Origin of the sequence: Streptomyces platensis (genome assembly GCF_008704855.1) — a bacterium.
Classification (GTDB): Bacteria; Actinomycetota; Actinomycetes; order Streptomycetales; family Streptomycetaceae; genus Streptomyces; species Streptomyces platensis.
Genome location: NZ_CP023691.1, coordinates 229909 through 345251, shown reverse-complemented (window position 1 = coordinate 345251; position 115343 = coordinate 229909). Strand labels below are relative to the sequence as shown.

General features: G+C 68.4%; 98 protein-coding genes and 14 pseudogenes. 54 read left to right on the top strand and 58 right to left on the bottom strand.

The genetic code is table 11. From position 1 onward, the window contains the following. Nucleotides 1-190: 190 nt before the first annotated feature. Nucleotides 191-1123: an alpha/beta fold hydrolase gene (locus CP981_RS01590; protein WP_085923183.1), complete on the bottom strand. Its 933-nt coding sequence runs from the start codon at nt 1121-1123 to the stop codon at nt 191-193. A 96-nt stretch (nt 1124-1219) separates the two neighbouring features. On the opposite strand from CP981_RS01590, the gene CP981_RS01585 reads away from it, so the two are divergent. Next, complete coding sequence (locus CP981_RS01585) at nt 1220-1813, top strand: TetR/AcrR family transcriptional regulator (protein ID WP_085923184.1); 594 nt, start codon at nt 1220-1222, stop codon at nt 1811-1813. Nucleotides 1814-2169: 356 nt separating this feature from the next. Here the strand turns inward: CP981_RS01585 and CP981_RS01580 are convergent, their stop codons facing one another. Then, a complete protein-coding gene (locus CP981_RS01580) occupies nt 2170-2814 on the bottom strand; it encodes a LysE family translocator (RefSeq protein WP_085923185.1) in 645 nt (214 codons plus the stop codon). 212 nt (nt 2815-3026) lie between these two features. On the opposite strand from CP981_RS01580, the pseudogene CP981_RS01575 reads away from it, so the two are divergent. From CP981_RS01575 to CP981_RS01565, 3 genes and pseudogenes are all read left to right on the top strand, one after another. Beyond that, nucleotides 3027-3599: pseudogene (locus tag CP981_RS01575) on the top strand (hypothetical protein); the annotation flags it as partial. Nucleotides 3600-3725: 126 nt separating this feature from the next. Further along, a pseudogene (locus tag CP981_RS01570) lies at nt 3726-3932 on the top strand (SpoIIE family protein phosphatase); the annotation flags it as partial. A gap of 217 nt (nt 3933-4149) precedes the next feature. Beyond that, the gene (locus tag CP981_RS01565) at nt 4150-7524 is read left to right on the top strand and encodes a pyruvate carboxylase (protein WP_085923212.1); all 3375 of its coding nucleotides are present in this window, start codon (nt 4150-4152) and stop codon (nt 7522-7524) included. 390 nt (nt 7525-7914) lie between these two features. Here the strand turns inward: CP981_RS01565 and CP981_RS38395 are convergent, their stop codons facing one another. The 3 genes and pseudogenes from CP981_RS38395 to CP981_RS01550 all read right to left on the bottom strand — a co-directional run. Then, nucleotides 7915-8109, bottom strand: coding sequence for a hypothetical protein (locus CP981_RS38395; RefSeq protein ID WP_244330115.1), 195 nt, complete (start codon nt 8107-8109; stop codon nt 7915-7917). Nucleotides 8110-8220: 111 nt separating this feature from the next. Further along, entirely contained in the window at nt 8221-8409 is a 189-nt protein-coding gene (locus CP981_RS38390) for an enoyl-CoA delta isomerase 1 (RefSeq protein ID WP_244330114.1), read from the bottom strand. A gap of 200 nt (nt 8410-8609) precedes the next feature. Then, a pseudogene (locus CP981_RS01550) lies at nt 8610-8846 on the bottom strand (IS630 family transposase); the annotation flags it as partial. 378 nt (nt 8847-9224) lie between these two features. Between CP981_RS01550 and CP981_RS01545 the strand changes: the two are divergent. Beyond that, nucleotides 9225-10238: a hypothetical protein gene (locus CP981_RS01545; RefSeq protein ID WP_143658828.1), complete on the top strand. Its 1014-nt coding sequence runs from the start codon at nt 9225-9227 to the stop codon at nt 10236-10238. Nucleotides 10239-10250: 12 nt separating this feature from the next. On the opposite strand, the pseudogene CP981_RS38385 reads toward CP981_RS01545, so the two are convergent. Both CP981_RS38385 and CP981_RS01535 read right to left on the bottom strand, forming a co-directional pair. Beyond that, nucleotides 10251-10469, bottom strand: a pseudogene (locus tag CP981_RS38385) (GNAT family N-acetyltransferase); the annotation flags it as partial. Between the two features lie 152 nt (nt 10470-10621). After that, complete coding sequence (locus CP981_RS01535) at nt 10622-11023, bottom strand: RidA family protein (RefSeq protein WP_085923186.1); 402 nt, start codon at nt 11021-11023, stop codon at nt 10622-10624. Nucleotides 11024-11031: 8 nt separating this feature from the next. Between CP981_RS01535 and CP981_RS01530 the strand changes: the two are divergent. Beyond that, nucleotides 11032-11205: pseudogene (locus CP981_RS01530) on the top strand (winged helix-turn-helix transcriptional regulator); the annotation flags it as partial. Continuing rightward, nucleotides 11180-11693, top strand: a pseudogene (locus tag CP981_RS38380) (enoyl-CoA hydratase-related protein); the annotation flags it as partial. The pseudogenes CP981_RS01530 and CP981_RS38380, both read left to right, overlap by 26 nt. Nucleotides 11694-11802: 109 nt before the next feature. On the opposite strand, the gene CP981_RS01520 reads toward CP981_RS38380, so the two are convergent. Then, nucleotides 11803-12636, bottom strand: coding sequence for a PIG-L family deacetylase (locus CP981_RS01520; protein WP_085923187.1), 834 nt, complete (start codon nt 12634-12636; stop codon nt 11803-11805). 919 nt (nt 12637-13555) lie between these two features. Beyond that, nucleotides 13556-13765: a DUF6243 family protein gene (locus CP981_RS01515; RefSeq protein ID WP_030069632.1), complete on the bottom strand. Its 210-nt coding sequence runs from the start codon at nt 13763-13765 to the stop codon at nt 13556-13558. A 254-nt stretch (nt 13766-14019) separates the two neighbouring features. Here CP981_RS01515 and CP981_RS01510 point away from each other — a divergent pair. The 6 genes and pseudogenes from CP981_RS01510 to CP981_RS38370 form a co-directional block, all read left to right on the top strand. Next, nucleotides 14020-14289 (top strand): annotated as a pseudogene (locus tag CP981_RS01510) (ABC transporter permease); the annotation flags it as partial. After that, a complete protein-coding gene (locus CP981_RS01505; protein WP_085923188.1) occupies nt 14282-15601 on the top strand; it encodes a glycine betaine ABC transporter substrate-binding protein in 1320 nt (439 codons plus the stop codon). The pseudogene CP981_RS01510 and the gene CP981_RS01505, both read left to right, overlap by 8 nt. 197 nt (nt 15602-15798) lie before the next feature. After that, nucleotides 15799-15978 carry a hypothetical protein gene (locus CP981_RS01500; protein ID WP_085923189.1) on the top strand — a complete coding sequence of 60 codons (180 nt, stop codon included), beginning with the start codon at nt 15799-15801 and terminating at the stop codon, nt 15976-15978. Nucleotides 15979-16407: 429 nt separating this feature from the next. Further along, the gene (locus tag CP981_RS01495; protein ID WP_244329486.1) at nt 16408-17133 is read left to right on the top strand and encodes a peptidylprolyl isomerase; all 726 of its coding nucleotides are present in this window, start codon (nt 16408-16410) and stop codon (nt 17131-17133) included. A 126-nt stretch (nt 17134-17259) separates the two neighbouring features. Then, the gene (locus CP981_RS38375) at nt 17260-17544 is read left to right on the top strand and encodes a transposase (protein ID WP_341873665.1); all 285 of its coding nucleotides are present in this window, start codon (nt 17260-17262) and stop codon (nt 17542-17544) included. Further along, nucleotides 17504-17857, top strand: a complete 354-nt coding sequence (locus CP981_RS38370) for a transposase (protein WP_244329485.1) — start codon at nt 17504-17506, stop codon at nt 17855-17857. The genes CP981_RS38375 and CP981_RS38370 overlap by 41 nt, the downstream gene beginning before the upstream one ends. 181 nt (nt 17858-18038) lie before the next feature. Here CP981_RS38370 and CP981_RS01485 read toward each other — a convergent pair whose 3' ends face one another. Then, nucleotides 18039-18896: an SAM-dependent methyltransferase gene (locus tag CP981_RS01485; protein ID WP_085923191.1), complete on the bottom strand. Its 858-nt coding sequence runs from the start codon at nt 18894-18896 to the stop codon at nt 18039-18041. A 425-nt stretch (nt 18897-19321) separates the two neighbouring features. Here CP981_RS01485 and CP981_RS01480 point away from each other — a divergent pair, with 425 nt between their 5' ends. Next, nucleotides 19322-20245, top strand: a complete 924-nt coding sequence (locus tag CP981_RS01480; protein ID WP_085923192.1) for a MerR family transcriptional regulator — start codon at nt 19322-19324, stop codon at nt 20243-20245. A gap of 122 nt (nt 20246-20367) precedes the next feature. On the opposite strand, the pseudogene CP981_RS01475 reads toward CP981_RS01480, so the two are convergent. From CP981_RS01475 to CP981_RS01450, 6 genes and pseudogenes are all read right to left on the bottom strand, one after another. Further along, nucleotides 20368-21196: pseudogene (locus tag CP981_RS01475) on the bottom strand (IS5 family transposase). A gap of 220 nt (nt 21197-21416) precedes the next feature. After that, nucleotides 21417-22436: an SDR family oxidoreductase gene (locus CP981_RS01470; protein WP_150522304.1), complete on the bottom strand. Its 1020-nt coding sequence runs from the start codon at nt 22434-22436 to the stop codon at nt 21417-21419. A gap of 20 nt (nt 22437-22456) precedes the next feature. Next, a complete protein-coding gene (locus tag CP981_RS01465; RefSeq protein WP_085926664.1) occupies nt 22457-24271 on the bottom strand; it encodes a glycoside hydrolase family 15 protein in 1815 nt (604 codons plus the stop codon). Nucleotides 24272-24284: 13 nt separating this feature from the next. Continuing rightward, on the bottom strand, nt 24285-25412 hold the full coding sequence (locus CP981_RS01460) for an enolase C-terminal domain-like protein (RefSeq protein WP_085926663.1): 1128 nt from the start codon (nt 25410-25412) through the stop codon (nt 24285-24287). After that, nucleotides 25412-27211 (bottom strand): thiamine pyrophosphate-requiring protein, encoded by a 1800-nt coding sequence (locus CP981_RS01455; RefSeq protein WP_085926662.1) that lies wholly within the window; start codon nt 27209-27211, stop codon nt 25412-25414. Before CP981_RS01455 ends, CP981_RS01460 begins: the two co-directional genes overlap by 1 nt. A gap of 20 nt (nt 27212-27231) precedes the next feature. Further along, nucleotides 27232-30303: an FAD-binding and (Fe-S)-binding domain-containing protein gene (locus CP981_RS01450; RefSeq protein ID WP_425282105.1), complete on the bottom strand. Its 3072-nt coding sequence runs from the start codon at nt 30301-30303 to the stop codon at nt 27232-27234. 420 nt (nt 30304-30723) lie between these two features. Between CP981_RS01450 and CP981_RS01445 the strand changes: the two genes are divergently transcribed. The 4 genes from CP981_RS01445 (at nt 30724) to CP981_RS01430 (ending at nt 33513) form a co-directional block, all read left to right on the top strand. Beyond that, nucleotides 30724-31401, top strand: a complete 678-nt coding sequence (locus CP981_RS01445; protein ID WP_085926661.1) for a HemK2/MTQ2 family protein methyltransferase — start codon at nt 30724-30726, stop codon at nt 31399-31401. Continuing rightward, nucleotides 31385-31648 carry a CDGSH iron-sulfur domain-containing protein gene (locus CP981_RS01440; RefSeq protein WP_085926660.1) on the top strand — a complete coding sequence of 88 codons (264 nt, stop codon included), beginning with the start codon at nt 31385-31387 and terminating at the stop codon, nt 31646-31648. Before CP981_RS01445 ends, CP981_RS01440 begins: the two co-directional genes overlap by 17 nt. Before the next feature lie 71 nt (nt 31649-31719). Beyond that, nucleotides 31720-32697 (top strand): iron-containing redox enzyme family protein, encoded by a 978-nt coding sequence (locus CP981_RS01435; protein ID WP_244329484.1) that lies wholly within the window; start codon nt 31720-31722, stop codon nt 32695-32697. Nucleotides 32698-32856: 159 nt separating this feature from the next. Continuing rightward, entirely contained in the window at nt 32857-33513 is a 657-nt protein-coding gene (locus CP981_RS01430; RefSeq protein ID WP_244329483.1) for a 2OG-Fe dioxygenase family protein, read from the top strand. A gap of 124 nt (nt 33514-33637) precedes the next feature. Here the strand turns inward: CP981_RS01430 and CP981_RS01425 are convergent, their stop codons facing one another. From CP981_RS01425 to CP981_RS01405, 5 genes and pseudogenes are all read right to left on the bottom strand, one after another. Further along, complete coding sequence (locus CP981_RS01425) at nt 33638-34786, bottom strand: carboxylate-amine ligase (RefSeq protein WP_085926657.1); 1149 nt, start codon at nt 34784-34786, stop codon at nt 33638-33640. A 415-nt stretch (nt 34787-35201) separates the two neighbouring features. Then, nucleotides 35202-36092 (bottom strand): SDR family oxidoreductase, encoded by an 891-nt coding sequence (locus CP981_RS01420; protein ID WP_085926656.1) that lies wholly within the window; start codon nt 36090-36092, stop codon nt 35202-35204. A gap of 139 nt (nt 36093-36231) precedes the next feature. Then, nucleotides 36232-37039, bottom strand: a pseudogene (locus CP981_RS01415) (alcohol dehydrogenase catalytic domain-containing protein). Nucleotides 37040-37191: 152 nt separating this feature from the next. Continuing rightward, nucleotides 37192-37413 carry a DUF5133 domain-containing protein gene (locus CP981_RS01410; RefSeq protein ID WP_341873706.1) on the bottom strand — a complete coding sequence of 74 codons (222 nt, stop codon included), beginning with the start codon at nt 37411-37413 and terminating at the stop codon, nt 37192-37194. A gap of 234 nt (nt 37414-37647) precedes the next feature. Beyond that, on the bottom strand, nt 37648-37911 hold the full coding sequence (locus tag CP981_RS01405; protein WP_085926654.1) for a hypothetical protein: 264 nt from the start codon (nt 37909-37911) through the stop codon (nt 37648-37650). A 291-nt stretch (nt 37912-38202) separates the two neighbouring features. Here CP981_RS01405 and CP981_RS01400 point away from each other — a divergent pair, with 291 nt between their 5' ends. Then, entirely contained in the window at nt 38203-41709 is a 3507-nt protein-coding gene (locus tag CP981_RS01400; RefSeq protein WP_085926653.1) for an NB-ARC domain-containing protein, read from the top strand. Nucleotides 41710-41742: 33 nt separating this feature from the next. On the opposite strand, the gene CP981_RS38365 is transcribed toward CP981_RS01400, so the two are convergent. The 7 genes from CP981_RS38365 to CP981_RS01365 form a co-directional block, all read right to left on the bottom strand. Continuing rightward, the gene (locus tag CP981_RS38365) at nt 41743-41949 is read right to left on the bottom strand and encodes a hypothetical protein (RefSeq protein ID WP_244329482.1); all 207 of its coding nucleotides are present in this window, start codon (nt 41947-41949) and stop codon (nt 41743-41745) included. 249 nt (nt 41950-42198) lie between these two features. Further along, the gene (locus CP981_RS01390; protein ID WP_085926651.1) at nt 42199-42612 is read right to left on the bottom strand and encodes a GNAT family N-acetyltransferase; all 414 of its coding nucleotides are present in this window, start codon (nt 42610-42612) and stop codon (nt 42199-42201) included. 33 nt (nt 42613-42645) lie between these two features. After that, entirely contained in the window at nt 42646-42888 is a 243-nt protein-coding gene (locus CP981_RS01385) for a transposase (protein ID WP_167536039.1), read from the bottom strand. A gap of 100 nt (nt 42889-42988) precedes the next feature. Then, nucleotides 42989-44152 (bottom strand): RICIN domain-containing protein, encoded by a 1164-nt coding sequence (locus tag CP981_RS01380; RefSeq protein WP_085926649.1) that lies wholly within the window; start codon nt 44150-44152, stop codon nt 42989-42991. A gap of 1336 nt (nt 44153-45488) precedes the next feature. After that, nucleotides 45489-45929, bottom strand: coding sequence for a hypothetical protein (locus CP981_RS01375; RefSeq protein WP_085926648.1), 441 nt, complete (start codon nt 45927-45929; stop codon nt 45489-45491). Nucleotides 45930-46213: 284 nt separating this feature from the next. Further along, a complete protein-coding gene (locus CP981_RS01370) occupies nt 46214-47224 on the bottom strand; it encodes an aldo/keto reductase (protein ID WP_085926647.1) in 1011 nt (336 codons plus the stop codon). Between the two features lie 204 nt (nt 47225-47428). Further along, nucleotides 47429-47899 (bottom strand): universal stress protein, encoded by a 471-nt coding sequence (locus CP981_RS01365; RefSeq protein WP_085926646.1) that lies wholly within the window; start codon nt 47897-47899, stop codon nt 47429-47431. 405 nt (nt 47900-48304) lie between these two features. On the opposite strand from CP981_RS01365, the gene CP981_RS01360 reads away from it, so the two are divergent. From CP981_RS01360 to CP981_RS01340, 3 genes are all read left to right on the top strand, one after another. Beyond that, entirely contained in the window at nt 48305-48571 is a 267-nt protein-coding gene (locus CP981_RS01360) for a DUF6343 family protein (RefSeq protein WP_085926645.1), read from the top strand. An 888-nt stretch (nt 48572-49459) separates the two neighbouring features. Beyond that, nucleotides 49460-49822, top strand: a complete 363-nt coding sequence (locus CP981_RS01345; protein ID WP_085926643.1) for a DUF488 domain-containing protein — start codon at nt 49460-49462, stop codon at nt 49820-49822. A 297-nt stretch (nt 49823-50119) separates the two neighbouring features. Further along, entirely contained in the window at nt 50120-50524 is a 405-nt protein-coding gene (locus CP981_RS01340) for an STAS domain-containing protein (protein ID WP_244329481.1), read from the top strand. Between the two features lie 131 nt (nt 50525-50655). Here CP981_RS01340 and CP981_RS01335 read toward each other — a convergent pair whose 3' ends face one another. Continuing rightward, a complete protein-coding gene (locus tag CP981_RS01335; RefSeq protein ID WP_244329989.1) occupies nt 50656-50883 on the bottom strand; it encodes a carboxymuconolactone decarboxylase family protein in 228 nt (75 codons plus the stop codon). Between CP981_RS01335 and CP981_RS38355 the strand changes: the two genes are divergently transcribed. Next, nucleotides 50839-50988: a hypothetical protein gene (locus tag CP981_RS38355; protein WP_244329480.1), complete on the top strand. Its 150-nt coding sequence runs from the start codon at nt 50839-50841 to the stop codon at nt 50986-50988. The genes CP981_RS01335 and CP981_RS38355 overlap by 45 nt on opposite strands. Nucleotides 50989-51143: 155 nt before the next feature. Here the strand turns inward: CP981_RS38355 and CP981_RS01330 are convergent, their stop codons facing one another. The 5 genes from CP981_RS01330 to gap are packed head-to-tail and all read right to left on the bottom strand — an operon-like array spanning nt 51144 to nt 56237. Beyond that, nucleotides 51144-52454, bottom strand: coding sequence for a dihydrolipoamide acetyltransferase family protein (locus tag CP981_RS01330; RefSeq protein WP_208852876.1), 1311 nt, complete (start codon nt 52452-52454; stop codon nt 51144-51146). A 10-nt stretch (nt 52455-52464) separates the two neighbouring features. Further along, nucleotides 52465-53484, bottom strand: coding sequence for an alpha-ketoacid dehydrogenase subunit beta (locus CP981_RS01325; protein ID WP_208852875.1), 1020 nt, complete (start codon nt 53482-53484; stop codon nt 52465-52467). A 3-nt stretch (nt 53485-53487) separates the two neighbouring features. Beyond that, a complete protein-coding gene (gene pdhA / locus CP981_RS01320) occupies nt 53488-54624 on the bottom strand; it encodes a pyruvate dehydrogenase (acetyl-transferring) E1 component subunit alpha (protein ID WP_085926640.1) in 1137 nt (378 codons plus the stop codon). A 41-nt stretch (nt 54625-54665) separates the two neighbouring features. After that, nucleotides 54666-55169 carry a CBS domain-containing protein gene (locus CP981_RS01315; RefSeq protein ID WP_208852874.1) on the bottom strand — a complete coding sequence of 168 codons (504 nt, stop codon included), beginning with the start codon at nt 55167-55169 and terminating at the stop codon, nt 54666-54668. A gap of 60 nt (nt 55170-55229) precedes the next feature. Then, nucleotides 55230-56237, bottom strand: a complete 1008-nt coding sequence (gap, locus tag CP981_RS01310; protein ID WP_085926638.1) for a type I glyceraldehyde-3-phosphate dehydrogenase — start codon at nt 56235-56237, stop codon at nt 55230-55232. 660 nt (nt 56238-56897) lie between these two features. On the opposite strand from gap, the gene CP981_RS01305 reads away from it, so the two are divergent. Further along, a complete protein-coding gene (locus CP981_RS01305) occupies nt 56898-59678 on the top strand; it encodes an aconitate hydratase (RefSeq protein WP_085926637.1) in 2781 nt (926 codons plus the stop codon). Nucleotides 59679-59735: 57 nt separating this feature from the next. After that, a pseudogene (locus CP981_RS39455) lies at nt 59736-60426 on the top strand (IS5 family transposase). A 102-nt stretch (nt 60427-60528) separates the two neighbouring features. Here CP981_RS39455 and CP981_RS01295 read toward each other — a convergent pair. From CP981_RS01295 to CP981_RS01275, 5 genes are all read right to left on the bottom strand, one after another. After that, nucleotides 60529-61443, bottom strand: a complete 915-nt coding sequence (locus tag CP981_RS01295) for a cupin domain-containing protein (RefSeq protein WP_085926636.1) — start codon at nt 61441-61443, stop codon at nt 60529-60531. A 512-nt stretch (nt 61444-61955) separates the two neighbouring features. Continuing rightward, on the bottom strand, nt 61956-63155 hold the full coding sequence (locus CP981_RS01290) for a PP2C family protein-serine/threonine phosphatase (RefSeq protein ID WP_244329479.1): 1200 nt from the start codon (nt 63153-63155) through the stop codon (nt 61956-61958). Nucleotides 63156-63447: 292 nt separating this feature from the next. After that, the gene (locus CP981_RS01285; RefSeq protein ID WP_085926669.1) at nt 63448-63888 is read right to left on the bottom strand and encodes a universal stress protein; all 441 of its coding nucleotides are present in this window, start codon (nt 63886-63888) and stop codon (nt 63448-63450) included. Nucleotides 63889-64701: 813 nt separating this feature from the next. Next, the gene (locus CP981_RS01280; protein ID WP_085926634.1) at nt 64702-66291 is read right to left on the bottom strand and encodes an FMN-binding glutamate synthase family protein; all 1590 of its coding nucleotides are present in this window, start codon (nt 66289-66291) and stop codon (nt 64702-64704) included. Then, nucleotides 66288-67019 (bottom strand): helix-turn-helix transcriptional regulator, encoded by a 732-nt coding sequence (locus CP981_RS01275; RefSeq protein ID WP_085926633.1) that lies wholly within the window; start codon nt 67017-67019, stop codon nt 66288-66290. Before CP981_RS01275 ends, CP981_RS01280 begins: the two co-directional genes overlap by 4 nt. Nucleotides 67020-67082: 63 nt before the next feature. Between CP981_RS01275 and CP981_RS01270 the strand changes: the two genes are divergently transcribed. The 10 genes from CP981_RS01270 to CP981_RS01225 all read left to right on the top strand — a co-directional run bounded on the left by CP981_RS01270 (nt 67083) and on the right by CP981_RS01225 (nt 76599). Next, nucleotides 67083-67352, top strand: a complete 270-nt coding sequence (locus tag CP981_RS01270; protein ID WP_107429563.1) for a hypothetical protein — start codon at nt 67083-67085, stop codon at nt 67350-67352. A 42-nt stretch (nt 67353-67394) separates the two neighbouring features. After that, on the top strand, nt 67395-68510 hold the full coding sequence (tal, locus tag CP981_RS01265) for a transaldolase (protein ID WP_085926632.1): 1116 nt from the start codon (nt 67395-67397) through the stop codon (nt 68508-68510). A gap of 196 nt (nt 68511-68706) precedes the next feature. Continuing rightward, on the top strand, nt 68707-69957 hold the full coding sequence (locus CP981_RS01260; RefSeq protein ID WP_085926631.1) for an NAD(P)/FAD-dependent oxidoreductase: 1251 nt from the start codon (nt 68707-68709) through the stop codon (nt 69955-69957). Nucleotides 69958-70178: 221 nt separating this feature from the next. After that, nucleotides 70179-71321 (top strand): PP2C family protein-serine/threonine phosphatase, encoded by a 1143-nt coding sequence (locus tag CP981_RS01255; protein WP_085926630.1) that lies wholly within the window; start codon nt 70179-70181, stop codon nt 71319-71321. 54 nt (nt 71322-71375) lie between these two features. Next, nucleotides 71376-71873, top strand: a complete 498-nt coding sequence (locus CP981_RS38340; protein WP_085926629.1) for a universal stress protein — start codon at nt 71376-71378, stop codon at nt 71871-71873. 35 nt (nt 71874-71908) lie between these two features. Beyond that, nucleotides 71909-73693: a glycoside hydrolase family 15 protein gene (locus CP981_RS01245; RefSeq protein WP_244329478.1), complete on the top strand. Its 1785-nt coding sequence runs from the start codon at nt 71909-71911 to the stop codon at nt 73691-73693. After that, nucleotides 73690-74172, top strand: coding sequence for a hypothetical protein (locus tag CP981_RS01240; protein WP_085926627.1), 483 nt, complete (start codon nt 73690-73692; stop codon nt 74170-74172). The genes CP981_RS01245 and CP981_RS01240 overlap by 4 nt, the downstream gene beginning before the upstream one ends. Nucleotides 74173-74304: 132 nt before the next feature. Further along, nucleotides 74305-74796, top strand: a complete 492-nt coding sequence (locus CP981_RS01235; RefSeq protein WP_244329477.1) for a VOC family protein — start codon at nt 74305-74307, stop codon at nt 74794-74796. A 206-nt stretch (nt 74797-75002) separates the two neighbouring features. Next, nucleotides 75003-75716 carry a GTP cyclohydrolase I gene (folE, locus tag CP981_RS01230; RefSeq protein WP_158092674.1) on the top strand — a complete coding sequence of 238 codons (714 nt, stop codon included), beginning with the start codon at nt 75003-75005 and terminating at the stop codon, nt 75714-75716. Beyond that, nucleotides 75709-76599, top strand: a complete 891-nt coding sequence (locus CP981_RS01225) for a RibD family protein (protein ID WP_158092673.1) — start codon at nt 75709-75711, stop codon at nt 76597-76599. The genes folE and CP981_RS01225 overlap by 8 nt, the downstream gene beginning before the upstream one ends. Nucleotides 76600-76671: 72 nt before the next feature. Here CP981_RS01225 and CP981_RS01220 read toward each other — a convergent pair whose 3' ends face one another. After that, complete coding sequence (locus tag CP981_RS01220) at nt 76672-77148, bottom strand: hypothetical protein (RefSeq protein WP_085926624.1); 477 nt, start codon at nt 77146-77148, stop codon at nt 76672-76674. A 462-nt stretch (nt 77149-77610) separates the two neighbouring features. Here CP981_RS01220 and CP981_RS01215 point away from each other — a divergent pair, with 462 nt between their 5' ends. Further along, nucleotides 77611-78519, top strand: coding sequence for a zinc-binding dehydrogenase (locus tag CP981_RS01215; RefSeq protein ID WP_085926623.1), 909 nt, complete (start codon nt 77611-77613; stop codon nt 78517-78519). Between the two features lie 70 nt (nt 78520-78589). After that, nucleotides 78590-79507, top strand: a complete 918-nt coding sequence (locus CP981_RS01210) for an AraC family transcriptional regulator (RefSeq protein WP_085926622.1) — start codon at nt 78590-78592, stop codon at nt 79505-79507. Nucleotides 79508-79723: 216 nt separating this feature from the next. Here the strand turns inward: CP981_RS01210 and CP981_RS01205 are convergent, their stop codons facing one another. The 5 genes from CP981_RS01205 to sigJ form a co-directional block, all read right to left on the bottom strand. Continuing rightward, nucleotides 79724-81982, bottom strand: coding sequence for an nSTAND3 domain-containing NTPase (locus tag CP981_RS01205; RefSeq protein WP_244329476.1), 2259 nt, complete (start codon nt 81980-81982; stop codon nt 79724-79726). Between the two features lie 435 nt (nt 81983-82417). Further along, a complete protein-coding gene (locus CP981_RS01200; protein WP_085926621.1) occupies nt 82418-82930 on the bottom strand; it encodes a DUF6461 domain-containing protein in 513 nt (170 codons plus the stop codon). A 49-nt stretch (nt 82931-82979) separates the two neighbouring features. Further along, a complete protein-coding gene (locus tag CP981_RS01195; RefSeq protein ID WP_143658992.1) occupies nt 82980-83423 on the bottom strand; it encodes a hypothetical protein in 444 nt (147 codons plus the stop codon). Between the two features lie 603 nt (nt 83424-84026). Next, nucleotides 84027-84653, bottom strand: coding sequence for a flavodoxin family protein (locus tag CP981_RS01190; RefSeq protein WP_085926620.1), 627 nt, complete (start codon nt 84651-84653; stop codon nt 84027-84029). 92 nt (nt 84654-84745) lie between these two features. Beyond that, the gene (gene sigJ / locus CP981_RS01185; RefSeq protein ID WP_085926666.1) at nt 84746-85636 is read right to left on the bottom strand and encodes an RNA polymerase sigma factor SigJ; all 891 of its coding nucleotides are present in this window, start codon (nt 85634-85636) and stop codon (nt 84746-84748) included. Nucleotides 85637-87084: 1448 nt separating this feature from the next. On the opposite strand from sigJ, the gene CP981_RS01175 reads away from it, so the two are divergent. The 5 genes from CP981_RS01175 to CP981_RS01155 are packed head-to-tail and all read left to right on the top strand — an operon-like array spanning nt 87085 to nt 91265. Continuing rightward, entirely contained in the window at nt 87085-87645 is a 561-nt protein-coding gene (locus CP981_RS01175) for an RNA polymerase sigma factor (protein ID WP_190842012.1), read from the top strand. After that, nucleotides 87642-88466, top strand: coding sequence for a zf-HC2 domain-containing protein (locus tag CP981_RS01170; RefSeq protein ID WP_208852873.1), 825 nt, complete (start codon nt 87642-87644; stop codon nt 88464-88466). The genes CP981_RS01175 and CP981_RS01170 overlap by 4 nt, the downstream gene beginning before the upstream one ends. 32 nt (nt 88467-88498) lie before the next feature. After that, nucleotides 88499-89308 carry an ABC transporter ATP-binding protein gene (locus CP981_RS01165; protein WP_085926616.1) on the top strand — a complete coding sequence of 270 codons (810 nt, stop codon included), beginning with the start codon at nt 88499-88501 and terminating at the stop codon, nt 89306-89308. Further along, nucleotides 89305-90702 (top strand): hypothetical protein, encoded by a 1398-nt coding sequence (locus CP981_RS01160; RefSeq protein ID WP_085926615.1) that lies wholly within the window; start codon nt 89305-89307, stop codon nt 90700-90702. The genes CP981_RS01165 and CP981_RS01160 overlap by 4 nt, the downstream gene beginning before the upstream one ends. After that, complete coding sequence (locus CP981_RS01155; protein ID WP_085926614.1) at nt 90699-91265, top strand: hypothetical protein; 567 nt, start codon at nt 90699-90701, stop codon at nt 91263-91265. The genes CP981_RS01160 and CP981_RS01155 overlap by 4 nt, the downstream gene beginning before the upstream one ends. Before the next feature lie 82 nt (nt 91266-91347). On the opposite strand, the pseudogene CP981_RS38335 reads toward CP981_RS01155, so the two are convergent. After that, nucleotides 91348-91440: pseudogene (locus CP981_RS38335) on the bottom strand (IS5/IS1182 family transposase); the annotation flags it as partial. Between the two features lie 67 nt (nt 91441-91507). On the opposite strand from CP981_RS38335, the gene CP981_RS01145 reads away from it, so the two are divergent. Then, on the top strand, nt 91508-91765 hold the full coding sequence (locus tag CP981_RS01145; RefSeq protein WP_244330113.1) for a hypothetical protein: 258 nt from the start codon (nt 91508-91510) through the stop codon (nt 91763-91765). Between the two features lie 197 nt (nt 91766-91962). Next, nucleotides 91963-93201 (top strand): annotated as a pseudogene (locus CP981_RS01140) (transposase). A 222-nt stretch (nt 93202-93423) separates the two neighbouring features. Here CP981_RS01140 and CP981_RS01135 read toward each other — a convergent pair. Continuing rightward, complete coding sequence (locus CP981_RS01135) at nt 93424-94398, bottom strand: quinone oxidoreductase family protein (RefSeq protein WP_085926613.1); 975 nt, start codon at nt 94396-94398, stop codon at nt 93424-93426. Nucleotides 94399-94513: 115 nt separating this feature from the next. Here CP981_RS01135 and CP981_RS01130 point away from each other — a divergent pair, with 115 nt between their 5' ends. The 5 genes and pseudogenes from CP981_RS01130 to CP981_RS39105 form a co-directional block, all read left to right on the top strand. Continuing rightward, complete coding sequence (locus CP981_RS01130; RefSeq protein WP_107429562.1) at nt 94514-95107, top strand: TetR/AcrR family transcriptional regulator; 594 nt, start codon at nt 94514-94516, stop codon at nt 95105-95107. A gap of 443 nt (nt 95108-95550) precedes the next feature. Then, a complete protein-coding gene (locus CP981_RS01125) occupies nt 95551-96657 on the top strand; it encodes a glycosyltransferase (protein ID WP_244329475.1) in 1107 nt (368 codons plus the stop codon). A gap of 44 nt (nt 96658-96701) precedes the next feature. After that, nucleotides 96702-97531, top strand: a pseudogene (locus tag CP981_RS01120) (IS5 family transposase). Nucleotides 97532-98491: 960 nt separating this feature from the next. Continuing rightward, on the top strand, nt 98492-98980 hold the full coding sequence (locus CP981_RS01115; RefSeq protein WP_107429566.1) for a transposase family protein: 489 nt from the start codon (nt 98492-98494) through the stop codon (nt 98978-98980). A gap of 135 nt (nt 98981-99115) precedes the next feature. Next, nucleotides 99116-99326, top strand: a pseudogene (locus CP981_RS39105) (transposase); the annotation flags it as partial. 69 nt (nt 99327-99395) lie between these two features. Here CP981_RS39105 and CP981_RS01105 read toward each other — a convergent pair. Then, nucleotides 99396-100274: an aminoglycoside phosphotransferase family protein gene (locus CP981_RS01105; RefSeq protein ID WP_244329474.1), complete on the bottom strand. Its 879-nt coding sequence runs from the start codon at nt 100272-100274 to the stop codon at nt 99396-99398. 259 nt (nt 100275-100533) lie between these two features. Between CP981_RS01105 and CP981_RS01100 the strand changes: the two genes are divergently transcribed. Both CP981_RS01100 and CP981_RS01095 read left to right on the top strand, forming a co-directional pair. Continuing rightward, on the top strand, nt 100534-101151 hold the full coding sequence (locus CP981_RS01100) for a flavin reductase family protein (RefSeq protein ID WP_085926895.1): 618 nt from the start codon (nt 100534-100536) through the stop codon (nt 101149-101151). A gap of 485 nt (nt 101152-101636) precedes the next feature. Then, nucleotides 101637-102488, top strand: a complete 852-nt coding sequence (locus tag CP981_RS01095; RefSeq protein WP_425282104.1) for an endonuclease/exonuclease/phosphatase family protein — start codon at nt 101637-101639, stop codon at nt 102486-102488. 32 nt (nt 102489-102520) lie between these two features. On the opposite strand, the gene CP981_RS01090 is transcribed toward CP981_RS01095, so the two are convergent. The 6 genes from CP981_RS01090 to CP981_RS01060 all read right to left on the bottom strand — a co-directional run bounded on the left by CP981_RS01090 (nt 102521) and on the right by CP981_RS01060 (nt 107662). Beyond that, nucleotides 102521-102754 (bottom strand): DUF2277 domain-containing protein, encoded by a 234-nt coding sequence (locus tag CP981_RS01090; protein WP_085926845.1) that lies wholly within the window; start codon nt 102752-102754, stop codon nt 102521-102523. A 28-nt stretch (nt 102755-102782) separates the two neighbouring features. After that, a complete protein-coding gene (locus CP981_RS01085; protein WP_244329473.1) occupies nt 102783-103601 on the bottom strand; it encodes an alpha-ketoglutarate-dependent dioxygenase AlkB family protein in 819 nt (272 codons plus the stop codon). Between the two features lie 25 nt (nt 103602-103626). Beyond that, nucleotides 103627-104187, bottom strand: coding sequence for a hypothetical protein (locus tag CP981_RS01080; RefSeq protein WP_244329472.1), 561 nt, complete (start codon nt 104185-104187; stop codon nt 103627-103629). Nucleotides 104188-104213: 26 nt separating this feature from the next. Further along, the gene (locus tag CP981_RS01075) at nt 104214-104759 is read right to left on the bottom strand and encodes a methylated-DNA--[protein]-cysteine S-methyltransferase (RefSeq protein ID WP_085926846.1); all 546 of its coding nucleotides are present in this window, start codon (nt 104757-104759) and stop codon (nt 104214-104216) included. A 966-nt stretch (nt 104760-105725) separates the two neighbouring features. Further along, nucleotides 105726-106115 (bottom strand): VOC family protein, encoded by a 390-nt coding sequence (locus CP981_RS01065; RefSeq protein ID WP_085926847.1) that lies wholly within the window; start codon nt 106113-106115, stop codon nt 105726-105728. 392 nt (nt 106116-106507) lie between these two features. Then, entirely contained in the window at nt 106508-107662 is a 1155-nt protein-coding gene (locus CP981_RS01060; RefSeq protein WP_425282201.1) for a serine hydrolase domain-containing protein, read from the bottom strand. Nucleotides 107663-108188: 526 nt separating this feature from the next. On the opposite strand from CP981_RS01060, the gene CP981_RS01055 reads away from it, so the two are divergent. After that, entirely contained in the window at nt 108189-108419 is a 231-nt protein-coding gene (locus CP981_RS01055; RefSeq protein WP_042153157.1) for a DUF6296 family protein, read from the top strand. Nucleotides 108420-108675: 256 nt separating this feature from the next. On the opposite strand, the gene CP981_RS01050 is transcribed toward CP981_RS01055, so the two are convergent. Both CP981_RS01050 and CP981_RS01045 read right to left on the bottom strand, forming a co-directional pair. Continuing rightward, nucleotides 108676-109008 carry a hypothetical protein gene (locus tag CP981_RS01050; RefSeq protein ID WP_143658996.1) on the bottom strand — a complete coding sequence of 111 codons (333 nt, stop codon included), beginning with the start codon at nt 109006-109008 and terminating at the stop codon, nt 108676-108678. Nucleotides 109009-109121: 113 nt separating this feature from the next. After that, the gene (locus CP981_RS01045) at nt 109122-109835 is read right to left on the bottom strand and encodes an aspartate/glutamate racemase family protein (protein WP_085926850.1); all 714 of its coding nucleotides are present in this window, start codon (nt 109833-109835) and stop codon (nt 109122-109124) included. Between the two features lie 529 nt (nt 109836-110364). On the opposite strand from CP981_RS01045, the gene CP981_RS01040 reads away from it, so the two are divergent. Beyond that, nucleotides 110365-111126 carry a chitinase gene (locus CP981_RS01040; RefSeq protein ID WP_085926851.1) on the top strand — a complete coding sequence of 254 codons (762 nt, stop codon included), beginning with the start codon at nt 110365-110367 and terminating at the stop codon, nt 111124-111126. A 227-nt stretch (nt 111127-111353) separates the two neighbouring features. Here the strand turns inward: CP981_RS01040 and CP981_RS01030 are convergent, their stop codons facing one another. Both CP981_RS01030 and CP981_RS01025 read right to left on the bottom strand, forming a co-directional pair. Continuing rightward, nucleotides 111354-112553, bottom strand: coding sequence for a cytochrome P450 family protein (locus CP981_RS01030; protein WP_085926853.1), 1200 nt, complete (start codon nt 112551-112553; stop codon nt 111354-111356). Between the two features lie 262 nt (nt 112554-112815). Beyond that, the gene (locus tag CP981_RS01025) at nt 112816-114105 is read right to left on the bottom strand and encodes an ATP-binding protein (protein ID WP_085926854.1); all 1290 of its coding nucleotides are present in this window, start codon (nt 114103-114105) and stop codon (nt 112816-112818) included. Nucleotides 114106-114349: 244 nt separating this feature from the next. Here CP981_RS01025 and CP981_RS01020 point away from each other — a divergent pair, with 244 nt between their 5' ends. Next, the gene (locus tag CP981_RS01020) at nt 114350-115075 is read left to right on the top strand and encodes a Mut7-C RNAse domain-containing protein (protein WP_167536038.1); all 726 of its coding nucleotides are present in this window, start codon (nt 114350-114352) and stop codon (nt 115073-115075) included. Nucleotides 115076-115343: the final 268 nt, after the last annotated feature.

Below are 115343 nucleotides of genomic sequence, written 5' to 3'. Positions count from 1 at the left end.
CGATGCGGATACGGGACCTCGGGGGCGTGCCCAGTGCCGGGGAGCGAACTGACAGAGGTGTCACCCGACCGCGACGGAGCTGATCCCGTGGCCGACCAGGTGGGTTACCGGCAGCATGCACTCGTTGATTCGTTGACAGCCTGTGGGGGACGAGGATCTGATGATGCTGAGGCTCGAACTACCCGACACGCTAGCGAGCGATGAACGCAGTCAACGCGTCCACCACTGCGGCGGGCTGCTCGTCAGGAATGAAGTGTCCGGAATGTGGGATGACGACACCGGTCGTGTTGTCTGCCCAGGGGCTGATGGAAGCGGCCATGTCGGGGATTGAGCCGTGGGAGCTGGAGATTCCCAGGACCGGGACGGTCAAGTGCTGTCGTCCAAGAGCGTCATGATTCTTGCGCGCTGATTCCGCGGCGTCGCGGTAGTAGGAGAGAGACGCTCGGAGACCGCCCTCTGCAGCGACAGCGGCGGCGTAATGGTCGATCTCGGCACTGTCGAACGTGTTCGGGGACAGTGCTTTGACCTTCAGGAACCAGTCAATGTAGTCACGCTCGCGACCGGCGAGCAGTGTCTCGGGAAGATCTGGCACCAGGTGGAACGCGAAGTGCCAGGTCTTCCAGGCCCGGTCAGGATCCGTGGGGATGGCGTCCGGGAGGCTGATGCCGGGAATGCCGGCGTCAAGCAGAGCGACACCGTGCAGGCGCTCTTCGTACTTCAGGGCCAGCGAGAAGGCAACCCAGGCCCCAATGTCGTGGGCGACGAGCCAGTACTTCCGCACGTTGAGCGCAGTCACCGCAGCCTGGATGCGCGAAGCGACGGTGTGCGTGTCGTAGCTGCCTTGGGGGCGGTCGGAGTGGCCTTGTCCTGGCAGGTCGATTGCGATCACGTGGAATCGCTTGGCAAGGCCCGGCGCCGCTCTGCGCCAGGCCCACCAGGTCTGCGGGAATCCGGCGAGCAGGACGACGGTAGGGCCGGTCGGCTGACCGCCTTCCACGGCATGAAGCCGGATGCCTTCCGCGTCGACCCAACGGTGAGTGAAGCCCGCAAGGTCGCGGAGCGGCAACGCGGAGATCGGGTTCCGGCCCGAAGAGCGATTCGCGGCGGTTGCGGCGTCAGTCATGCGTCAAGCCTAACGCATCTTGAACTATTCAGTTCAAGATAAGATGGGCAGGGCCGCAACGGCTTGGCTCAAGCTCAAGAACGAGGTGCGTGCGCGATGGCCGGGAAGAAGCAGTTCGATGTGGACACTGCGCTCGATGCGGCGATGGTCCAGTTCTGGCGAGCCGGATACGCCGACACATCTCTCGACGACCTCTCCAGGGCGACCGGACTGAACCGCAGTTCCATCTACTCCTCACTCGGCGACAAAGACTCGCTCTATTCGCGTTGCCTGGACCGCTATGCCACGCGGTATGGAGCCAGGTACGACCAAGCCCTTTCACGTGCGTCCGAAGAGCCGCTGCGGGCGGTACGGGCGTTCTTCGAAGTCACACTGAAGCGCATCGCCGACCCCGACCTGCCGGACGGATGCCTGGTCGCCCAAACCGCGATGGCGATACCGGTACTGAGCCCCGGCATCGCCACGCGCGCGATCGAAGCTCTGGGCATTCAGCGTGCGCGGTTGCGGACCGCCTTGATCGCCGCGAAGTTGTCCGACAGCGACGCCGACAACTTCGCCGTTCACATCGCGGCGGTCAACCAGTCACTGGCCGTGATGAGCAGGGCCGGGGCGAGTCGGAAGCAGCTCCAGACGGTCATCGACATCACCATGAGCGCGCTCTCGCAGGCATTGCGCGCTCCCCGGGTCTAGGGGGTGTCGCTGCTTAGTTACGGTGTGTCCGGCCGGGAGGTTGGTGTCCGGCAGGTTCCTTCCCCTTTGCCGGCCAGGACTGTTGGCATGGGATCGCAGAAGCTGCGCGAGCGCGTGATGGACGTGTGCATTCACTGCGGCCCCGCGGACCGGTGTGATCAAGGCGGTGCGCCCATGGCGCGCGCTGAGGGGATGTCGGCGAAGACCCGCTCCACCGCCGCGGGCTCGGCCAGGTAGCGAAGAAGTTGCGGACGAGGATCTCGCCCCCGAACGCCTCACGATCGCGTCGGCGATCTCCGTGACGTGTTCGGTTGATCCCAGTAGGGCCGGTGTCACAGGCGCGCCGGCATGGCTGCTCAGGTCGAGACAGGCGTACGGGACAGGGCGGTGCGCAGCGCGAAGACGCCGAGCAAGCCGCCTGACGCGAACCGCTGAGCGGTCATCACGCGGGGCCGGGCGGCCAGAAACCCCGATACCCGTGCTGCGCCCAGCATGATCAGAGCGTTCACGGAGATCCCCACGATGACCTGAACACCGCCGAGCTGGAGCAGTTGCGCCCAGTCCGGGCCCGCCTGCGGATCCATGAACTGGGGCAGAAGAGCGGCGTAGATGAGAGCGATCTTGGGGTTGAGCAGGTTGGTCAGGAGCCCCATCGAGAACAGGCGGGCGTCAGAGACCGGAGGCAGGTCCTGGGCCGGAGCGAAGGGCGAGCGGCCGCCGGGCTTGAGCATCCCCCAGGCCAGGTAAGCCAGGTAGGCGGCCCCAGCGAGCTTGACCACCGTGAACGCCAGGGGCACGGCTGCGAACAACGCGGACAGGCCCGCGGCTGCGGCCAGCAGGTAGCACAGGAATCCCACGGCGGTCCCGCTCAGGCTGACCAGGCCCGCCCTGCGGCCGTGGGTGATCGCGCGAGAGGCGAGGTGGATCATATTCGGTCCCGGAGTCAGGGCCATGCCCAGTTCGACCAGGGCCACTCCTCCCACTGCGGCCAGACTGATCACCGGTCAACTCCCAATCATTTGCCGGGTACTTGGTACCCGGAGTGGGGCGGCGCCCGGCTGCGACGGGCGGTTGCGACGCATAGGCAGTGCCTGCATCGCCTGCCTCAGGATACGGCCCTGCCGTTCGGTGTCTCCGTGCACCCTGACTCCAGCCGGCCGACGACATCAATGACTGCAGCCGGATCGCCCACGGTCGCGTCGGCGATCTCCGCGTGATCGGCCGGGCAGATCCTTATGCCTCGATCGTCGGCGTTGTCAGTGGGTGCCGCTACCTCTGGTGGCGTCACAGTGTCGTGATCGAGGTGGGTTCGTGGACTCGTGGGTCGGTGCTCGGACAGTCGGTACTTGGCGATCTCGCGCTGATCCCCATTCCGTACGGCGGCTGTCCGGCAGGTGGGGGAGTACGTCCGCGGCGGATCCGTTCGCCGTGCGTCGCTCTGCCTCCGCCGTGCTGGACGACAAGGCGGGTCGTCGGCTGGAGCGAGCGTGTCGAGGCGCTGCTCGGCTACGCGCCCGGGGAAGTACTGGGGCGGCCGGTGCGCGAGGTGATGCTCGACCCTCGTGATGAAGACGTCGTCATGGCCGCGGTGGCGGCCTGCGTGAGTGCTGGAGGCTGGTTCGGGGTCATCCCCGTACGGGACCGCGGCGCGGAAACAGTGGAGGCACGACTACGACGGGTGCTCGAAACGGGGGATCCGCTGATCTTCACCGAGCAGCCCTGCCGCCTGCGGCACGACCCTGACCGGGAGCTGGTCGTCTCGGTGTCGGCCTTCCGGATGCAGGATCCCGCCGGCCAGGTTCTCGGCGTCACCCAGATGGTCGAGGACGTCACCGACCGTTACCGTGCTCGCCGGAGACTGGCGCTCCTCAACGACGTCGGTGCCCGTTTTATGTGCCCCGCAGGCCGTAGCGCGACCTGCCTGTATGCGGTCCACGACCCGGTCAGCGGGCGCTGCACCCTCGCCCGCGCCGGTCATCCGCCGCCCGCGGTGGTGACACCGGACGGACGGGTGGACTTCCCCGAGCTGCCGGCCGGCCCACCGCTCGGTCTCGGCGGACTGCCGTTCGAAGCCGCCGAGCTGGAACTGCCCGAGGGCAGCTTGCTCGCCCTCTACACCAAGGTGCCCACCTGGGAACCGTCGGCGGAGCCGGCCGCGGCCGCCGAGGGCCGGACACTCGCGGTGGCCCAGCTCAACGACTGGGGGCTGGAGGAAGTGGCTTTACGGAGCAGCCGTTGCCGTCGATGCCCAGATGAGTGAGGGTGAGGGCCCGGTGGCTGACCTGCCCGTCGCGGAAACTACGGTGTCCGTCAACGGCAGGCTGAAGGGATCGAACATGTTCCGCAAGGTACTGGTGGCCAATCGTGGTGAGATCGCGATTCGCGCTTTCCGCGCCAGCTATGAGCTGGGCGCGAAGACCGTTGCCGTCTTCCCGCACGAGGACCGCAATTCACTGCACAGGCTGAAGGCCGATGAGGCACACGAGATCGGCGAGCCGGGACACCCGGTGCGTGCCTACCTCTCCGTGGAGGAGATCGTCCGTGCTGCGCGCCGGGCGGGAGCGGACGCGGTCTACCCGGGCTACGGGTTCCTGTCCGAGAACCCGGACCTGGCGCGTGCCTGCGAGGAGGCGGGCATCACGTTCGTCGGGCCGAGCGCGGGCACGCTCGAACTGACCGGGAACAAGGCGCGTGCGGTGGCTGCCGCGCGTGCGGCCGGTGTACCGGTGCTCGGTTCCTCGGAGCCCTCCAGTGACGTGGACGAACTGGTCCGTGCCGCCGACGACATCGGCTTCCCCGTGTTCGTCAAGGCGGTCGCCGGCGGCGGAGGGCGCGGTATGCGCCGCGTCGAGGACCCCGGCATGCTGCGTGAGTCCATCGAGGCGGCGGCCCGCGAGGCCGCGTCCGCGTTCGGCGACCCCACCGTCTTCCTGGAGAAGGCCGTCGTCGACCCCCGCCACATCGAGGTGCAGATCCTCGCCGACGGGCAGGGCGAGGTCATCCACCTCTTCGAACGCGACTGCTCTCTCCAGCGCCGGCACCAGAAGGTGATCGAACTCGCACCCGCGCCGAACCTCGACCCGGCGCTGCGCGAGCGGATCTGCGCCGACGCCGTGCGGTTCGCCCGGGAGATCGGCTACCGCAACGCGGGCACCGTGGAGTTCCTGCTCGACCGCGACGGCAACCACGTCTTCATCGAGATGAACCCGCGCATCCAGGTCGAGCACACGGTGACCGAGGAGGTCACCGACGTCGACCTCGTACAGGCGCAGCTGCGTATCGCCGCAGGTGAGTCGCTGCCCGATCTCGGCCTCACGCAGGACACGGTCACGCTGCACGGCGCCGCGCTGCAATGCCGTATCACCACCGAGGACCCCGCCAACGCCTTCCGCCCGGACACCGGCAGGATCAGCGCCTACCGGTCGCCGGGCGGCTCGGGGATCCGCCTGGACGGCGGCACCACGCACGCCGGTACGGAGATCAGCGCCCACTTCGACTCGATGCTGGTCAAGCTCAGCTGCCGGGGCCGGGACTTCAACACCGCCATCGGCCGGGCCCGGCGCGCGGTGGCCGAGTTCCGCATCCGCGGCGTGGCCACGAACATCCCGTTCCTGCAAGCCGTGCTCGACGACCCGGACTTCCGGGCCGGGCGGGTCACCACCTCCTTCATCGAAGAGCGCCCGCACCTGCTCACCGCGCGCCACTCCGCCGACCGCGGCACGAAGCTGCTCACCTACCTCGCGGACGTGACGGTGAACAAGCCGCACGGCGCACGGCCCGAGCTGATCGACCCGATCACCAAACTGCCGCCCTTGCCCGCCGCCGAACCGCCCGCCGGCTCCCGGCAGCGGCTCGCCGAGCTCGGCCCGGAGGGGTTCGCCCGGTGGCTGCGCGAGTCACCGTTCATCGGAGTCACCGACACCACCTTCCGCGACGCCCACCAGTCACTGCTCGCCACCCGGGTCCGCACCAAGGACATGCTCGCCGTCGCCCCCGTGGTGGCGCGGACGATGCCGCAACTGCTGTCCCTGGAGTGCTGGGGCGGCGCCACCTACGACGTAGCCCTCCGCTTCCTCGCCGAGGACCCCTGGGAGCGCCTGGCCGCACTCCGTGAGGCAGCACCGAACATCTGCCTGCAGATGCTGCTGCGCGGCCGCAACACCGTGGGCTACACGCCGTACCCGACCGAGGTGACCGACGCCTTCGTGCAGGAGGCCGCGGCCACCGGAATCGACATCTTCCGGATCTTCGACGCGCTCAACGACGTCGGGCAGATGCGGCCCGCCATCGACGCCGTACGGGAGACCGGCACGGCCGTCGCCGAGGTCGCCCTGTGCTACACCTCCGACCTGTCCGACCCGTCCGAGCGGCTGTACACCCTCGACTACTACCTCCGCCTGGCCGAGCAGATCGTGGACGCCGGGGCCCACGTCCTGGCCATCAAGGACATGGCAGGGCTGCTCCGCGCGCCGGCCGCCGAGAAACTCGTCTCGGCCCTGCGCCGCGAGTTCGACCTGCCGGTGCACCTGCACACCCACGACACCGCGGGCGGCCAGCTGGCCACCTACCTCGCCGCGATCCGGGCCGGCGCGGACGCGGTGGACGGTGCGGTGGCATCCATGGCCGGCACCACGTCGCAGCCTTCGCTGTCGGCGATCGTGGCCGCGACCGACCACAGCGAACGGCCCACCGGGCTGGATCTGAAGGCGGTCGGGGACCTGGAGCCGTACTGGGAGAGCGTCCGCAGGATCTACGCGCCGTTCGAGGCGGGCCTGGCCTCGCCGACCGGCCGCGTGTACCACCACGAGATCCCCGGCGGACAGCTTTCCAACCTGCGGACGCAGGCAGTCGCGCTCGGCCTGGGGGACCGCTTCGAGGACATCGAGGCGATGTACGCCGCCGCCGACCGGATTCTCGGCCGCCTGGTGAAGGTGACCCCCTCGTCCAAGGTGGTCGGGGACCTGGCGCTGCACCTGGTGGGCGCCGGGGTGAAGCCGGCGGACTTCGAGGCGACGCCCAACGAGTTCGACATCCCCGATTCCGTCATCGGCTTCCTGCGCGGCGAGTTGGGCAACCCGCCCGGCGGATGGCCGGAGCCGTTCCGCGCCAAGGCGCTGGAAGGCCGCGCCGAACCCAGGCCCGTGCAGGAACTGACCGCGGACGACCACAGGGGGCTGGAGCAGGACCGGCGCGCGACGCTCAACCGGCTGCTGTTCCCCGGGCCGGCCCGCGACTTCGAGACACATCGTCAGGCCTACGGCGACACCAGCGTGCTGGACAGCAAGGACTTCTTCTACGGCCTGCGTTCCGGAACGGAGTACGCCATCGATCTCGAGCCGGGCGTACGGCTCCTGATCGAGCTGGAGGCCATCGGCGAGGCCGACGAACGCGGCATGCGCACCGTGGTGTCCACCCTGAACGGCCAGCTGCGGCCGATCCAGGTACGCGACACCGCAGCGGCCGCCGACGTACCGGTGACGGAGAAGGCGGACCGGACCAACCCGGGCCACGTCGCCGCGCCGTTCGCCGGAGTGGTGACGCTTGCGGTGGCCGAGGGTGACGAGGTGGCGGCCGGCACCACGGTGGCCACCATCGAGGCGATGAAGATGGAAGCCGCGATCACCGCCCCGAAGGCCGGGCGGGTGGCCAGGCTGGCCATCAACCAGATCCAGCAGGTGGAGGGAGGCGATCTCCTTGTCGACATCGCGTGAATCGCCTCTCACGAACGAGGGCGGCCAAGGGCGCCGCTAGTACTCCAGCCGGACTTTGGTGTTTGCCTGGTCAACGGGCTTGGGCTTGGGCCTGGGGAGTGTAGCGGGGCTTACCCCGGCCCCTCGCGGCGAACCGCGAGGGGCCGGGGCTGGAGTTCGGGAGGTTGATGAGTGGGGGAGGCCCGGGGGTTCTTGCCAGGGCAGCTTCGGGATGCTCTTGGTGAAAGGTGCTCCATCACGGGCTACCGGGTCCGCTGCACGCTCGCAACGAAGCTGGTGAACGAGCTGGTCGAGGCCACCGACGAGAAGCAGCTGATCATGAGGTGGGCGAGCCACATGCTGTTGCGGTCGACGGAACTCCGGTGTGTCCGTGGGGCCCTCGTCCGGGTGTCATCCGACCAGCCCTCGGAGCAGACCCTCCAGATTGCGCTCGCCGTCACGGGTCTGGGCGCCGTTGGCCAGCCCGCCGCGGATCAACCGCTCGGCGGCGGGGCGAACGAACTGATCCGCCCAGGCGTCGTGCTCCCGCAGGAGCCCCTCGGCCAGGTCCTCGGGGACGATGGCGCGCTTGGCCGCCGCGATCACCCCCTCGGGCAGGGCGGCGATGTTGCGGGCGAGGCGGTCGACGATGCCGTCGAGTTCGTCAGCGGGAACGGCCCGGTTGACCCAGCCGAAGCGCTCCGCGGTTTCGGCGTCTTAGAGGTCGGCGCTCAGCACCGCCTCCAGGGCGCGATTGCGGCCGACCCGGCCGGCGAGGTACTGCGTGCCCCCTCCACCGGGGACGATGCCCATGAGAGCCTCGATCTGGCCGATGCCGGCGCGACCGATCGCCGCCACCGCCCAGGCAGCACCCGCGCACTCCCGGACCGCAACGTCATCCAGCACGGCAACGGGCTGGGACCCCGTCCCCTACCCCACGCGCTGGGCCTGCCAGGCGGCCGGGGAGAAAACCGGCCAGCAGTGGCAGTGCGTGCGGCGGACCGACGGCACGTGGCGGCTGTACATCTACAGCTGACTGCTCACCGCCTCCCTGACGGCGCGTGCCCCTAGTGACTTGAGTCGGAGATTCGTCGGCGGTAGGCGGCGACTTCCAGGGCTGCGAACAGGGTGGTGGTGCCGGCCCGGACATAGTCGTGGCCGCGGCGCTTGGGAACGCCGGGCATCATCGGCAATACCGGCTGGGACCGGTCGAGGGCCTGAATCTGCGACTTCTCGTCCACGCAGAGCACCAGCGCCTTCTCCGGCGGATCGAGGTAAAGGCCCACGACGTCACGGACCTTGTCGATGAGCAGTGGGTCCGTAGACAGCCTGAACGTCTGCGAAATGGGCCGTCGGCCGCGCTCTGTAGACCTCAACAGTCACGATCCCGCTGAGGTCTTGTGGCGCGTGCCGGAGGAATCCGAGCCGTTCGCGGTGGGGGCTGGGGGCCAGCAGGATGCGGGCTGCAGCCGCTGATCGCTCGGCTCGTGGACGACCTCAACCAGGGCTGCCGGTCGGCTGCCGAGGTGCTGTCGCAGATCAGCCACTACGTGGACGGCTACTCCGCGATGCCAGGCGGGCCTGTCCGACGACGGCGGCTCTCGGCGAGTGCCAGGACTGCGCCGCGAAGAGATCGCGCAACTGGCGGGCATGGGCGTCGACTTGGCACCAGGGCGGCCCTCCTGCGGCAACAATGGGCTTTGTTGCCAACACAGTTGGGGGTGCTGATGGTTGAGACAGTGGTTCAGATCTTCGCGCAGATGGCTGGCGGGGCTCTGACTTCGGTGGGTACCGGGGTGGGGCAAGCAGTATCAGACATTGTGCGTGAGCGTTTCGCGACAGATGAACGTGGCCGTTCGGCAGTACAGGCAGTCGATGAACAGCCCGGAAGCCCGGAGGCGGCTGCCTCACTCAGATCCGTGCTGCGAGCTGAATTGGAGGCCGACCCGGAGTTCGCCCGGAAGATCTCCGCCGCCTTGGAAGAGCCCTCGCCTGCCGCCTCCTCGCGCTCGGCCTCTGGCAGCATCACGATTGACGGCACAACGATGCGGGGTAACCAGACAATCGCCCTCGGGCCGGTGACGTTCCACAACACACGCAATGTCCGTCTGTCCCTGGTCGGTGCCGCCTTGGTCTTTCTCGCCCTGGTTATCTTGGGAGTCTACGGTGGGGCACGGCTGGTCACCGGGGGCGACCCCGGCGAGGAAGGAGCGGTGACGGCGCTGAGCGCCGCAGAGCTGCGTCAGGTAATCCCCGGCCCCGGAAGCCTGCCGGCAAAGTGGACACGGCCCAAGCCGCCCGAGCACGTGATGGGAAGGAAGGCTCCAGGGCTGGTCACGGCCGAGGCCGTCGGCTACCTGATGGGGGATCCGGAGGCCGAGATGTCCATTGTTGCCGCCGGTTTCACGGACGCGGGCAAAGCCAGCGACTTCCTCCGCGCCATGAAGAAGTCGAATGACCCGGACGGCCAGGCAGAGAAAAAGGGCATCATTATCTCGATGCCGAAAATCGGGGATGAACTCTGGGCCGTAACAAATCCCGCCAGCAGTATGTACTCCGGCGGCGCCTACCTGGCTCTGCGTGTCGGCACCGTTCTCGTGACTATCCATGGCGATGACACTGACGACCAGGCCTTCTCCACATCACGGCTGGAAGTATTGGCGAGAATGATGGCTGAACGGGCGCAGCAGGCGCAGAACGGCCAAGCTCCGACCGCCTATGTGCGCAATGCCTGAAACGCACGTCAGCCAGCCACCACGTTCGTACTCGACTTCACCGTGCTCGGAGCCCTCTATCGCCTCCGGCCAGTCCCCGGTGAAGTTCCGGACGAAGGACAGGCCCGACTTCTCCATGACACGACGGGAACGAGTGTTGACAGCCATCGTGTTCGCCGTGACCCGCTCGGCCTCCAGGTCCGTGAACCCCTAGTGGATCAGGGCCCAGGAGCCTTCCGCGGCGTAGCCGCGTCGCTCCCGAGGCCGTATCCCGCCTGATCTTGAAGGGGCAGATCACACCGCGCCGGAAAAGCGAGGGTTATGGGAGCGTTCGTGGAACGGCCACTGTGGCTGTTCCACGAACGGATCTCCCAGAGGGCTGTGGGACGTGCGAGGAGGAGACCTCAAGCGGGCAGTTTCGTGTCGATGACGAAGCTGATTTCGATGACCTGGCCGGGCAAGGTCAGTTCAGTGATGCCCAAGACCGTGCTGGCCGGGCGGTGGTCGCCGAAGTACCCCAGGTTGCCCTCCGCCGTCGCCGCGGCATTCTGTCGCAGGTTCACCACGTACAGGGTCTGCGAGACGACCTGGTTCCGGGTGGCGCCGTAGTGGTCCAGGACCTTGTCCATGTTGGCGTAGGTCTGCTTGAGCTGGGCGGCGAAGTCGTCCGCGTAGAGGAACTCGCCTGCCTCATCGAACGAGAGCTGTCCGGAGACGTGGATCAGCTCGCCGGACTTGATCGCCTGTGAGTAGCCGAAGTCGCTCTCGGCCGGCACGTTGTAGTGGAAGACATCAATGGTGGCCACGGTGCTCGCTGGAGCGCAATGGCCTGGTCGACCGGAAGGTGCACCCCACCGTGCCGCCGCGAGTCGAGTACACCCTCACCGAGCCGGGCCGGGCCCTGCGCACCGCGGTCGACGCCATATGCGGCTGGACCCACCAGCACCTCGGTCACATCGAGCGTGCGCGCGGCCGTTTCGACGCCTGACGGGCACGCAGCGACACCTCGCGCGTTGCGTGATTCCTTGATCGATCTCACGTTGGTGGCCACCAACGTGGCCCGCGCTTCGCTTGATCGGGCTACCGAGCCAGGCGAGGTTGCTGAGCACGTCGATGTGGCGCAGGGCGGTGAAGAAGCCGCCGGGGCCGGATCGAACCCGGCCGGAGCCGGCATCAAGGAGATGGCCCCACAGGGCTACCTCGACATGTATCTCACCGACTGGTTCGCCGCCTGGGACCGGCTGGGACAACTGCGCACCCCCACCATCGCGGCCGTCTCCGGCCTCGCCCTCGGCGGTGGCTGCGAACTCGCCATGCTCTGCGACATCCTGCTGGCCGCCGACACCGCCGTGTTCGGACAGCCGGAGATCAAACCGGGAGTCGTCCCGGGCATCGGCGGCTCCCAGCGCCTGCCCCGCGCCGTCGGCAAGGCCAAGGCCAAGGCCATGGAGATATGCCCTGACCGGCCGCACCCTGATGGAACCGCGCCTGACGCCCTGCTAACTTCCCCTTGCCCCGCCCCACCGAATGGAGAGACGGGGCCTCCTCTGCTGACTCAGGGCCGGGCCTCGCTCGGACGGGCGGATCAGCGCAGTCCGGCGAAGAGATCGTTCTCGGGTACGGCCGTGCCGGTGGGGTCCTGGACACGTAGGAAGGTTTCCATGCCCATCAGCTCGCCGAACCTCTCCTTGCCCATCTTGAGGAAGAAGATGTTCTCGCCCTGACTGGCGTGTGCGGCCAGTGCGTCGAACTTCTGACCGCTGAATGCGGTGGTGTCCACCCACGTGGTGATCTCATCGTCGGGGAGGCCGATCTCGGCTATCGCGGCGGCCTCGGCAGGATCCGGCTCCGGCATGTCCTCCTGGAACTCGCGCATGGTCTCCCCGAACCGCTGCATCGTCGAGCGGGGCATCGTCGTCCAGTACACCTTCGGTGTCAGCGCGGTCATCTCCAGCGCCGCCATCGTGATGCGGTGGGCCTGGATGTGGTCGGGGTGGCCGTAGAAGCCGTTCTCGTCGTAGGTGACGACCACATCGGGTCGGTAGTGCCGCATGAGTTCCGCGAGTCGGGCGGCGCCTTCCTCCACGGGGGTCTGCCAGAAGGATCCGGGGGCGTCGTTGCTCGGCCAGCCGATCATCCCGGAATCGGCATAGTCCAGCATTTCCAGATCGCTGATCTTCAGAGCTTCACAGCTCGCCTGAAGTTCTTGACGGCGCATCAGGGCGACGGCCGCCGGATCGTGCCCGGGATCGCCCGGCTTGGCACCCCCCGGTCCGTCACCGCAACCGCCGTCGGTACACGTCACGAGAACCGTACGGATGCCCTCCGCCGCGTACCGCGCGAGGACCCCTCCGGTTCCGGTGGCCTCGTCGTCGGGGTGGGCGTGCACTGCCATGAGGGTCAAGGGCCGGTCAGTCATGAAACAGTCCTCCTGCAGAAATACGACTTGTTCGAGTGCGCGGCGGGTGTACCGCGATCCTGGGACCGAATCCTGGTGGGGCGGACGACCTTGTGATCTCCGTGTTCCCCGCCCGTGCGGCGCCGGTCCCTCGATCGATGCAACCGTGCCGACCGGCCTGGCTGTTCCCGGCGCGGCGGTGACCTTCCAGTTCTTCGGGTTTCCACGCGAATGAGGTACAGGCGCGAACTGCCGTCCTGCGGAGGCGTCTTGCGTGTGGTGGGTTGCTGACCAGCGCGGTTGCCAGGTCGTTTGAGACCGACTGTGGCCGGCGTTCTCAAACGACCTGGCTTTCGCGGAAGTCTCGTTCGCGATGGATGGCTGGAGCGTCACCAACATCGCCCACAGTATCCACCGGAGATCGCCGTTCTCCATGGTGCTGCGATGTGAGAAAAGCCCGAAGCCACCCTCGCCGCCTCGGATCTGCACGTGGTGCTGTGCAATGTGCACCTTTACCTGTACGCGGTGCTGAGCTGCACTGCTGAGGGGAGTCGAACTCCCGCGTCGCTCATCACGCGCCGGGAGTGGGCTGGAAAGCCGCCAGCCCTCGGTGGGTACACGCCTCCGAAGCTGCTACCTGCGCCACATCGTCCCAGTCAGCGGGACTGCGCAGTCCAGCAGATCGACCTCTCAGTTCGTACGCTGGATACGCACATCGACCTCGCGGATCTTCCGGGCTGGGCACGGCGAACGCGCTGGTGGTGACGCTGCTGGGGCAGCTCGCGTGGTGGCGGTGACGGGGCTGCTGAATCTGCGGCTGCCCCGGGTGGTCGGCCACGAGCTGAGCGGGACCGGCCGCGCCCGGTACGGCAGCAGGGCCCGGACCGCGCGTCGCGGTCCGGACCCTGCTCCGTGCGGTGCTGCCTGCGGCGGCGGTGCGTCAGCTCTGTGCGGTGTCGTCGCCCGTCTGCCCGGCGCCCTCGGCTGCGCCTGCCTTCTCGCGCATCTTGCGCACCAGCTCCGCCTTCTGGTCGGCGGCACCCTGGCGGTCGAGGTTGCGGTGCGGACCGTTGTTCTGCCGTTCGGCGCGGGACAGCCTCTTGCGCTGGCCGCCGCCCATGCCCACGGGGTTGTTGATGTTCTTGCTCACGGGTTCTCCCGGAATGATGTGAAGTGATCTACGGATTCATCGGTGGCGGACGGGCGCGGCGACGCCGAAGGACGTCAGCAGGGGCCCATCACGCTCTCACTCGTAAATCGGCGTCTGGAAGAACATGGCAATGACATTACCCGGTTCCGTCGGCCCCGCACACCAGGTTTTTCGCTGCCCCTGGCGGCACTCCCCGCGTCCGCAGTCGGCGCCCGGATCGGATACGCCCGGTATCCACCAAGGGCCAGCCGCTCAGGGGCGAACCGCTCCTCGCCCGGCCGCCAATCCTCACCGGTGTACGGGTGTCGACCCAGATGCTGATGGGCATCGCGGCGAGCGCGGCCTTTGCCTCAGGGGCCGGGCTCGGCAACCAGATCTTCCGCGGGATCTCCAGCCCGGGCAGTGCGAACACGCTCGACGAAGTACTGTCGGGGACGCTCGGAATCGTCATACCAGCCCTGCCGTTCGACGCCGGGTACGTGCTGATCGGACGGCTCACCATCTCACGGGGGATCCGTGGCTGACTCTGCCGAAATCGTCGAACCGACCTCCCCGGCGTCCGGCGCCGTGGGCCCCGGAGGATCCGCCCGATCCGCCGGGCCCGACCGGCCGGCCGCCGCCGGCGCGAGCATCCGGCCGGACAACCTCACCAAGCGCTGTCCGGACAGCCAAGCCCCGGCCGTGGAGGACGTGACCCGGGACGAAGCGGCCGGCGAAACCGTGACCCTTGTGGGGCCCTCGGACTGCGGCAAGAGCACCACGCTCAAGATGATCAACCGGCTGATCGAGCCGGCCTCGGGGCAGAGCACCATCGGCGGCGAGGGCGTCACCGGCATCAACCCCGTGGGGCTCCGCCGCACCATCGTGGTACGGACCGCCGTCGCAGGCGCCCTGCTGCTCGCCGCCGCAGGGCTGAGCGGCTGCGGACTGACCAGCGGCAGCCCAATGGCCGACTCGGTGCAGCCCGGCTCCATCGGGAAGGGGCGACCGCTGAATGGCGCCCAACTGACCGTGACCTCAAAGGAGTTCACCGAACAGATCGTCCTGGGCCAGATCATGGGGCTGGTCTTCAAAGCGGCCGGCGCGGAAGTCCTGGACCGGACGAACATCCAGGGCTCGATCGGTGCCCGCGAGGCGGTCAAGTCCGGTGCGGCGGACGGGATGTACGAGTACACCGGCACGGCCTGGATCACCTACCTCGGTCACACCAAGCGGGTCGTCGACCCGTACGAGCAGTGGGAGGCCGTACGCGAGGAGGACCGCCGCAACGGCGTCACCTGGCTGCATGCCGCCCCGCTCAACAACACCTACGCGCTGGTCTCGAACCAGGCGAATGCGCAGAAGTACCGGCTGCGCACACTCTCCGACGTGGCACGTCTGACGAAGAAGGACCCGGGCGCGGCCACGATCTGCGGCGGAAGCGAGTTCTCGGTGCGTGAGGACGGCCTGCCGGGCGTGGCGAAGACGTACGGATTCGCCCTCCGGCGCGGGAACTTCAAAAAGATGGACGACGGCGTCGTCTACACCCAGGTCGCCGAGGGCTCGGCCTGCGCCCTCGGCGTGGCGGCCACCACCGACGGCCGCATTCCCGAACTCAAGCTGAAGGTGCTGGAGGACGACCGGCACTTCTTCCCCAACTACAACGCGGCACCCGAGATGAACAGCGCCACCATGAGGAAGTACCCCGCCATCGCCGACCTCCTCGCCCCGATCACCAAGCGACTGACGGGGGCGGAGGCCCAGCGGCTGAACGCGCGGGTGGACGTGGACGGGGAGGACCCGCACGAGGTAGCGAAGGACTGGCTGGTGCGGGAGGGCTTCATCCGGGAGGGCTGACAGACGGATTCGCGCGAACGTCCGACGGGCAGGAGGAGAGCGCCCTGCCGCTCGCATAGATGCTGCCGTCCAAGGGCCCGGGACGCCAATTCGGGACACAGGACGATCCAGTCGATGGAGCCGTCAGGCTTGATGACCTTGCGCTTCTCGAAGGCCGAGGTGTCGTTCTCCCGGTAGATCTTGGTGAAGGGGCCCCGGTGCAGTCGGACCTGGGCGTCTTGGGCGTCTTCGAGCTGGCGGTCGACGCCGGCTTCGAGGCCGAAGCGGTCGGAGGAAAAGCGCAGGTAGGCACCTGGGTGCTTGGGGACGTAGGCCGCGAGGTGGTCGTGGAGGTTGAGGGTGACCTGTCCGCACAACCTGGGCAACCGCGCAACTGACCGAGATCCAGGTCGAGCGCCAACCCGCGATTCGCTCCGTCCACCCCGCTCTCGGTCTGCCGGAACGCTGGCCGACCGGCGGCGCCTTCCCCCGGAGTGACGCCAGATGACAGCAGCGGCACCGTCCTTCTCGACAGCGGCACCCCGGTGAAAGCACCTCGTCCGCACGGCAGCGATTGGTGGGGGCCTCTGCATGGGCTGGGGAGGCCACTCGACCGGGTTCGGGGAGTATCCGTCGTGCACCGGTGGACGCCCTGGTCGGCCAGTCGGCGCTGTGCCGCATCCGAAGTGGCCTGCGGCCGCAGGCCGATGGCTGGGAGGCGGATGTGGCTGGCGGGCGGGTTCTCGCCCGCCGGGCCGCGCTTTAGACTGCGACCGCTCCGAAATCTGGCGATCTTTTGGAGGGTGTGCAGGATGAGCCGAACTCTCATGACCGCATTGGCTGCGGCGGCACTGGTCGTGTCCGGGGGCGGCATTGCCTCTGCTTCCGATGTCCCGCCGCGAACCACGCACGGCCCTTGCCAGTACACCCAGACCCCGGATGAGCCGGCGGCGCGGCGGGTTCCCCTGCCGCCCGATCCGCGGCACACCCCCAATCACGGCACGGTCGGTATGGCTGTCCGGACCAGCCAGGGCCCGCTCCCGCTGCGTCTGGACCGAGCGAAGGCGCCGTGCACGGTCCAGAGCTTCGTACACCTGGCGCGGCACCGGTTCTACGACCGTACGGTGTGCCATCGGCTGACGGCGTATCCGACGCTGAAGGTCCTGCAGTGTGGCGACCCGACCAGTACCGGCGAGGGTGGGCCGGGGTACAAGTACAAGGACGAGCTGCCGGTGGACCTGCCGCCGGCACCGAGCGATCCGACCGGCGCCCGTCGCCTTTACGGGCGCGGCTTGCTGGCGATGGCCAACGCCGGGCCGAACACGAACGGTTCGCAATTCTTCGTCGTCTACGGCGACTCCGCGCTGCGACCGAACTACACGGTGTTCGGCACGGTCGGTTCCGCCGGCCTGAAGTCTCTCGACAAGATCGCCGCTGGCGGTATCGAACCAACTGCGCAGGACCCGGCGCCTGTCGACGGCACGCCCGTGCTACGGACCGAGCTGCTCAGCGTCCGGCCCACACCCGCTGATACCAGGCCACGAAGTGGGTGATGGCCGGCGGGGCCCGACAGATGGCCGACGGATCGCTCGATCCCGCCGCCGGTTGTCGTCTTGAGGTGGAGCGCCGCCGCTCCGCTCGGGTGTCCCGGCTAGGCCGTGTTTTAGGATCGGATTCCTGTGTGCGCCCTGCACGATGATGATCAAGATGTGGGGCGAGGGGATCTTTCTGATGAGCAGTGGTCGGTGCTGGAGTCGTTGCTGCCCGCGGTGGGCATACGTCGCAGGTGGCCTGGCTGTCGGCGGCTGGTAGACGGTGGGCGGTGGCGGGTTCGGACCGGAGTTCCGTGGCGGGACCCGCCGTTCGAGTACGGGACCGTGGCAGACGGTGTACGGACTGTTCCGGAGATGGCAGCGTCGGGGTGTGTGGGCCCGGCTGCTGACGCTGTTGCAGGCGAGGGCTGATGCGGCCGGGCTGATCTTCTGGGAGGCCAATGTCGACTCCACCATCTGCCGGGCACACCAGCATGCTGCCGGTGCCCGCCGGCGCGGTGCTGTGCAGAAGGAACCGCCAGGCCAAGTGAGCGCCGAACCTGAAGACCATGGACTGGGCAGGTCGCGAGGCGGGTTCACCACGAAGATTCATCTGGCGTGTGAGCAGGGACAGCAGCCGTTGTCGCTGCTGATCACCGCCGGGCAGCGCGGTGACAGTCCGCAGTTCGAGCTGGTCCTGAACGCGATCGGGGTGCCCCGGCTGTGTCGGCCGACTGTCCTTTGACAAGCAATCTTGACCGTTTGCCAGGCTAGTTTGACCGGCCCGTTCCATGCTGAACCGCTCCTCCCTGCAGGCGACGGCCCGGCCGGCCCGGGGTGGCAGCTGACGATGGGGGGGGCTCTGCCGGGTGGTTATTGGCCTGGCGGCGACGGAAACCCGGGAGTCGGGACGGGACTGGCCGCAGTCAGGGGGACTTCACGGCGTTGACCATGGTGTATCCCATCTTGTCCCGGCACAGGGCAAGGATGCGCGGGTAGACGGTGTCGAGCTGCGCCATCGCATCGGTGCCCACCAGCTCCGCGATCTGGGCGCGCCTCGCGGCGAACAGGCGCGGGATCAGCTCGTAGGTGGGCTTGAACTCCCGGGACATGTCGCGAGTGTCTTGGATGGCGAAGCCGGCCTCGCCGAGCATGCGGGAGTAGTCCTCGGGTCCAGCGGGCAGGCGGGAAAGGGCGAACGCGGCCTGGAAGAGCTGGACTTCCTCGGGTGTGAAGGGCACGGCTTCGTAGCAGTCCGCGAGGACGAAGCGGCCCCCGTACCGCAGCACCCGCCGAACCTCGCGGATCGCGGCGGGGCGGTTGGAAAAGTGAGCGAAGGACTCGATGGCCCAGGCGGCGTCGAAGGTCTCGGACTCCTGGGGCAGGGCCATGGCGTCCGCCTGTTCAAAGGTGACGCGGTCGGACAACCCCGCCTTCAAGGCGCGGTCGCGGCCGGCCCGGACCTGCCCGGCGCTGACCGTCACGCCGAGCACGCTCGCGCCCGACTCGGTGCCGATCCGCACGGTGGGGCGGCCTGTGCCGCAGCCGACGTCCAGCATCCGCTGTCCCGGCAGCAGCCCGACCACGTCGATGAGGGTGCCGGTCCAGGAGTCCTGGGCCCGGGTGAGTTCCTCCCACATCTCGTCGGCCGTCAGCTCCCCCGTCTCCGCCCGCACGCCGTCGGTCCACATGCCCAGGTGCATGCTGTCGCCCATGGTCAGGCCGTACAGGCCCCCGAAGCGGTCGTACCATTCGCCGACCTCCCGGGCCGATGGATTACTCATGTCCAACTCCTCGCTTCCGGGCAGCCCACCAGGTGGGCTGGCGCCCCCGGGCCGACCCGGCCGATCGCCCCGCTGCCCTCCACTTTCCCCAGGACGGGCGCGCAGTGAGGCCACAAGGCGGGGCGCACAGAAGCACGGATGGATCCATGCCCCGAATCGCCTACATGCAGCAGGCACACTTCGTTGACCGTCAAGATCACTTGGCAAACGATCAAGATCTCGTGTCAGAGGTCACCGGCCGAGAAGCCGCCCGCTGCGGGTGCGAGGCGATAGGGCGTACTCTTCACGCGCGAATCGCGCCTACCTGGAGGAAGGGCGCATTTCCTGGCATTGGCGCGGGGCGGTGTGTATGGGGTTGCACCTTCCGTAGCGGCATGTGGTCCGGTGGACCTACGTCCCGATCCTCTTGGGAAAGGTCCCTGCTCATGCATTCGTCTTTCATGCCACCCCGCCAGGTCAAGATCGGTGACGCGGCGGCCTTCGCCGGCAGCACGCCACGGGCGATTCGCCATTACCACGAGATCGGCCTGCTCCCCGAGCCTGAGCGGGGCGGCGATGACCGCCGCCGCTACGGGTACGAGGACATGATCCGCCTGCTGTGGATTCGCAAGATGGCCGACGCCGGGATCGCCCTGGACGACATCCGTGACGCCTTTACCACCGGTATGGCTTCCGCCGGTGCGGACAACGGAGACGGTATCGCGGACATCCTGGAGCGGTTGGAGGAAACCCTCGCCGAGCAGGAGGCGGAATTGCGGCGGCGACGGACCGCCGTGCAGCGGATGCGCACCGAAGGCAGCCGGATGGGCCTGCTCTCCGACTTCGTCACCGAACGCCTCAAGAGCCTGCCCGAGGGCTCCCTGCGTCAGGCGGACCTGGACAGTCTGCTGGTCACGGAGCGGATCTTCGGACCGCTCGGCGCGGCCGTCCAGGCCACCCGCTTCGTCGTCCTGGCCACGCATCCCACTCTGCGGGACGATTCCGACCGCATCGATGACGCCGAGGAGGCACTCGATGACAGCGTCGCCGTCGACGATCCACGGGTGGCTCAAGTGGCCGTCGAGCGGCACGCCTTCGAAAGCGCCCTGCAAGCCGTCATCGAGGAGTCCGGCCTGGGTAAGGACGACGATGCCCTCTGCGAAGCCTGGGACAGTTTGCACCCTGCTACCGCCGATGACGGCGAGGACGAGGCCGACCTCAGCTCTGGCAGGCGGGAGGCTGACTCCATGAGCGTGTTCGAAGCCACCGGCAAGATGCCATACGACTTCTCCGCAGCCCGCCTGCGCTGTATGGAACTGGCCGAAGAGCTATCCGCCCAAGACTCACCCGCTACCGAAAACACGGCCTAAACGTTCCTTCGCCCTGTCCCGTGTGGAAGGGGCGAAGGTATTCGTGTGAGGGCCGACCCCGGATCACGGTGGCTCGACCGCCGGCTGGTCCTGCGTATGCGTCCAGGAGTTGTCTTCAAATGTCACGCCCACATCAGCAGGGATGCGAGGGTGATGGCGGCTTGGTAGGACTCGGCAGTCTTGTCGTACCGGGTGGCAATGCCGCGCCACTGCTTCAAACGGTTGAAGCAGCGCTCCACCACGTTGCGCCGCTTGTAGAGCTGCTTGTCGAAGGCCGGCGGGCGTCCGCCGTGGCTGCCGCGGCGAAGCCGGTTGCGGATCTGGTCGGCCCGTTCGGGGATGGTGTGGCCGATGCCCCGTCGCCGCAGCCAGGTGCGGATGGCCTTGGAGCTGTAGCCCTTGTCGCCCAGTACGTGGGCGGGCCGGACCCGCGGGCGTCCTGGGCCGATGCGGGGCACCCGAATCGCGTCCATCACGGCGGTGAACTGGGTGCAGTCGTTGGTGTTCCCGCCCGTGACGAGGAAGGCGAGCGGACGGCCGGTGGCGTCGCAGGCGAGGTGAATCTTGCTGGTCAGACCGCCTCGGGAGCGTCCGAGTCCGGAGCTTTGGAGCCCCCTTTTCGGGCCCCGGCGGCGTGCTGGTGGGCGCGGACGACGGTGGAGTCGACGGAAACGAGCCGTCGATGTCCCCCGCCTCGTCCGCCCTCGCCTGGGCGGCCTGCAGCATCCGCTCGAAGGTGCCGTCCAGGGCCCACCGGCGGAAACGGGTGTGCAGCGTGGCCCACGGGCCGTATCGCTCGGGCACGTCCCGCCAGGCCGTGCCGGTCCGGAACTTCCACACGATCCCGTTGAGCACGGTGCGGTCGTCCAACCGCTTCCGCCCCCGCAACGATTCAGGCAGCAGAGGCCGGACGAACTCCCACTCAGCATCGGACAGTTCATGGCGACGTATCACCCGACCATGATCCACCACCCGAGATCATTTGAAGACACCCCCTAGGGCCTGTCTTCAAAGTCCCGCCTGCCTCGCGGCGTCTGGCACGCACGCTCGCCGCGTTGTCGGATCATCCCGGTACACCCAGTACCGGGACGACCCTCCGCCTTGCGATCGCACGCACCAGACACCGCGAGGCCCGCCCTACGGGCGAACGACGGGACTTTGAAGACAGGCCCTAGCAGCCCTCCCGGCGCCGCAACGCCGCCCGGGCCAAGGCGGCCGCGCCCAGACCGACGCCTAGCAGGGCGCCTGCCATCGAGGCAGGGTGGCGGGCCAGCGCTGTTGCGGGCGAGTGGGCGGCGGCGTGGTCGTCGAAGGTGCCGTGGGCGCCGTGGTCGTGGCCCTCTTTGCCGTCGACGGGCTCCCAGAGGTTGCTGGGCCGGTTTGCCGGTGCCGGCTCGTCGGTCTGCTGGGAATCGAACCCGGTGCGGGCGAGATACCGGTCGAGGAGGGCCGGGGCGAGCTTGTTGGCCAAGACGGTGGCGATGGTCGACGCGCCGACGGAGTACTGCTTGCGATGGGGGTGCTCGGCCGCGTGGAGGATGGCGCGGGCGGCGACCTCCGGCTGGTAGATCGGCGCTACCGGTTGCGGATGTCGGGGAAGTCGGGAGAGCACCCAGGCGAATTGCGGGGTGTTGACCGCCGGCATTTTCACCAGGGTGACGCTGACCGAGCTGCCTTGGTGAAGGAGTTCCGTACGCACGGAGGAGGTGAAGCCGTTGATGGCGTGTTTGGCGCCGCAGTAGGCCGACTGCAGGGGCACGGAACGTTCGCCGAGCGCTGAGCCGACCTGCACGATCGTGCCCCGGTTCCGGGGCAGCATGCGGTGCAGTGCGGCGCGGGTGCCGTTGACGAAGCCCAGGTAGGTCACTTCGGTGACCCGCCGGTACTCGTCCGGTTCGATCTCGGTGAAGGGGGCGAAGACCGAGACGAAGCCGTTGTTGACCCAGACGTCGATGGGGCCGAAGGCTTCCTCGGCGGCCTGTGCCGCAGCCTCGACCTGCGTGTGGTCGGCGAGATCGGTGGGCACGGCCAGGGCGCGTCCGCCGAGGGCTTCGACCTCGGCCGCGGCCGCCTCTAGGCCGGCGGTTCCGCGGGCGAGGAGTACGACGTTCGCGCCGCGTTCGGCGAAGAGGTGGGCGGTCGCACGGCCGATTCCGGCGCTGGCGCCGGTGATGACGACTGTCGGGGACATGAGCGCTCGGCTTCTTTCGACTAGGGGGCGGTCTTAGGGGCGCGGGGCCCGGCGGGTGTGGTGGCCTCCGGGCGGGCCAGCCGGGCGGAGGCTTCGAGGAGCAGGGCGTGGACGAATGCCTGGGGCAGATTGCCCAGCAACCTGCGTTGGGCGACGTCGTACTCCTCCGCGTACAGGCCGGGCGCGCCGCAGGCGTCGCGGTTGCGCTCGAACCAGCGGTAGGCGTCGAGCTCATTGCCTTGCTGGTGTTCACCGAGCGCGATGACGAAACCGCAGAGGAGGAACGCGCCTTCGGCTTTGCTGAGGGGCCGGTCGTCGTGCCGGAAGCGGTAGGCGAAGAACCCGTCGGTCAGGTGGGCGGTGCAGGCGCTGAGGGTGGCGCGGGTGCGGGGGTCATCGGCAGGTAGCAGACCCCGCAGGGGAGGCAGCAGCAACGCAGCGTCGAGTGAAGGGTCGTCGGGGGAACGTTGCCAGTGGCCGTCCGGGTGCAGGGCGCGCTTTTCGGTGTCGGTGAGGATGGCGTTGGCCAGGGCGGACCAGTCGCGGGCGGACGGGCCGCGGGGGGCTGCGCCGGCGATGCGGCGCAGACCGGCGGCGCAGATCAAGCGGCTGTGGGTCCAGTCCCGGTTGCCCAGTTCCCAGATTCCGGCGTCCGCCTCGCGCCACCGTCGCCGGACGGTGTCGGCGGCGATGCGGGCGGCCGCCCAGCCGTCGTCGTCCAAACGGCCGTGCTCGGCCGCGGCGGCGAAGAGCAGCAAGGCCTCACCGAAACAGTCGAGCTGGAATTGCCGGTTGACGTGGTTGCCGATCCGGTCGTAGCCACCGGGGTAGCCGGGCAGGTCGAGGGGGTGCTGGTCGGGGACGGGGTGTCCGGTGACGGTGTATGCGGGGCTGAGCCCCGGTCCGTCGGTGTGCAGCCGGGCCGTGGTGAAGCGGACCGCGTCGTCCAGCAGCGGGCCGGGGGCCGACGCGGCGACGGCTTGGCCCGCATAGGCCTGATCGCGGATCCAGACGTATCGGTAGTCGTAGTTGCGGCCCTCTTCGGCGCGCTCGGGCAGGCTGGTGGTGGCTGCGGCGACCATCCCGCCGTCGGCGCTCGTCATGCCGCGCAGCAGCGCGTACGACTGCCGGGCGTCGCGGACGGCGACGGTGTCGGTGAGAGCGGGCACCGCCGACGCCCAAGCCCGCTCGGTGGCCGCCCAGGCACGTTCCGGTTCGACGGCCGGCGTGCGCAGCGGCTCGCGGCTCAGCTCCAGCACCAGATCGCGCTGCTGCCCCGCCGCCAGGTCGAGCTCCAGTGCGAACCGGTCGCCGTCCCCGCCGGCCGGCCGGGCGTCCTCGGCACCCGACCACCGCAACGCCAGTCCGCCCAGCCGCGCCTGCCATTCGCCGGCCGGGCCTCGCCGTACCTCGCGCATTTGCTCCCGCCCGTAGGCCGCCACCGGGTGCAGCACCACCCGCACCCGGGCCGGCCCCTCGCGGGCCACGATGCGCCGCAGCAGCACCAGCCGGCCGGTCTCCCCGGGGAGCGCCAGCGCATCGCGGCACTCGATGATGCCGCTGCGTGTCACCCACCGGCTGCGCCAGATCAGCGAACCGTCCTCGTACGCACCGCCGGGCACGAACGCTTCCGCTGGAGTGACGGCATACAGGCCGCCGCCCCCGATGAGCGCGGCGAACACCGCCTCGTCGTGCCAGCGCGGCGCGCACAGCCAGCAGATCTCGCCGCGCGGGCCGACCAGGGCGCCGCGTTCGCCGTCGGCGAGCAGTGCGTAACTGCCCAGGTCCTGCGGTGGATAGCGCAGGTCTTCGTCGGGCCGGTGATCGGTGCTCATCGTCGCCGTGTCCTCAGGTGATGCGGTAGGGATCGGCACGGTCGGCGCGCAGCGTGAGCCCATGGCCGGGTGACCCGCCCTCGCCCGGCCCTACGGTCCCGCCCGCCGGGTCCAGCACGCCGCTGAAGAACAGGTTCTCGATGCGCACGTGGTCGTGGAACCACTCCAGGTGCCGCAGGTTGGGCAGGGACGCCGCCGCATGGGCGTGTACGTGCGGTGCGCAGTGCCCGGAGATCTGCAGACCGGCCGCCTCGGCCAGCGCCGCCGCCCGCAGCCACACGGTCAGACCGCCGCAGCGGGTGGCGTCGGCCTGCAGGCAGTCCACGGCGCCGGCCTGGAGCAGATGCCAGAAGTACGGCAGCGTGTAGCCGTACTCCCCGGCCGTCACGTCGGCCGCGACGCCGGCCCGGACCTGCGCCAGACCGGCCCGGTCGTCGGAGGAGACCGGCTCCTCGAACCATGTGACGCCGTGCGCGTCGAGGTGCGGGCCGAGCCGAATGGCCTGTTTGCGGGTGAAGGCGCCGTTGGCGTCGACATAGAGTTCCGTGGCGTCGCCGATACTCTGCCGGGCGCGCGCGATACGCCGGCGGTCCCGCTCCTCCGCCGCACCCCACGACTCACCAATCTTGATCTTGACCCGCGGAATGCCCTGCTCCGCGACCCAGGTGCGCAGCTGCCGGTCCTGCTGCCCGTCGTCGTACGTGGTGAAACCGCCGCTGCCGTACACCGGCACCTCGGTGCCGCTCGCCCCCAACAGCCCGACGAGCGGCACCTGGAGCAGCCGCGCCTTGAGGTCCCACAGAGCGATGTCCACGGCCGAGATGGCGCCCGCGACCAGACCGGGCCGCCCGGCATTGCGCACCGCACGGGACATCGCCTCATTGGCGCCAGGCACATCCAGCGCGCAGCGGCCGCCCACCAGGCCGGCCAGCTGCTCATCGATGACCTGGGCGGTGGCCGTTGCCCCGTAGGTGTAGCCCAGGCCCGTCGTGTCGCCGGAGCGGACCTGAGCCACGACCATGGTGGTGGACTCCCAGGCCAGCGTGCCGTCGCCCTCGGGGGCATCGGTGGGCACCCGGTAGACCGAGGTGGCCACCGAGTCGACGACGGGGTCCGCGCCCCGGACGTGGTGCCCCACCATCAGTCCTGGTGGTGTTTCCGGCCCGGGAGAAACTCCTGGACCTTGGCCTTCAAGCCCTGCTTGACCATTGCCGTGCGGTCGCTGTCGCCCTTGAGGACGGCGGTGGCCGCGGCCTCGATCTGGTCGAGTTCGGCGTGTGGCGGGATCGGCGGGACGGCGGGGTCGGTTCGGAAGTCGATGACGAAGGGGCGGTCGGCGGCGAGCGCCTGGCGCCAGGCGTCCACCACCTCGCCGGGCTTTTCCACCCGGACGCCGCCGAGCCCGATGGAGCGCGCGAAGTCGGCGTAGGGCACGTCCGGGAGCGCCTGTGAGGCGAGGAATTGCGGGGCGCCGGACATCGCGCGCATTTCCCAGGTGACCTGGTTGAGGTCCTGGTTGTTCAGGACGGCCACGATCAGGCGCGGGTCATGCCACTCCTGCCAGTACTTGGCCGCGGTGATGAGTTCCGCCATGCCGTTCATCTGCATGGCGCCGTCCCCGACGAGGGCCAGCGCCGGCCGTTCCGGGTGGGCGAACTTCGCTCCGATGACGTACGGCACGCCCGGGCCCATGGTGGCGAGCGTCCCGGAGAGCGAACCGCGCATCGTGCCGCGCATCCGCAGATGCCGCGCGTACCAGTTGGCGGCCGAGCCGGAGTCCGCGGCCAGGATGACATCGTCCGGCAGCAGCGGATCCAGCGCGTGCACGACGTACTCCGGGTTGATCGGATCGGCCTCCACGGCAGCGCGCCGCTCCATGACCTCCCACCAGCGGGCCGTGTCCTTGGCGATCTTCTTGCGCCACTCGCCGTGCTTCTTGCGCTTGAGCTGGGGGAGCAGCCGCTGCAACGTCGTCTGCGCATCGCCGACGAGATTGACCTCGAAGGGATAGCGCATCCCGACCATGTGCGGATCGATGTCGATCTGCACCGCCCTGGCCTGGTCCAGCTCCGGCATGAACTGGGTGTAGGGGAAGCTGGATCCGATGACGAGCAGGGTGTCGCAGCCCTGCATCAGCTCGTACGACGGGCGGGTCCCCAGCAGGCCGATGGCGCCCGTGACATACGGCAGGTCGTCGGGGAGCGCGTCTTTGCCCAGCAGCGCCTTGGCCACTCCCGCGCTGAGCACCTCGGCGATCTGCTCCACCTCTGCGCGTGCCCCGCGGGCACCCTGACCGATCAGGACGGCGACCTTTTCCCCGGCGTTGAGCACCTCGGCCGCGCGGGACAGGTCGTCGTCGCTCGGGACCGGCGCGTAGGAGGCCATACCGAGGCTGGAGGGGACCATCTTGAAGGCGTGGGTGGGCGGCGAGTAGTCCAGTTCCTGAACGTCCGCCGGGATGATCACCGCGGTCACCGTCCGCCGGCCATAAGCGGTGCGCATCGCCCGGTCGATGGCGTTCGGCAGCTGCTCGGGGACGGTCACCATCTCGCAGAAGTCGGAGGCCACGTCCTTGTACAGGCTCAGCAGATCGACTTCCTGCTGATACGAGCCGCCCATCGCGCTGCGGTTGGTCTGCCCGACGATCGCCACGACCGGTACGTGGTCGAGCTTGGCGTCATAGAGGCCATTGAGCAGATGGATCGCGCCGGGCCCGGACGTGGCCGCGCAGACGCCGACCTTGCCGGAGAACTTCGCATACCCGACGGCCTGGAACGCGGCCATCTCCTCGTGCCGCGCCTGGATGAACTTCGGCTTGTTGTCCGCACGTTCCCAGGCGGCAAGCAGCCCGTTGATGCCGTCACCGGCATAGGCGAAGACATGCTCGACGTCCCACTCGCGCAGACGCTCAAGAATGTGGTCGGAGACCTTGTTCGACACTGAAGCTCCTTCTCTGCTGGTCAGGTGCGTCGCCGCAGGAACGCCGCACCCGCCGCGACCGCCGCCGCGCCCGCGACAGCGAGAGCTGCGGCGGTCACCAGGCGGGCGTCGCGGGCCTCGGACCGCGGTCGTTCGGCGAGCCGTTCCGGATAGTGGGCGGGTGCGGGGCCGTCGAGGGCGAGCGCCAGCGCCTCGGCCAGGTGCAGTGCGCCCCGGCCGGTACCGCCGCTCGCGATCTGGGTACGGCAGCTGAAGCCGTCGGCCAGGACCAGCGCACCGGGCGACGCCTCGCGCACGGCGGGCAGTACGCCCAGTTCCCCGATGTCCATCGACAGGTCGTAGTGGCCGCGTTCAAAGCCGAAGTTGCCCGCCAAGCCGCAACAGCCGGCGTCCAGGACCTCGGTCTCCAGCCCGGCCCGGCGCATCAGCTCCCGGTCGGCTTTGTCCTTGAGCACGGCATGTTGGTGGCAGTGGGGCTGGACGATGGCCGTCCGGGCGAGCCGCGGCGGCTGCCAGCCCTCGGGGGCGTGATGGACGAGCTGTTCGGCAAACGTGCGGACCTGCCCGGCCAGCCGCTGGACGTCCAGATCCCCCGGGATCAGCTCCGGTGCGTCGGCGCGGAAGACCGCGGTGCACGACGGTTCCAGCGAGACGACCGGCGTGCCCGCCTCCAGCCACGGGCGCAGCACCTCGACGGTCCGGCGCAGCACCCGCTTCGCCGTGCGCAGCTGCCCGGTCGAGATCCACGTCAGTCCGCAGCACACGCTCCGCTCGGGGACGGCGACCCGGAAACCGGCGTCCTCCAGGACGCGCACCGCCGACTTCGCCACGTTGGGATGGAGATGATTGCTGAACGTGTCCGGCCAGAGCACCACCGTCCGCGGATCCGCGGGGTCCGGCTGCGGCAGGCCCCGGGCCCGGAACCACTCGGCGAAGCTCAGCTCGGCGAAGGCGGGCGCCTCCCGCTCGGCCGCCACGCCCGCCGCCCGCTTGCCCAGCCGCGCCAGTACCGGCGCGTGCAGCGCCGCATTGACCAGGCGCGGGGCCACTCGCGCCAGCCGGGCCCACACCGGCAGCCAGCCCAGCGCATAGTGCGCGGCCGGGCGCAGCCGACCCGCATAGTGGTGCGAGAGGAACTCCGCCTTGTACGTCGCCATGTCGACGCCGGTCGGGCAGTCGGACTTGCAGCCCTTGCACGCCAGACACAGATCGAGCGCGTCCCGCACCTCCGTCGAGCGCCAGCCGTCCGTGACGGCCGAATCGGGATGGCCGTCAAGCATCTCGAACAGCAGCCGCGCCCGCCCCCGGGTCGAATGCTCCTCCTCACCGGTGGCCCGGTAGGACGGGCACATCACCCCGCCACTGTGGGACCGGCAATTGCCGATCCCCACGCAGCGCAGCACCGCCCGGCGGAAGGAGTGCTCGTCCTCGGGATAGCCGAAGTACGTCTCGGGCGCCGTCGGCCGCCACTCCGCTCCCAGCCGGAGCCCTTCGTCGACCCGGCGCGGGGTCACGACCTTGCCGGGATTCATCCGGTTGTCCGGGTCGAACAGCGCCTTGAACTCCCCGAAAGCGGTTACCAGCCGCTCCCCGAACATCTTCGGCAGCAGCTCGCCGCGTGCCTGCCCGTCACCGTGCTCGCCGGAGAGCGACCCGCCGTACGACACCACCAGATCGGCGGCGCGCAGCAGGAACCGGCGAAAGTCGGCTACGCCGTCGGCGCTCTTCAGGTCGAAGGGGATACGGGTATGCACACAGCCCTGGCCGAAGTGTCCGTAGAGGGAGGGGTGGTCATAGCCGAACTCCCCGAAGAGTTTCTTCAGATCGCGGAGATAATCCCCGAGCCGCTCCGGCGGCACGGCCGAGTCCTCCCAGGTCTCGCGGTCGTCGGGCGGCCGCGCGGTCACCCCCAGACCCGCCTCGCGCGCCCTGAGCATCTGCTGCTCACGCTGCGGATCGTCGGAGAACACCACCGACGGATCGCCCTCGTCGCGCCCCAGCTCCCGCAGCAGCTCGCGGCCCTGCTGGTCGACGTCCGCCACACTCTCCCCACTGAACTGCACCAGCAGCCAGCTATCCCCCTCCGGGAGCCGCTCCAGCGAGTCCAGATAGGCACCTTCCTCGCGCATCAGCTGCGCCATCCGCCCGTCCAGCGCCTCCAGCTGCGTGGGACGGCACAGCTCCAGCAGGCGCGGCACCTCGTCCGCCGCGGCACAGATGTCGCGGTAGCCGAGCACCACCATCGACTCGCACGCCGGCACCGGGACGAGATCCAGCTCGGCCCGTAGCACGGTGACGAGCGTGCCCTCGCTGCCCACCAGGGCGCGGGCGAGGTCGAAGCCGTTCTCCGGCAGCAGCGAGTCGAGGTTGTAGCCCGACACCCGCCGCGGAATCTTCGGAAAGCCGCGGCGGACGTCCCCCCGGTAACGGTCGATGAGCTCCCGCGCCCCCTTGTACAGCTCCGCCCGGCGGCCACCGGCCGCCACGGCCCGCTCGTACTCCTCGTCCGAGGTGGGCCCGACCCACATCCGGGCACCGTCGTAGGTGAGAATCTCCAGCCGCCGCACATTGTCGACCGTCTTGCCGTACGCCTGCGCCGACGCCCCACACGAATTGTTGCCGATCATCCCGCCCAGCGAACAGTGGCTGTGCGTCGACGGCTTGGGCCCGAACTTCAGCCCCACATCGGCGAGTTGACGATTGAGTTCATCCAGGACGATGCCCGGCTCGACCACACAGGTGCGCCGCTCCGCGTCTAACGACACCAGGCGGTTGCAGTACTTCGTCCAGTCGATGACAACGGCGGTATTGGTGCACTGCCCGCCCAGGCTGGTCCCGCCGCCCCGGGAGAGCACCGGCGCCCCGAACTCCGCACACACCGCAACCGTGCCCGCCCCCGCCTCGACGCTCCGGGGCACCACCACCCCGATCGGAATCTGACGATAGTTCGAACCGTCGGTGGAGTAGGCACCCCGGCTGCCGGCGTCGAAACGGACCTCGCCGTCGACCCGCGCCCGTAGGGCCCGCCGCAGAGCTCCGGTATGCAGCCCCGACGCTCCGCCATCCGCGGTGCCTGCGTTGTGCTCCACCACCACACCTCCCGCCGGTCCGCGTGCAGCCGCGAGCCGGCCACAGGACACGCGTTCCCCCGCGGGGGCACAGCTAACGCTAGGGCCGGCGTGGATTGCTCCAGGTGGGGCTGCGGAGACGTCATGGCGTCTTTCGCGTCTCGACGCGGATCTCGCGCAGCGTAAGCGATGGAAGGCGCAGCGTGACGCGCCGCGGGGGAAGGTGCGCGGGAGGAGATCCCGGAGGGCTGATGGGAGCGCGGTGGGCTGCGCCGTGCATCGTTCTCGCCGGACTTGGCGCTTAGCTGGGGCTATGGCTGGCGCCGAGTAGGGGTGGCCGGTCTTGCCGCTCAGGTGGTCGGCGCACGGGTTTGGCAGCAGGCTGGGAAGCACGGATGCAATCGCTCGGGTGCTTGTTCTCGCCTCGCGGGCCGGAGGTGTCACATGAGCATGGGGACGTTGTCGCTCGCCCGGCCGCGTACGTTGGTCCTGCCTGGTGTTTACCGGCCGCAGGAGGACACACGGCTTTTGCTGCGTGCTCTGTACCGCGAGGGCGTGAGGGCGGGGACCGAGCTATTGGATCTGGGGTCGGGCAGCGGGGCCCTGGCGGTCGGAGCGGCACGGCGTGGCGCCCGGGTAACCGCGGTGGACATCTGCTGGCAGGCCGTGCTGACCACGAGGGTCAATGCGTGGCTTTCGAGGCAGCGGGTCACCGTCTGCCGCGGCGACCTGACCGCGGCGGTTCGGGGCCGCTCTTTCGACATGCTCGTCAGCAATCCGCCGTACGTACCCGCGGCCGGACACCGCCCGCCCCGGGGGCCGGCCCGCGCTTGGGACGCGGGACACGACGGTCGACTGCTCGTGGACCGTATCTGCGATGCCGCGCCGCGGGCGCTGCGTCCCGGGGGCGTCCTGCTCATGGTTCATTCCGGTCTGTGCGGCACCGAGGACACCTTGGAGCGGCTATCGTCCGCGGGGCTGCGGGCGACGGTCAGCGACCGCGCGGTCATACCGTTCGGCCCGGTCCTGCGCTCCCGGCTGGCCTGGCTGCGCTGCCGAGGCCTGCTGGCCGAGGCCCAGGACGCAGAGGAATTGGTGATCATCCGTGCCGAGAACTCCTGAGCGTCCGCGCCGCATCACCCTCGTCCGTAACGGCCCGCTCCTGGTGGAGGGGCCGGTGGAAGTGGTCGGTGACGACGGTTCGGTAGCCGTCTCCCGCCGCTTCACCGTCGCGATCTGTGTGTGTCGACGCAGCCGCAGCTACCCCTGGTGCGACACCAGCCATCGCACTCGTTGCAAGCCCGCGTCCGCTCCCGCAGACAGCGCCAACTGCACGGCAGGGGACCGGAGTCGGGCAGGAGAGCAGTGATGACAGACGATCTCGGAACTGCCCGGCCCGGCAGGCCCCAAGTTCCGCCACCGCGCGGCTGCCTGTCCCGCATGGTGACCTCGTGGCTCCGCACCGGGGAGGGGCCCCTGCCAACCCGGGAGGAGGTCCGGCGCGAAGGCCCGTACGGGGCGGATCTCCAGCTTGCCCTCTACGTACTGTACGAACTGCACTATCAGGGCTTTGACCACGTGGACGACGACCATGAATGGGCTCCCGAACTGCTGGTGGTGCGGCGCTACCTGGAAGAGGCATTCCTCTCGGCGCTGCGTGCCGACGTCCTGGCGCTCGGTGTGCGGGAAGCAATGGACGGTCTGCTGACGGAGCCCGCCGCCGACGACGGCACCAGCGTCACCCACTACTTGAAGCGCGAAGGGCGGCTGTGGCAGCTGAGGGAGTACGCGGCCCTCCGCTCGCTGTACCACCTCAAGGAAGCAGACCCGCATGCCTGGGTCCTCCCTCGTCTACGGGGCCGCGCCAAGGCCGGGATGGCCGCCATCGAATTCGATGAGTTCGGCGCCGGACGTGCCGAGGACATCCACGCCCAGCTCTTCGCCGACCTCATGGCAGAACTGGCACTGGAGACCGAATACGGGCACTACCTCGACCTGGCACCCGCGGAAACGCTCGCCCTCGTCAATCTCATGTCCCTGCTGGGACTGCACCGGTCCCTGCGAGGGGCACTGATCGGCCACTTCGCCACGGTCGAGGTGACCTCCTCGCCAGGATCACGACGTCTCGCTGAAGCCATGCGCCGCACAGGCGCCGGCCCCGCCGCGGAGAGGTTCTACGACGAGCACGTCGAAGCGGACGCCGTCCATGAACAGATCGTCCGCACAGAAGTGGTCGACGCTCTGTTGAAGGACGAGCCGGAGCTGGAACCCGATGTCGCCTTCGGAATCGGTGCCACCACACTTCTCGAGGGCCGACTTGCCACCTCTCTCCTTGCCGCCTGGCGGGAGGACCGCAGCGCACTGCCGGCACCGTTGCCGCACGTCCGCGCCCGCGAGCCCGCACGGAGCGCGACCTGAAAGCCGCGTCCTCATCAGCTGGACGGAGAACGACAGGAGGGTGTGATGGACGAGACCACCGAGAGCCTCTGGGATCCGGCAGGGATCACGCGCTTCCAGGAGCCTCCGCCCGCCGTGACTGCGGCGCGCGCGTCCTTGGCCTCGAGCGGAGTCCATCTCATGCCCGCAGTCGCCGTGAGGGCACACTGTGGCGCCGGAGAGGAGGACTGGGCGCGCTTCGCCACGCACTGGGAGGATCTCGCCCGGGACCGGTACGCCTCAGAACGCGGAACCTGCCGACTGCGCCGCTACGGACAGTTCTCGCTCACCCCCGCCACCGGTGAGCTGTCCCAGTTGCCGGACACCCCGTTCGTGCAGCCGGACCGGAGCAACCCGCTCTACGTGGACGTCGACCGGCACTTCGATCCGCTCACCGACGCGTTCGTTGCGGACCCCCTTCTGCGCTCGGTCGTGACGCTGCTCGGGGATCTCGCGGGCGCCCTGGAACCCGCCGCCTGCTGGATCGCGAAGGTCCATCCGTTCCGGGTCGTCGCCCCCGCCGGCGGCGAAGGACAGCCGACTCCGGAGGGCCGGCACCGCGACGGAGTGACACTGGTTTCGTCCTTGCTGGTCGGCCGCCGTCATGCGACCGGGGGCCGGAGCGCCGTCTTCGCTCCGGACGGGCACGAACTATTCTCGGCCACTCTGGACGAACCCGCGAGTCTGCTCGTGTCGGACGATCGCCACACGTTGCACAGCGTGTCGCCCATCCGCCCGCTGGATCCGCCCCGGCCCGGGCACCGGGATGTGTTGGTCACTACTCTCACGCCGGCCTGACAGTGAGGTGTCCCGACAGTGTCCCGACGGATGCCCTGGCTGACCTTCCTTGTCCGGGCGTGAGTGGTGGGGGAGACCGGGCTGGGCGCCGATAGAGGGCCCCGCCACGGCGGGGGGACGGTGTTCACGCCCTACGTCGGCCGGACGTCAACTGCGCAAGGTCGTCCACGACATCCGCGACATGTGCACGATGGCGCCACGAGGCCCGCTGACGCTGAGCGCCGCAGCCCCGCTCGGCGAGTCGGCGCAGGAAGCCCATGGCTCGGTCGAGGTCCCCGTGCTCCTCCAGCGCGGGACGCACAAACTCGGCGAGCCGGGCGGCCTGCACGGAGCAGGGCAGGACCCGGCCCGTCAGCGCGTCGACCCCCTTGCCGGCCCACCCGTCGCGCGCCGCTCGCCAGTAGGCGGCCCGAACCAGTTCGCTGCACGTCTCGGGGCCCGTGTGGCCACGCCGCACCAGCGCACCTGCGGTCAACACAAGCGCCCGGATCAGCACCGCCAGGCCGACGGTGTCCGCCGCCTCCGCCTGGACATCCATGACCCGGACCTCCACGGTGGGGTACCGGGGATTGGGTCGCACGTCCCAGAAGGGGACGCCGGCATCAAGCATCGCCTCTGATTCCTGCAGGGCGGCGGCAAGCCGCTCATAGTGGTCCAGGGACTCGACATACGGCGGGGCCCCCAGGGCTGGGAACCGGCCCCTGATGACGGTGCGCCAGCTGGCATATCCCATGTCACGCGCGTTGAGAAAAGGCGAGTTGGCGCTCATCGCTACGAACAGTGGCAGCCACGGCCGCAGGTGGTTACCGACCAGCACCGCCTCCTCCCGGTCCGGCATGTGTACGTGGACATGCGCGGCGCAGATGGCAAATCCGTCGAGCAAGGTCCCGAACTGGTCAAGGCCGGCCCGGTAGCGCGGATGATCTCCAATGATTGCCGGGCCCTCGCGTCCGATGACCGGTGTACCGGAAGCACAGATGCCGACCCCTTCGGCCTGCGCGGCCGACGCGGCGGCCCCCCGCACCGTCACCAGCTCGTCGTACAGGTCGGCACCCTCTCGGCAAGGGGGCGTCTTCACCTCAACCTGACACTCATCGAATTCCCCCGAAACGAGATCACCTACCGCTTCCCGGGCACGCGCCACCACCCGGCTGGCTCGCGATGCCACCGCCCGGCTGCCCGGATCAATGAGAAAGAACTCTTCCTCCACGCCCAGGGACGGGGCGCCGGCATGTCGCGCCGGCACAGAGTCGGAGCAGGGCCTGCTGTTCATCGCCCCACCAGGACTGCTCCATTCGGGCGGCCGTAGGGAGCGAGGGGGGCAGCTGGCCGAGCAGGTCCACGGGCTTCTGATTCGGGCAGCGGCTCTGGCGCCCAGACGAGGCAGGACTCGTCTTCGTATCTGCTCGTTTCATGCGTCTCCATGACCGGCGAGGTGAGGTGTAGCGACGACTGGCTCGCGCCGCCACAGCGAAACTCGGGAGGGTCCGGCGCCGGCCTCTCATCCACCGGGGCCCGCCGGGCTGCCTTGGCGGCATCGGGGGAGCCACCGCGCTCATAGAGCGCGCAACAGACCAGCGGACACCCAGCGTGGGTACCGGAACCCTCGGTAGCCTTCATCACCATGGTGCGTGCCTCCTTGCTCCGGTTCTGTCTACGCCGTGGCGGGTGGCTTTCTGAAAGGGCTCCTAAGGAAGTGGTGTGCCGCCGGTGGCATTGAGGATCTCGCCGGTGATGTAGCTGGCCTGCGGCGAGGCGAGGAAGACGTAGGCGGGAGCCATCTCCGCAGGCTGGGCGGGCCGCCCTAGCGGTGACTGCTTGCCGAAGGTTGTGGTGTCTGGGAGCGTCGCCGGGATCAGAGGCGTCCACACCGGGCCGGGAGCGACCGCGTTGACGCGGATGCCGTCGGAGGCCAGCATCTGGGCCAGCCCCTGGGTGAAGGTGACGATGGCGCCCTTGGTCATCGCGTAGTCGAGCAGGTGCGGGCTGGGCTTGTATGCCTGCACAGAGGCGGAATTGAGGATGGCCCCGCCCTGAGGAATGTGCGGCAGGGCCATCTTCGAAAGCCAGAACATGCTGTAGAGGTTGGTGCGGACGACGCGGTCGAACTGTTCGGTGGTGATGGCGCTGATGCCGTCGGGCTGTGACATCTGGTAGGCGGCGTTGTTGACGAGGATGTCGATCCTGCCGAACTCCGTCACTGCGCGTTCGACGAGGCGTTCGCACTGCGCCTCCTCGCGGACGTCGCAGGGCACCGCCACCGGCGTACGTCCGGCTTCCTCGATGTGGCGGGAGGTCTCGCCGGCTTCTTCGCTCTCTTCCGGGAGGTAGGTGAACAGGACGTCTGCGCCCTCGCGTGCGAAGGCCAGGCAGACAGCCCGCCCGATGCCGGAGTCCCCGCCGGTCACCAGGGCCTTGCGTCCTTCCAGAAGGCCGCTGCCCTGGTAGGACTCCTCTCCGTGGTCAGGGGGAGGGTCCATGGGCCCCGTCCAGCCCGGGTGGGCCTGGTCTTGCTGCTCGAACTCCGGCTGAGGGTGTTTCGTGACCGGGTTCTGTTCGTCTCGGTTGTCGCCTGCCACTTCAGATCTCCTTCATCGGCATGAGAAAGGTGGGGAGCCTGCGCGACGCATGGACGGACCGGGGATCGGGCGGAGAAGGTGACGTGCAGCCGGTTTGTGAGGCCTGGTACGGCTTGCGCTCCGGACGGTCCCGGGCAGTTCAAGGCGTGAGAACGGTCTTGATCATGCTGTCTTCCTTGGCCTGGAAGGTCTTGTAGGCGCGTGGCCCTTCTTCGAGGGGCAGTGTGTGGGTGGCGAATTCATCGACGCCCAGGACGTCGGCATCGGTGAGGAGCGGGAGGATGTCGGGCACCCAGTGCTTGACGTTGGCCTGGCCCATGCGCAGCTGGATCTGCTTGTCGAACATCGTCAGCATCGGCATGGGGTCGACGGCCCCTCCATACACGTCGATGAGCGAGATGGTGCCGCCGCGGCGCACGGCATCGACGGAACGTGTTGATGGCGGCCATGCTGTCCACGCCGGCTCGACCCATCATCTTCGCCCCGAGCGCGTCGGGCAGCAGGCCGGCGAACTGCTGGGCTGCCTTGGCCAAAGGTGTACCGGACTCTGCCTGCCCACCGGGGACTTGCCCGTAGAGTTTGGAGAAACCGAAGAGGGAGGCACCCATTCCGCGCTCGGTGACTTGAGTCGTCTCGCACTGTGACTGAAGCCCTTGGCCGCACATCCAGCATGTCCCGCTGGAGATGTTGAAGGGCATGACGACCCGGTCCCCGACCGACAGGGCGGTGACCTCCGGCCCGACCTCCTCTACGACACCCATCGGCTCATGGCCGAGAATGTCACCGGGATCGAGGTACGGCCCGAGCACCTCGTAAAGGTGCAGGTCAGACCCACAGATCCCGGTCGACGTGATTCGAACGATGATGTCAGTCGGGTCCACGATCTTGAGGTCGGGGACCGTGTCGATGCGAACGTCACGCTTACCGTGCCAGGTCAGAGCCCCCATAGCGTCTCCTTCGGGTCGCAGTGCCTTGCCAGGCCGCTATTACCTAGTCTGTCCCTAATTGGCGTCGGTGTGCGCAGGGCCGTCGGCGGTGGCGGGGGAAGGAAGATCACAGTTCCCGCTCTGGGGGCGCCAGAAACGGTTCCCCTGTCTGCTCAGGGCGCGAGGAGCGAGTCGTCATGCACCTGAGCTCCGGGGAGCTGGTGGTGGGCGGCGATCAGAGCCGCGTCCACGTCGGAGGTGCCGGTGGATATGCACAGGGCACAGGCAAGCTCTGTTATTCGTCCACGCGTCTCTGTGTCGCCGCGTTCTGCGTGTACAGCCTGCAACACGACGTACTCGTCTACGAGCTTGCGTAGTACTGCAGGGTGGGCCATTAGCATGCCGACTCCTCAGCCTGGGGGCTCTGATGTTCTCGGGTTGCAATCACGCCGGTACCCGGCCCACGACCACTCATGTGCCGGGGCCGCGCATTGAGGAGCCTCCGGTCCACTGGCCCTGATGCGGGCCCACCTTGTTCACGAACCCAGTCCCCACGTGAAGCTCGTCCGGGCCGGCCCCGGCCAGACGCCTCAGGTCGTCGCTACCGGGCGCTGCCACATGCTCAGCCTTTACGCGGCTTGGGCCTTGCCCGTGCCTCCATACGGTGCCAGCCACGACCACCACGCCAGTCCTCGGACTCGCTTTCGCCCCGAACGGCGAGTGACCGGCGCGTCCAGGTCGTGCTCGCTGTGCGCGCGGAGCGCGGGGACGATGTCGTCGGGGAGGGCCTCCGTGTAGGCCAACACCACGGCAAGGATGCGGCGCACCGCGGGGTCCGGGTGGGACAGCTGCCCGAGGAGTGCGGGCAGCCCCGCGCTGACGGCCAGTGACAACTGCTCCGCCCAGTGGCCGGCAAGAAAGAAGCCCTGGGTGTCGGGGGGCGCTCCCAGCTCCGCGCCAGCGCTGCCAACGCCGCACCGTTGCGGATGCCCGGCTCGTCGAGTTCGACATCGAAGTCCCGATAGGTGACGGAGTGCCAGTCGAAGGCGACAGTGTCGGCACCCGGTCCGTCACCTGCTTCCGGCCGGCCCGAGGCGTCATGAGCCCCGGGGCCTTCGTGTCGGGAGGCTCGGGGGCCGGCCTGTCGACTGATGAGTTCATGACGGGTAACGAGGGAAGCCCCCGTGAACGCCCTCGAGTTCGCCGGTCGCGGCGACCATGCGGAGCGCTCCACATGGCACTTTCCCCTGCTCCGAGCATCCGAACTGATGGCGCCGGTGAAATGCAGGCGCCAGGATGGCCCTATGGGCACAGGCAAGTGGAAAGCGCGCTTCTTGGCCGTACCAGGGGTGGCGGCACTGGTGTGGCTGGTGGTCACTGCCTTTCGGGACGGCTGGGGGGAAGCGGATCCTCTGGCGAGCGTTCTGGGAGCGGGTGCGGGTATCTTGGCGCTGCTTACCACGCTGCATTCCCAATCTGGCGCAGGCGGGACGGTGGTACCGCCTGTTCCCCCGCCGCCGGTGATACCGGAGTGGGTCGTGGACCGCGAGGAAGCGGAAGTGGTGGCGTCATTGGTGCGCCGCCGTGGCGGACGTGGATCGGTGGGCATCACCACCGGTCTGCATGGGGCGGGCGGTTTCGGGAAGACCACGCTGGCCCACGTCGTCTGTGCGCACCGCAAGGTGCGCCAACGGTTCCCTGGCGGCGTGCACGTGATCACGATCGGCCGCGATGTGCGCGGACGGGCCGCGATCGCGGCGAAGGTCGCGGAGGTGACCCGCTACGTCACGGGGGACACCATGGAAGCGGGAACCGATCCCGAGCAGGCAGGGGCTCGGTTAGGAGCCCTGCTTGATCTGCGTCCGCGTACGCTGCTGGTGCTCGACGACGTATGGGAGTCGGAGCAGTTGGCGCCGTTCCTCCGCGGGGGCGACAGGAACTGCGTGAGGCTCATCACCACCCGCAATTCGGCAGTCCTTCCCGGCGGAGCGGCTCGGATCGTAGTCGACCGGATGTCGCAGAAACAAGCGGAAGCTGTTCTCACTTATGGCCTGCCGGAGTTGGCGACGTCTTTGGTCCAGGACCTGGTGCTGGTGACCGGGCGCTGGGCGCTGCTGCTGCGTATGGCGAACCAGTGGCTGGCGGGGCAGGCTGCCACGGGCGCCGATCTCACACAGGCCGCCCGTCGCCTGCTCGAACGGCTGCAACATCGGGGCCCATCCGCAATCGATGGCGTGCCGCAGCCCGTGGCCGCATTGGACCTTGACGATCCCCAGCGCAGGAACCAGGCGGTGCGGGCCAGTATCGAGGCCGCCACCACGCTGCTGCCGTCCGAGGGGGGTCGTCGCTTCGCGGAGCTCGGCATCTTCGCGGAGGACGAAACGGTCCCGGTCAGTCTCGTCTGTCGGCTGTGGCAGGCGAGTGCCGGCCTCCACGAGATGGAGGCGCGCGCATTGTGCAAGCAGATGGCTGACCTGTCCCTGCTCAGTCTCGACGCGCAGACCGCCGGCGGGACGATCGCTCTTCACGACGTGGTGCGCGACTATCTGCGAAGCGAACTGGATCCAGAACTGCCCGCGGTTCATGCCTGCTTCATCGACGCGATTGCCCACGATGTCCCCTGGGCTCCCGCACCCCCCTCCCGTACGGGGCGGGTACGGGCATGGTGGGAGGTGTCCGACGGCTATCTTCTTGATCACCTGATCGAGCACATGGTCGAGGGCGGGCTGGCCATCCGAGCCGAGGAGGTGGCGTCCGACCTCCGATGGATCCGTGCGCGCCTGCACCAGCGGGGCCCTACGGCCCCATTGAACGATCTCTCACTGATCGCTACGCCTTCCGCCCGTCTCATGGCCCAGGAGCTGGGACGTGCCGCTCCGCTGCTGTCCCCCACGGAGCCCGGTCACTTCCTGGACGACATCCTGTACAGCCGACTGGGGAACGTCCCGTCCTGGCGCGCCCAGGCAGCGTCCCTTCCCCGGAGCGGAACGATCCTCGTTGACCAGTACACCCCGCCCGACTTGCCCGATCCCTGCTTCGTGCTGGACCTGACTGAACACGCCGGGACACTGACGGCGGCCGCGATCACTCCGGACGGCACTCGACTGGCGAGCGGGCATGCAGACGGCATCATCCATGTCTGGGAAGTCAGCACCGGAAGGCTATTGCGTACCCTTGCCAGCCAGTCCGGGCCCGTCAGCGCTCTCGCGATCGGCCCGGACGGCTCCCGCATTGCCGCAACCGGCACGGAAACGCGAAGGGTACGTCTGTGGGACCTCCGCGACGGTGAGCAGCTTCAGCAGTGGCACAGGAACAGCTACTCCTGGAATCCGGCAGCACTCGCCATCAGTGGGGAAGACGTCTGGATCGCCGAACAAAACGACACCGTCCACGTCACCATTCGCGGTCTCGTCTCCGGCACCCGGCACCATGCGGAGGACATACACCAGCCATGCCGCCCCGACGTACTATCGGTAAGCCCGGACGGCCGCTGGCTCGCCACCCAGGAACATCAACCCCCCATCCGCATCTGGGATATGCACGCCCCACGCCAGGTATCCCCCCGCCTGCTGACGCGGTGTAGAAGGCGGGCGTCCGCGCTCGCCATCAGCCCTGACGGACAGCGACTGGCCACGGCAGACCTTGACCACACCATCCGTATCTGGGACCTCGCGAGTAATGCCGGCCCGCGCGCCTTGACCGGCCACACGAGCCCAGTCGGAGCAATCAGTGTGAGCCCGGACGGCAGGTGGCTCGCCGCCGCAACCAGAACCGGTGACACGGCACGCGTATGGGACCTGGCCCCGTCACCGCCTGCCGTCAGCCGCGGCAGCCAGGTCTGGGACGTCGCGGTCAGCCCCGACGGGACCTGGCTCGTCACCGCGGACGCCGACCACACCCTCACCACCTGGAATGCCGCGACCGGCACGCTTCGACAAGTCTTCACCGGACCCACGGACCGGATCCGATCGGTCGCCATCACCCGGGATGGCGACCGGATCGTCACGGCTGGAATCGGCAGCAACCTGCGACTCTGGGACGCACACAGCGGCACATGTCTCACCCCCCTGTCCACCGGCTCTACTCAGTGGACAAGGGCACTCGTCGTTGCGCCGAACGCCGACTGGATTGCCACCGACGCCAGCGACAACACCATCCGCATCTGGGACTTGGCATCTGGCACGTGCCGGCACGCTCTGACCGGACACGGCCACCAGACACGCGCCCTGGCCGTTACCGCGGAAGGCGCGACTCTCATCAGCGCGGCAGACGACGGCTCCCTACGCCTGTGGAACCCGACGAGTGGTGAACTTCTGCGCTCCATAAGGGGGCACGGCACGCCAGTGAGCGCCTTGGCAGCAAGCCCGGACGGCCAGTGGATCGCCAGCGCCGGAAACGACCAGACCATCCGCCTGTGGAACGCCGCCGCCAGCGAGCCCGCACGTCTCCTGCCGGGGCACACTGCGTCGGTGAAATCCTTGGCCGTCAGCCCGGATGGCCAGTGGATCGCCAGCGCCGGAAACGATCAGACCATCCGCCTGTGGAGCACTGCCAGCGGCGAACCAGCAGCCCTGATGCGTACTGAGTCCACCCTGGCTGCCTGCGTTTTCTCCCCGCAGAGCACGTCCCTGTACGTTGCCTCGAACAGCGGTGTGTTCGCCTACGACATCCGCGGCGACGTGCAGTCCTAGTGCTGCTCCGCGGAAGTTCGTGGAGGGTGTTGATCAGATGGTCGATTCGTTGAGGTAGATGTCGCCTGCGCAGTCGAGAGCTTCCTCCAGGGATCCGGCGGGCAGCCCGCTGGGCAGGATGTTGTCCTTGTAGCTGTCGCTGCTGGCCAGGTAGAGGGCGAAGCCCCAGGTGTGCAGCACGCCGGTGAAGCGCAGGCGGCACAGCGGGATGCTCTGGTCTCCGGGCAACTCGGCTGTCACGTAGGCGACTCCAGCGCGAAAGCGGACCGCGATGGCCTCCACGTGTGGCCAGCGCTCACGGCCGTGGCGGTTCAGGCGCTGACGCAGGTGGTGCTGCATCGACTCCGGGGGGCTTCGGCACGGGCCCATCCTGCTGGATGCGACGCGTGGTCCGCCATGATCGTTGGCTGATCGACAAGCCTGAGACCTACGCGATCGAGCACAACGAGACCGCGAAGCCCTACCGCTGGACCTATGACGGAAGTCCACTCAAAGCCGCATGAGCCCAGCAGCCGTAGGCCGGAATCCGCACTGCCCGTAGAAGGACTCCAGGTGCGGCTCGTAGTCGACGTGCAACCACTCCGCGCCGCGTGTCCTCGCCTCGTTGGCGGCCGCCCGCACCAGCCGTATTCCGAGCCCTTTACGGCGCTCATCCGGATGCACCGTCGTATCCAGGATGAAGGCGTGCACACCACCGTCGCCGACGATGTTGACGAAGCCGACCAGCCGGCTCCCTCGACGCGCCGCGATCCACGCAAGGCTCCGCGACAACTTCGCTGCGAACACAGTCGGTTGGTGAGTCGGCCACGACGCTGCGAACAACTCGTTGAGTTCTGCATCCGTCAGGTCGGGGCGAACGACCAACACCTCATCGTCGGCCTGCGTCGAATCACTGATCACCATGCAGAGCAGCCTGCCATGCGTCCGCAGCCGTGATCACACCCTCCACGAACTTCCGCGGAGTAGCACTAGCGCATAACGGCGAAAGCATGTGCAGACCGTTTGCCAGGGCCCGTAGCGTTCCGGCAGGTCACGCCAGGAGATCCCGGTCCGGATCTTGTAGACCATCCCGTTGATGACCTGCCGGTCCGACACACGCGGCCGTCCCGTAACGGCCCGCGGTATCAGCGGAGCGAGTAACTCCCACTCCCGATCAGTGAGTTCATGGCGACGTATCACCCCACCATGCTCCACCAACCCGACGATCTTTGAAGACGGACCCTAGGCCCGCCAGCGGACGACGAGCCCATGGACTCAGCAATCGCGCGGCTATCTGGAATCAGTTCGTCGGACGACCAGGATCGGTCTGTTGGCATTCCGCGTATTTGTCCTTCACGTCCGAGGTGCACCCTTGGAAGCTGCTGTGCCGGCCGTCGGTGCCGTCCTTGGCGGGAACGGTGCCGGTGCCGTACCCGGTCCAGGTTTCCCCCATGTCGTTGGTGATCGTCCACGTGCCGGTCACGGTCTTCGTCAGCTGTCCCCGAGCGATCCACCCGTACTCGCCAGGTGGAATGTGGATGGTCACGAAGCCGCCATCAGTTTCGCTCGTGCTCCAACTATTCGACCAATTGCCTTGGACCGCGACACTGAACTGCGCACTCACAGGGCTTTTCTCGCCGCCCACGGTAATGCCCGCTGTCGTCGTGACGGAGCCTCCGGCGGTGTAGGTGTATCCGGTGGTCTGAGTCCAGTTCATCGACTGGTCCATGTCACGGCTCGTCCCGTTTTTCGCCGGTGGGCCGACGCTCACCTTCTCTATGCGACCGACGGTCGCCGTGGTGGCGCCGTCCACCTTGTACGTGGCGGAGGGGATGACGCTGGAGTGTTCGTCGAACTGCTTCAGGGCGTATCGGGTGGCCATCGCGTTGAGCTGGTCAGGGCGATTGATTCGCCCGCCGATGCCCCAAATCTGTGCTCTGTTGTCCCCGCTGCACGTCTCGACCCGCCCCGGTGCAAAGCGGCTCACCTCGGGGACAGACAGGCACAAATCGTCCTCTACGTGCCGAATGCGGTATCGGCTGTTACTCGCCGGCTGGACGTACCACTCGGCGTTCGTTTCGCCGCAGGCCGATTCGGTGAGGTCTCCGGGGTAGGTGCCGTCTTGCGGCACCTTGGCCAGGCACTGGCCGGAGGCGCTGTTCTTCAGGCGGAATTTCCCATCCTCACCAGGTTCCACCGTGAAATCATGTTCGGGTTTGCTGTCGCCGGCCTGGAGGGAGTAGACCGTGCCGCCTTCATACTCAGAGTCCCGTACGAGGTCAAAGGATCCGAAGGTTCCGGAGGGATCCGGGGTGAACAAATTGACAACGAATGGTTCAGCGTCACTCGCGGTGTCTGCCTGGGCTGGTGCTGCTACCAGCGGTGAGGTTGCCATGGCGAGGGTCGAGAGGACGGCGCCGATTACGCGGATTCCTGGTCTGTCTGATTGGCGTGCAATTGTCATGTCCGGATCCTTGTGTAGAGCTTTTCTCTTTGGGCGGCCTTGACGGGCTGGCTACTCCCGGGTGTTTGCCGGGGGGCCCGACGAGCCAGTCGCGTGGATAAAAACGTGTTAGCCGGCCCGTTACTCGGTCCGCCGTGAGGCTCAAACTATGGGCGAATGAGAATTGATACATCCGTCAACTGACGTATGCCTGCCATCGCATGCGAGCGAACGGCACCTGTTCGCACCTGCGGGAGTGAGGCTTCGTGACGTCTGCAATTGGACGTGGGGAGTGCCTCGTTCCGTGAACGGCACCCGGTGACAGCAGCGGGCTGCTTCCATGAGGAGGTCCGGGTCTCGGCCATAGGCCCCTGGTTGTGGTAGGCGTCGCGAAGGCCGTATCGGCCTCGTTGTGGTCGGCTCGGGTCTGGCGCAGCGCTTGCGTACGGTTGCTCTCCGTGGCCCGAAGCGAGGCACTGGAGAGGATGTGGGCAAGGGCGCTACGTCGTGTGGCTGACTGCCGCGGCGGTTCAGGGCGCGGGGGCGGGGCTGGCCCGCTCCGGGACGAGCTTCTTGCCGATCCGACCTCCCGCGAACCCGACGGGCCTGCCCCCGGAGTCCGCCAGCAGCGTGGGTACAGCCACCAGTGCCAGAAGAGACCCCAGGTGCGTGACACCCCAGGTAATTTCCATGCCACTTTCCACACCCGCAGGAAGGAGCCTGGTACGTTCAAAGCGGTTCGTGAAGAGAGCTACTGCCCTCAAAAGCGTCCTGGTCGTCCATGCGAAGTCCTTTCTGATATGGACGGCTGAGCGCCCCGACGTTGGTTTGCCGCCCGCCGGGGCACATCAACGGACGCTACGTCCTTCCGAGTTGGTTTCGCGACGCGTGAGGCCCATATCGCGAGAAGACGCTTTTCTTTTCTTCTTCGCGCTGGTAAGTGCCACGCCATCGACACTCTTTCGCATTACCGCGTCGAACTGGTGAGCGCATTTCGGGGCTGGGTTCCTTTGGGGTTAGAGGGGGGTAAGGCGTTGGCCCGCAGGCCGAGTCCCTCATGCGCCCCTGGGCATCCCAGGGCGAGGGCTCGTGGCCGCCGGACTGGGAGCCCGGGGTGCTGTCGTCGTGGGTGCGGTGCGGATTTGGGGCCGCAGGCGACCGTCAGAGGCCAGTTGGCCGGAGGAGTGCTCGCGGGCGAGTTCGGAGACGAGGGGGTGTAGCACTGTGGCCAGGGTGTACGGGGAGGCGTGATGGGGCTGTGAGAGTGACGCGCAGAGGGGCCATGCCACGCCTTACACCTCGAACCCCTGTAGCCAGGAAGGTGCTTAGAGATTCCGCGGGTAGAGGACGAGGCACGTCATGTTCGGCGGGCTGGCCGTGTGTCCCAGCGTTGGCTGGTCCAGGCTTCCCGGATGAGGTGTCGGATCACGATGTTCGCGGTCATCAACGCGAGCAGGGCGTTGATGACGACCGCTCGACGTTCCGTGCAGGACAGGGTGAAGTTGAAGCCGCGGCTGTACCAGGAGTTGGTGCGCTCGACGACCCAGCGGAGAATGTGGTTGATCGGGATCACGACACGACGCACTCTCATCGTGGTTGCCGAGCACGATTGATCGGCGTGCTTCTCGTACGAGCCGCCGAAGACGAGTTTCGCGACGAGCTTGTCGAACACGATCCGGTCCGGGATCCGTGGGTTGTGACAGCCCCACGGATGTGTCTCGAGATGCGGTGGCAGGAGGGCCTCGAACTCGAACTGGACCCACAAGGGCTCGATCGCCCATGCTTCGACGGTGGGCACAGGCGCTCCATTTTCAGATGTAGAGATGTAGGAGTCCCACGTCAAAACGGATCCCGGTGCCCGCGTCACATCAGCCCGACGCCCCTAGCCGCGAAATCTCTTACCAATTGACCAATCTCAGGAGCAGTCGGTGGACGTCAGCTACTTCGGTGCCCACGGGCACGTTCCGCTGCGCGTGGCCCTGCTGCCGGCCGGCGGGCATCCTGCTCACCGCGCCGGCGGGCCGACCACAGGGCTGTGAAGGTCGAGGCCAAGGACTCGTCGAAGCCCGGCGGTAGCCCGGACTACCGGGAGCCCGCCACAGGGCGCGGCTTGTAGAAGGTCTCCTCCAGGTAGGCGGCCTCGTGCGGCTGGTAGGGCTCCTCCAAGTAGGCGGCCTCGTCTTCGTCGAGTTCGACGTCCACCGCGGCGACCGCGTCGGCCAGCTGGGCCGGCTTGGTGACCCCGACGATGGGCGAGGTCACCGCCGGGTTGCGCATGACCCAGGCCAGGGCGACCTGGGCCGGGGACAGACCCCGCTTGCCCGCGATCTCGTGGACGCGCTCGGCCACTGCCTGGTCCTCGTCGCGGTAGAGGATCTTGCCGCCCGCGTCGGTCTCGGCACGCGCCGTGGCGGTGTCCCGGGCCCGCGTCAACCTGCCCCGCGCCAGCGGGCTCCACGGGATCACGCCGATGCCCTGGTCGACGCAGAGCGGGAGCATCTCCCGCTCTGCTTCTCGGTGGATGAGGTTGTAGTGGTCCTGCATCGACACGAACCGCGTCCAGCCGTTCAGGTCAGCCAGGTACAGGGCCTTGGCGAACTGCCAGGCGTACATGGAAGAGGCTCCGATGTAGCGGACCTTCCCGGACTTGACCGCGTCGTGCAGCGCCTCGAGGGTTTCCTCGATCGGGGTGTCGTAGTCCCAGCGGTGGATCTGGTACAGGTCGATGTAGTCGGTCCCCAGTCGCTTCAAGGAGGCGTCGAGCTCGGCGAAGATCGCCTTGCGGGACAGCCCGGCGCCGTTCGGGCCGGGGCGCATCCGCATCCAGACCTTGGTGGAGAGAACGACCTCCTCGCGCCGGGTGAAGTCCCTGACCGCCTGGCCGACGATCTCCTCGCTGCTTCCGGCGCTGTACCCATTGGCCGTGTCGAGGAAGTTGACGCCGCCCTCGAGGGCCTGCTTGATGATGTCCCGGCTGGCGTCCGCGCCCAGCGACCAGGGCTCGCCGCCCCGGTCCGGCTCGCCGAAGCTCATGCAGCCGAGACTGATGGCGGAGACTTCCAGTCCGGTCGTTCCGAGTTTGATGTATCGCATGCTTCCGAACCTAGGAATTGGAGTGCGCTCTAACGCAATACGTCTCGGTCCGGAATTCGCAGGCGTGGGGCCTGTGCGCCCTGTCAGGTTTCGACCGTTTCGGCCAGACGTACCAGAGAACCCAGTGGTAGCGAGTAACAAACTGTCAATTCTCGGCCGGCGCGCCTGGGCCAATTCGTCTGTTGGCCGCCGACGGGGCCCGCCTTACTCGGCCTGGGTACCGGAGCCCCTCACCTCGACGGTCGGACGCACGATGACGACTGGACACGTGGCGTACAGTGCGCACTGCTGACTCACGGAACCCAGCAGCGCACGACGGAAGCCGCCCAGGCCCCGGCTGCCCACCACGAGCGCCTCGGCGCCCTCGGCCTCACTGAGCAGCGCCTCAACGGGATTGCCGTGCATCAGACGCTGTCGCACCTGGGCAGCGCCGGACTCGCCAAGGACCTGGTGCAGCTGGTTGACGAGGCCCTGCTCGGCGATCGTCTTGTCGAAAACGGGGTCCACCGCCGGCGCGGACCAGCCGTGCGCCCCGGGCAGCTCCCAGGCAGCCACTGCCACCACGTCACCGCCGATCAGCTCGGCATGCTGGACCGCCCAGCGAAGCGCGGCGTGCGACGAAGGCGAACCGTCGACGCCCACCACGACGCGCAGGGCCGAATCCTGCTCTTCCATGGTATATACCCCTTCCGCTCGCATGCACGTCCACACTCTGCGACACGGGGGCGATCCGCCATACAAGCGCCGCCGACAGGTAGACCCCGCCTCGGCGCCGATCCGGCGCGTGGGTGGGATGCGGTGCCGGTCGGGAGTCGCGGAGTGGCTGGCGGCGCGGTGTCATGTGGGGAGCAGGGTGCGCAGTGCCCGCGCTTGGCGGGCGTGGGCCGGAGAAGGTGGTCCGCGTCGTTGTCGAGACCTCGCGATCACGTGCAGTAGTTTCGGCTGATCTGGACCGGCGCCAGAGCTCACGGCGGCAGCTGACTTTGCTGCCCCGCTTACGGGAAGTCTGCGAGGCCGCCTGACAGGCGCTGGCATCGCTGAAGACGGATCGGGACACCCGCATCTGCGAGGAGCGCAGTCATGAAGCGTCGACGCACAGGGACTGAGCCGGTAACCGCCCGCAGTCCCCTGCGGTTGCGGCTTGTCCTGGCTGCTGGCGCGCTGGCGTTCTTCACTGCGGCGGCGGTGCGACTGGCGATGGGAGCTCGCTCTGCCGGGCCGCGCTACTCCCCCAATACCACCGTGCTGGTGGTACTGGCGGCGGTGTGTGGCGTTCTAGCCCTCGTCGCATTGTTAAATCTCGCGGTGATCCTGCGCCGTATGCGGCGTGTGAGGAACGATCGGTAGATGCTGGTGAGCAGCCGGGTTCATGGCGACCGACCCGTCATGCGCCGCGAGGTGGGGCCAGCGGGAGAAGGCGATGGGTTGGCCTTGGGGCTCAGACGGTGTCGGGGCACGGCTGGGTCCCCACTTCCACAAATCCCGGACGCGGTTGCATACGAGTGAATCGTTCCAGCCGCGTGCGTGGACCAAAGCCGACCACTCGGACGTGACGGACCGGGGCGCCTCTCGGCCGCATCTGCGGCAGGCGGGCGTGGTCGAAGCCCGGCAGGCTGGGGGTATGAACGAGGAGCGCGGTGTGGACAAGGGTGGTAACAGGCCTGAACTACATCCAGATCGAGCGCAGCCTGACGTGGGGGAGTGAACGCTTCCTGCGGGAACAGACCTCGCCGAACGAGCACGAAGGGCCAGCAGGAGCAGCCGGTACGCAGAACACGGAAGAACCGAACTGAACCCCTGCCACCCTCTCTGCAGCGCCGCGTCCGGCGGGCCGAGGCCGGGCACCGGCCTCGCCCAGCACTCCCACTCCCTGTATGACCGGCGCTTGACCAGGGCTACCTCCTCCCGCCAGGCGACCAGGCGGGCAGGCACGGTAGGGGCTACGGCGGCGTCCAGCCTGCTCAGGTGGTGAATCCGCGGTGCGGTCGCGGCCGGGAAGTGCTGCGCCTCCGGGGTGGCAGGGCCGGTGTCGCGCACACCGTTCTCCTCTCCTGCGGGCTGCGGGCTGCGGGCTGCGGGCTGCGGGCTGCGGGCGCGGGTGTCGGCCACGGGTCTCCGGTCGGCCCACCCGGCGATAAAATTGGGTGAGCCGAACACATCCGCTCCCACCGGTGACGTCACCGCTGTCCACCGGTTCGGGGCCAAGAGCGGTCGATCGATCTGAAGGGTGCCGTCATGGCCGAACAGATCACCTATCGCCGAGTCTATGAGGAGACCTCGCCCAAGGACGGCAAGCGGGTACTCGTCGACCGGGTCTGGCCGCGGGGCATGCGTAAGGAGGATGCGCACCTGGACGAGTGGCTACGTGACGTCGCCCCGTCGAGCGAACTGCGCAAGTGGTACGGCCATGAACCCAGCCGCTTCACCGAATTCCGTCGCCGTTACCTGGCAGAACTGCGCGACGCCGGGCACCGAGAGGCGGCCGAGCATCTGCGTGACCTGGCGGTGCACGACAAGCTCATGCTGTTGACCGCCACCAGGGACGTGGACCACAGCCAGGCCGCTGTCCTAGCCGAGTGGCTGACCAAGAAGCGGTGACGAACACACGAGGGCCTCAAGGACGGCGAGCCGCGGATTTTGAACGTCAACGGCTGGTGCGGCGGAGCGCACGGTGTGCGGCGTTGTGTCGTCGGCGTGGCCTGCACTTGGCCATCGCGGTCACCGTCGACCATACCGACTCGCACTCTGACAGAGGTGGCCGAGTCCGCGTCGGCCGTCACCGCCACCGAGGACCTCGCGCTGGTCCGTGGGGGCCGCGCGGACGAGCCCATTCCCACGTAGGCGCCGTTTTGAGGGATCGATCTTGCGCTGCTAGAGACGTGAAGAGGGAAAATCGTGCGAACGAACATCATCCGCAAGGAGCGCATGAGCGTCAGCTACGACATGGTGAACGGCTGGACGGTTGTTGAGATCGACGGCGATGTGGACGCCCACACCTCCCCCCTGGTCCGCGAAGCAGTGATCAGGCTCGTCGATGAGGGACACCGCCACTTCGTCCTGGATCTGAGCTTCGTATCTTTCCTGGACTCGATGGGACTGGGCGTGATCGTGGCGGTCACAAAACGCATCCGTGAACGCGAAGGCGCACTGCGGATCGCGGCCGCCTCTGCCCGGATAGTCAGGGTTTTCGACATCAGCGGCCTGCGTGAGGCTTACGAGATCCACCCCTCACCAGAAGAGGCAACGCGCCAGGCTCCCTCGCTCGGCAGGCTCGCGCACTGGCCCCGCCCGGCAAGCTGAGAAACGCTCACGGGACGACCTGCTTCTGCTGCGCAGCGTTGTCCAAGCCACGCCCGGCTCGAAGCAGCGAGTCCAGGCTTGAGGCCTCGCGCCGGTGAGGGATGGCGAGAGGTACGCAACCCGAAGCGGGTTCACGGATGTGCGTGGGGTTCCGTCTCCTCCATGGCGTGCAGGGCGAGGGTGGAGTGGGCGCAGGCGCCGCCGGCGCGCATCTCGGCGGCGACCCAGATCGCTTCCATGATCTCCTGAGGGTCGGCGCCCTTGCGCCGCGCAAGACGGGTGTGCCCTTGGATGCAGTACGGACACTGGGTCACGTGGGCGACTGCGACGGCGATCAACTGCTTGGTCTTCTCCGGCAGCGCTCCTTCAGCAAAGACGGCGCGACTGAAGTTGTCGAACGCTTCGTTGATGGCTGGGGCGAGCTGGACGCGTCGCTGGCCGATCTCAGGGGGGCCGGGTGGTAGACGGCTTCACTCATGGGTGCCTCCGCTAGTCCGTGTCAAGGTGTCGGGTGGGCGCGTCACATCGGTCGGTGAGCGGGCGAGACGCTGCTATGCACGGTGGCGAATGACAACTGCGCTGCCCGGTACCGCCATAGAGCGAGGTCACGGCTGTCCTCCTACACGACGATGCGTATCGGCTGTTCGAGCAGTGCCTTGAGGTCGGTGAGGAAGGCGGCGCCGGTGGCCCCGTCGAGGGTCCGGTGGTCGATGGACAGGGTCAGGGCCATCACGGTGCCGGCGGCGAGTTCGCCGTCGCGGACGACGGGTTCAGGGTGGGCGGCTCCGACGGCGAGGATGGCTGCCTGCGGGGGGTTGATGACGGCGGTGAAGTGGTCGATGCCGTAGGGGCCGAGGTTGCTGATGGTGAAGGTGCCGTCGGCGAGATTGTCGAGGCTGAGGTGCCCGGTGCGCGCCTTGTCGGCGAGAGCGCGGGCTTCGCGGGCGATCTCGGTGAGGGTCTTGCGGTCGGCGTCGTGGATGACGGGGACGGTCAGCCCGTCGTCGAGGGCGACGGCGATACCGATGTGGATCCGGTGGTGGTGCAGGATGCGGGTCTCGTCCCAGGAGGCGTTCATCTCCGGGTGGGTGCGGAGTGCGGTGGCGCACGCCTTGATGATCAAATCGTTCATGCTCACGCGAGGGCCCTGCTCGCCGAGGCGCGCGTTGAGGTCGGCGCGAAAGGCAAGCAGCGGCTCCACGTCGACCATGGCGGTGAGGTAGAAGTGCGGGGCCTGCTGGGCGCTTTGGGCCAGGCGCTGCGCGGTCAGGCGGCGCACCGTGCTGAGCGGGACCACCTCGGTGTCCTCGGTAACGTCGGCGGGCACGGAAGGCCGCATGGAGGGTTGTTTCCGCTCGGCTGCAGCCGGTTGAGCAGTGGTGGGGGCGGGGCCCGATGCGACTTGGCGCCGGGCGACGGCCTTCTCCACGTCGGCGCGGACGATTCGGCCACCGGGGCCGCTGCCGGGGATGGTGGCGATGTCGATGCCGTGTTCACCGGCGATGCGCCGCGCCAGCGGGGAGGTCGGTACCCTGCGGGGTTCTGTTGGGGGTGGCGGGGGACTCACTGCGGCTGACGGAGGTGGTGCGGCCGGTGTGGGGACTTCGGACGCCGGTTCCGGTGGAGTCGGCTGTGCTGCTTCAACCGGAGGCGTGGTGGGCTGCTCGGGCGCGGGCGGCTGCACGGCCGTGGCGGACTGATCGCCGATGACCGCGACCGCGGTGCCGATCGGTACCGTGCTGCCCTCGGGGACGAGGAGGCGGGTCAAGGGGCCCTCGTCGTAGGCTTCGAGGTCCATGAGGGCCTTGTCGGTTTCGATCTCGGCGATGACGTCGCCCTTGTGGATCTGGTCGCCCTCCTGCTTGAGCCACCGGGCGAGCGTGCCCTCCTCCATGGTGTCGGATAGGCGGGGCATGAGGATCTCGGGCATGCGGGGTCTCCTAACCGCGGCCAGATGACTGGGGGCTGGGCGTGAAGCCCGTGGCGTCGAGGACCTCGCGGACCACTCGGGTCAGGGCGGCGGCGTCCGGCAGGGCGGCCAGTTCCAGGGGCTTGGCGTACGGGAGGGGGACTTCGGCGGCGGCGACGCGGCGAACGGGGGCGTCGAGGTGGTCGAAGGCCCCTTCCTGGATGGTGGCGGCGATCTCCGCGCCGATGCCGTAGCTGAGCCAGTCGTCCTCCAGCACGACGGCTCGGCCGGTCCTGCGGACCGAGGCGCACACGGTGGCCCGGTCCAGCGGGCGCAGGCTGCGCAGGTCGACCACCTCGGCCGAGATCCCCTCCTCCTCAAGCCGGCGGGCGACGTCGAGGGCGATGACGGCGGCACGGGAGTAGGCGATGATCGTCACGTCGCGGCCCTGCTTGGTGACGGCGGCGGTGCCGATCGACACGGTGTGGTCGCCGTCGGGCACCTCGCCCTTGGTGTTGTACAACGCCAGGTTCTCCAAGAAGATCACCGGGTCGTCGTCGCGGACGGCGGAGGCGATCAACCCCCTGGCGTCGGCGGGCGTGGAGGGAGCGAGGACCTTCAGCCCGGGGATGTGGGCGTAGAAGACCTCCAGGTTCTGCGAGTGGGTGGCGGCCAGTTGCTGCCCGCCGCCGCCCGGGGTGCGGATTACCATCGGCACCGACACTTGGCCGCTGAACATGGAGTGCAGTTTCGCGGCGTGGTTGATGATCTGGTCGATGGCCAGCAGGCTGAAGTTGATGGTCATGATCTCCACGATCGGGCGCAGGCCGAGCATGGCGGCTCCGATCGCGGCGCCTGTGAAGCCTTCCTCGCAGATTGGGGTGTCGCGCACCCGGCGTGGGCCGAACTCGGCCAGCAGCCCAGCGGTGATCTTGTAGGAGCCTTCGAAGACGCCGATCTCCTCCCCGATGAGCAGCACGTTCTCGTCCCGCAGCAGTTCGGCACGCAGTGCGTCGTGCAGGGCCTGCCGGTAGGTGATCGTCTCGCCCACGGGTCACGCTCCGTCCTGTGCGCGGTTAATGGCCTGCTCGCAGGGCAGTGGATCGCCCGGCAGGCCGGGGAAGACGTTTGCGACCTCGGTGGCGTACAGGTGGTCGAAGAGGGTTTCCACACCCGGGGCCGGGCCTGCGTCGGCGAAGTCGACCGCAAGGCTGACCTGCTGGTCGGCCTCCTCGTCGATGCGGTCCGCCGACTGCGGGGTGAGGATGCCCTCCTCGATCAGGCGGATCCGCAAGGCGGGCACCGGGTCCTTCTCCCGCAGCTGGGCGGCCTCTTCCGGGGTGCGGTAGCGGGCTGGGTCGACGACGGAGTGTCCGCGCAGCCGGTAGCTGACCGTCTCCAGCAGCCTGGGATGGTGCTCGGCGCGTGCCTGCTCCAGCGCCATCCGGGCGGCGTCACGCACGGCGAGTACGTCGCCTCCGTCCACGCGGGTTCCGGGGATGCGGTAGGCGCAGCCGCGCCGGAACAGCTCCGGCTCGCCGGCCGCCGCCGCAACGGGGGTGCCCATCCCGAGTTGGTTGTTGACGATGACGTAGACGATGGGAAGGTGCCATACGGCGGCGAGGTTGAGGGCCTCGTGGAACGCGCCGATGTTGGTGGTGCCGTCCCCGAGCAGGCACATCACCGCCTCGCTGCCGGATCCGGGCTCGCCGCGGTAGGAGATCGCCAGCGCGGCGCCGGTGGCCAGGGGCAGTTGGCCGCCAACGATGCCGTAGCCGCCGAGTAGCCGCAGCTCGGTGTCGAACAGGTGCATGGAGCCGCCGCGTCCGCCGGACATGCCAGTGGTGCGTCCGAACAGCTCCGCCATCACCCGGCCCGGGTCGGCGCCGCGGGCGAGGGCGTAGCCGTGTTCCCGGTAGGTGGTGAACAGGTAGTCGGTGGATCGCAGTGCGGCCATCAGCCCGACGCAGGTGGCTTCCTCACCGAGGTTGAGGTGGCAGTAACCGCCGATCTTCGCCCGGGTGTACATCTCCGCCGCCCGCAGCTCGAAAGCTCTGATCAGCGCCATCTGCCGGTAGTAGCCGCGCAGCACATCGGCCTCGCTGTCGGAGACCGTACTGGCGGGTGCGGGGCGGGCTGTGCCCGCGGTGTCGGCGGCGGGATCGCGGCCAGGTGTCGGTGAAGAGCTCATCGTTCGCGGGATTCCTCGCGTCGCGTCGGTGCGGTCTTGTTTCAGCTGCCGGGTGGTGCTTCCTGGACGGCGAAGCGGTCGGCGGAGGCGTGGCACTTGGGGCAGCGCTCGGGTGGGCGGTCGCCCTGGGCGGTCTCGCCGCACACCTGGCAGGCCCACTCGGTGGTCAGCAGCGCGACGATGTCGGAGCGGCTGATGATGCCGACCAGGCGGCCGCCGGCCAGCACGGGGACGCGGCGGATGCGCCGCTCGACCAGCAGGTGGCGGACGTCGTCGACGTCGGTGTCCTCGGTGACACTGATCACCGTCCGGGTCATCACCTGTGCGGCGGTGCCTCCAGGGCGGCCCAGCAGGTCGTACTCGCTGACCAGGCCCACGACCGCGCCGGCTGCGTCGAGTACGGGGACCGCGCTGATCCGGCGGTCGTGCAGCACGGCCGCGATTTCGGGCACCGGGGTGTTCTCGGTGACCGTGACCACCGGTGCCGTCATGATCTCCTTGACGTTCATCGAGCCCTCTCGGTCGCTGTGCGGGGCGGGCCGCATCAGACCAGAGTGGCCGTCGAGTGACGGTGCCGCGAGGCGGAGATGCGGTGTTGAGTTGGCTCATGGCGCCTGGCCGGCGCCCAGGACGGAGAGGGCTTCGCGGACCATCTGGTGGGTGAAGCCCCACTCGTTGTCGTACCAGCTCATGACCTTCACGAGTGTGCCGTCCACCACCCGGGTCATCGCGGCGTCGATGACCGACGCCCTGGCGTCGCCAATGATGTCGGTAGAGACCATGGGTTCCTCGGCGACGGCGAGGACGCCGCGGTATCGCTCGCTGTCGGCCTCCTCGCGGAGGAGGTCGTTGACCTCCTCCGCGGTGGTCGGCCGGGCGGTGACCATCGTGATGTCCGCGATCGATCCGACCGGCACCGGAACGCGGATTGCCACCCCGTCGAAGCGCCCTGCCAGCGTGGGCAGCGCCCGGATGGTGGCCAGTGCCGCCCCTGTGGACGCGGGGACCATGTTGATGCCGGCGGCGCGGCCGCGCCGGACGTCCTTGCTGGGGCCGTCGACGAGCTGCTGACTGGCGGTGTAGGCGTGGACGGTGGACATGATCGCCCGTTCGATCCCGATCCTCCGCTCCAGCACCTCGACCACCGGAGTGATGGAGTTGGTGGTGCAGCTGGCGCACGAGATGACCTGCACGCCGTCCGGAGCCTGGTTCACTCCGGGAACCACGGTCGCGACCGTCTCGGTACGCGCTGGAGCGGACAGGATGACAAACCTGGCTCCGGCTTCGAGATGACGTCGCAGCTCTTCCTCGCGGCGGAAGGCCCCGGTGCATTCCAGCACCAGGTCGATGCCCAGCTCCCGCCACGGCAACCGGGCCGGATCGCGCTCTGCGAACACCGGCACTTTGAGTCCGTCGATGCTCAGCGCACCGTCGGTCGCCGTGACCATCTTCCCGTAGCGCCCGTAGACGCTGTCGTGCGCCAGCAGGTAGGCGAGGTTGCCTGCCTCGACGAGGTCGTTGAGGGCGGCGACCTCAACGCCGTCGGCGTCCAGCAGGATCTTCAGCGCGGCACGTCCGATGCGTCCGAGCCCGTTGATGGCGATCTTCGGCATGTCAGACATCCCTTCGCTGCGCACGTGCCCCCCTGCCCGTCCTAGCATCGCCAGCGAGGCTCCGACCGGTGGAACTACGCCACCTGGGGGGCGCCATACGCGGGCGAGGACCGGCGGACACGTCCGCAAGGTCCCGTGAGTTGCCCGGAAGCCTCACGCGGCCAGAGGGAAAGGCATGGGGTGATGGCCGGCGACCGCCACCGCTCCTTGAAGGCTCCCCAGGGCCCGTGGGGAAGGTCGCATCTATGTGCCGTCCGGTTAGGTCCTCTCGGCTCTGGCCGGTCGCCAGCAGGTACCCCAGTTGACATCGGCACTCGACGGTCCTGGGCTCCGCCGCCCGGGTTGCCGGAGGCGGGGACGCCGCTGACCATGAGTGCGGGCGGATCTCCGACCGTGACGGTGGCCGCTGGAGCGCACGCGTGCGGCGCGAGACGGGAACCGATGGTGGCGGTGAATGCGAAGAACCGGCCCGGGGCGACACCGGGGTGCGGGCGCGTCGCAAAGACCGGTCGTGGCAGAGAAACGATCGTCGCCTTGACTTTCGCCATCGTGGTGATCAACGCCGGGAACCGGCTCGCTGCAGGACTGCGCGCACCGGTCACCAGCCTCGACCTGCCGCAGAACATCCCTGGAGTCAGCCGATCCTGAGGAGTGTCTTCCGTGACCGCCGACAGCTTCGCCGCCCGAGCACCACTTTCCGCAGCCGGATCCTCTTTCACCATCTACCGGCTCGACGCGGTCGAAAGGGCTGCGCGGCTCCCGTACAGCCTGAAGGTGCTGTTGGAGAACCTGCTGCGCAACGAGGACGGCCATACGGTGACCGCCGACCAGGTCAGTGCTCTGGCCAACTGGGACCCGACCGCCGAGCCGGCCACCGAGATCCAGTTCACCCCGGCGCGGGTACTGATGCAGGACTTCACGGGCGTGCCGTGCATCGTAGACCTGGTGGCGATGCGCGAGGCGCTGGCTGCCCTGGGTGGCGATGCGGAGCGCATCGACCCGCTGCGGCCGGTGGAACTGGTCATCGACCACTCCGTGATCGCCGACCACTACGGCGTTCCGGAGGCGTTCCACCGCAATGTCGAATTGGAGTTCCGGCGCAACGCCGAGCGCTACCAGTTCCTGCGTTGGGGCCAGAACGCCTTCGACAACCTGCGCGTCGTCCCGCCGGGCACCGGCATCTGCCACCAGGTGAACCTGGAGCACTTGGCACGTGTCGTTTTCGGCGAAGACGGGGTGGCCTTCCCCGACACCCTGGTCGGCACCGACTCCCACACCCCGATGGTCAACGGACTTGGCGTACTCGGCTGGGGCGTGGGCGGCATCGAAGCGGAAGCGGCCATGCTCGGCCTGCCCCTGAGCATGCTCATCCCCCGGGTCATCGGAGTGAAGCTGACCGGCGCACTGCCCGAGGGCAGCACCGCCACCGACCTGGTGTTGACCATTGCGGAGAAACTGCGCGCCCACGGCGTGGTGAGCACCTTCGTAGAGTTCTACGGTCCCGGCGTGGCCGGCGTGCCGCTCGCCAACCGGGCCACCATCGGCAACATGAGCCCGGAGTACGGCGCCACCTGTGCGATCTTCCCCATCGACGACGAGACACTCACCTATCTGCGGCTCACCGGACGCAGCGCCGGTCAGGTGACGCTCGTCGAGGCGTACGCCAAGGAACAGGGCCTGTGGCACGACCCCAGCCACGAGCCAACCTACTCCGAGACGCTGGAGTTGGACCTGTCGGCTGTCGTGCCGTCGATCGCCGGCCCGAAACGCCCGCAGGACCGCATCCCGCTCGCAGACGCACCGCATGCCTTCCACGCCGCACTGGACGGATATGCCCGATGGGACCCCGCACCGGTCGGGCTGGACGCGAGCAGCGCGGAATCCTTCCCCGCCTCCGACCCCGTCGCGGTGACGGGTAACCGCCCCGGGGACGCACCCGCCCACTTCGAGAGCGCCCCAGCCGCGGACGACCCGCCCCTGAACCCCACCCGCCTGACGCTGAAGGACGGCCCCAGCGTCGAGATCGGTCACGGCTCGGTGGTGATCGCCGCGATCACTTCCTGCACCAACACGTCCAACCCACAGGTCATGGTCGGCGCCGCCCTGCTCGCCAAGAAGGCGGTCGAACACGGGCTGGGGCCGAAGCCGTGGGTGAAGACTTCCCTCGCCCCCGGCTCGAAGGTCGTCATGGACTACTTCGCAAGCGCCGGCCTGGTCCCGTACCTGGAGCAGCTCGGCTTCGACCTTGTCGGCTACGGCTGCACCACCTGCATCGGAAACTCCGGCCCGCTGATCGACGAGGTGGCACGCGCAGTGTCCGAACACGATCTGGCGGTGGCCGCGGTGCTCTCGGGCAACCGCAACTTCGAAGGCCGCATCCACCCCCAGACCAAGCTCAACTACCTTGCCTCCCCGCCGCTGGTGGTCGCCTACGCACTGGCCGGTTCGATGACCGTCGACCTCACCCGCGACCCGCTCGGCACAGGAGGCGACGGCAAGCCGGTCTTCCTGCGCGACATCTGGCCCAGCCAGCAGGAGGTCCAGGACGTCATCGCCTCCTGCCTGCGGCCCGAGATGTTCACCCGGGACTACGCGGACGTTTTCGCGGGCGGCGAGCAGTGGCGGGCCCTGCCCACCCCGGAAGGCGAGTTGTTTGCCTGGGACCCCAACTCCACCTACGTGCGCAGGCCGCCCTACTTCGACGGCATGAGCCGTACGCCCGAGCCGTTGCGCGACATCGAGAGCGCTCGAGTGCTGGCCCTGCTCGGCGACTCGGTCACCACTGACCACATCTCGCCCGCCGGCGCCATCAAGCGCGGCTCTCCCGCAGGGGAGTACCTCACCGGCCACGGCGTCGCACCGAGGGAGTTCAACTCCTACGGTTCCCGGCGCGGCAACCACGAGGTGATGATCCGCGGAACCTTTGCCAACATCCGGCTGCGCAACCTGCTTGCACCGGGCACTGAGGGAGGCGTCACCCGGCACTTTCCCGACGGCGAGCAGACCACCATCTATGACGCGGCGACACGGTACGCGTCCGAGGGCGTGCCGCTGCTGGTGATCGCCGGAAAGGAGTACGGCTCAGGCTCCTCCCGCGACTGGGCGGCCAAGGGCACCGCCCTGCTGGGCGTGCGCGCTGTCCTGGCCGAGTCGTATGAGCGCATCCACCGCTCCAACCTCATCGGCCTGGGCGTCCTGCCTCTGCAGTTCGCCCCCGGCCAGAGCCGGGAGTCCCTCGGCCTGACCGGCGAGGAAAGCTACACAGTCCGCGGCCTGGCGGGCGGGGAACTGCCCCAGGAGGTCACGGTCACCGCCGTGGGCCCGTCCGGCATGCTGGAATTCGCGGCCCGTGTCCGTATCGACACCGCCACCGAGGCCGACTACTACCGCCACGGCGGCATCCTGCCCTACGCGCTGCGCACCCTGCTGCCGCCGGCGTGAGCCAGCACCGCTGCACCTAGGCGGTTTCGTTTGGATCAGTCGGTCGTTGGTCCGGGTATGCCGTTAAGCGATGTGCAGTGGGCGCGAATTGAGCCGTTGCTCTCGGCCGGATGCCGAAGCGAGGTGGCCGCTGGCGTGACCACCGGGAGGTGATCGACGCGATCGCCTTCAAGTTCCAGACCGGAACGCAGGGGGTCCACCTGCCGGAGAAGTACGGCAATTGCAGGGGTGTTCACAACCGCCTGCGGATGTGGGCGCTGGATGGCACGTGGGAGCGGGTCTTCACCGCGCTGATGGCCCAGGCCGACGCCGACGAGGACCTGACCTGGGCGGTCTCGGTGGACTCCACCATCGTGCGAGCTCACCAGCATGCGGCCGGGGCCCGCAAAAAGGGGCCCCGGCCACAGAGCCAACCGATCACGCCATCGGCCGGTCCCGCGGAGGGCTGAGCACGAAGATCCACCTCGCCGCAGATGACTGCTGCCGACCCCTGGCCTTCGTTCTCACCGCAGGACAGGCCGGTGACGCGCCTGCCTTCACAGATGTCATGGCCCGCCTACGTGTTCCCCGCCGCCGCGGAAGGCCGCGGACCAGGCCGGACGTGGTCCTGGCAGACAAGGCGTACTCCTCACGCGCGATCCGCGACCACCTGCGCAAGCGCGGCATCGCCACCCGCTACGAGAAGACCGCAACCATCTACCTCGCCGGACTTCACGTCGAGGGAATCTTCCTCTGGTCCGCCCGATGATCCAAACGACAGGTCTTAGGTCACTGGGACTCCGGCTTGCCGACGGTGTTTCCGCGGGGGAGTCGGAGCCTTCGGCCGCTCAGGGCTGGGCGGGTGCGGGTCTCAGGTCAGTGGGGTGTTGGCCAGGACGCGGCGGAGGATGCTCCAGGAGAGGTCGGAGTGGGTGGCGAAGTGCCTCTGGTCTTTTCCGTCCTCGTCGATGTAGTCGAAGGAGTCGCGGGAGTTACTGTCGCCGTCGTGGTGCTCGACGGCGGTCCCCTCCGGGTTGAGGTAGACGTGGAAGCTGGCACCGAATTCGTCGGTGGAGTTCATGTAACCCGGACCGGTGGTGCCGTCGCCACCGTTCATCGGGCAGAACACCCGGTGCACGGCGTACGTGTCCTTGGAGAGCCAAGCACACTGTCCGGGCGTGAGGGTGAGCAGCCCGAGCTTGGTCGCGTTCCAGTCGAGGTGCTCGTAGACCATGACGTCGAGCTGCCCGGCGAGGCAGAAAACGATGCCGGTGGTATGGCCGTGGGAGTGGATGGGCGAGTAGTGCTGTGCAGGCCAGATCTCCAGGACGACGGGCGAGCCGATGTCGCCCTCCGGAAGGTCCTTGGAGTCGAGGTGGCCGTGTTTGGTGGCCAGCTCGTCGTAGTGGCCCCGGCCGCTGCAGGCGACGCGGATGTACGGCGGGTGGGAAACGTCGTCCCCTTGCTTCGCGTGCAGGATTCGCCGCAACAGCCCCATCTTGCGGCCGGGTTCGCCGGGGGCGAGGTGATGGCGCAGCGCTTCGATTTCCCAAGCGGACAGCCGTAGGTCCTCGGCCTTGCGCGCCAGGTCCATGACGGCCGGCGGGATCATCAACTGTCGGGCGTACTCGTCGAAGGAGGTGGCCTGTCCGATCACCAGCGACGGTACGGCCTGAGCTCCCTGGAGGCGCAGTTGTCGTTCCTCTTCCTTGGTGATGTGGAAGGGGTGCTTGGCCCCGGTGGACTCCGGGGGGTCGGCGGGGGGCTTGGTGTCGGTCATGCTCATGAGAGGGCTCCCTGGTGTCTTCCGGCGGGACGCGGCGCACGGATGCGACACGTCGTGACTGCGGTAGTGAGCGACTTTCACCTGGCCAACGAGCCGGCCTGGGTGCACGTGACGGCGCCTTTCAGCCAGCCCACTTCGGGTTCGGGGATTGAACACCTACGCATGAGCCGGCACGGGCCCCGAACCCCCGAAGCGTCGGCGGACCCCGGTACATGAACGCCGCAAGACCACGACTCCCCCTGACCGCGGCTGCTCACTGACGAGAATCCGCACAGTGATGGTGTCGTCCCTCAGGGCACCTCCCTGCAGCCCGCCGACCAGATCGCAAAACACCGTCGACCGCGCTGCATCAACAAACGCAAAGCAATGGTGCGGCCTTGCCACCCGATACGACAATCACCGTCGACCAAGCAGCACTCCACCTCGCGGCCATCCACATCTGGACCGCATGGTGATCCGAAAGAAACGGCCTGGGCGACGCCTGGTGCCCGACGGAAACCAGCCGACGTGGCTCACCGGCCGACCGCGTCGGGCAGGCGCACGGCGAGCAGGGCGACATCGTCGTCGAACCTCTGGCCGCGCTCGGTCAGTACCTCGTCGCAGAACGCGTCCAGCGGGGCGCGGGCCAGCTGGGAGGCATGCGCGGCAAGTGCACGCAAAGCGTCGTCGATGTCCTGGTCGCGGCGTTCCACCAGGCCGTCGCTGAACAGCAGCAGCGTGGTGCCAGGTGCCAGTGGGTGTGTGTGGTCGAACCGGGGCACGGACGGGTCGATACCGACGGGAATGCCATGGCGGGCCGGGGCGAGGTAGCGGGTGTGGCCGTCCGCGGCGACCAGCAACGGGGGCGGATGTCCAGCGTTGGTCCAGCGGAACGTGTACGCGTCCTCGCCCTCGCCGCCGCGCTCGATGCGGCCGAGCACCAGCGTGGCGGTGGGCGGATCGCCGAACATGGTCAGGGCCATGTCGAGCTTCGACACCACCAGGCTGGGCGGCCCGCCATGGTCGTAGGCCAGGGCGCGCAGCATGTTGCGGATCTGCCCCATCACCGGGGCGACTTGCACATCGTGGCCGGTAACGTCGCCGACGACGACGCAGGTCGCCCCGTCTGGCAGCACCACGGCGTCGTACCAGTCCCCGCCGAGTTTCGGCAGGTCCGACGCCGGCTCGTAGCGGGCACAGACCTCGATCGGCGCCAGATCGGGCAGAGTGGGCAGCATACTGCGCTGGAAGTGTTCGGCGGCACGGTTGAGCTGCCCGTACAGGCGGGCGTTCTCGATGCTGACGCTCGCCGCGCTGGCCAGTGCGGTCAGCAGCACCTCGTCGTCGTCGCCGAAGGGCGTTCCATCCGTCTTGTCGGCCAGATATAGGTTGCCGTAGACCGTGCCGCGCACCATCAGCGGCGCCCCCAGCAGCGTTTTCATCACCGGGTGGCCGGGCGGGAAGCCGACGGCGCGGGGGTCGGTCAGGATGTCCGCCACCCGCAGCGGCTGCCGGTCCGCGACCAGCCTGCCCAGCAAGCCGTGTCGCTGCGGTAGCCCCACGGCGGCCGTGAGCTGCTCTGCGTTCACCCCGACCGTGATCAGGTCGGCGAAGCCACCGCTCTCGCCGAGCACGCCCAGTGCGCCGTAGCGGGCGCCTACCAGGTCGGTGCCCGCTTCCACGATGTGGTGCAACACCGCCCGGGTGTCCATGTCGGCGCTGATGGCCACCACGGCGTCCAGCAATCGTTGCAGCTGGCGCTGCCCCAAAGCGTGGGGCCGGGGCTCAGTCCTCGGCGCGTCCGGGGATTGCGCCCCAGCCGATTGCCGGGTCTCGTCGCTCGCCGCCGTTTCAGGCATGGAAGTCTGCTCCGGCCGCCGCCTGGGATTGTGCGCCATGCCTGCTTCCTCCCTGCGCCGTCGAGTGCCGTCAGCACCTGGCCGCCTGTTCGCCAGCCTACGGCCTTGCCCGAACGGGGAGCAGCCCACAACTCGCGCTTGACGCGTGGAGGCCCCAGCTCAGGAATCAGGTGCCTGTACCACGGACAACCAGGACGGGACAGGGGGCGTGGGTCACGCAGTGCTGACTGACCGAGCCGAGTAGGACGCCGGCAAATCCGCCGTGCCCGCGGCTGCCGACCACGAGTAGTTCCGCGCCCCGAGCAAAATCCACCAGGACACTCGCAGGGTGCCCCTTACGGACGTATGAGCGCACCCCGACGTGTCCAACGTGGGGCAGTGCATGCTCAAGCGTGTCGGCAAGCTTTTCCTTGGCGATCTTCTCGAAGTCCCACTCCTCCGGTGGCTTCGGCACCCAGCCGAATGTAGTAGGGAATTCCCAAGCGATCACAGCCGCCACGACCGCATCGAAGCCCTTGGCATGTGCGACTGCCCAACGCAACGCAGCCATCGACGACTCCGACCCATCCACACCGACCACGATCCGCCGGTCAGGTCTGTCTGGCATCTCGTGCATATAGACCACCTGTCTTTTTCAAAGGTCAACCGTCTACTCGCCGAGTATGTATGCGCTGCCGCGCAGAAACATGGTCCCGTGCGCGCGTTGGGAAACGGACTGATTATTGCTATAAGAGCCCGGCGGGGGCTCGCCCTCGTCCGCGCACGGCCAGCGGCTGTCACTGCGCCAGTCGGCCGCCGTGCGGCCGCACCGCCTCCGCGCGGACGAACTCTGCAAGTCGGTGCTGCGCCGCTGTACGACTGCCGTCCCCCATACGCCCCTCGTCCACGCCAGCACCGGCTGCCACCAACAACACCCCCGGCACCCAACAGAACATCACCGAGAAGAGAAGGGAGACTCGTGAACGCGCCTGACGCCGAACGGATCGCCGGCGCCGAGAACCAGAGGCATGAGGACGGAAGGCTTCGCCGACGAGCTATACGGCCTGCCGCCGGGGAACCCCCACCCGTGACGAGCGTGCCAGGACCGCCCGCGCCGCAGGAGACCGGCAGTTGGCCGAACAGATCCGACACCTGCGCCGCCCCACCCTCTTGGCCTGGGCTAGCAATCTGCTGGTGCGGGAGGCGCGGGAGGAGGTCCAGTGTCTGGGACTGGGCTCACAACGGCCACCTGGCCTGCGAAGGGAGTTCCTTCGCCGTCCGGTCCCGCTGCCCGCCAGTCGAGCTGACCATTCGCACCAGCGGCCTCGAGGCTCGGCTAACCCCTGCGTTGCTCGCAAGTCAGGGGCGTGCCGACGGGCGGCATCGGTGGCTCAAGGTCAACGCCGGCGGGCGACTCCAACCGCGCGGATACAGCGACTGCTCAAGTGCGGAATGCATCCGGTGCGCACGCGGCCCAATCGCGCGCCCAGTCCTCTGGAAGTCGATCGCCGGACATCAGCTGGCCGACGTCCAGCCAAGTGAACAGCTCGTCGTACGACGCGACGGCGTGAGGTGAGATCCGTCGGTAGAGCATACGAGGATGCAACTGCGAGGGTTCCGTTGCGCCGAGCGCGGCCATGATCTCCATGGCGCTGTGCACCGTGGCCTGTTGAAAGCGTTGGACGCGCAGGTACTTGTCCGGCACATAAAGCGCCCGTGTCCGGTGGGGGTCCTGCGTGGCGACACCCACGGGGCAGGTGTTGGCGTGGCAGCGTTGTGACTGGATACAGCCGACTGCGAACATCATTGCCCGTGCCGCGTTGGTGTAGTCCGCACCCTGGATCAGCCGTTTGACGATGTCCGCGCCGGTGGCGACCTTGCCGCTCGCCCCGATGCGGATGCGGTCCCGTAGCCCTGTGCCGACCAAGGCGTTGTGGACCGTGATGAGCCCTTCGGTCAAGGGTGTGCCGACGTGGTCTACGAATTCCAACGGGGCGGCGCCAGTACCGCCCTCTGCGCCGTCCACGATGATGAAGTCTGGCGTGATGTCTTCGGCCAGCATTGCCTTGCATATTGCCAGCACTTCGCGGCGGCTGCCTACGCACAGTTTGAAGCCAACCGGTTTTCCGCCTGCCAGTTCGCGCATCCGGGCAAGGAAGAGCACCAGTTCACGTGGGGTGGAGAAGACACGGTGATAGGAGGGGGAGATGACGGTGCGGCCCTCTTCCACCTCACGTACACGGGCGAGCTCCGCATTGACCTTCACCCCCGGTAGGACCCCGCCCGTTCCGGGCTTTGCACCCTGGGAAAGTTTCAGGGAAACACAGCGGACACTCTCCCACGCTGCCTTCCGGGCGAATTCCTCGGCGTCGAAACCTCCGTCTGGGGTGCGACAGCCGAAGTAACCTGTCCCCACTTCCCAGACCAGATCCCCGCCATAGCGGGTGTGGTATTCAGAGATTCCGCCTTCTCCTGTATCATGTGCGAAATTCCCTGCGGCGGCACCTCGGTTCAGGGCAAGGATTGCGTTGCCCGACAGAGAGCCGAAGCTCATCGCGGACACATTCAACAGCGCCATGTCGTAGGGCCGGCCACATTCGGGCCCACCCACGGTCACCGTGACCGGGCTTTCGGGCACGCGGCAGGGCGCGACGGAATGTGCGAAGTACTCGTAGCCGGGCTCGTACACCGACAGTTCGGTGCCGAACGGGTCTACGTCCGCGGTGCCCTTGGCGCGCTCATAGACCGTCGAGCGGGTGTCCCGATCGAATGGGCGCCCATCGTAGTTCCGCTCGATGAAGTACTGCTGGAGCTCGGGCCTGATGTCCTCCATGAGGTACCGCAGATGCCCGATCACCGGGTAATTGCGAAGTACCGAATGACGTTTCTGTGCGAGGTCGTACGTTCCCGTGACGGCTGCTGCAAGCAACGGGCCGGCTGCGCACCACCACCATGGGGAGAGGCTCAAGGCGGCGACCACTGTGAGCGTCGCCGTCAACACCAATGCGAGCACAGCGATTCTGCGGTTCATGGCACCTCCGTTCCCGGTCGCCTCCGACGTGCGCCGACCGGTTGCAGGCGGACGCAGCAGTGACCGGGACTGGGCTCAAGGCATGCCTGGAGCCTGCCTTCGTCGAGTCTGGCAAGGACGCCGCGGAGCAGATGGAGGTTCATTCCGCACACTGTCTGGGTGTGTTCGCGTGCAAGCGTGTGGAAGGGGCAGTTGCCCAGGACGATGGCGTCACCTTCACGGAGGGGTTCGAAACCGTTCCTTTCCAGCAGGTCGAACACATCCGTCTGCTCCGGTCCGGCGAGCTGTATGCCCAGCTCGTGGGCCTTTCGGTGCAGGACAGCCCGTACCGGTTCGCCTGTGGCTTCGGATTCCTCCAGGGCCTGGGCGAGAAGCCGCCCAGCTACCTCGTAGTGCCGCTCGGGCAGGCTGACAGCGACCTGCTTGGTGGAGCGCTTGTAGAGCTTGGCGGGCCGTCCGGCTCCCGGGCCGGTCCGGCCGCTGCGCCGCTCGTAGACGACGTCGAGCAGTGATTCGTCAGCTAGACGGTCCAGGTGGAAAGCCGCGGTCTGCCGGGCGAGGCCCAGGGCCTTGGCGGCTTCGTCGCGACTGACCGGCCCCGGCTGGCGCACGACGTGATCGTAGAGCCTCCTGCGGGTCGGCTCGTCGAGCGCGGCGACGGCGGAGACGCCGAGGCGGAGTGCTTCTTTCGGGTGGCCCACGAACCCCAGTGTAAAACCCACAGTCATTGATTAAAGAGGAAATCCGCGTCTCTATCGTTAATGAGAGTTGACGGTAGAAGGAGGGGCGTCATGGCGTCCGCAACCACAACCACGCCGGCCGCCACACCCCGGCGGGCCGTTCTCACCGAACCCGGCTACCAGGCGTTCGGCATCCTGCGTACCGGTTTCATCGTGGCGCCGATCCTGTTCGGGTTGGACAAGTTCGCCAACCTGCTCGTGGACTGGCCCGTGGCGGCCTCGACAGCCGAACACGGTACGCACCTGCCCGGCATCGAGTCGCCGGCGTGGTCGCGGGCCTCATGGGGGTGTGATTGCCCCGCCCGCAGACGATCCTGGTAGCACGTAGAGGGCGTCGCCCGAAGCGATGCAAGGGAGAAGATCATGAGTGAGAACCTGGACCGGCTGACCGCAGAAGGCGTAGCGGTCTGGCTGGATGAGCTGAGCCGGGAGCGCCTCGCCGGTGGCCAGCTGACCGACTTGGTGCGTGAACAGCAGGTAGTGGGCATCACCAGCAACCCGACGATCTTTGCCAAGGCGATCCGCTCGGGTGCCCGCTACGACGAGCAGGTAGACGATCTTGCCCGGCGGGGGGTTCGGGTCGAGGAAGCCGTCAGGCTGCTGACCGCATTCGACGTCCGCTGGGCCTGCGACGTGCTGCACCCGGTGTACGAGGCCAGTGACGGGGTGGACGGTCGGGTTTCGATCGAGGTGGACCCGCGCGTCGCCCACGACACGGCGGCAACGGTCGCCGAGGCACGGGCCCTGTGGTGGCTGGTGGACCGGCCGAACATGTTCGTGAAGATCCCTGCCACGCAGCAGGGCCTGGAAGCGATCAGCACGGCGCTCGCCGAGGGCATCAGTATCAACGTAACGTTGATCTTCTCTCTGGACCGCTACGACCAGGTGCTCCGCGCCTTCCTGGACGGCATGGGCAGGGCGCATGCGGCGGGACGTGACCTGGCGTCCATCGCGTCGGTGGCCTCGTTCTTCGTCAGCCGGGTGGACACCGAGGTCGACAGCCGACTGGACAAGATCGGCACGCCGGAGGCGCGGGCCCTGCGCGGGCGGGCCGCGATCGCCAACGCCCGCCTGGCCTACCAAAACTTCGAGCAGGCGTGCGCATCAGATCGATGGACGGCCCTGGCGGCGGCCGGGATGCGCCCGCAACGCCCGCTCTGGGCCTCCACCGGGGTGAAGGACCCCGCCTATGACGACACCCGCTACGTCGACGAACTGGTGGCGCCGGGCGTCGTCAACACCATGCCGGAACAGACAATGCGCGCGGTCGTGGACCACGGCCGTATCCAGGGCGACACCATCCATGGCACTTATGCGGCGGCCCACCAGGTACTCGCTGACCTGGAGGCTGTCGGCGTGTCCTATGACGACGTGGTGCGTGCGTTGGAGGATGAGGGCATCGGCAAGTTCACGGCCTCCGGCAACGAGCTGTTCGAGCAACTGAACACCGAACTGCACACCAAGCGCGCCGCCGCCTGACGCAGCCGGTCGCCGACCGCACGATCCCGGCGGAGCAACCTCCTGCGACCACCGACCGACAGACACACGGGAACACCTCAACCGCCCGCAGCGCAGCGGTATCGACGACGATGGACTTACCGCACGCGGCGCCGGCGGGGACCAACTCGCCGAGCAAAACCGCCATTCGTCGAGCCGACCCAGCAGAGGAGAGGACATGGCCGCGAGCACAGCATTCGTGACCGTCGGAGCCAGCCTGGCTGGCGCGAAGGCAGCACAAACCCTCCGGGATGAAGGCTTCGACGGCCCGGTCGTGCTGCTCGGAGAGGAGAGCGAGCGCCCCTACGAACGACCGCCGCTCTCCAAGGGCTACCTGCTGGGCAAGGACGAGCGTGAGACGGTCTACGTCCACCCTCCCAACTGGTACGCCGAGCATGACGTCGAGCTGCGCCTGGGCGCCACCGTCACCGCGATCCACCCGGCCGAACATCAGGTGACGCTCGCTGACGGCAGCCGGCTCGGCTACGCAAAGCTGCTCCTGACCACCGGCTCCGCACCGCGGCGCCTGCCGGTGCCCGGAGCCGACCTCGACGGGGTCCACTACCTGCGCCGGCTCGCCGACAGCGACCGCATCAAACAATCCTTTGAGTCCGCATCCCGCATCGCGGTGATCGGCGCCGGCTGGATCGGGCTGGAGACCGCTGCCGCCGCCCGCACGGCCGGCGCGGAGGTCACGGTGCTGGAGATGGCGGAACTACCCCTGCTGCGCGTGCTGGGCCGCGAAGTGGCCCAGATCTTCGCCGACCTGCACACCGACCACGGAGTCGACCTGCGCTTCGGTGCCCAAGTCGCTGAGATCACCGGGGCTGAGGGCCGGGCGAACGGTGTGCTGCTGGCCGACGGCAGCCGCATCGACGCCGACGCGGTCATCGTCGGGGTCGGCATCACGCCCAACACCCAACTCGCCGCAGCCGCCGGCCTCGACGTCGACAACGGCATCCGCGTCGACGCCCACCTGCGCACCTCCCACCCGGACATCTACGCCGCCGGGGACGTCGCCAACGCCTTCCACCCGCTGCTCGACAAGCACATCCGTGTCGAACACTGGGCCAACGCACTCAACCAGCCCCAGATCGCGGCCAAGGGGATGCTGGGCCAAGACGTCAGCTACGACCGCGTTCCGTACTTCTTCACCGACCAGTACGACTTGGGCATGGAGTACACCGGGTACGTCGAACCCGGCGGATACGACCAGGTGGTCTTCCGCGGCCGGAGAGACACCCGCGAGTTCATCGCCTTCTGGCTCGCCGAGGGCTGGGTAGTGGCCGGCATGAACGTCAACGTCTGGGACGTCACGGACCTGATCCGCAGCCTCGTCACCTCCAGGCACCAGATCGACCCCGCCAGGCTCGCTGACCCCGACGTACCTCTGGACGAACTTTTGGACCGTCCCGGCTCGATGGCGTGACACGGGATGCTTCCTCTGACCAGGGCGGCCGAAGAGACTCCTCGCTGCGGATCGGCTCGCGAGCATCGCCCTACAAGCTCACCAGAAGGAAGATCGTCTCCACCACACCGAGATCCTTCCGGAGTTCGTCGGCCACGCCGTCACCGAGGCCCTCGGCGACGGACGAACTGATCATCTTCACCCACATTGCGGCGGCGGGGGGACTGCGGGAGCCTGGAAACGTGATCCGCAGACGTGTCGAGGCCCGTGCGCCCGGCGCGCCACCGATGCCGCGCGCCGAGAGCGATGTCGAGCCACCTTTCAAAAGTGCTGTCAGGGCGCCGATGGCTTATGTCATCGCAGCGACCGTACCGATTGTGCTGCTGGAGCTGGTCATCGACGACCGCACGGTGCGGCTCATCCCCCTGCTCATCCTGCTTCCCGCGTTCCCGGCGGCGGTCGGCACGGTGCGCCAGACTGTCTACGCAGTGGGCTGGATACTGATCGTCATCACCGCAGTCTTGGTCTACCGACCATTCCCCTCGTCGTACGACCACGGGATCGTCCTGGTGCTGGCCCTGGTGCTCGGCGTTCTGTGCGTCGTGATCTGCCACATGCGGATCCGGCGGGAGCGGGAACTGCTCCGGGTCCGCTCCACGGCTGTCGCCCTTCAACGGCAGATGCTGCGCACCCTGCCGATCCTCACCGACCGGGTGATCGTGGATGGCGCGTACCTGCCGGTGGAGGCGGACAGACTGGTAGGAGGAGACATCTACGAGGCGGTGACCTCGCCGTACGGCACACGCTTGCTTTTCGGCGATGTCCAGGGCAAAGGCCTGCCCGCGATCGGAGCTGCCTTCGCCATGCTCGGAGCCTTCCGCGAGGCAGCCCAACGCGAGCCGACCCTCACCGCGCTCGTCGATGACCTGGAACAGGCCGTGGTACGGCACAACGCCTTTGCCCGTCAGACTGGTGAACCTGAGCGGTTCGTCACCGCCCTCATAGTGGGAGTCGACGACTCCACCGAGACACAAGCCGTCAACTGCGGCCATCCTCCGCCCTACATGGTGAACGCCGGACGGGTCACTGCCGTGCCGCTGGGAAACCCGGGGGTGCCACTTGGCCTTGCGGATCTGGCTCCAAAACCCAGGATCGTCGCATGGTTTCCCTTCCCCTCGGGCGCCACCCTCATCAGCTGCAGCGACGGCGTCACCGAGGCCCGCAGCAGCACGGGCACGTTCTATCCCCTCGAAGAACGCCTGCGGACATGGGCCGGCATTTCCCCCTGGGAACTTGCCGGCAACCTGGTCGACGATCTCAGCCGCCATACCGCCGGGGAACACCGCGACGACATCACCGCGCTCGTGGTCCGCAGGACTCTCTGAGCAGGCCCTCCCGTAGCGGCAGCACACGACGCGACATGACTTGGAGGCATCTCCATGACGAACGCTGTCCCTCCCGCACCGATCGTGGTCGGCACCGACGGCTCGCCCGCCTCAGGGCAGGCCGTACGCTTCGCCCTTCAAGAGTCACAACTACGCGGGAGCGGCCTGCGCGCCGTATGCGCGTACGACTTCACTGCAAGGTACGGCGGATTCCAGTGGCCTACCGCTTCGGGTTTCTACGACATGGATACGCAGCTGCGCGACGTCACGTCGGAGACGGTTACCAAGACGCTGGAAGAGGCCCAGGAGCAGGTCGGCGGCGCGCCGGTGGAGGTGGAGGTCAGAGTGGAACGGGGTCGTCCGTCGCAGGTCCTGCTGGACGCGAGCAAAGACGCCTGCCTCCTGGTGGTCGGCAGCCGAGGCTCGGGCGCATGGGGGCGCCTCACCTTGGGCTCCACCAGTACCGAGGTCGTACATCATGCCCATCTCCCGGTCGTCGTCGTGCCGGCCGGGTCAGGTCGGTCCTCCGGTGGCGGACAGGCCGTGGAGTGAACCCTCCTGATTCTGCGCCCGCCGCGCCGGCCCGGGTGGACGGATATGCAGAGCTGCGGGATTACGCGGTGATCGGGGACGGCCGCAGCGTCGCACTCATCGCGCGCGATGGCTCGGTGGACTGGCTGGCCTGGCCGGACCTGGACTCGCCGACGCTGTTCGCCGCCGTCCTCGACCGTGCGCACGGCGGCAGGTTCCTCCTCCGGCCCCGCGTCCCGTACACGGCCGCCCGTCGCTACCTGCCAGGCACCAACGTGCTGGAGACGACGTTCACCACCGCAGGTGGCACGGTGCGGCTGACCGACGCGCTGTCGCTTCACGATGCTGCCTCCCTGGCGCCCGGACGGGAGCTTGTCCGGCGGATCGAGGGCCTTGCAGGCAGCGTCCCGATGCGCTGGAGCGTCCAGCCGCGCTTCGGCTACGGTGCCCGCACACCGCACCTGGCGCGCCGTGCAGGTGTCCCGGTCGCCACCTGCGGCCCGGACGCCGTCGGGGTCTGCGCCTGGAACGCCGGCCAACCGCAGTGCACAGCCGACGCCATCACCGGCCAGTTCCGAACCGACACCGGCACCCACGCCTTGATCGCGGTGCCGTACGCACACCAAGAACCGCTGGTCCTCCCCACGCGCGCGGAGTGCGAAGCCCGGCTGGAGCACACGACCGCCACCTGGCGAAAGTGGACGCAGGAACGCACCTACACCGGCCCATGGCGCGAGGCGGTACTGCGCAGCGCCCTCGCTCTCAAGCTCCTGGTCTTCGCCCCCTCCGGCGCGGTCGCCGCCGCCGCAACCTGCTCACTGCCGGAATCCATCGGTGGGGAACGCAACTGGGATTACCGCTTCAGCTGGATCCGCGACTCGGCCTTCACTCTGGACGCGTTCCTGAAGCTGGGCTGCGCGCCGGAAGCAACCGGCTACTTCTGGTGGCTGATGCACGCCTCCCAGCTCACCCACCCTCGCCTGCACGTCCTGTACCGCCTCGACGGCGGCGCCCGCGCACCCGAGCGGGCGCTGCCCCTGCCGGGCTACCGGGGCTCGGCGCCCGTGCGCGTCGGCAACGCAGCCGCCGACCAGCTGCAGCTCGACACCTACGGGGAAATGCTGCAGACCGCATGGCTGTACACCACGGCAGGCCACCGGCTCGACGCCGACATCGCCCGCAGGCTGGCCGAGACCGCCGACTTCATCTGCGCCATTTGGCAGCAGCCCGACGCGGGCATCTGGGAGGTGCGCAGCGACCCCGAACACTTCACCCAGTCGAAGATGATGTGCTGGATCACCCTCGACCGGGCTCTCGACCTGGCCAGGCAGCAGCTGATCCCCGGCCGGCACGCGGCCCGGTGGCGGCGCGAGCGGCTGGCCATCGCCGACTTCGTCGACGACCGCTGCTTCAGCCCGCGTCTGAACAGTTACGTGCGTTATGCCGACAGCGGCGACCTGGATGCCAGCCTCCTGCTCGGACTGCTCCACGGCTACCGCCCGCCCGACGACCCGCGCATGCGCGGCACCCTCGCCGCCATTCAGCAGACCTTGCAGGACGGCCCCTTCGTCAACCGCTACCTCGGCTCCGACGGTGTCCCCGGCAGCGAAGGCGCCTTCCTCGCCTGCTCCTTCTGGCTCGCCGAAGCCCTCGCCCGATGCGGCCGCGCCGACGAAGCCGGCCGCCTCATGGACCAGCTCGTGGCCCTCGCCAGCGACGTCGGCCTCTACAGCGAGGAAATCGAACCCGCCACCGGCACCTTCCTCGGCAACCTGCCCCAGGGGCTGTCCCACCTGGCCCTGATCAGCGCCGCCTGCGCGATCGGACAGGCCACCCGATGAGTATCTGGGCGGCACTGGCGGGCGGATTCATCGGCACCCTCGTCCTGACCACCGCACTGCGCGCAGCCAACGCCCTCAACCTCACCCGCATCGACCTGCCGTTCCTGCTCGGCACCGCCTTTACCAGCGACCGGACCCGCGCCAAGGCCCTCGGCTACGGCGTGCACTTCGTCAACGGCCTGCTCTTCGCCATGCTGTACTACGCGGTTTTCGTTGCCGTCGGCTACAGCAGCTGGTGGCTGGGCACCGTCTTCGGCCTCGTCCACGGCTTGTTCGCCGCCACGGCGCTGGTGAACATCCTGCTGCCCCTCGTCCACCCACGCATGGGCGCGCCCCACACCAGCGCCCCCCACGTCGCGCTGCTCGAACCGCCCGGTTTCCTCATGCTCAACTACGGCCCCCGCACGCCCACCGTCACGCTCGCCGCGCACCTCGTCTACGGCACGATCGTCGGCCTGTTCCTCGCATGGCCAGGCTGAGGGTCCCAGGCCGACGCCGCGCGGGCCTGCTCCGTGGTTCCGGCAGGAAAGACGCGGGCCAGGTAGCGTGAAAACAGGACCAGAAGCTGAACACGAAGCCCCGTACCGCGTTCGAAGGCGGAAGGGCCCTTGATGATGGATCCGAAGGAAGCGGCGCCTTCCGGCCCGCACGACGATCAGCTTCCGGCGGAGTCGGCCGGGACCAGACCGGAGACACGAGGCCCGCGGCTGGCCTCGGTCGTGGTGTTCGTCCACGACCACGACGCGTCAGCGGACTTCTACCAGGAGCTGCTGAACATGGAGGTCACGGTCCGCACCACCACCGCCACGCTGCTCGTGGGCCACAACGGGTTCCAGGTGTACCTCCGGGCCGTGGGCCCCCAAGCCGCCCACCCAGTGGGCCACGTCGGCGCACAGTACGTGATCTGGACGGCGGACGGCCCCGGCGACTTCCAGCGATGCGAGCGCGTGCTCAGAGCCCAATCCGACCGTGTTTACACCATGCACGGCGAGGGCTTCACCGTCATCGAGGGACGAGATCCCAGCGGCCTCCCGGTGCTCGTGGCTTACCCGGGACCGGACGAAGTCGCGCGGCTCGAGATTATTTCCCGTTACTACGTGTGACCCTGCAAGAAGCGCGAGCCCAGAGCCCACCCGGACGCGCCTGCTGGATCTGTACGGGACCGGTCAGCTGCGGACCGACGCCCTGGCCAACGCTCAGTTAGCTGGCGCGTGAGGCATCCCTAACTCACCCAGCGCTCACGCATGAAACGGTCGATAATGGAAGTGGCCGGCTGCAGTGAGACATGTATCCCACCTTGAGGCTGCAGATGAATGACGCATCCGAGCAAATGCACAGCCCTCCACCCGTCGCAGGGCTGGTCGGAGAACGGCTCGTACCCGTCACGGACGAGGTGGAGTGGGCAGCCGTGTCTCCGCGGGAGATCGCCCCCGAAGACTGGCAGCGGTACGAGGACCATGTGAAGGAGATCTTCCAGGCGCTGGGCCTGGCCGTCGGGTCAGCGGCCACGGCAGACACACCCCGCCGCTTCCTGCGTGCCCTCTTCGATGCCACCAGTGGGTACGAAGGCGACGAAAAGCTGGTCACCGCGTTCGAGACCGAATGCCATGGTGGTTCGGACTGCCGGATCAGTCAGATCGTCGAAGGGCCGATCCCGTTCTTCTCTCTGTGCGAGCACCACAGCTTGCCCTTCTTCGGCAAGGCGTACGTTGGTTACATCGCTCACGAGCACATCCTCGGGCTGTCCAAACTCACCAGACTGGTGCGGCTGTTCGCCCGTCGATTCTCTATGCAGGAGCGCATCGGCCGCCAACTCGCCGGATCTTTGCAGCAGATCCTTCAACCGCACGGCGTCGCGGTCCACTTGGAGGCGGTGCATCTGTGCACGCAGATGCGCGGGGTACGGGAGATCGAGTCCAGTACCCGTACCACCCACTGGCGGGGCACCTACGATGAGGATCCGCTATTGCGTGCCGAATTCTTCACAATGTGCGGCCAACGGGGACTGCCCGGCCATGGCTGAGCACACCGCCACGCCCCGCGCTGGCGGAACACCTCCAGCAATCTTGGAACCGCTGGAGTTGCTGTACGAGGAGGCCGGGCAGCCCCGCTTCAGCCTGCCTCCGGCGCTCGCCACGGCCTACGGCGGTGATCTGGGCTTCACCTCGCCATGCGTGTACGCGAACTTCGTCGCCTCCATTGACGGCGTGGTCACCCTCGGTCCCGAATACCCGTCGTCCGGCTCGGCGATCAGCGGGCGTGAGCCTGCGGACCGCTTCGTCATGGGACTGCTGCGTGCATGCGCCGACGCGGTACTCATCGGGGCCGGCACGCTCCGAGCCACACCCCGCCATCGGTGGACACCCGATCACGTCTGTCCGCAAGCCGCCCCTGCCTTCGCCGAGCTGCGGCGGAACCTACGACGCGCCGCTCAGCCGGAACTGGTTGTGGTCACCGCGAGCGGCGAGTTGCCCACCGAGCACTCAGCCCTGCGGTCGGGCGCGCTCGTGGCCACTACCCTGGGCGGCGCCCGTAAATTGGATGGACGTCTGCCAGCAGCATGCACGTTACTCACGGCTGGCGAAGGACCCAACTTCCGTATGGCGGACGTACTTACGGCTCTCCATGCCCACGGGCACACTGCGGTGCTCACCGAGGGCGGGCCTCACCTGATCGGTCACCTGTTCAGCGAGGGCTTGGTGGATGAAGTGTTCCTCACGACGTCCCCAGTGCTCGCCGGCCGTGCCAACACCTCCAGACTCGGGCTGGTCGCCGGGCTCGAACTGCTGCCGAACCGGCCAGCGTGGACTGATCTGATCAGTGTGCGGCGACGGGATTCGTATCTCTTCCTCCGCTATCGCCTCCGGGCCCCACGCGCAAGCAGCGGCCCAGCAAGGGTCGATTGACGCCTGGGATCCGACGCCGAACTCCGGTCCCGGGCGATAGCGAGCGGGTGTGGGGGGAACGCGTCCACCTCTCTAAGGCATCTGTGTCTGTGAGGCAGCGCTTGTGGCCCGTTTAGCTGCGTCCGCCACGGATCTCATGGCCTCCTTGTCGTGGCGTCGCAGGATAGTGATGGCAGCCATGGAGATCAGACTCGGGCCGCAGAGAAGGCACGCGAGCCACCAAGCGTCCTTGGCGACGTATACGCCGGCTGCGAGCATGGCGACGCTCAGGATCGCCCCGACTATCAAACTCGTCGTCCGGAACTGAAGCTGCTGTCGCTCCCGCTCGGCCCTGGCCCTCTGGTCATCCGCCTTCTCCCGCATGCTCAACTTTCGCAAGAGGGCCTCGTGTTCCCGATTCAGTTGCGGCTCCAGCGCGCCCAGGGCCATCTGGAGTACTTCCGGCCCACCAGGTGTCTGCCCCCACTTCATGACGAGTTCCATCGCGGCAAGGACCGCTGGCTGATCGACTTGAGGCACGGGCACTTCGCTGCTGTTGTCCGCGTTCACTGCTGCGCCCCTCCATCGTCCGTTCCTGCACGGGTGTGGGGTTCTGGCGGGGGGCCAAGGCGGAGGAAGAGCCGGGCAAGGGCGTCCTCGATGTTCTCTTTCGCCGCAAGCGCTGCGGCCTTTGCTTCCTCTGGGGCAAGAGGCCGTTCAGGCAGCTGATCGGGCACCGGGGCGCTGACCTGCTTGATCTTGTTCAGAGAAGACGCGCGGGCGGGCCCGCTGGGCGGTTCTTGACAAGCGGCGACCGGTCCCGGCACAGCGTCATCCACCGGACGGGTGCAGGGCTCGACGCGCCGCGAGTCGCACTGACACAGATCGTCAACTGATTGATTCTCACGGGTCTGGTCGTTGTCCCGGTGCTGCGTAAGGGTTCCAAGAAGGCGGCAGTGCGGCATTCGCGCACTCGATCTGTTGCCGCGCCAAGCGTTCTGGCACATCCACGAGAGAAGGAAACACACCCCTATGCGCGCCCTTGTGGTCGATCACAGTGACGCCGGACCCATCCGGTTCGCCGATGTCGATGAGCCCGTACCGTCCGCCGGTGAGGCGTTGGTGGAGATACGGCACATCGGTCTCAACTTCGGAGAGCTGAATTACGTGCACCAGTGGCCGGCCGGCGGTGTGCACGGTCACGACGCGGCCGGCGTCGTGGTGCGCGCCGCGTCCGACGGCTCGGGGCCGCCCGCAGGTACGCGCGTTGCCGTGGGGATGGCTCCCCACGCGTGGGCGGAGCGGGTGGCAGTCGGCCCCGCCTCGCTCGGCACCGTCCCCGAGGGCGTGGACCTGGCCGACGCCGCCGCGCTGGGGATCGCCGGAGTCACCCCGTTCCGGGTGCTGCGCAAGCGTTCCCTGTTGGCGCGCAACGTGCTGGTCACGGGCGCCAGCGGGGGCGTGGGGCACTTCGCTGTCCAGCTGGCGGCGCTGGCCGGTGCCCGGGTGACGGCACTCGTCGGTTCGCCGGAGCGGGCCGCCGGGCTCCGTGAACTCGGCGCCGACAATGTCCTGACCGACCTGGCCGGGACCGGGGACCGGTTCGACCTCGTCCTGGACACGGTCGGCGGGCCGCTGGTGGCCCAGGCGTGGAGTTCCCTCGCCGAGGGCGGCACCCTCTACCTGGTCGGTTACTCCTCGGGGCAGGACACCACGTTCCCGTCAGGGGCCTTGTTCGGCTTCGGCGAGCCCCGCAGCATCGCCACCTACGGCGACATGACGCCGACCGGCGGGGAGCTGACGGACCTGCTGGGCCTCATGGCCGCCGGGAGGCTCTTGGCGCCGGTCGGGCTGCGAGGCGACTGGCAGGGGGTGGGCGACGCCGTCCAGGCGCTGTTCGCACGGAAGGTGCACGGAAAGGTCGTTCTTGACGTGGCCTGAAGCTGTGCACGAGGACACATGCGCCTCGCCCGCCGGTGGGCGAGGCGCGGCGGTGGACGAGGATGGGCCCATGGATGTGCTGGCGGAGGTCTTGCGTGTTTCGGGTGCGCGTGGGGCGCTGGGGGTCATGCTGAAGGCCGGAGGAACCTGGGGCCTGTGGCTGGACTCCTCTCCAGGGGCGGCACTGCATGTGGTGTCCCGCGGCACCATGTGGCTCCACGTCACGGGCGAGAAACCTCTTCAGGTGCAGGCCGGAGACGCCGTCCTGGTGTCGCCGGGCACCGCACACGGGATAGCCGGCGGCGCCGGCGTGACGATGGGTTCCTGCGACCGTGAGGCGGCGGCCCGGTCTTTTGGCGATGGCCGGGCCCTGCGGCTGGGCTCGGCGCCGGTGCAGACGGAAGTGATCGTCCTGCGCTATGAGCAGGACCCGGAGGTGCGCACACCGGTGCTTACCTCCCTCGCTCGGCCGATGCACGTCACAGCCCGCCAGAACGCGCAGCTCAGAAGGACCGTCGAACTTCTCGCTGCTGAGCTCGCCCAGCCGCAGATCGGTACCACCGCCGCCATCAACAGCATCGTCGACCTTCTGCTCGTCCAGTTCGTACGCGCCTGGCTGGCCCGCCACCCGCAGGAGCAGTCCGGCTCATGGCTGGGAGCGATGCGTGATCCGGTCGTGCGCGACGCTCTGGCATGTGTCCACGCCCAACCGGAACACCCATGGACCACGGAGACCCTGGCCGCCGCGACGAGCGTCTCCCGGGCGACGCTGTCCAGGCGTTTCCGGTCCGCCCTCGGACAGACGCCGGGCGCGTACGTGACGCAGTGGCGCATCGACCTGGCGTCCGTCCGGCTCCGCGATACCGATGACCCGGTCGAGTCGATCTCCGGCGCGGTCGGATACGGCTCTCCGCACGCTTTCAGCCGTGCCTTCAGACGTGCCCGAGGCACGGCCCCGGGCGAGTACCGTTCTCGACTTCGCAAGTGATCCGGCCTCGGGACTGATGGGCTCGCATGTTGAGGTGTCGCGTATTCCTCGGTGAGGCCGGTCTTGACGTCACCGTGCGTGTCGCCGGGGGCGTATCGGGCCCAGGTGCCTCCGGGCCCTTCCGGCGTGGCTTGGTCATCGCAACACCCTCAGGGGCTGGTGTGGCAACGACCTGTTAGTGGGGCAGGGGTGTGGCGGACGTGGGAGGGCAACTGTTCAGCCCGCGCCGTCCGACTCCGCGTTGCCGAGGCCGCTCATGAACTCCGCGACGACGGCCTGCTCATGACGGGGGTCGGGTGGCAGCTTGACCGGTCGGCCTCGGTCCGGTGAGCGCTCCGCCAGGGAGTGCCATGCAGCCTCCCGCGCCTGGGTTAGCTGCTCCCGCACCCGGTCGACAGCCCGGAACTCCTCATCGTGCAGCAGGTGGGCATCGTTGTCGGTGAGGAAGCTCAGCAGCGCTTCGAGGTAGCCGATGCTGGTCTCGCTGAGGTCCCCGGGGTCGGCGGCGAGTTCACGCAGTTTCTCCAAGGCGCACTCCACCATGTCGTCCAGCAGCGTTCCCTCGGCGAGCCATCCGATCGGCTCGCCAAGATTCGCATACCAGTTGTTCACCTGGACCCAGCCGGCGGCCACACGCTCCGAGATCTGGCTGCTGACATGTTCGTCGACCAGGGCGCGGAACTCGGCGGAGACCTCCTGCGTAATCAGTCGGCTGCCGTCCAGCAAGTTCGCGAGCCGGAGCAGATCCTTCGTGTTCTCCGACCACCGCGGCAGTTCCAGGGCCCGTTGCGCCACGTAGTCCGCCAGTGACGGGGAGCCGATGGTCTCCGCGGTGTCGAGGGCCCACACAAGGTGGTCCTCTCTGTTGTCATCCACGGTGTCTTCTGCCCCGAGTACCGCGGAGGTCAACGCCGGCTTGAGCTCTATCAGTTGTGCGAGAATGCCGCCGCCGTCTGCCAACCGTCCGGCATCCACGAGGCGTTCGACCTGCCGCATATCGCCGCAGGAGGCGAGCAGCGCGCCCAACTGCCCCCGGCCGGCGTTGAGGTGGAAGCGGATGTAGTCGGCAATCGACGGGTTATGGAAGGAGACAGCACCTTCGTCGATGACGAGCATGGTTCCGTCGAGCACCTGGAGCGCGTGACGGAAGCGGCGGCCGTCCGCCTCTCGGTCCAATTCCTTGCGATACCAGGTCCAAGTCTCCTCCAGTTCGACGAGTTCGACGGACTCGTACGTGAAGAGGATCTCTAGCAAGTGCACGGCTTCGTCGGTGAGTTCGTTCTCGACGATGCGTTCCCATATCCGCCGGGGATTGTCCAGGTTGGCGACCATGGCGGTGGCGACGTCCGGTTCGCGCTTCAGGTCGATGCGCAGAGTCTCCTCGATCAGGCGCGGGCTGAAGTTGCGGTGGCTAACCACGGGCAGCCAGGCGTCGCGAGCGGCGAACTGCCGTTTCTGTCGCGGTCCGAGAGCCGAGCGGTGGACGTGGTTGTAGAGGATCCGCCCGCGGGTCAGCAGGTCTAGGTCGGTGAGGCGAATGCCGGTGAGAGCGTCCCGTACATCTTCGGCGGCCAGCCGATCGTGCTTGCGGCGGGCCTCCTCCAGGATGTAGTCGCGGGTCGTCATGACCAAGGCCTTGTCTGGCGCGTCTCGTATCGCGCGCATCACGGACAGCAGGCGCGTGTCCTCGTTCTTGCCGAACTGGGGCAGCAGCGTGGTCTGGCCCAGGAAGTCGTCGTAGAGGAAGAGTTGGGGCACGTCGTCGCGCCAGAGTTCTGCGACCTCGTCGATGTCCTGGCTGACCTCGTGCACCTCCCAGCCGTGGCCCATCCGCCAGGCGGCGAGCATGCGCGCGACCGTGGTCTTCCCGGCACCGGGGATGCCAGTCACGATGCACACGTGCTGCTCGTCGAGAAGCTGCCGGGCACGCGCGAAGCCCTCGTGCGGGACGAACGTCTGGGCCACCTCCGCCAGCTCGCGCCGCAGCCAGTCGGAGCGCAACAGCGGGCCCTTGTGTAGCAGCGCGCCAAGTGCCGCCGTACCGCTGAGCCAGAGCCGGAAGTGCCGCTCCACCAGCTGCGGTCGCTCCCGCAGGGCGGCCACGATGTCATCCACGCCGTGGATGTCCTCGGTGGACCGGATGTGAGGGGCGAAGGCGGCGCGCAGCTTCTCCTTGGCGTCGACGGTCAACCCGACGGTGGTGGCGAGAACATAGCGGTCCGGCTTTAGAGCGGCGACCTTGGGGACCTCCTCGTCGGTCAGGTGGGCCAGGAGTTTCGCGCGGCCGCTGCGGTACCAATGCTTGCACTGGACAATCGTGCAAGGACCGCCTTCCGGGTCATGGCGCAGGTCGACGCCCCGGTCCCGGCCGCGCGGAAAGATCTCCAGCGGCACGCCCAGGAGCTCCGTGAACAGGTCCCGGCACACCTCCTCGAAGTCGTGGTCTGTCAGCCGCCCCAGCTCAAAGGAATCCATGCCGCCTTCGCCCGTGCATCCCGGTACCCCTCGGTCCTCTCGCGGGGCTCGATCGGACCCATTCTCCACGACGCGGCCTTAGCGTTGGCTGTTCCGCCCTTCAGCGGCAGGATCCCGGAGCTGGTGACACTCACTGGGGGGGGAGCACTAAGCCACACACGCAGCCGTCGGCCCGGTCTTCCGGGCCGACGGCCGGTTCGCTTACGAGCCAGCAAGCCCGCCCCCGCCAGATGTCTTCGCCGTGCTGGCTTCCCGCAGTACACGAGGCTCACCCACCGGCCCGCCCACAGCGCCCCCCCAGACCGCCCGTACCGATTGGGGCAGCGGCCCCCGATGCGTTCTTGTCTGCTGTGGCCTGCTCCGGCCCAAACCCCTCAGCCGGCAGCTTCCCCGCCAATGCGAGCGTCGTTCGCTCCAGGTCCAGGGCTACGCCGGTCACTTCATGGAGCAGAGCCAGGCCGGGGCGGTGAGCGCGGCCGCCCACGCCGAGAAGGCCAACGCGTTCCATCTGCTCCACCAGGAAGTCCGATCGGCACCGTCTTTGCGGGTCTGCTCATGAGGCGCCGCGGTGTCGACCCCCGTGACAAGCACGCCGTCTCGCCAGTACTCGACGCATTCCGTGCCATCTGCCGTGAAGCAGCACGTCGCCTGCGTCCCCCACGATGCCTGCTCCAGCCGCGCCGAGTTGCTTCCCCAGATACTGGCCGGCTCCAGCGAGAAGCCCCAGGATCCGGCCTCACCAACTCGTGCGGCACCCCAGGGCCAGTAGTCCTCCATGCCCGCCCACAGGAATTGGTTCGCCTCTTTCTCGTCCTGCGGAATGAACATGTCCGCAGAATCGCCTCCCAGCCGCATTAAGAGCTCGCGGCCCGTCACATGCTGCGCGAGCACTAGGCAGTGCACCTCGTATGTGTCGCCGATCCAGCACAGCGGTGTGGTGTCGGTCACGCCGCTCCTCGTTACGTTTGCTGCCTGGCGGGCTTCTTGCCGGTCGGGGTCAACGCGCTCCGAAATGCTGAGGCAAGGTCAGGCTGACTCTTGTCTCGATCAGTTGCGGTTCACGGTCTTCCGAAACACAGGACAGTGCTTCCCGTACTGCGAGGGCGCCCAGGCGGGCGAAGGTCAGCTCGCAACTGTCGACCCAGTGCCAGGACACGGCACGCACGATCACACGTGCTCTCACCGGTGGGCCGCGGTAGGCGTCGGGGACTTTGATGTCCGTCGCGGCCAGCTCGCACAGAATGCCTTGGGCGAGGGACTCTTCGTACTCTGGCGATGGTTCGGGCTCGGCGGTACACGCGAACTCGATGGACGAGGCGGCTGACGCCGACGCCGGCTCGAAGTCCAGCTCTACTCGTCCGTAGGTCGGCGCGCATGCCCCGATCGTCTGTCGTGAGTACACCTTCACTCCACGGACGGGGCGGGGGAGCGTGGCATTCATAGCGGGCACCGTACGAGCGGCGGCGCTGTCATGCCACCGACTTTCGGAGGCTGCCCATGCCCACACCGCCAGTGCCTCCAGGTTTCCTCCTCAATATCGGTTCAGGCAGTCAGAGCCCGGCGAGGCTTGCGCACCCCGGTAACCCATGGGGCATCTGGGTGCGTCAAAGCTGGGGACGCCACGGTCACTGACCGGCCTGAACCGGCCGGTGAGCTGCGCCGCTCACCGGCCACCACGGTGCGCCGCAGGTCCGTGCCTGCGGCGCACCTCTGCGTCCGGCCGAGCCGCGGCCCAAGAAGAGACGTGCGGGCCGAGGGCTGGTGCTATACCGGCTCGTAAGCTGGTGGATGCACGCCCGGCGGCTGGTCAGAGACTAGCGAGCGCCTCCCCGCGTACACGGAAGCGATGCTCAACACGGCCGTCATCACGCTGATGACCCGCCGCCTGGCCCGGCCCCGCCACTACCCCAGCGCCGCCCCGCCGCGGCCCGGCGAACTCGTCCAGGCCGCGTGACGCCGGCTGTAGGGGCGGCACGCGCGGAACGGGGCGCGCGGGCCGGGCGCGTACGTCGCTCACCGGCGCCCGGCACCCGTGGGAGGCGGATCAGGCGGCGACCGCGGCGCGACCGGCGGCGTACACCGCGGCCTGGGCGGCGACTCGCCGGCCGAGGTGTTCGGCGGTGGCTATGTCGGCCTCGTGGACGCCGTCCGGGCCCCGGTCGGTGTCGGTCTGCGCGCCAGCGCCCAGGTAGAAGCCGAGGCGGTTGAGGTCGTTCTCGGAGGCGGTGGTGGAGTGCCAGCCGGACGGCAGGCCGAGGTTGATCCAGTGCATTCCGTGCTGGGCGGCCAGCACGGAGAAGAACTGCAGGGTGTGCAGCTTGTCGCCGCTCTTTGAACCGGAGTTGGTGAAGCCGGCCGCCAGCTTGTCCTGCCAGGCGCGGGTCGCCCAGCGCTTCGAGGTGGCCTCGGCGAAGACGTGGAAGGCGCCGGACGCGGTGCCCATGTAGGTCGGCGAGCCGAAGACGATCGCGTCGGCGGTGTCGAGCAGCGCCCACTGCTCCTCGGTGATCTCGTCGACCTTGACCAGGTGGACGGTCGCCCCGGTGTCGGCGGCGCCCTCGCGCACCGCTTCGGCCAGCACCGAGGTGTGGCCGAAGCCCGAGTGATGGGCGATGGCGACGACCGGCGGGACGGCAGCGGCGGAAGAAGCGGCCGGGGCAGGCGTGGTCATGATGGCAGGGCTCCTCAGGATCGTGCCGCGTGGCGCGGCGCGAGGCGGTCAATTCACCAGGGAGACGAGGTAGCCCCTCCAGGTGTGACAGCTCAGACGCGCACGAGTTTGTCGGGATTGATGACCCTGCGGTACGTGGTGATCAGACCGTCTGTGATCTGGACCGTGTCCACGGACTGGACCCGGCCTTCGCGGTAGGACACCAGGGCGAGCTCGCCGCCGACTTCAGCGAAGGCGATACGGTCCGGACGCCACCGGCGTCCCACACGCACCATGACCTCGGCAACGCGCTCGCCGCCGTGGATGAGCTTGCGTGCCGCGAATGCCTTGCCGCCGCCGTCGGTGACGAAGACGGCGTCCGGGTGCAGGAGCCTGACCAAGCCGGCCAGGTCCCCGGCCTCGTACGCGGCGCGGAAAACCGCGAGGACGCGTTCGCGCTCCGCCTTCGACGCCTGCGGCATGGACTGTTTCGCCTTGGCCACCCGCCGTCGCGCCCGCGAGGCGAGCTGCCGGGCGCCCGGCACGGAGACGTCCAGCACTTCGGCGATCTTGCCGAACTCAAGACCGAAGACATCGTGCAGGACGAAAGCCACCCGCTCCGGCGGGCTCAGCTCTTCCATGATCAGCAGCATCGCCGAGCTGACGGATTCATCGACGAGTACCGGCTGCGACGCGTCCGGCCCCGTCAGCAGCGGCTCCGGCAGCCACGGCCCGACATAGCTCTCCCGACGGAAGCGGGCACTCTTGAGAATGTCGTACGACCGCCGCGCGGCCACCGTCACCAGCCAGGCCCGCAGATCACCGATGTCCCGCAGATCCGCTCCGGCCGCCCGCAACCACACATCCTGGGTCACGTCCTCGGCATCAGCCACACTCCCCAGCAGCCGGTAGGCCACGCCGAAAACCGCAGGCCGGTGCCTCTCCCATCCGGCTCCGAGCGCCTCCTCCTGCTCAGACCGTCCGGGCCCGTGCCCATCACCCATACCGATCGCAACCTCCTCCAGCATGCGGATCCAGCGTAGCCACCCGAACTCGGGATCTTCGAAGACAGCCCCGCAGAAGCGAGCGAGCCCGCTCAGACCGACGACGTAGGACGGCGGTATCTCATAGTGGGAAAGGGCGGACTTGTGAAACACCCACTTACCGAGAGGCGATCGAGCAGGCCCACCGCCTTCGCCACCCCGGGGGTCGTCCTCGAAGAGGAGGCTGGCGCCTCCAGCCGCCTTCGCCCGCTCCAGCGTCCGAAGTTCGGCGAGCTGCTCGCGCAAACGATCCCAGCCCAGCGCAAGGCCCGCCGTGAGTACGGGAACCGCATCAACGCCGTCCTCACGACCCATCGGGTCCACAAGATCGACCTGATCATGCGCGATTGCCGGTTTGGCTGACCCGCGGTCCCGCGCTGCGTGGCGTCGCTCTGCTGTACTTGTCATCAGCGTGAACGGCTGGCAGTGGGGCCGGCTACGACTGCTGGCGTGGCCGGCGGGGTGGTGCCGAGGGGCGTCTTGTGTTCGTGGCCCGCGGGGTGTTTTAGGCGGGTGCTGACTCCGTGCACGAGGTTTTCGGAGAGGCCGGCCAGCAGCGAACTCGGGGTGTGGGGGGGACGCTGTGAGGATCCAGGTGGGGCGGTCGGGGCCGGGGCCGGCCCAGACGGTCCAGGTGGCGAGTGACGGCTGCGGATGCTGGGCGGCGAAGGCATCGAACTGGACCCCAGCGTCCCCGGCGGGGGACGTCCAGCGGATCCATCGCCCGTCCACTGTGCGCTTCCACCCGGCGTCGGAGAGGGGCTGTGTGGCGGCAGTGACGGCTTTCTCGTCCACCGGGGCGCCCAAGGGGTCGGCTGCCAGCCGCGAGGCGACATCGGCACCGGGGCGCTCGCGCACCCGCCGGACGAGCGCTTGCATGGTGCGGCGGATGTACTGGTGCCCGGCCAGGGCGCGGTCGCCGCCCTGGACGCTGCCTCGCTGTGGGGGAATTCTCTGGTGGCCCCTGGTCTTGCGGAACGGATGTGGCGGGAGCGTCGCGAGGACTTGGAAGGTAGGGAGGGGCTGCGGATGACGCTGTTCTACTGCACGAAGGTCGTCGGCCGCTGGGCCGACGAGGCCGATCCCAAGCTTGCGCCAGCCCGGATCGCGGCTGAACGGATCGTGGGCGAACTTCAGGCCCGTTGACGACGCGAGTGGTCGCGCAGCAGCTTTCGGTACTGGCGCACTGTCGCCTCGTCGGCATTGAGGTGCAGGGCGTCGACCAGCTCACGCAGGTGTTCTGCGTCGTCCGAGCCCACCGCGACCGAGGAGGCCGGAGGCAGGCGGCGCGGAACGCGGCCTGCACCCTCGAGGCTCCGCGGTGCTCAGGCCGCAGGAACATACGGGCGTCTGTGACTCAGTTCACAGTGGATCCAGAACCTGCGCGCCGAACCGGGCGTCTGGCTGGTGTGAGATCACGCAGGAGAGCACTGGACGAACTGGATGAGGAACGCCTTGTCCGGCTGGTGGCCAGAGGTGACCGCGGGGCGTTCGACGAGTTGTACCGGCGCACCTCGCCGTGGCTGGCGGTGCGGTTGCGCCGCCGCTGCGCGGACGAGCAGATCGTCGCCGAGGTCATGCAGGAGACCTATCTGGCGGTGTGGCGCGCGGCCGGTGCGTTCGCCGGGAGCGCGGTCGGCGGGACTGCCGTCGGGTGGCTGTGGACGATCGCGGCGCGCCGCCTCGTCGACGCGTTCCGGCGCCGTGCCCACCACGCCGAACCGCCGGTCGCCGCCGCCGAGCGGGCGGTGGTGCCCGCGGCGGAGGAAGAGGCACTCGCCGGGACCGTCGGCGGCGACGTCGGCGACGCCCTGCGGCAGCTGGCGCCGGAACTCCGAGAAGTGCTACGGGCCACGGTGCTCGACGGGCTCTCCATCCGGGAGACCGCCGTCCTGCTCAGACTGCCCGAAGGCACGGTCAAGACCCGCGCCCGCCGGGCCCGGATCGCGATGCGGGAGGCGCTGACATGAGCGGGGAACACGCGTCGAGGCAGTTGATCGACGACTACGCACGTGGTGACGCGACGATGGCCGCGGACACCGTATGGGCGTTGGAGGCCCATCTGGAGACCTGCGCGTTGTGCCGGGGCCACCTGGCGGCCTGTGTGTCCACCGAGGCGCCCGGCATCGCCGCGCTCGTCGACACCGTCCGGGCCGGTCTGGAACCGCAGTTGGACGCGGCCGTCAGGGCGCCCTCGCGGCGACACCGCCCGAGGTGGGTCGCTGCCTGGCTGACGCCGGTCATGGCCCCGTGGTTGGCCATGACCGTCCTCGTCACCCTGATGGCGCTGCTGCTGGACGCAGTCGCGCGGCCCGTGTTCCTCGGCGGCGTCTCTCCCGTGTTGGCGATCGCACCCGTGCTGCCGCTGTGCGGTGTCGCCGCATCGTGGTCGCGCGGCCTGGACCCGGCGCACGAACTGACGGCCTCGACCGCCCGAGCCGGCCTGCCCCTGCTCCTCCGGCGCACCGCGGCGGTTCTCGTGGTGGTCCTGCCCGCGCTCCTGGTGGAGGGATGGCTGACCGGAACGATGACGGCCGCGCAGTGGCTGCTGCCCTCCCTGGCCTTCACCTCCACCGCCCTGGCGCTGGGCAGCGTGGTCGGCGTGACCCGCGCCGCCACCGGGCTGGTGGGCGCCTGGGGCGTCGTCGTGGTACTCGCGTGGGCCACCGACCACGGCCCTGTTGACCTGGAGCGTGTCCTTCAGCCGGACCAACTGCCCTCGTGGGGGCTGTTCTTGGCGCTCGGCATCGGCGCCGTGATCGCCCGCAGAAACGCGTACTCAACGCTGTGAAACCATCGTCGACCCTCGCAAGGGACTACCGCATGACGCCCACCACGAGCGCGGCCGACACCGCGCCGAAAACCTATGCCTGGCAGATCCGGGCCAGTGGCCTGAGAGTACGCGTCGGACGGAAGAAGATGGCCGTCGACGGGCTCGACCTCTCCCTGGGCATCGGCACCCACGGCCTCCTGGGGCCCAACGGCGCGGGAAAGACCACCCTGATCCGGGCGCTGGCCACCGTGCTGCACCCCACCGAGGGCGAACTGGAGCTGCTCGGCACCTCCCTGGGCAGGATGGTCGACCACCGGGCCCTGCGTCGCCGGATCGGCTACCTGCCGCAGGACTTCGGCTACTACAAGCGCTTCACGGTGCGTGAGTTCGTCGAGTACATGGCCTGGTTGAAGGAGGTCCCGAAGGCGGACGTCCCCGCGGCCGTCCAGCGGGCCGTGGAACGGGTGGGCCTGGCGGACCGCGCCGACCATCGGATGAAGACCCTGTCCGGCGGCATGGTGCGGCGGGCCGGCATCGCCCAGGCCATCGTCAACGACCCCGCGGTGCTGCTGCTGGACGAGCCGACGGCCGGCCTGGACCCGGCGCAGCGACTGCGCTTTCGCGAGCTGCTCCAGGAACTGGGCCGGGACACCTGTGTGGTCGTCTCCACCCACCTGGTCGAGGACGTCGCGGCCGCCTGCTCCGACGTGGTGCTCTTCGCCGACGGCCGCCTCGTCTTCCAGGGCACGCCGGAGGACCTGGCCGCGGCGGGCAGCACCGATTTCCCGGGCGACAGCCCCCTGGAGCGCGGCTACTCGGCGCTGCTCCGCAACTCCGGGCAGCGGGGAGGCACCTGGTGACCGGACGTGTACTGCGCATCGAGCTGAAGCGCTCCGTCGCCCCGTGGCCCGGCATCGTCGTCCTGGGCGGCAGTCTGGCGATCTTCTGTCTGTACGACGGGCTCTGGTGGAGGGGCACCGCGGGGTGGACGGCCCAGTGGACCTCCATGGCCCTGTGGACCCGGTCCCTGCTGACCTTCTTGTGGCCGCTCGCGGTGGGCACGGGAGCGGTGTACGGGCTGCGCGAACCCCGCTCGCGGATGGCCGAACTGCTGACGACCGTGCCGCGGCCGGCCTGGCGCCGTGCGGCGCTGCCGGCCGGTGCGATGGCGCTCGCGCTGGCGTCGGGCTTCGGCCTCCTGGTCCTCGTGGGCGGGGTCCAGGTGGCCCTCGGCCGGACCACCTACACACCGCTCGGTTGGCTGCCGATCTCACTCGTGGCGGCGCTGGCCCTCGTCGCGGGGGCCGTGTTCGGCATGGGCGTCGCGCGAGCCCTGCCCTCCGTGCTCACCCCGCCGGGCCTGGTCTTGTTCTTCCTCATGCTGACGGCCCTTCTACAGCAGAACAGTGACGAGACCCTGCCGTCGAGCATCGCGCCGAACCGGCTCGCCCAGCTGCTCCCGGTGACCGCGGAGCCGCGGGAGATGCTGCTGACCCTGTCCGGCTCCGTGCACCTCGGTCAGACACTCTGGCTGCTCGGCCTGCTCGCCACCGGCTTCGCACTGCTGTCGGCCGTGACCCGCCGGGCCCGGCTGCTTGCGGTGATCCCCGTCCTGACCGGTGCGGCCCTGGCCCTGCTGGTCCTCCCGGCCGCTGCACGCGACACCTACGTCGTCGACAAGGCCGCCGCCGCCCTGGTCTGCGACGGACCGGTGTGCGTGACGCAGGCGAACCGCTCACGCCTGCCCGAGCTCGCGCGGCGCGGCACGGAGGCGCTGCGCGTGCTGCACGAGGTCCTGGGCGACAAGGCGCCGAACGCGGTGCGGGAGGACACCAGGCTGCGCGCGATCGCCGACAAACGCGAACCCTCCGGCGACGTGGTGCTGGTCGACTTCGACGACCGGCTGCTCGCCGATGCGACAGGTGGGAAACTGACCCGCGCGCTGATCGCCCAGGGTCTGGCACCCAGCTGCTACGGGAACGACGACCGGGAGGGCGGGGGGCAAGGCAACGTCCCTGTCCAGAGCGTCGCCGTGAGCTGGGCACTGCACGACTCCCGGCTCCAACCACTGGCGGAGAGGGGCAGCGACGCGTACTTGCGCACGATCTGGCCGGACGCCGACGTCGCCTGGCAGAGGCTGACGGCGCTGTCACCGGCCGAGCAGCGCTCGCGGATCGCCGAACTGCACACCGCCGGCCTCTCCTGCGCGGCGGACCACCAGCTTGCGGTGCTGGCGGGGAAGGCGACGCGATGAGGTGGCTGATCCTTTACGCCCGTTCACGGCAGGTGCCCGCCTCGGCCGCCGCGGTCGCGCTCGTCGCGCTGGCGGTGTGGGCCCTCCACGGCCCAGGACCGGTGGATCAGGCGATGGCGGTCCTGGTCCTCACCGCGAACGTGGCGGCCGCTTCCGTCGGGCTCGGTGGGTGGGACGCGGTGCTGGAGAGGACGGCCGCGATCCGGTGGATGCCCCGCCGGGCGGCGCACGTGCTGCTGGCCGGCGCGTGCGCCGGTGCGGCGCTGCTGACGGTCCAGGCGGCGGGAGTGAAGCTCGCCCCCGCCGAGGTCGTCGTCCGGGACAGCGCGGGCCTGGTCGGCCTGGCCGCGCTCGGGGCGGCGCTGTGCGGGGCACAGTTCGCATGGACCCTGCCGACCGGCTGGCTCGCGTTCACCCTCTTTGGACCGACTCCGGGCGGCGCCGCGGGAGACGTGGTCATGTGGATGACCTATTCCCCCGCCACGACGGCGTCCACCGGGACCGCGTGGGCCCTGTTCGCGAGCGGCACCGTGGTGTACGCCATCGCAGGACCAAGACGGTAACGGACACGCCCCGCGCCGAGCGCTTCAGCCGGCGAAGCTCGCGGACTGAAGTGCTCAGTCACCGCGACGACGCCCGGGCACCGCGCACCCGCCGCCCCGGGTCCACGCCCTCTTGCCGCAGCGCCGTGATCAGCTTGCCGAACTGCCGCGTGCTCAGCCCGGTGAACGGGGCTATCCAGCACGGTGCCCGAGCCTTGGCTACGCGAACTCGGCTCGGTGCTGCCCCATCTGGTTCCCTGGCTGTGGAGTGCCCCGAGGAGCCGTACGACGGCGAGCTGCAACCCGGGGATGTCGAGATCCGCTTTCGGCCTCTGAGCCCGCTGGACCGTAGCGGCCTGACGGTGGTGATCGAGATCAAGTCGAAGTGGTCCGCCAGCAGGGAAGCCAACCGCCAAGAGCGCGTGGATGCGCTCCACGCGGACATCCGCGCCGCAACCAGGCTCGTCGACTTCGGCGTCTACCTGTCACTGCCGAGTGCCGCTTGGTCCCAGGGAGACTGACCACTCACACCCGGCAGCACTGTCTCCCAGACGCCAGCGAAGGCGAAACGGCGCGTCGGCCTGCGATGTGCGCTTGTTCGTCGAAATGCGTCTCGAACTGGGTCGCTGACCTGGGTATTCGCGGGACGCTGGGGCGGCCTTCGTCTGATCATGTGTTCCGACCAAGGTGCACCGATCGAGACGAAGGCCAGTGAACGGTGAGTCTGCTGCCAGACGCCGGTCCCGGGAAAGCGTTCGCGAAGGCGTCACCCTTCCGGGAGGACTTATTCGACTGTCTGACCGTGCGCGGGGACGAAATGTTCGAGCTCGTCGACGCGTTGTTGTGCGCGGACGGTCCTGTGACCTCGCCGGTGGACCTCACGCTGGTGGTCGAGCACCGGCGTGGGCACGGCCCGATGTACGAGGCGTTGAACCAAGGGAACGTGGATGTGCCCCGACTGCGGCAGGTGCTGGCCGGTCTGCCGATGCCGCAGGCCGCCGACGGGAGCCTGGTCCTGGCGGTCGACGTCAGCCACTGGCTCCGCCCCGACGCGCCGACCAGCGCGGACCTTCTGTTCTGCCACGTCTACGGCCGCAGCGGACGCTCCTCGGAGCAGTTCATCCCCGGCTGGCCGTACTCCTTCGTCGCCGCCCTCGAATCGGGCCGGACGTCCTGGTGTCAGCTCGTGGACGCCGTCCGTCTCGGACCCGAGGACGACGTCGCCGAGGTCACCGCCACCCAGCTCCGCCGTGTGGTCACGGACCTGATCGAGATGGGCCGCTGGCACGTCGGCGACCGCGACATCCTCATCGTCTTCGACGCCGGCTACGACGCCCCACGCATGGCCCACCTCCTCGACGGCCTCCCGGTCGAAGTGCTGGGACGGATGCGCTGCGACCGCGTCATGCGACGGCCGACGCCCACGCTCAAGGAATACGCCCTGTCCTATCCCCGGGGCGGGCGACCGCCGAAGCACGGCAAGGAGTTCCGCTTCGTCGAGCCGGATGCCTGGGGCGAGCCGGACGCGGCAACCGTGCAGGTTACCGACCGGTACGGCACCGCCCGCGCGATGGCCTGGGACCGCATCCACCCCCGCCTGACCACCCGCTCCGCTTGGATCGACCACACCGGCGAACTCCCCATCAACGAAGGCACGCTAATCCGTCTCCAGGTCGACCGCCTGCCCGGCGGAGGCGACCCGCTCCCACTCTGACGCTGGTCGTCCGCCACCGGTCTGAACAGCCAGGACGTCGACGTGCGCTGGCAGGCGTTCCTGAGGAGATTCGGCATCGAGCACCCGCACCTGCACTGTCCGGCCCGTTCACCGAAACCCTCAACCCCCGGCCCTGGAAGGCCACTTGACTCGAAGAACCAGCGGGCCGCCACCCGCTATGACGTGGGCAAGACCGTGAAACGACCCGAGAGCACCATCGAACGAAACCGACTCAGACCATGAAGAACAAGCTCAGGGTCTGTGCCTGAACCGCTGATCTGTCACTTTCTGTGGCTGATAGGAAGGTTCCTCCACGAGCGCATCTACGCGGGGCATGTTCGAGCGCGGGGGAAATGGTTTTGGCGGCACTCGGGAGCACTCGGACGCCCGTGGTACGCGCCGACGTAGAGCTGAGTTTGGCCGCCTGTCAGCCATGACAACGGGCGTTCGGACTGGCCGGCCGCCTTAGGGGACGGCCAGTATGCGGCCCAGCTGTGCACGGCTCTCCAGGAGCCGGTGCACCTCGCTGGTCTCGGTCAACGGCAGCCGGGCGTGGACCGCTGTGCGTAGCAATCTCTGGGTGGCGTACTCGGTAAGTTCAGCCAGGCCCTTCACTGCGCGCTCAGGGTCGGCCGCCTGCGCGGCGATGAGGGAGAACCCCGTCACGGACCTCAGGGCGAACAGGTCGGTGACGGGGATGCTGCCGAGCTCGCCGCTCGCGGCTCCGTAGGCCACCAGCCGACCGTACGGGGCCAGTACGTCCAGACTGCGGCGCAGAACCTCGCCGCCGGCCGCGTCGAGGACGACATCCACACCGCCGGGCGCGGCCAAGCGGACCTTCTCCGGCCAGTCCTCGTCGGTGTAGTTGACGCCGACGTCGGCGCCCTGGGCTCGGACGAAGTCAAGCTTGGCAGTCGTACTGGCCGTGGCGATGACCGTGCCCGCGCCGAGAATCTTTGCGAGCTGCACGGCGAGGTGGCCGATGGCGCCTGCAGCGGAGTGGACCAGTACGGTCTCGCCGTGCGCCAGCCGCCCGGCGCGCAGCACGCCCAGAGCCACCGGCGCGGCCACGGGGAGCGCGCTGGCCGTGCCGGCGTCGAGCCCGTCGGGTACCGGGACGAGCCACCGCGCGTCCGCGACGATGAGATCGCAGAAAGCGTCCTCCGAGGCCGCGGCAACCCGCCGTCCGATCAGGCCCGGGTCCGTGTCCGGCCCGACCGCCTCGACCGTGCCCACCACATCGCCGGTGAGGGATCTGGGTAAAGGCCGCGGGTAGAGCTCGGTCTGGGCCATGCCGCGCCGGAGCTGCGTGTCCACGAAGTTGGCGCCGATCGCCTCGGCCCGGAGAAGCACCTGCCCCGCCTTCGGGTCGGGCACCGGGGCCTCTTCCAAGGCGAGGACCTCGGGGCTGCCGTAGGAGTGGTAGCGGATTCGTCGCATGGCAACTCTCCTTCAATGGGGCGGTGTCCTAAACTGGACCGGTGGTTCAATTCGGACCGTACTGGACCGGTGGTCCAGTTGTCTATGGGCATGGTCCTGGATGAGGAGAGAACTGATGGCGGAAGGCCGCCGCGAACGCGCCGACGCGGCACGCAATCGCCGCGCGATCCTGAAGGCCACCGAAAACCTCCTCGCCGAACACCCTCCTGCGCAGGTCTCGGTGGAACGCATCGCTGCCGCGGCGGGCGTCGGCAAGGGCACGGTGTTCCACCGCTTCGGCAGCCGCGCGGGCCTGATGCGGGAGCTGATGCTGGAACGCGCTCACGCCCTGCACGAATCGGTGACGGACGGCCCCCCGCCGCTGGGCCCGGGCGCCTCTCCCAGGCAGCGACTGCTGGCCTTCCTCGACGCGGTCGTGGACGTGGTCGGCCGGAACAAAGGCTTGCTGGCCGCTCTCGGGCAGGCGGCGACAGCCCCCCGTGACGCCCAGGAGGATTCGCGCGAACAGCACTCGGTCTACGGGTTCTGGCACGGCCACATCAGCGCGCTGATCGCCGAGGAACGCCCTGACCTGGACGCCGAGTTGCTGGCCCATATCCTGCTCGGCGCTCTGCAGAACGGACCCATCGTGCACCTGCTGGGGCAGGGAGAGACTCGACGGCTTGCGGTGTCGCTGCGGCTGCTGGTCACCGGCATGCTGGAGGGGTGACGGCCCGCCGGGATGACGCCGGCCACGGCCACGGCCACGGCCACGGGCCGTGGCCGTGGCCGGGTAGGGTGCCGTGTCCGGGTGGGGAACCATGTCCTGGCCGCGCTGGAGTCGTTCGCCAGTCACTCGGCGCCAGAGGTGCCCGAAACTGCCCGTCGTTCCCTTTCAGCGTTCCAGGTGACGCGTAAATCTGCTGGTCACGGCTGGGACAGACATTCCCGCATCCCGAACTGCCCGTCGCTGGTGGCGGCTGGGACGGATCATGCCGAAGGCTGGAGCCGCCTCGGCAACGCAACAGCCAGAGCACCGAGGCACGTACCAGCGCAGCACGGCCGAAGCGGTCGAAGGCTGCTGTTCGCCCGGGCGTTGACCCGATGCAAAGAGCTTGGAGTGTCTTGGTGGCCTTACGGATAGCGATCACCGCTGAACCGATACCTTCACACGTGTCCGCGCTGGACTACGTCACCTGCCCGGCCCTTGAACAGGGCCACCAGGTCACACTCCACGCCCCCCTCATGTTCCGCCGCGAAGCCCGGCGACGCGGGGTGGAGTTCTCCGGCGCCGGTACGAACTGGACGTGCGATCCCGACGTCCAGCAGCCGGCGAGCGAGGTCTGGCAGAGGTATGGAAACGCCGCCTTCAACCGGTACGTCTTCGGTCGCCTCTGGCCCGAACAGGCCGAGGCAAAGGCTCATGACCTGCTCGCCGCGTGGAAACAGGAGCAGCCCGATCTGGTGATCGCAGAGTGCAGCGACCTCGGCGCGCACCTCGCGGCCAGGGCCTTGCGACTGCCCCTGCTCGCAGCGGACAACGGCCTCGGTCCGGTGCTCCTGAGTCTCTGGGACACCCACATCGCGCCCGCGCTGCTTCCCCTCTACAAGCAGCACGAGCAGGACACTCCCACTCTCCCGCCCATGCTCATCCCCGCACCGGTCCGCTGGTTCTACGAGACGCCGCCGCCCTCGGCGCGCGCGGTCCGACGCACCGTCGCGGACTTCCGCACCGCCCTCCCCGAGGGTCTGGCCCCCTCCTTCCGCCCGTCGCGCCCGCTCGTCTACGTGAGCCTCGGCACCCTTACCACCGCGATGTCCGGCCTGCGTACGGTCGTCGAGAACGTATACCGGGAGATCATGGCCGCACTCCGCACAATCGACTGCGACGCGATCGTGTCCGCGGGAGACCTCGCGCAGTACCTGCCGAGCGCGAACCCTCACATCAAGGTCGTCGACCATGCCCCGCAGCCCGCGCTCCTGCATCGGGCCGACCTGTTCGTGACGCACGGAGGCCGGGCGTCCCTGCTCGACGCGGTGCAGGGGGCAACGCCGGTCCTGGGTTTGGGTGTTCTCGCCGATCAGCCCGACAACGCCGCCGCGTTCTCCCGCAGCGGCCTGGGCCGGGCGCTGGACATCACGGCAAGACGCGGCGAGATCGCCGACGCCCTGACGGCGCTCCTGGGCACCCCGCGCTACGACGCCGCCATGAGCGCGGCCGGTGCCGAGCTGTCTCAGCTGACACCCCTGGACCTCACGGAAATATGGGACAGCCTCTAGAAGGTGTCTTCAAATGATCTCGGGTGGTGGATCATGGTCGGGTGATACGTCGCCATGAACTGTCTGATGCTGAGTGGGAGTTCGTCCGGCCTCTGCTGCCTGAATCGTTGCGGGGGCGGAAGCGGTTGGACGACCGCACCGTGCTCAACGGGATCGTGTGGAAGTTCCGGACCGGCACGGCCTGGCGGGACGTGCCCGAGCGGTACGGCCCGTGGGCCACGCTGCACACCCGTTTCCGCCGGTGGGCCCTGGACGGCACCTTCGAGCGGATGCTGCAGGCCGCCCAGGCGAGGGCGGACGAGGCGGGGGACATCGACTGGCTCGTTTCCGTCGATTCCACCGTCGTCCGTGCCCACCAGCACGCCGCCGGGGCCCGAAAAGGGGGCTCCAAAGCTCCGGACTCGGACGCTCCCGAGGCGGTCTGACCAGCAAGATTCACCTCGCCTGTGACGCCGTGGGCCGCCCGCTCGCTTTCACCGTCACCGGCGGAAACAGCAACGACTGCACCCAGTTCACCGCTGTGATGGAGGCGATACGGGTGCCCCGCATCGGCCCAGGACGCCCGCGGGTCCGGCCCGCCCACGTACTGGGCGACAAGGGCTACAGCTCCAAGGCCATCCGCACCTGGCTGCGGCGACGGGGCATCGGCCACACCATTCCCGAACGGGCCGACCAGATCCGCAACCGGCTTCGCCGCGGCAGCTACGGCGGACGCCCGCCGGCCTTCGACAAGCAGCTCTACAAGCGGCGCAACGTGGTGGAGCGCTGCTTCAACCGTTTGAAGCAGTGGCGCGGCATTGCCACCCGGTACGACAAGACCACCGAGTCCTACCAAGCCGCCGTCACCCTCGCCTCGCTCCTGATGTGGGCGTGACATTTGAAGACAACTCCTAGGGAACGCCTTGTGCAGCCGTTGACGAAGGTTGGCTCTACTGCGAGATCGGGGTGATGCTCTGCTTATCCGTATCAACGTCTGCTCGACCCAAATGCACTTGAACCTCAAAATGGCAGTTATTTTCGTCGGCGAGAATGATTCTCAAATCAATATCCATTGGGGTTCTCATGTGCCGAGACAGATGTTCAATGTCGGGAAGTAGGTTATCCGGGACTTCGGGAAGGCGAACCTGGCTGCACGTGCCAGGGATAGCTTCGGCACGTGGCGAACTATGTGATGCCCAGAAATTTGCACTGCTCATGGTGAAACCCGCCACGGCCATGAACGCGAGGAGCACTCTAATCCCGCGATGCGCCTGAGGGTCACACCGGTCAAGCGCCCGGGACCCCCGCCAGCGAGTGTCGCCCAGAACGACTGGAGCCGAACGTCTGCGATGTAAAGGCCGCATTCGTTACTCGGCTTTGGAAGGGGAGGCTTCACGCTGTCGTTCAGTAGCGATTCCTCAATCGCTACTGCCCAACGAAAATAGAAGTCCAGGCTTTGAAGGACAGGCCATACTTCTAGGGAAAGGATGATCTGACTGCGCCTGGGTCCAGGCATGCGAGGCTCCTTCCGTTGAATAAAGTGGAACACGTCAAGGGATCCCAGTTCGACGGTTGACCTTTACGAGGGAGTGTCGAGCGAGCGTGGTCGCGAGGCTGCTTAGCTCCGAGCCAGCCCATCGGTTTATCCCGGCGACTGAGTCGCGTGAGACGTCGACTCGGTTCGCCGAGACATGACACGAATCGGTGTCGAAGTGCTGCCTTTTCTCAGGCTCAGGCTCTGGCTCAACTTCGGTGACGCCGGCGCTCTGAGTGACAGTCAGGCTCCTTCGAGCTGTACGCGAAGTCGCCCGAAAATGGTCCGTGAACAGGACGGTTGGGCTGACCGTTCGGAGCCGTGGAGGAGGTCGTGCTCCGGCTGAAGGAGCTGTTGTTCCCGTCGATCGCGGATGTCGCAGTGCTGTCGCTGGACGTGAACATCGAGATAGTGCGCGTTGATGCGCAATGCATTGCGGACGGCGCCGTGTGCCAGGTCTGCGGAGTCTGGTCGAACCGGGTGCATGGTTCCTACCTGCGGCTTCCCGCCGATGTGCCGAGCGGTGGCCGAAGCGTTGTTCTCCAGCTGAGGGTCCGTCGGTTCATCTGTGGCAACTCGGGGTGTGTGCGCCGTACCTTCGTCGAGCAGATACCTGGCCTGACGCGTCGGCACGCTCAGCGGACCGAGCGGTTGCGCTCCACCCTGGCCGCGGGCGGTCTGGCCCTCGCGGGGCGGGCCCCGGAGCCCGCATCGCCCGCGTTCTCGAGGTACCCATCAGCCGCAGCACTGTGCTCCGGCTGGTCGACGCACTCCCAGGAGCTGTTTCGCGCGAGCTACGCGGCATCGTGAGCCGGCCCGTGGCCGCACATGCTCTCCGTGGCCCGAAGCGAGCCCGTGCCTCAACTCCGGGGCCTGGCTCCTCGATCATCAGCACTGGATCGGGGAGCACGACGAGCAGTTCCGGCGGCGCCAGCAGCACCTCAACTGACGATCAAGCCGGTCAGCCGTCCCAAGGACGCATCCGGCTTCGTCATGCTGCCCCGTCGTTGGGTCGTCGAACGCAGCATTGCGTGGATGCTCCACGCCCGCCGTCACGCACGCGACTACGAACGGCTCGTGCAGCACTCCGAGACGCTGATCACCTGGGCTGCCATCACCCTCATGAGCAGGCGCCTGGCCCGGAAAGGCGCTACCCCAGCCGGCCGCGAAAGCCTGCGCCGACGAGCTGAGCTTGGCTTCTGTGCAGAATCGGCGTGTCCGACCGCTACTCCAGCACCGCGCGGAAGGCGCGCTCGCCGATGCCGCGCATCAGCGGGTTGTCCGCCGAGTACGTCAGGAAGACCAGGGACAGGGCAAGCGCCCACCCACGGGCCCGTCCCCAAGTCGCGTCGTCCGCACGGCCGTACGCCTCCCGAAGGGCAACACGCTGCTCCGCCGTGAACAGCATCCAGGCCACGGACAGGTCGGTGGCGGGATCGCCGGAGGTGATGTCACCGAAGTCGATCACGGCGCTGATCCGGCCGCGGTCGACCAGGAGGTTGGCCGGGTGCAGATCCCCATGCAGCCACACCGGCGGCCCGTCCCAAGCAGGCATAGCGGCAGCCGTCTCCCAGACCCGCAGCGCGGTGGCACGGTCGGCCGGATCGACCTGCGCCAGCCCGGTCAGGACGCCCTTGGCGCGTCCGGCCAGCGGAATCCCGCGAGATGCGTTGACGGGTGCCTCCGAAGGAGCCGGGACATGCAGCGCGTCCAGGAAACCGCCGAGCGCTGCCGCGGTCGACCAGCGGTCGTCGGGCTCCGATCGCGCCGCGATCCGGCCGGGGAAGAACGGCACGACGCTCCAGGACCACGGGTACTGAGCCGCCGGCTGCCCGACACGCACCGGCGCCGGCACGGGCAACGGCAGGCGGCCGGCCAGCTCCGGCAACCACCGCTGCTCGTGCACGACGAGCTCGGCGGCCATGGCTCTCCGGGGCATCCGCACGAGGAACTCTCCGCCAAGCCGACACACAAGGTTGTCCCAGCCGTTGGCCAGTACCTCGACCGGCAGGCCCGCCAGGTCGGGGTGCTGCTCGCCGAGCAGACGTCGCACCAGCTCGGCAGAGACCGGGACTTCCGCGGCGGGCATTCGCTCAACTGTCACGGCGAGAACCCTACGGCCGCATCCCGAAGGCGCGTCTCGTCGATCGTCATACCGGCTCAACGAAAGCACTGGAGACAAGAAACACGCACTCAGCGGAACGCGGCGACATTGCGGGCGGCCCAGTCGGCGAAGGGGTGCGGTGTCGGCTCCTGGTGCTCGGGTGGCTCCGATACCGGGCACTTTCCGCCGAACTCAGGGGTTTGGTGGTGCCGTGGATCCGCTGTGCGGTCCGCGGCGCCACACCTGGATACTGAGCATCATGCGCATTGACTTCGATCCCGCTGCCCTGTCCCGCAACGAGTTCTACCGGCTGCTGACCGCCACCGTGGTGCCGAGGCCCATCGCCTGGGTGTCCACCACATCGGCGGACGGAACGCACAACCTGGCCCCGCACTCATTCTTCACGATCGCCAGTGTCGCGCCGCCCGTTGTGCAGTTCACTTCCGTCGGGCGCAAGGACACCCTGCGCAACGTCGAGGCGACCGGACAATTCGTGGTGAACCTCGCGCCGGAGGGGCTCTTCGAGCAGATCAATGACACGGGTACGGATTTTCCGCACGGGGTGAGTGAGTTCGAGGCGGCCGGGATCGGTTCCGAGCCGAGTCTGCGGGTCAAGCCGCCGCGGGTGGCGGGCTCGCCCGTGGCGCTGGAGTGCGAGGTGCACACGACACTTGGAATCGGGGACGCGACCGTGGTGTTCGGGCGCGTGGTGCACGCGGTGGTGTCGCAGGAGGTGCTGGTCGACGGGCACCCGGAAATCTCCAGGATGAAGCCCCTGTCACGGCTCGGGAAGGATGAGTGGGGGACGGTCGGCGACGTCCGGGAGATCTCCCGTATCCGTCACGCGGACTGGCAGGGACCGGCGGGCGATCGGTAGGGGAGAGGGAGACGGGGGCGGGGAGGAAGAGCTGCCCGGGCGGCCGGGGAAGGGATCGCCCCGGGTTCCCCGCCGCGCCGCCGGTTTCGTGAGCGTTCCATGGCGATTTATCCGTAGGCAACTTATTGCCTATGGCGGGAATTGAGACTTTCGCATGAGGGTTGTTGTTGCGACGGTGGTGCCGGTTCCGGTGCCGGCATCCGTGTCGGTTTCAGGGCCGGTGTCTGCCTGTGCGACGGATGACTGGAGTTGCTGTGACTGCACTCGTTCCCGGGTGGAAGGCTTCATCCGTATCCTCCGATTTCTCTGATCCCGCTGAATCCGCCGGCTCCTCTGATTTCACTGATGGCGCTGCTTCCCCGGCGGCCCTGGCTTCCGCTGATTCGTCTCGCTCTCTGGGGACCGGTTCCCCGGGGGTCGGTTCCCCAGGGTCTGGTTCCGGTGGCGCGATGGCGTCGGTCAGTCGGCGGTTTTCCTTTCGGGTGGTGGCTGCGGCGGCGGTCGCCGGGCCGGTGGCGGCGGTGCACGGGTCGGGGACCGCGCACGCCGCCGAGGGCCGGCGGGGGCTGCGGGCGATGACCTTCAACCTGCGGTACGCCTCGGATGTCCGGCCGCACTCCTGGGCCGAGCGCCGGCCCGTGATGCGGACCTTGCTGCGGCACGAGGCCCCGCATCTGCTCGGGACGCAGGAAGGGCTGTACGGGCAGCTGCGCGATATCGCCGAGGATCTCGGACCGCATTACGACTCGGTGGGGACCGGGCGGGGCGGCGGGAGCAAGGACGAGTTCGCGGCCGTTTTCTATGATGCTCGGCGGCTCGCGCCGGTCGAGTACGACCATTTCTGGCTGTCCGATACGCCGTATCTGATCGGGTCGGCGACCTGGGGGAACACCGTAATCCGGATGGTGACCTGGGTCCGGTTCCGGGATGTGCGAGCCGGCGGTGAGTTCTATGCCCTCAATACGCATCTCGATCATGCGAATCAGTACTCGCGTGAGCGTTCCGCCGGTCTGATCAACGAACGGCTGGGTGGGCTGGACCCGTCGCTGCCCCGAATCGTCACGGGCGACTTCAATGTCGCGGCGCACAAGAATTCCGTGTACGAGGTGCTGCTCGACGGCGGTTCGCTCGTCGACAGCTGGGACACTGCCGACGAGCGCAGTCGGCAGTACGCCACCTTCCATGGCTACCGGCCACTGGTCCCGGACGGGGACCGCGTCGATTGGATCCTCACGTCACCGGGGGTGCGTACACGGCGTGCCACGATCAATACGTACTCCGCGCGCGGGCAGTTCCCGAGCGATCACCTACCGGTGCAGGCGCTGCTCGATTGGTGATCGCCAGGCCGTGGCGAGGGCTCGGCCGCCGCTCAGGAGTGTGTGTGCCGGCGGGCGGCCGAGCCGCGGATCCGGAGGCCGTCGAGAAGTTCCTGGGTCGCGGCGGCCACGGCCTCCACGGCCTGGTCGAACACCTCGCGGTTGTGAGCGGCCGGGGCGCGGAATCCGGAGACCTTGCGGACGTACTGCAAGGCCGCGGCCCGGATGTCCTCGTCGGTGACCTCGGGGGTGGTGGGCGGACGGAGGGTCTTGATGCTGCGGCACATGAGTCCAGTGTGCCTCGCGGTGCCGGCATCAGCCGTCGAGTCCGGTCACCCGCATGGTGATGTTGAGGCGGCCGCCGGCCAGACCGGACGCCGGGTCACCGGTGCCAGGCCGGACCTTGGGAACGCCGTGATAGGCGAAGCGGGACGGTCCGCCGAAGACGAAGAGGTCGCCGGAGGCCAGCTCGATATCGGTGTACGGCTTGGTCCGCGTCTCGGTGTTGCCGAACCGGAAGACACAGGTGTCGCCGATGCTGAGGGAGACGACCGGCGCGCCGGAGCGCTCTTCCTTGTCCTGATGCATGCCGAGCTTCGCCTGGTCGTCGTAGAAGTTGATCAGTGCGGTGTCCGGTGTGTAGCCGTCACCCGCAGCGGAATCCTGATACGCCTCGACCAGCGCGCGACGGCCCAAATCGACCATCCACACGGGGAATTCGGCCACCCGGGCGCCGTTCACATCGTCGGCGGTGCGGGTGTACGCGTACGGCTGCCAGTGCCAGCCGATGCACACCGTCTGGACGGACATCACGCCGCCGCGCGGAAGCCTGGTGTGCCGGATCGGGGCCGGGCCGCGCGCCCAGCCACGGCATGCGGTGACCAGCTCGCGCTGCTGGGCCACGGTCAGCCAGCCGGGGACGTGGACGGCGCCGGGGGCGATTTCTCGCCGGCTGTCGTGACGGTCAGGGCTCTGGTCGTCTGCGGGGGAGTGGCGGCCTCCGGATTCGCCGGAATCGACCGCTCCGTCAAGGCGGTCCGAACCTCCATGGCCTCCGGAGACACCCGGGCGACCAGGACCTTCGGCGCCCGCAGGCCCCTCGAAGTCCTCAAAGCCGGGAAGTGGCGTGCTCATCTGCTCCTGCCTCATCGCTACCTGCCTACAGCGTGCCACGGGGAGGAACCGGCGACCTACGGGCAGGTAGCTGCTGGGTCACCCAACCACGTTCGATGGCCCAGGTGCCGCCGTCCGCCGTGGCGCCGCGCATGCCGTGCAGCGTTGCCGGGCCCGCCAGGGCGGGGACACGGGAGTCGCCGAGTGCCGCAAAGCCGAAGGTGCGGGCGGGGTCCCAGTCGGTGCTGTGCCGCAGCCGGCGGCTCATCTGGGCCCAGCCGACGGGCGCGGCGGCCACCACCCAGGCGTCCGGCTCCTCAGCGGTGAAGCGGTGGGCGGAACGCAGCCAGGACGCGGCGGCTTCCGGCCAGTCGACCATGGCGAGGACCGGTTGCCGGCCGGCCTCGCGCCACGCTTCGGCGAAGGCCGCCGCGGACGAGCGCGACGCCGCGTCCCTGCTGTGCCCGACCACCACCGTCGCGATGCGCATACGGGGTGCGGTCAACAGGGCAAGCAGCGCACCGAGTTCCGCCTCGGTGTGCGGGGTGGGGGAAGAGAGGCTGCCATAGGCAGCCACCTCGGCGGGGGGAATGAGCGGTGAGGTCATGGGGAGGGGTACCGGGCGCGCCGGCCTCAGATGAGGGTGGGCTGGAGGGCGCCCTCGTGGGTGAGCAGCGCAATTTTGGCTTCGACGCCCGCCGCGTAGCCGCGCATCGTGCCGTCCGCGCCGATCACGCGGTGGCACGGGCGCACGATCAGCAGGGGGTTGGCGCCGATCGCGGCCCCCAGGGCACGTACCTCGCCCCGCGGCACCCCGATAACGTCGGCGAGTCGCCCGTAGGACGTCGTGGTGCCATATGGGATCGCCTCCAGGGCCTGCCAGACGCGCTCCTGGAAGTCCGTACCGCTGGTGCGGAACTCCAGCTCGAAGCGGGTGAGCTCACCGGCGAAGTAGGCGCGGAGCTGGCGGACGACCTCGGCGAAGGGGGCAGGGTCGCGCCGCCAGTGCGGCTGTACGGTGACGCCCCGCTGCCGCGGCAGGGAGAGGGCGGCCAGGCCGGTGCCGCCGGGTGCGGTGGCCGATTCCTCTCCGACGAGCAGCAGCTCACCGAGGGGGCTGTCGTAGGTGGTGTAGCTGGTGGTGACCGTGGTCGTCTCTGGGGTCTCGGGGGAGATCATGGCGCGTCCTCGTTTGTATCCGCTGCTTTCACTCTTCGAGTCTGCGGGGTCGGGGGCGCGTCGGCTGGCGGAAATCGGACGTCACGGTGGGTGGGTGGGGGGATGGCTGTTGCTTGCTTGATGGGTGGGCGGCGGCTGGTGGGTGGTGGTCTGTGGCTCGGCGGCTGGTCGTGGGTGACGAGCGGGTACGCGTCCGCCGCGGTGTACCGGCCATCGCCGCCGACGAGCACCGGCGCTGACCTGCCCGACTGCGCTCCGCCAGATCCCGTTGCCCAGTGGTGGGCCCGGCCCCCGGACCAAGCGCCGCCGACCGATACGACAGCGCCGTCAGGGGCGGGGCACTGCTCACCCCACCAGGCGCGGGAGGGGCGGGCCGGTCGGGCGTTACCGTCCTCCCGCTCAAGACCGGTAGTGCTCGACTTGGGCGCCGAGCCGGATCCGGAGCCGCCCGTGCTGCCGCCGCTTGCCCCTCCGCTGGTGCCGCCGCGGTGATCAGACGCCCACGGCGAAAGCCCGAGCGTGCGGCAGCCGTAGCGCTGACCGCTGTGGGGCTACGCCGCCTCAACAACCTCCGCTACCTCGGAGCGCACCGCCAACGTCCATATCTCCAGCAGCACCGCATACTCCGCCATATCCTGAGCCGACCACGCCAGACCGTGCCGGGCGCGCACAAAGCGTCGGATCGATTCGTTCGCCTCGGAAGCAGGAACGGGCACATCTGTAGGGGCAGAAGGAGTTGGGGACATATGAGCAATGCTAGGGGCAGACACTGACAACGCGGCCCCGCGCGCACCGGCCCGCGGCCCGAAGCTGCTGCCCGCTCTGATGCACCGACGGTCCCTCAACTTCCTGACCAGCACAGACCATCGGCCCTCCGATCCACTTTCGCTGCCTGCATGTGTCCATTCCCACACGCTCCGCGGTCGCCCGGGGGGCACGAACGGAAGCCCGTGACACCCAGGCGCCTCAGTGGAGAAAGAGGCAGAACGGGTGCCCCGCCGGATCAAGGAACACCCGTACATCGTCGTGCGGTTGAAACGTGGCGCGTCGTGCCCCCGTCGCGACCGCATGCGCCTCGGCCTCGTCGAGATCATCAACCCGGAGATCGAGATGGAGCATCTTCTGCTGCTCCTCGGGCCGTTCGGGCCACACGGGGGCCTGATACCCCGGCTCGGACTGGAACGAGAGCCCGGTGCCGCCGTCCGGGCAGCGGAGCAGGACCCAGTCCGGTTCGCTGCATTTCACTTCCCAGCCGAGCAGTTGCCGGTAGAAGTCCGCCAGCGCATGAGCATCCGGACAGTCCAAGACCACCGTCGCAAGCGATATCCGAGGTCGCCCAGGCGTCGTCGGTTCCATGCCTCCTCCCCCTTCCACCACTCTCGCCGAATCCACCACTCCTGCCCCCGGCCCCGGGGGAACGGGCGAAGATCGGGGCCGCCGCTGCCCAGGGTGAGATCCCGATCGGGTGACGTACCGAGTCCCCCGACGCAGCGGGGCGGAGGGGCCGCACCCCCGCCGCCACCTCAAGGAATGCCCTCTGGGGTAGCAGCCATCCCCTCATCGCACTGGGGCGGCAGTGCTCCCGGAAGCCAGCCCGTGAGCACACCGTCGCGCATCCACCCCGCGTTGTCAGTGGCGCCCCGTAGCGTGGCCTCCGTAACTATCCGAGCTGCTGGCGCTTCTCGGACCCGCTCCGCTCCCGTGACAGCGCACGGGAGCGGAGCACCCATCCGAGTGGCCGTGCGGGCTCATTGGTGGGGTACCGGAAGGGAAGGCTCCTGTGGAGCGATCAGGAGTGCGTTGAAGGGGTTCGTGCCGGTCACACCCGGGGGCCGGCTGGCACTGGTCCCGCACAGCGCCTGCGCGACGTGCGCCTCCATGGCGGCGTCTATCGGGCCGGTCTGGGGATCGCCGTTCCCATCGAGCTTCTGATAGCGCGTCAAATTGAAGCCGAGGGACATTTGCCGTGTGCCGTCCGCACTGGACATGGACCAGGTCATGGCCCCCAGCACCAGGCCGTTGTGCCCCCAGAACTCTCCGCAGGGCAGCTGCCAGGTGACCAGGCCCAGGCCGTAGCGGAGCGGGCTGCCCTCGATGGGCACCGTGGTCTTCATCTGCCGCAGCTGGGCAGGGGCGAGCAGTTCGCCACCCAGCAGCGCACGGTAGAAGCGGTTCAGATCGGCCATGGTCGAGACGAGTGATCCCGCCGTTCCGGCCCAGGACGCGTTGTAGACGCTGAAGTCCCGCGGTGGGTTGAACCCGCCGTACGCGGCCTCGTACATCTTGGCGTGCGGCCCGGTGAGGTGGGCCGATCGCGGAAAGTATGTGTGCCGCAGCCCTGCCTTCCGGATGACGTGCTCGGTGATGTACGCCTCCGGCGACGTGCCGGTGACCTTCTGTAGCAGGAGCCCCGCGAGCACGAAATTGGTGTTGGAGTAGTGATGAGCCTGGCCGGGCTTGCCCAGTGGCTCTGCCTTCAGACCCAGCCGGGCCAATTCCCGGGGATCGAAATGGCGGAAGCGGTTGCCTTCGATGCTGTCCGCAGTGGGGAAGATAGCCGCGGCATAGTCGCCGATGCCGCTGGTGTGGTTCAGCAGCATCCGGACAGTGATGGCCCGGCCGCGCTCCCCGGGAACGAGGTCGGGCAGATAGCGGCCTATCGGAGCGTCCAGCTCGATGTGTCCCTTGCTGACTTCCTGGAGGACGCCGACCGCGGTGAAGGTCTTGGTGATGCTGCCGATCCGGTGTCGCATCTGGGGAGTGGCGGGGCGCCCGGTGTCGACGTCGGCGACTCCCGAAGCGCCCTGCCATTCCGCGGCGCCATCTCGCACCGCAGAGTAAGCGCCGTACATCCCTGCGTCATGGAAAGCCTTAAGTGTTGCATTCAGCGCTGCCCGGTCGATGCCGGATCGGGTGGCGGCCCCGGAGGCGGTGGCGTTGCTTGAGTCCGTGATCGGCGGCGTGGCGGCTGAGGCGGTGGTGGGAATCGTCAGCGTGAGTAAGGCGGCGGTGGCAGTGCCGGCGAGCCGCAGGCGCCGACGACGGGTGATAACAGGCATGGATTCTCCGGGAGTTCAACGTCTGAGTCAGGATTCGACCTTCGCGATCCCGATTCTCGCGGTGGGACAGCGGCCAGACGTCAACCCTTGGAACGACCTTGATCACAAGCCCGAATGACAAATGTCAGGTTTACCGAAAGCTGGGTTGTGCGCTTGGCGTCGAGGGCGGGGCACGACGGCTGCCCTTCGGGCGCCTCGGCACGGCTTGGCGGCAGGGGCGCTTCCGGTCCGGGAGTCGTGCCTCGGGGTCCTCCTCAGGCGCTGAGGGCTGGAGTGGGTGACGATGGAATGGCCGAGGTGCAGCGGCGCGCTGAGAGCGGCGGCGGGGAGGCGGCCGGAAGCATCTGCCCAGTCTTATCGGGAGGCCCTGATGGATTACCCGGAATGCTATGAGCTGGTATTTCAAGCTCCCGCAGTGGAGGACGACGTAGTGATCGTCCACCGCACCGAGCGTGCGGGAGCGGGCGGGTATCCGGTCTACGAGGACGAGTCGGGGATCGTACGCGCAGAGATCAGCGACCGGGGCGAGGTCCGGATGCTGGCCAGCGGGGGGCACCAGATGCTCCGCACACCGCTGCTGGCGCGCCCCCTCACTCCGTGAGCTTCGGGAGCCCATCTGGCAGGGGGGCCTGCGTACGTATGCACACACTCGGTAAAGGCACGCTCGCGTTGTGTTGAGGCCGCGGCATTCGAGGTGTCGTGCGTCAGCGCCGGCATATGGATCTCGCCCTCGGTAACCGTCTGCGCTTCACTTGTTGCGGTGCGTGTGGAGTGCGGGCTGTGGGGCGGGTGGCCTCTGCGCCGGGCGGCCATGGGGGCTCCGGGCGAAATCTTCTTCGCCGAGCGGAGTGCGGAGATCAGAGGCCGCGCAGATGGCCGCGTTTCTGAGGCGTTCGCCGGGCGTCGGGCTTTGACGCATTCCCGGTGTCCGCGTCGCATTCTTGGGCCGCGCCGGCCGTGCCGGGTTCGTCGGCCCGATCGATCTCGATCCTGCTGTTCTCGACCTTGCCGGTCTCGGCCTCACGGTTGTCGAGATCGCTGTTTCCGGCGGCGTCAGGCTTGGCGCCGGGTTCGGATTGCGATGTGGCGGCGGTGGTATGGCCTTGGAGTACAGCCATGGCGCGTTCGAGCGTCTCACCGGTGACCTGCATCCGGATCCTGGCCAGTCGTTCTAACTCGGTACGCGACACCACGTCAGCGTACCTGCCGTCAGTTCAAACCTCGGTATGACACAAGAATCCGTGGAAAGCGGGGAGTTGGTGAGGGCTTTTTCTCCAACCCCCCGTTTCGGGAGACCGCTGGACTACCCGGCTGTGCTGCTACGGGCGTCTGCGAGGGCGCGGGTGACGGCTGCTTCGGCATGCAGCCGGGTGGTCGGAAAGACCGGGACCGGGCTGTGCTCCGGCCCGATGAGCAGCTCGATCTCGGTGCAGCCCAGCACAATGCCCTCGGCTCCGGCGGCAACGAGGTCCCTGATGACGGCCATGAATGCCTGCCGGGATTCCTCCTGGACGATCCCGAGGCACAGCTCCTCGTAGATCACCCGATGGACGGTGCTGCGCCCGGCGGCATCCGGAACGAGCACATCCAGCCCGTGACTTTCCAGGCGGCCCCGGTAGAAGTCCTGCTCCATGGTGAACGCGGTGCCCAGCAGTCCGATACGTCGCAGGCCGCGCGCACGGACGGCGTCGGCTGTGGTGTCGGCGAGGTGCAGCAGCGGGACGGTGACGGCGGCGGCAACTTGGCCGGCGACCTTGTGCATGGTGTTGGTGCAGATCAGCAGCATGTCCGCGCCGGCTGACTCCAGCGCCCGGGCGGCGTGGGCGAGAACCTCGCCCGCCTCCTCCCAGCGCCCTTCGACCTGTAGTCGTTCGATCTCTGCGAAATCCACGGAGTAGAGCACGCACCGCGCGGAGTGCAGGCCGCCCAGACGCTCGCGCGTCAACTCGTTCAGCAGCCGGTAGTACTCCGCCGTGGACTCCCAGCTCATGCCTCCGAGCAGCCCGATTGTCTTCATCGGGCCACTTTTGCACAGAGGGAGGGCCGTTGTGTCACCACCCCCGGCCCTTGCGCAGTGCCGTTCGGCGTTACTCCGCCGCCTCACTATCGAAGGGAAGGCCCTCCGCACCTCTTCGACGAGACGCTCGTCCTCCGCGCGTCCCTCGGGGCTGGGTGGCGGGGAAGCTGGGCCCGGGGCCGCGGGGCGGGGCCGCGCCCGGCTCTCAGCAGCGACCCGTCAATGGATGGCTGCATTGGTATGGACATGTTCAATGGGGCGCCCATAACCTGAGGTTGGTCTAGACCGCAGTGCTCCCCGTGGTCGTAGTCGTAGTCACCGTAGTTGTCGCCGTCGCCGTCGCCGTCGCCGTCGCCGTGCCGTGCTTGTTGGTGGCCTGCGCCACCTGCTCCACCCGTGCTCCAACATCTGTGCTTAGTAGGCCAGTTGATCTGAATGGACGACTGCTGCAACGGCCTTCCCCGCAGGCGATCCCCCCACATGGTGGCCCCTCCATGCCCGGAGGCCGGCCGCGAGAAGGAGTCACGCAATGAGGTCACGTATTGCCGCGCTGCTCAGCGCCGCGACCGTAGCTGTCGGCGTAGCACTCGTCGTGCCGACGATACCGGCGGCTGCCACGACGGGCTGTTCCCACTGTGCCGCGGCCCCGGCCGGTGCCGACGTCCGAGCCGAGGGGTTCGTCGTCAGCGAGGCGCAGTTCAACCAGATGTTCCCGAACCGGAATGCCTTCTACACCTACAGCGGGCTGACCGCGGCCCTCAGTGCCTATCCGGAGTTCGCGAACACCGGAAGTGACACCGTGAAGCGTCAGGAGGCAGCGGCCTTCCTCGCGAACGTCAGTCACGAGACCGGTGGCCTGGTCCACGTGGTCGAGCAGAACACCGAGAACTATCCCCACTACTGCGACGCCACCCAGCCGTATGGGTGCCCCGCAGGACAGGCGGCCTACTACGGTCGCGGGCCGATACAGCTCAGCTGGAACTTCAACTACAAGGCGGCGGGTGACGCGCTGGGCATCGACCTGCTGAACAACCCCTACTTGGTGGAGCGGGATGCCGCCGTCGCCTGGAAGACCGCGCTCTGGTACTGGAACACACAGACCGGACCGGGCACCATGACCCCGCACCAGGCGATGGTCAGCGGCGCCGGTTTCGGCGAGACGATCCGCAGCATCAATGGCTCCCTTGAGTGCAACGGCGGCAACCCCGGCCAGGTGCAGAGCCGGATCAACAACTACACGAGCTTTGTGCAGATCCTGGGAACCACACCCGGTGACAAGTTGAGCTGCTGACGCGGTGCGTGGCCGGCCGACCGCGGCCGGCCGCGGCTCGATGCGGCCACGCCGCCGGGGGCGTGGCCGCAGGCGTCAAGTACGTCCCGTGGTCGGGCTGTTCGGCACTCACAGCCCGGCACCCATGGCAGCCGTGATGACCAGCTGTCTCGCCTTGGGGACCGTGGCCGCGGTGGCCGCCCAACGTGCCGACGACTCCTGAGGGGTTGCCATCCACAGGACGCTGGTCAGCTCCAGCTCTTCCAGCGCACCGGCAGTCGCGCCGGGCCGCGGAGCATTCCGACGCGCCAGGTGAGGTCGTCGAAATCGGCGTCCATGGCGAGGTCGGGGCAGCGCTCCAAGAGGGAGCGGAGGGCGATACGGGCCTCCAGCCGGGCCAGTGGGGCGCCGAGGCAGAAGTGGATGCCGTGGCCGAAGGCGGTGTGTCCGCGTGCGTCGCGGGTGATGTCGAAGTCGTCGGCGACGGCGAAGATTTCCGGGTCCCGGGAGGCGGAAGCCAGGGCGATCGCTACGGTCTCGCCGGCGGGGATCAGGGTGCCGCCGATCTCGACCGGCTCGCCGGTGAAGCGCCAGGTGGCTGTCTCCACCGGGCCGTCGTAGCGCAGCATCTCCTCCACGGCATTGTCGAGGAGTGAGAAGTCGGCTCGCAGGGCGGCCAGTTGGTCCGGGTGCTGGAGCAGGGCGCGTACACCGTTGGCCAGGAGGCTGACGGTCGTTTCATGGCCCGCGACCAACAGCAGGAAGGCGGTGCCGACCAGCTCGTCACGGGAGAGCTGGTCGCCGTCCTCGTCGCTGGTGCGGATCAGGGCACTGAGCAGGCCGTCGCCGGGAGCGTTGCGCTTGGTTTCGATCAGTTCGACGAGGTAGCCGGACATCGCCACAACTGCCGCTTGTGCCGCCTCGTCACTGGTCGGCGCCACGATCTCGTTCGACCAGGAACGGAAGGCATCCCGGTCCATGGAGGGGACGCCGAGCAGCTCGCAGATGACGGTCATGGGCAGTGGGAAGGCGAGGGCCTCCACCAGGTCGGCACGGCCATCCGGGGCGGCGAGCATCGTGTCCAGCAGCTCGTCGGTGATCTGCTGTACCCGTGGCCGTAGTGCCTCGACGCGGCGGGAGGTGAATTCCTTGGCCACCAGCTTCCGCAGCCGGGTGTGCTGGGGCGGGTCCGCGTCCAGCATGTTCGTGAACAGGGCCGATTCCTCACCCACGTCGCCCTGCGGCATGGCGGCCCGCCAGTCCTTGTTGAGGCGGGAGTCGCTGAGCGCGGCCCTGACCGCTTGGTGCCCTACGACCAGCCACACGTCGTTGCCGTAAGGGAGGCGCACCCGGTGTATGGGCCCCTGGGCCCGCAGCTTGGCGTAGTACGGGTAAGGATCCCTGGTGAAGTCCTTGCCGTACGCCCCCAGATCGACAATCTCCGCCATGCGTGGTCCGCCCCTCTCGATGATCCCCGATGGTGCACGAGTTCCGGCACCGGTCAGACCGTACGTACGCGAACCCGGAGTCAACATCGGCCCCACGGAGGAGTCGTAGCGGCCCATGTCCTCCCGTTGCAGTGCTCCGGCTGTAGTTCTGTCGTCCGACCGCGGCTCCCTGGGACGAGCCCGGGCCGGCCCGCGCCGGGTGCGCGGCTGCGGGTCCGGTCGGTGCCGCCTGCCGGTGTGCGGGGGAGGGGCACGCCGGTCGTCAGCAGCGGGCGTGGGCGGTGATGTCCGCGCGGAATTCGTCGACCATGGCGGGGGTGACGGTCGGCCGGCACCGGTCGATGGCGGCGAGATAGTCGTCGGTGCTCGCCCCGAGCCGCCCGTGCGCGCTCGCGCCGCCGCCGATCGCCTCCAGGTCCCGCTCGAAAGACGTCTGGGCGGCCATCCGGGCGGCGTGCTCGATATCGGCCGGGGTGAACAGCTCGCTGGCCGCCACCAGCGTCCCCACATCCACCTCGGGACGGCCGTCCGTGTACCGGGACCAGATCGCCGCCCGGGCCGCCGCGTCCGGCGTACCGATCGGGATCAGGTAGTCGAACCGGCCCGGCCGCAGGAACGCCGGATCGAGTGAGCGGATGGAGTTGGTCGCACACACCAGCAGCCGCTCGTCCCGCTCGCGGAACCCGGGTATCAGCTTGAGCAGCTCATTTGTCACTCCATGCAGTCCGCCCCGCTGGGCCGGTTCGTGGCGGATGGGAGCGATCTCCTCGACCTCGTCGATGAAGACGAGGACCCGTTCCAGTTCCGCGATCCGGGCGAACGCGCTGCGCAGTGCCGCCGCCAGATTGCCCTCATCGGCCAGCCGGGAAGGAAGCAGCTCGACGAACGGCCAGCCGAGCCTGGCGGCGATAGCCCTGGCGAAGGTGGTCTTCCCGGTCCCCGGCGGGCCGAACAGGGCGATGGCCCGCGGCGGCCGCACCCCGTGCCGGGCGGCCCGCTCCGGCTCCGCCAACGGCAGCACGACCCGCCGCTCGATGAGGTCTTTCTCCGCCTCCATGCCGGCGACCTTGGCCCACAGATCAGCGGGCAGGAAGCGTCCGCCGAGGTCCTCCAGGAGCCCGGCCGCGGGGCCGTGGTGCGGTTCGACCTTCTCGAAGTAGGCCACCGCGGGCTGCCGCGTGTAGCCCGCGTTGAGCAGGCCCTCCCCGAGCAGGTCCTCCTCGGGAAGCACATAGGCGATCCGGCTCACCCGGGCCGCGACCAGGCGCCGCTCCAGTTCCACCAGCAGCGCACTCGCCAGCCCCCGGCCACGCCAGGCCGCGGAGATCGCGATCCGCATCACCCAGCCCCGCTCACCCGCCACACAGGCGAGCGCCGTCCCGATGGGAGCGCCCTGGTGGACGGCCACCACGGCGGGCTGCCGAGAAGTCAGCGCACTGATGCACTCGGCGAGGGAGAAGACGGACTCCTGCCCCAGTTCTGCCGTGGAGTCGATCAGGTGGACCACTTCGGCGAGATCGTTTTCGCGGTAGTCGTGGATGTGCCAGTTCACCGGTACCGCCCCTCATTGGTGATGGTGGTGATGTGGTGGCAGTGAGGCTAGGGGCGGCGGGGGAGCGAGGCCTGCTCCACCGTGAACAATCCGGGACGCCGACCACTACGGTCCGTATGTAGCCAGACGCACCACCGCCGCGGTCGAGCCACGGCACATCCACATGCCGGGCGGCTCGCCCCGAGCCTCTGACCGGCAGGAATCCGCTGGCTGGCGTGACTCGCCCGATGGCATGCTGTCCGGCGTGAACGGACCCGAGATCCACTTCAGCTTCGACCCTGCGCTGCACCTTTTCGTCGCTTCAGCGCACAGCACCGCCGATACGCCCGTGGCAACCGATGGCTCCTCGACGCTCGGCCATGTCGTCGAGTCGCTCGGCGTCCCGCTCACCGAGGTCGGCCGGCTTGTCGTGGACGGTGCCGAGGTCCCCGTCTCCCATGTCCCGCAGGCGGGCGAGCGCATCGAGGTGCACGCCATCGAGCGCCCGCAGCGGCTCCCCGGCGCGCCGCTCAGGTTCCTGCTCGACGTACACCTCGGCACCCTGGCGCGCAGGCTGCGGCTGCTCGGCGTGGACGCGGCGTACACGAATGAGGATCCCGGGGACGCGGCGCTGGCCACGCTCTCGGCGAAGGAGCAACGGGTACTCCTCTCCCGGGACCGCGGGCTGCTGCGACGGCGGGAGATCTGGGCGGGCGCATTCATCTACAGCGACCGGCCCGATGAGCAACTACGGGACGTGCTCGGGCGTTTCGCCCCCACCCTCGCCCCGTGGACACGCTGCACCGCCTGCAACGGCCCGCTCATGGACGCCGACAAGGACTCCGTCCGTGAGCACCTTGAGCACGGCACACAGCGTACGTACGACGTGTTCGCGCAGTGCACGGCATGCGGCCGCGTCTATTGGCGAGGGGCGCACCACTCCCGGCTGGAGGCGATCGTCGAACAGGCACTCCGGGAAAGCGCCACCTGAGGGGCGGGGCGGGTCGCTTTGCGATGTTTCACATGAAACATCGCACGGCCTGCCGGCTGATCCTGTTGGGCGTACGAATTCCGCAATCCGGGTGAAGTGCTCTCACGCAGGGGTGTGGGTAGGGTTGGTCGTCGCGTATGCCGAGCGCCTTTCCCGTGACGGTGTGGCCCGCATCCCGCGAGGCCGAGTAGACCGGCGATCAAGTGCCGCAGGGCTGCTTCCCAACTCGCCCTGAAACCAGGGAGCTACGGCACCGGGGTGGTCAGGC

Excerpts from the sequence above, each read along its gene's own strand:
- CP981_RS01590 (WP_085923183.1), bottom strand. The coding sequence starts at position 1,123 with ATGACTGACGCCGCAACCGCCGCGAATCGCTCTTCGGGCCGGAACCCG.
- CP981_RS01585 (WP_085923184.1), top strand. The coding sequence starts at position 1,220 with ATGGCCGGGAAGAAGCAGTTCGATGTGGACACTGCGCTCGATGCGGCG.
- CP981_RS01565 (WP_085923212.1), top strand. The coding sequence starts at position 4,150 with ATGTTCCGCAAGGTACTGGTGGCCAATCGTGGTGAGATCGCGATTCGC.
- CP981_RS01520 (WP_085923187.1), bottom strand. The coding sequence starts at position 12,636 with ATGACTGACCGGCCCTTGACCCTCATGGCAGTGCACGCCCACCCCGAC.
- CP981_RS01495 (WP_244329486.1), top strand. The coding sequence starts at position 16,408 with ATGACCGCATTGGCTGCGGCGGCACTGGTCGTGTCCGGGGGCGGCATT.
- CP981_RS01485 (WP_085923191.1), bottom strand. The coding sequence starts at position 18,896 with ATGAGTAATCCATCGGCCCGGGAGGTCGGCGAATGGTACGACCGCTTC.
- CP981_RS01480 (WP_085923192.1), top strand. The coding sequence starts at position 19,322 with ATGCATTCGTCTTTCATGCCACCCCGCCAGGTCAAGATCGGTGACGCG.
- CP981_RS01470 (WP_150522304.1), bottom strand. The coding sequence starts at position 22,436 with ATGTCCCCGACAGTCGTCATCACCGGCGCCAGCGCCGGAATCGGCCGT.
- CP981_RS01465 (WP_085926664.1), bottom strand. The coding sequence starts at position 24,271 with ATGAGCACCGATCACCGGCCCGACGAAGACCTGCGCTATCCACCGCAG.
- CP981_RS01460 (WP_085926663.1), bottom strand. The coding sequence starts at position 25,412 with ATGGTGGGGCACCACGTCCGGGGCGCGGACCCCGTCGTCGACTCGGTG.
- CP981_RS01445 (WP_085926661.1), top strand. The coding sequence starts at position 30,724 with ATGAGCATGGGGACGTTGTCGCTCGCCCGGCCGCGTACGTTGGTCCTG.
- CP981_RS01435 (WP_244329484.1), top strand. The coding sequence starts at position 31,720 with ATGGTGACCTCGTGGCTCCGCACCGGGGAGGGGCCCCTGCCAACCCGG.
- CP981_RS01430 (WP_244329483.1), top strand. The coding sequence starts at position 32,857 with ATGCCCGCAGTCGCCGTGAGGGCACACTGTGGCGCCGGAGAGGAGGAC.
- CP981_RS01425 (WP_085926657.1), bottom strand. The coding sequence starts at position 34,786 with ATGAACAGCAGGCCCTGCTCCGACTCTGTGCCGGCGCGACATGCCGGC.
- CP981_RS01410 (WP_341873706.1), bottom strand. The coding sequence starts at position 37,413 with ATGGCCCACCCTGCAGTACTACGCAAGCTCGTAGACGAGTACGTCGTG.
- CP981_RS01390 (WP_085926651.1), bottom strand. The coding sequence starts at position 42,612 with ATGGTGATCAGTGATTCGACGCAGGCCGACGATGAGGTGTTGGTCGTT.
- CP981_RS01380 (WP_085926649.1), bottom strand. The coding sequence starts at position 44,152 with ATGACAATTGCACGCCAATCAGACAGACCAGGAATCCGCGTAATCGGC.
- CP981_RS01370 (WP_085926647.1), bottom strand. The coding sequence starts at position 47,224 with ATGCGATACATCAAACTCGGAACGACCGGACTGGAAGTCTCCGCCATC.
- CP981_RS01365 (WP_085926646.1), bottom strand. The coding sequence starts at position 47,899 with ATGGAAGAGCAGGATTCGGCCCTGCGCGTCGTGGTGGGCGTCGACGGT.
- CP981_RS01360 (WP_085926645.1), top strand. The coding sequence starts at position 48,305 with ATGAAGCGTCGACGCACAGGGACTGAGCCGGTAACCGCCCGCAGTCCC.
- CP981_RS01345 (WP_085926643.1), top strand. The coding sequence starts at position 49,460 with ATGGCCGAACAGATCACCTATCGCCGAGTCTATGAGGAGACCTCGCCC.
- CP981_RS01330 (WP_208852876.1), bottom strand. The coding sequence starts at position 52,454 with ATGCCCGAGATCCTCATGCCCCGCCTATCCGACACCATGGAGGAGGGC.
- pdhA (WP_085926640.1), bottom strand. The coding sequence starts at position 54,624 with ATGAGCTCTTCACCGACACCTGGCCGCGATCCCGCCGCCGACACCGCG.
- CP981_RS01315 (WP_208852874.1), bottom strand. The coding sequence starts at position 55,169 with ATGCGGCCCGCCCCGCACAGCGACCGAGAGGGCTCGATGAACGTCAAG.
- gap (WP_085926638.1), bottom strand. The coding sequence starts at position 56,237 with ATGCCGAAGATCGCCATCAACGGGCTCGGACGCATCGGACGTGCCGCG.
- CP981_RS01295 (WP_085926636.1), bottom strand. The coding sequence starts at position 61,443 with ATGAGCATGACCGACACCAAGCCCCCCGCCGACCCCCCGGAGTCCACC.
- CP981_RS01285 (WP_085926669.1), bottom strand. The coding sequence starts at position 63,888 with ATGCCAGACAGACCTGACCGGCGGATCGTGGTCGGTGTGGATGGGTCG.
- CP981_RS01280 (WP_085926634.1), bottom strand. The coding sequence starts at position 66,291 with ATGAACCGCAGAATCGCTGTGCTCGCATTGGTGTTGACGGCGACGCTC.
- CP981_RS01275 (WP_085926633.1), bottom strand. The coding sequence starts at position 67,019 with ATGACTGTGGGTTTTACACTGGGGTTCGTGGGCCACCCGAAAGAAGCA.
- CP981_RS01270 (WP_107429563.1), top strand. The coding sequence starts at position 67,083 with ATGGCGTCCGCAACCACAACCACGCCGGCCGCCACACCCCGGCGGGCC.
- tal (WP_085926632.1), top strand. The coding sequence starts at position 67,395 with ATGAGTGAGAACCTGGACCGGCTGACCGCAGAAGGCGTAGCGGTCTGG.
- CP981_RS01260 (WP_085926631.1), top strand. The coding sequence starts at position 68,707 with ATGGCCGCGAGCACAGCATTCGTGACCGTCGGAGCCAGCCTGGCTGGC.
- CP981_RS38340 (WP_085926629.1), top strand. The coding sequence starts at position 71,376 with ATGACGAACGCTGTCCCTCCCGCACCGATCGTGGTCGGCACCGACGGC.
- CP981_RS01240 (WP_085926627.1), top strand. The coding sequence starts at position 73,690 with ATGAGTATCTGGGCGGCACTGGCGGGCGGATTCATCGGCACCCTCGTC.
- CP981_RS01235 (WP_244329477.1), top strand. The coding sequence starts at position 74,305 with ATGATGGATCCGAAGGAAGCGGCGCCTTCCGGCCCGCACGACGATCAG.
- folE (WP_158092674.1), top strand. The coding sequence starts at position 75,003 with ATGAATGACGCATCCGAGCAAATGCACAGCCCTCCACCCGTCGCAGGG.
- CP981_RS01225 (WP_158092673.1), top strand. The coding sequence starts at position 75,709 with ATGGCTGAGCACACCGCCACGCCCCGCGCTGGCGGAACACCTCCAGCA.
- CP981_RS01215 (WP_085926623.1), top strand. The coding sequence starts at position 77,611 with ATGCGCGCCCTTGTGGTCGATCACAGTGACGCCGGACCCATCCGGTTC.
- CP981_RS01210 (WP_085926622.1), top strand. The coding sequence starts at position 78,590 with ATGGATGTGCTGGCGGAGGTCTTGCGTGTTTCGGGTGCGCGTGGGGCG.
- CP981_RS01205 (WP_244329476.1), bottom strand. The coding sequence starts at position 81,982 with ATGGATTCCTTTGAGCTGGGGCGGCTGACAGACCACGACTTCGAGGAG.
- CP981_RS01195 (WP_143658992.1), bottom strand. The coding sequence starts at position 83,423 with ATGAATGCCACGCTCCCCCGCCCCGTCCGTGGAGTGAAGGTGTACTCA.
- CP981_RS01190 (WP_085926620.1), bottom strand. The coding sequence starts at position 84,653 with ATGACCACGCCTGCCCCGGCCGCTTCTTCCGCCGCTGCCGTCCCGCCG.
- sigJ (WP_085926666.1), bottom strand. The coding sequence starts at position 85,636 with ATGGGTGATGGGCACGGGCCCGGACGGTCTGAGCAGGAGGAGGCGCTC.
- CP981_RS01170 (WP_208852873.1), top strand. The coding sequence starts at position 87,642 with ATGAGCGGGGAACACGCGTCGAGGCAGTTGATCGACGACTACGCACGT.
- CP981_RS01165 (WP_085926616.1), top strand. The coding sequence starts at position 88,499 with ATGACGCCCACCACGAGCGCGGCCGACACCGCGCCGAAAACCTATGCC.
- CP981_RS01155 (WP_085926614.1), top strand. The coding sequence starts at position 90,699 with ATGAGGTGGCTGATCCTTTACGCCCGTTCACGGCAGGTGCCCGCCTCG.
- CP981_RS01135 (WP_085926613.1), bottom strand. The coding sequence starts at position 94,398 with ATGCGACGAATCCGCTACCACTCCTACGGCAGCCCCGAGGTCCTCGCC.
- CP981_RS01130 (WP_107429562.1), top strand. The coding sequence starts at position 94,514 with ATGGCGGAAGGCCGCCGCGAACGCGCCGACGCGGCACGCAATCGCCGC.
- CP981_RS01100 (WP_085926895.1), top strand. The coding sequence starts at position 100,534 with ATGCGCATTGACTTCGATCCCGCTGCCCTGTCCCGCAACGAGTTCTAC.
- CP981_RS01090 (WP_085926845.1), bottom strand. The coding sequence starts at position 102,754 with ATGTGCCGCAGCATCAAGACCCTCCGTCCGCCCACCACCCCCGAGGTC.
- CP981_RS01085 (WP_244329473.1), bottom strand. The coding sequence starts at position 103,601 with ATGAGCACGCCACTTCCCGGCTTTGAGGACTTCGAGGGGCCTGCGGGC.
- CP981_RS01080 (WP_244329472.1), bottom strand. The coding sequence starts at position 104,187 with ATGACCTCACCGCTCATTCCCCCCGCCGAGGTGGCTGCCTATGGCAGC.
- CP981_RS01075 (WP_085926846.1), bottom strand. The coding sequence starts at position 104,759 with ATGATCTCCCCCGAGACCCCAGAGACGACCACGGTCACCACCAGCTAC.
- CP981_RS01065 (WP_085926847.1), bottom strand. The coding sequence starts at position 106,115 with ATGGAACCGACGACGCCTGGGCGACCTCGGATATCGCTTGCGACGGTG.
- CP981_RS01055 (WP_042153157.1), top strand. The coding sequence starts at position 108,189 with ATGGATTACCCGGAATGCTATGAGCTGGTATTTCAAGCTCCCGCAGTG.
- CP981_RS01045 (WP_085926850.1), bottom strand. The coding sequence starts at position 109,835 with ATGAAGACAATCGGGCTGCTCGGAGGCATGAGCTGGGAGTCCACGGCG.
- CP981_RS01040 (WP_085926851.1), top strand. The coding sequence starts at position 110,365 with ATGAGGTCACGTATTGCCGCGCTGCTCAGCGCCGCGACCGTAGCTGTC.
- CP981_RS01030 (WP_085926853.1), bottom strand. The coding sequence starts at position 112,553 with ATGGCGGAGATTGTCGATCTGGGGGCGTACGGCAAGGACTTCACCAGG.